Genomic DNA, 115,343 nt, shown 5'->3' on the forward strand with positions numbered 1-115,343 from the left:
GATGTTGTAAACACGGATACTGATTTCAGACAAATCACACTGACCTTGGATGCCTGCCTGACATAAGGTATGCACGTTCTCAAAAATGTTGGCGTTACGTTTATCGATCGCCAATTTTTTGTGCTTCAGCTGCAATTCCTTTTGCTTTTTCAATTGAAGCAGAAGGTAACCTGCATAAGAAGCCAGCGCGATAATGATCACTGCACCTGCAATCGCTAATAAGGTTACGTTCATGAGTTACTTATCCTTTGTAATCGTCGAAGTTGATGTCATCGAAGTCTGCTAGTAGGTCATCGTCGTTACGAGTACCTTTAGCAGCAGGAGCGGTAAAGTCTTCCTCTTCTTCCGGCTCAAGCAGACCCAGTTGGTCCATCAGTCTTTCGATACGATCTAGCTTCTCATCTACGTATTTTTGTAGACCTGTGCCTAGGTTCTCACCCGCTTCAATGCGATCCAACAATACGTTCAATTGCGCATCGTTTTCTAGCATCTCTAGCTCTTGTGCAGCTGATAGACGACGCTCTTGCTTCGTTTGCTTCTTCACAGGCTCAACGATCAGAGGAATCTTCTTCTTACTACCTAAACGCGGATCGCGATTTTGTGCAGCAGATTGCTTCTTCTGTTCGTTTACTTCTGAGTTACGGTTGCCGGTCTTCAAGCCTTTACGCTTTTTAGCGCGCTTGCGCAGACGGCCTTGAACGTCAGATTCTGTACGGTTACGAGTTACAACAAACTCAGGTGCGCCAGCGGCACCTGGCTTTCTAGATTTTTTACTACGGCTCATTACTGGGCTTTCCTCAGTAAAATTACATCATTACCAATAAATTCGAGTTCGAGCTTATCCCGCTCAGCTAGGAACTGGAACGTTTCACGGCTAAAGAACACCACATGAGTTGGATCGTTCTTGTAGTGCCATGATTGAAAGGCTTCAACATCGATGACCATTTTCGTCATCAGGCCTATCCAGCCACCTGGCTTAACTAAATTCAACCATTGCTTCCACACCATATCAGGGTGGTAGAGGTGTTCGATCACCTCTGTTGCTGTCATGAAGTCATACTGCCTTTCTAGCACCGATGTATCAGGGTGATAGTAAAGATCATACAACGCCATGTTGTGCCCCGCTTCTTCTAACATTAATGAAAGCGTTGGGCCTGGACCACAACCAAAGTCGATTCCGTTCGATTGTGGTGAAATTCGCTCTGCGATTGGGTCAGCAATTCGCGACAAAAAATGTCGATATCCCACATCTTCGGGATTGTTCTCATGCAGATCATAGTGAGCTTTTTCAGTTTCCGCATCCAAACGTTGGTCTGGATTGACGAATACCAAACTGCACTTCTCACACTGAAGATACTCGCGTCGCTTGTCTTCAAAAAATTGGTGAGTGCGCTGATTCTGGCATAAAGGACAGGTGTGCATGCTGACTTCCTCAAACAGGGATGCGAAACATACCAGAAAGTGGACACAGATTGGAGTGTTGCTGGATACTTTTTCAGCAGTTTCTGTTAAAAAACTTTGATTGGCAAAAATGAATATAAAAAAAGCGACAGTGAGACTGTCGCTTTCTGAATGCCACCAATAAGTGGCGAAACTGTGTTGCACACATCGGGTGCACCAAGAATCCTTTTGTTTTTCGAGCTTTCCCTGCCAAAAAGTGTTGTTCTTCATCGTCCTGATGAGTTTTGGCTATCCTTTCACTTCCTGTTTACTGAGCTACTTCCTGAAGCCTGATCCGTTTCGCTGTCTTAACCGTTAGACTAGATGACCATCCATATCTGATAGGCTCCTTGCCTATCTAAGTCCCTTTTCCGACTACCAAACGTCCTTCGTTTGCGTCCTTGGAGACCTTATATCCATGGTCTAAATTCCTGTGATTCACTCCTTGTGAACAGCTTCTACTTTACGGATTGGATAAAAACCAACAAGTCATTGAAAGAAATTATTGATAGGATTTTTTGGCCAAAAATAATTAACCATTTTTATCAATAACTTAAAAACAAAAGAGAGAAATAGTATCGACCAAGTATGGCAAATGTCTCACAAAGCACCGAGCTAACTATCTCTTCATACCCAGAAACCATGTGTGATTGATATCACTAATAAATAGGTATTGAGAAAATAAGACCGTGATTAAGTAAGGTCACTAACAAAAATGCCCCAGCGAAAACGCTAGGGCATAGTTGTGTAACTGTGCTCGAACTTTGTAGGGGTTTAGTGCAGACCGCCAACGTATTTCGACAGAACTTCGATGTCTTCGTCTGTCATTTTCTTCGCGATGTCACGCATCATGGCATTCATGTCGTTACCACGGTTACCATCACGGAACTTCTCTAGCTGAGCTTTGATGTAGTCAGAGTGCTGACCAGAAATTTTGGGGAAACCTGAAAGCTCAGTGCCGTTACCACGAGGACCGTGACATGCGATACATGCGGTTAGACCGCGCTCTGCATCACCAGCGGTGTACAGTACTTTACCTTTCTCAACAACGTCTTCTGGTGTTGAGCTCTCTGAGATTGGTAGAGAGGCGTAGTATGCAGACAGATCAGCGATGTCTTCATCGCTCAGTGGCATTGCCATACCACTCATTACAGGGTCGTAACGACCTTGTTTACCACCACTAGTCATACCTAGTTTTAGATCTTTTAACTGCTTCTCAAGATACTTAGCGTGTTGGCCTGCAAGTTTCGGGTACATTGCGATTGCACTGTTACCGTCCGCTCCGTGACAGGCGACACAAGTTTGTGATTTTGCTTTACCAGCTTCAATATTACCTTGGGCCCATACTGAGCAACTGGCTAAAAGACTCAAAATTAGCGCTAATTTCTTCATGACATTCCATTATAATTATCAAGCTTCCAGTACCACGGAATGTGAACATACCGCGTACACTCATGGTACAATAGGCGACCTTATGCCGAGCACGGTTATTTTACACAATTTCACAAAAAAGTAATCAATCGACTACACAAAGTCGAGATGGAGTTAACAGTGAGCGTAAAAATTCATTACCAAAACACGCATTTCATCACCAGCGCACCCGATATTCGTCACTTACCTGAGGACGAAGGTGTCGAAATTGCGTTTGCAGGACGCTCAAACGCTGGTAAATCGAGTGCACTTAACCGTCTTACTAACCAAAAAAGCTTAGCGAAGACATCAAAGACCCCAGGTCGCACTCAATTGATCAACCTTTTCAAAGTGGAAGAAGGTTGTCACATTGTCGATTTGCCAGGATACGGCTTCGCTCAAGTACCGATTGAGATGAAGAACAAATGGCAAAAATCATTAGGTGAATACCTACAGAAACGCGAGTGCCTAAAAGGCTTGGTGGTTCTGATGGACATCCGTCACCCAATGAAAGATCTCGACCAACAAATGATTTTCTGGGCAATCGACAGCCGCATCCCTGTTCAAGTTCTTCTGACTAAAGCAGACAAACTGAAAAGCGGTGCTCGCAAACAAACGCTACTGAAAATCCGCAAGCAAGTGGAAACATTTGGTGGTGACGTATCGGTTGACGTGTTCTCTTCACTGAAAGGTCTAGGTGTCGATCAGCTACGTGCCAAACTGGACACTTGGTTTGCACCAGCATTTGCACACTTGATTGAAGAAGACGAGCAAGGCGCTCCAGAGAGCGGCGAAGAATAATTAACAAAATTTGTTAAATTTTTCGACACAGCCCTGCCTTTTGGTGGGGCTTTTGTTTATCTGTCATCTAAAAACGTGAATTTCAGGCAATAAAAATCCCCACCTTCCTGGCAGGGATAACGGGAGAGAAAAATTGGTAATTATTGTTATGTGGCGAAGCATTACTGAACTGAGATTCGATTTCAATAGGTTAAAAAGCAATCTTATTTCCTGCTCACCGACAAATATCCCCACCCAAACCATCCAATAGTCTTAACATTCAGATAGTTAAGTTAAACGAAGTATCAAAAAGACGTAACTTAGTTTCTTTCAAGAAAAAATAATAGTGTGACTGGCGTAAATTTACAGCATGAATAACGCAATAAATTTGAAGGAAAAATCGAGATTTTGCAGTGGCTTAGAGAGGTCAAAAAAGAAGGTTTTTGAGGGTTTAGCTTAACTTACTGATCAAAAAGAAAATTTTTCTTTCGCCCAATAAAAAACGCCCCAGTCAAAAACTGACTGGGGCGGCTGAATCAGCCTAATCCAATAACGTGAAACAAAAGGTCTGAAAGATAGAACATCTTACCTCTGTACCCTACGAGAGATAATGTACAACAATTGGTCAGATTTGCAAAGAACTTTTGTAGTTTTTTTTCATGAAAGTTTTATTAAGCAACATTAAATCTCAGATCTGATTTGCTTTTTTAATGACACAAAAAATCCAGCGTTTGTGCGCTGGCTCATGCTAAATGGGCTAAATTGGCTTAAAAATGACTAGTGCGCTTGATCCCAGTTGTCACCGTGACCGGCTTCTGCCACTAGAGGCACTTTCAGCTCTGCTGCAGATTCCATCAAATTCTGTACTTTACTTTCAATTTCGGACAAAGACGACTCTTCAACTTCAAATACCAGTTCATCGTGTACTTGCATCAGAAGTTTCACTCGACCGTTGCCTTCTTCTTGAATCCACTGATCAACTAACAACATCGCTTTCTTGATGATGTCCGCAGCGGTACCTTGCATCGGTGCATTGATCGCTGCACGTTCTGCCGCCTTACGACGCATGCCGTTACGAGATTGAATTTCAGGAAGGTGTAGACGGCGACCAAAGATGGTCTCGACGAAGCCTTGCTCTGAAGCCGCACTGCGCGTGTCTTCCATGTACTGCATCACGCCTGGATAGCGCTCGAAGTACTTGTCCATGTACGCTTGTGCTTCACCACGAGGAATACCCAGTTGCTTCGCCAAACCAAATGCACTCATGCCGTAGATTAGACCGAAGTTAACCGCTTTCGCACGGCGACGTTGCTCACTTGAAACGTCTTCAATAGAAACGCCCATGATTTCTGCTGCGGTTGCCGCGTGGATATCTTTGCCGTCACGGAACGCATCAAGCAGCGCTTGGTCACCTGATAGATGCGCCATAATACGCAATTCAATCTGAGAGTAGTCGACTGCCAGAATCTTATAACCCGTAGGTGCAACGAATGCCTGACGAATACGACGACCTTCTTCATTACGAATTGGGATGTTCTGCAAGTTAGGATCGGTTGAAGATAGACGACCCGTTGCGGTCACCGCTTGGTGGTAAGAAGTATGCACACGACCCGTTGATGGATTGATCATCTTCGGCAACTTATCGGTGTAAGTTGATTTTAGCTTCGCCAGACCACGGTATTCCAAAATCAGTTTTGGTAGTGGGTAATCCAGAGCCAGTTCTTGCAGCACTTCTTCATTAGTAGAAGGTGTGCCTGATGGCGTCTTCTTGATAACTGGTAGACCCATTTTTTCAAACAGAAGTGCTTGCAGTTGCTTCGGTGAGTTCATATTGAACTCTTGTTCTGCAATCTCATAGGCTTTCTGCTCAAGCTCGTCCAGACGTGCAGCAATTTCTACAGATTGCGCGCTAAGCTTCATGTCATCAATCAATACACCAGTACGCTCAATGCGAGACAGCACTGGCACAAGTGGCATTTCGATCTCTTCGTATACGGTTTTTAGCTTTTCATCTTGCTCGATGTTAGCAAACAAACGGTTATGTAGACGAAGCGTCACGTCCGCATCTTCTGCAGCATATGGTGAGGCTTCATCCAGATCGATTTGGTTGAAGGTCAGCTGGTTCTTACCTTTACCTGCGATTTGCTCGAATGAAATACAGCTGTGCTGTAGGAAGCGTAGTGCCAAGCTGTCCATATCATGTTTGCCGCCTACACTGTTGTAGACGTAAGACGCCAACATGGTGTCATGCTTGATGCCTTTCATCTCAATGCCGTAGCGAGCCAGCACAGACGCATCGTATTTTAGGTTTTGACCAACTTTAGCCTGAGCCTCATCTTCAAGAATCGGCTTCAGCTGTTCCAGTACCCAATCACGCTCCAGCTGCTGAGGCGCATCTAGGTAGTCGTGAGCCACTGGTACATAAGCAGCAATGCCTTCGTCAGTTGCAAATGATAGACCGACTAAGTTTGCCACCATGTAATCTAGGCTGTCGGTTTCGGTATCAAACGCAAATAATTCAGACGCTTTTAGTTTGTCTAACCAAGCATTAAATGAAGTTTCATCTAGGATGGTTTCGTACTGGCTACGGTCGATTTTTACTGCTGAGGTGTCCATATCTGCTTTAGATGAAGCAGAACCTCCACGCGCTGCGCCGGTTGATTCATCCGCTTCAACTACACCTGTACCGCCTTCTAATAGCTCGTTCAACCAAGACTTAAACGTCAACTGACCGTACAGTTTGATCAGTTCATCTGTGCTTGGTTCTGCTTTTAGCAATGATTCTGGCGTCTCTTCCAGCTCCACATCCAGCTTGATGGTCGCTAGCTCGTAAGACAGCATTGCGTTGTCTTTGTTATCCACTAACTTCTTCGCCATGGTTTTTGAACCACGGAAGCCAAGCGCAGCGATATCGTCGAGGTTTTCATACAACTTTGTCAGGCCGCCAATGCCTTGTAGCAAAGCAGTTGCTGTTTTATCACCCACACCCGGAACGCCAGGAATGTTATCGACTTTATCGCCCATCAACGCTAGGTAGTCGATGATCAATTCTGGTGGGATACCAAACTTCTCAACCACACCTTCACGATCCATCACGACGTTCGTCATGGTGTTGATCAAGGTAACGTTATCATCCACCAACTGCGCCATATCTTTATCGCCAGTACTGATTAAAACAGGCATGCCTTGTTGCGATGCTTGATAAGCCAGAGTACCAATCACGTCATCGGCTTCTACACCTGGAATACAGATCAACGGCAGGCCCATCGCACGAATAACGTTATGCAAAGGTTCAATCTGGCAACGAAGATCGTCCGGCATTGGTGGACGATTCGCTTTGTATTCCGGGTACATATCGTCACGGAAGGTTTTACCCTTCGCATCGAAAACCACTGCGATACGATCAGAAGCAAACTGACGCATCATGCTGCGTAACATGTTCACTACACCGTAAACTGCGTTAGTTGGAATTTCACCGTTACTCATCGTGCCTGGGTAAGCGTGAAAAGCGCGATATAGGTAAGAAGAGCCGTCGATCAGAATCAACGGATTTTCAGGAATACTTGCCATAATTGTCTGTATCCAAATCAGTACTTAATAGATCTGCTTAGAATGCCATGACTGCTGATCCGAATCTATCTTGTTCGCTCGATCGAGGTCGCGGAAATTTTCCGATGTTATTCACGAAATTTGCACCTTCTTGTGGATAACTCTGTTTATAGAAATTATCCACTGGTTATCCAACGGAAATAAAACCGTCAAACAACAAATATAAGGTACTGTTATTAAAGAAAATAAATACCAACAGGTGAGAAGATCAACGATCCTAAAATGATCATGACATGTGGAAAAGTTGCCAAGAGAGGCGTCAATTAGAAATCTCAGAAAAGAAAAAAGCGACCCAATTGGGTCGCCTAGCAGAAGTGGTGAAGCTATTTCCATTTGTATGGCAGCTTTACCAAGAAGCTATAAATTACACTGGAAGCAATGTGAGCAATGTCGTGTCAAAAAGAATTCGTGCAAGTTCTGGGGAAAATGTTTCATTACCTTCTCAACACTCAGTTAATAAACCGCAGTTAATTAGCAATTCAACGTCCTTGTGAACTTTCCTCATCCCCTAAGACAGGCTTAATAATAATAATTCTCATTTAACAGTCAACACCTAAATGAGAAAAAATCTCATTTATTTTTTATAGCGCCTTAATGAAGTGCACACGAGACTCACGTAGGTTCGGTTTTTCTTCAAACTTTTCAATGATGTATTCATTTCTTAGCAACAAGCGAAGCATGGCTGGAAATTGGTTACGAGATTTCACTTTTAACGTTTTGTAGCCTTGCTCAGCGACCCAATCTTCTTGTGCTTCCAACAACATCTGCGCCACACCTTCATTGCGCGCTTCTGGGGCCACGCCACCAAACCAGCTGTAGAAGGTGTAATCATCTAATTCGTAGCCAATTTTAAAACCAAGGATCGCCCCAGCTTTCTCAGCCACTAAGATTAAGCTTTTTTTATCCCCAAGGCGCTCCGCCATGGATTCAACCGTCTCACCACGTGCAAACTCAGTAACACGAGCCACCACTTGGATCGCTTCTTCCAGCGTGCCTTCACGAATCAGCATTGTCATTGTCTTACTCTCCAGAAATAAATATACCCAAGTAACTTCAAGCCGTGTGTATTCCGTCTTGAGGTTACTTGGGTATATTCAGACCGACAACAATTGTCGGTCTGGTTTTTCTCATTGAGCGATAATTACTCGTCTGTCGCTTCTTGAGTCTTTACTAGGTGCTCTGCAGTTTGTGCGTTTTCTTCCGCTAACCACTCTGCTACATCTTTCGCGAAGTAAGTCAGGATGCCATCCGCACCGGCACGTTTGAAGCAAAGCAGAGATTCCATCACGGTCTCACGCTCTTTCAGCCAGCCATTCATGATGGCTGCTTTATGCATCGCGTACTCACCAGAAACTTGGTAAGCGAACGTTGGAACTTGAAGCTCAGTCTTAACACGACGAACCACATCAAGGTAAGGCATACCTGGCTTAACCATCACCATGTCTGCGCCTTCATTGATATCAAGAGCCACTTCATGTAGCGCTTCATCTGTGTTCGCAGGGTCCATTTGGTAGTTTTTCTTGTTGCCACCTTTTAGGTTCGCTGATGAACCAACTGCATCACGGAATGGACCGTAGTAGTTTGATGCGTACTTCGCAGAGTAAGCCATGATTTGAGTATGGATGTGACCCGCTTCTTCTAGTGCTTCACGGATTTTTCCGATACGACCATCCATCATGTCTGATGGTGCAACCACGTCTGCGCCCGCTTCTGCGTGAGACAGCGCTTGTTTTACAAGTACTTCGGTTGTCTCATCATTCATCACGTAGCCATCTTCATCAATGATGCCATCTTGGCCGTGTGTAGTGAACGGGTCGAGAGCCACATCTGTGATCACACCGATTTGAGGTACATGCTCTTTTAATGCACGCACTGCGCGCTGAACCAAACCTTCTGGGTTGTAAGCTTCAGCAGCACATAAGCTTTTAGCGTCTTGGTTTACGACAGGGAAAAGCGCGATTGCTGGTACGCCTAGGTTTGCTAGGTATTGTGCTTCTTCTAGCATTAAATCAATCGACAAACGTTCTACACCCGGCATCGATTCAACACTTTCACGACGATCTTTACCCATCAGAATAAACATTGGGTAAATTAAATCGTTTACTGAAACTTGGTTTTCAGCCATCAGACGACGACTAAAATCGTGCTTACGCATACGACGCATACGGCGCGCAGGGAATGGACCTTGAATTGATACAGACACCACTTTCTCCTTGTCTGGAAGGTTACGATGATCAAATCATCTGGTGGCAAAATCATATCACTCTTGATGCACCTTGCGAGCAGCAATATGGAAAAACGGCATGAAAAAAACCGAAAATGACCCCGCACTCACACTCAAGTATACTTCTCACTAATTCCATACACCGATGAACCATAGAGACCAATCATGATCGATACTCACGCTCATATTTACGCTAGCGAATTTGATAACGACCGCGACGAGGTAGTGAAGCGCGCTTTAGAACAAGGCATTGATAGAATTCTGCTGCCGAACATCGATCTTGAGTCTATTGAGCCGATGCTAAAAACTGAAGCAGCTTATCCTGAGGTCTGTCGTTCGATGATGGGTCTGCATCCGTGTTACGTCGATGGCAATGTCGAGCAAACACTGGAAATCATCCGCGGCTGGTTTGAAAAGCATAACTTCATTGCAGTGGGTGAAATCGGTATCGATCTGTACTGGGATAAAACTTTCCGCGCAGAACAAGAGATGGCGTTTGTGACTCAGTTAAACTGGGCGAAAGAGATGAATTTACCTGTCGTTATCCACACACGTGACTCAATTGAAGAAACGCTGACTTTACTTCGTCAAGAACAAGACGGCAGCTTGCGTGGTGTATTCCACTGTTTTGGTGGCAGCGTAGAAGAAGCACAAGCAATCAATGAGCTAGGCTTCCACTTAGGTCTAGGCGGCGTATCAACATTTAAAAATGGTGGTATGGATAAGGTTATCCCACATCTGGACATGAGTTGGGTGATTCTAGAAACAGACTGCCCTTACCTTGCACCGGTACCACATCGTGGTAAACGCAACGAGCCGGCTTACACTTCTTTAGTGGCGGCGCGCGTGGCCGAACTGCGTGGGGAAAGCCTTGAAGCGATTGATGCTCTAACGACCAAAAACGCAGAAGTGCTGTTTAACTTAAGCTAAGATCTGCACTTACTATAAGTTACAATCAAACATTCTCTTATCTTTCATAGCATTATATTTGAAAGTATAAATAACGTGCTATTGAGATGTAACTCCTGCCCTTCTTAAAATATTGCCCACACATTCGACAAGGTGGGCAATCGATGAATACTTGCCAGCATGGTATTTACTTAAAACGTCAAAAACGCACCCTACTGCAAAAGCTTATGGGTATCAAAGAGCTCTACGTGTGCACTAAATGCGGACATATCATTAAAGTGAAGTAACAACGAGACAATGGTTCAGAATTGTTATGTAAATTAGTGACAAACAAGACACTTACACAAAAACATAATGAACATCGCATACGTTAAGAGAGAGTCTTAACAAATTCCTCAGTCTCGTAAACAAGACAAAATCTTTACCTATACTTGCTCACGCATACTCATAAAAATGAATATGGAAGTCATATAATGTGTGAACATGGAATCTACCTAAAACGTCGGCAACGAACTTTTCTAGAAAAAATCTTAGGCATTAAGGAAGTATATGTCTGCTCTAAATGTGGGCATGTCCTTAAGCTGAGATAATTGGCTCAGTCCAATCCAACCGCAATAAGGCGGCTCTTCATGGGTCGCCTTTCCCGCTCCCTCACACCTTCAATAATCACAAGTCGTTACACAGTCAAACTCACTCCACCTAACAACCTTTAAACTCTTTTCAAACGTGCACCATACTTCCACTCAAGTTAATTAGAACTTTATTCTGTTAAATGTGACCGTATTGATTTGGTAGATAACCTACTGAGTCGCATATAGAAGCCTCATTTAACATTAGAACTAACATCACATAAAGTTTCCCAAGTAAACAACAATAAAAATAGGGATATGTATGTGCAAACATGGGGGTTACTTACAACGTCGTCAGCGCAGGCTTTGGGAGAAATTATTGGGGATTAAAGAGGTGTATGTTTGCTCACAATGTGGATACATAAAGCGCGTGAGATAATTTGGCTAGGTTTTGAAAATGTAAATTACCACCTTCTAAAGAAGGTGGCTTTGTGTGAGCCCCCTAAAAGGGGGCCTTTGTTTAATCCAACGCCAACTGGTGCTGCTCTACTCGCTCTTGCTTCTCTTGATGTCTTACATATCGGCGTATGATTTCTTCATTGATTCCAACACTATCGACAAAATAGCCTCTTTGCCAAAAGTGATTACCCCAAAGCCTGTTCTTCCTAAGATGAGGGAACTTACTAAATAGCTTTAAGGCTATTTTGCCTTTCAATACCCCCATCAACTTGGATATCGATAGCTTTGGTGGAATCTTTACTACTAAATGCACGTGGTCAACTTGTATGTTTAACTCTACTACTTCACATCCAAGTTGATTACAGTAAACATAAATACATCGATAAACTTCTTTACCTATATTGTTCTTCAAGATCCTAAATCGATACTTTGGAGTCCACACTATATGGTATTGACATCGCCAAAATACGTGGGAAGCTTGATTGTATCTACTCATGTTATTTGTCCTCTTTGACTTCTGGAAAAATCAAAGACGCATTTAGCATGAGTAGTTTTACAGGCAAAGCCGAAACGGATGATAACCACCTACTGAAGTAGGTGGTTTAGGGCTGAAAACAAAAAAAGCGGCTAACAAAGCCGCTTTTCTATAGTACGAAGCAAAGGTTACTCTTCAGCTTCCGTCTCTTCTTCTTCATCTTTACGTGTGTAGAAACGAGCGAAGAACAAACCCACCTCAAACAGCAAACACATCGGGATTGCCAGTAGAGTTTGCGAGATCATATCCGGCGGCGTGAGTAGCATACCGACAATAAACGCACACACGATAATGTATGGGCGCTTCTCTTTCAGATCTTGTGGTGTGGTTGCGCCAGTCCAACATAGCAAGATAATCGCTACAGGTACTTCAAACGCGATACCAAACGCCATAAACAGCGCTAGTACAAAGTCGAGGTAACTTGAGATGTCGGTTGCGAACTCTACTCCACCAAGAGAGATAGCGGTAAAGAAGCCAAACACCAGTGGGAATACCACGAAGTAAGCAAACGCCACACCGCAGTAGAACAACAATGAGCTAGAGAACAGCAATGGCATGATCAATCGACGTTCATGCTTGTACAAACCTGGCGCTACAAAGGCCCATACTTGGTACAAGATAAACGGCACCGCAATAAACACCGAAGCAATCAAGGTTAGCTTCAAAGGTGTGAAAAACGGTGAAGCCACATCGGTTGCGATCATCGTTGCACCTTCAGGTAGGCGTTCTACCAAAGGCGCTGAAACAAACTCATAGATGTGGTTAGAGAAGTAAATTAGTCCAACAAACACCACCAATACTGCAGCAATGGCTTTGAGCAGTCGGTTGCGAAGTTCTAATAAATGACTAATTAAAGGTTGTGTCTGCTCGACGGTAGACATGGCAAACCTCTTTTTTAAAACCTGATCAAAAAGGAGCTACCAATCACTAGTAGCTCCTCCTAATGAGACTATTCGGCTTTCTTATCTGCCGCTGTAACCTTAATCTCTTCCGCTTTCTCAACGGTTTCAGTCGCAGGTGCCTCTTGTTTAGGCTCCGCTTCTGATTTGGTTGGTTCCGCGTAAGGGCGGTTTACAGATTGCGCCGCTTTCTTCAATTCTTCGACCGAAGATTTCAGCTCAGGAGATAGATCATCCATCCCCATTTGCTCAGCTTTGCGCAAGTTTTCTTGCAGTTCTTGAACTTTCAGCTCGTGTGACAACTCGTCTTTGACGCTATTTGCCATACTCTTCGCTGCTCCGACAAAACGAGAGACACTGCGGATGGCATGTGGCAAACGCTCTGGACCAAGAACAACCAGACCAACAACAGATATTAATACCAGTTCCCAAAAACCGATATCAAACACGTTTTACGCCTGCTCTTTGTCTTTTTTCGATTCAGGAGCTGCTTCTTTCTTTTGCTGCTCTTCTAGACTTTTTGGCTCGAAGTCTGCGTCTTTGTCGTCTTTCTTCGCAGGCTCATCTTCGCTCATTGCTTTTTTGAAGCCCTTAACGGCACCACCCAGATCGCCACCGATACCGCGTAGTTTCTTAGTTCCGAATAGCAATACAACAATTACAGCAATGATTAGAAGTTGCCAAACACTGATACCACCCATTCTTTTTACCTCGGGTCTTTAAACAAAATTATTTCAAGAGTTTAACGTCTATCGACGATAAGCTCGCCAACTAAGCAACCAAAATGTGACCCCTGCGATACCGCTAGCGATCGATAGCTGCTCATAAGCGTTATCCACCAATATTGCCGAGCATACGACTAAAGTGGCTCCAACGCCAAATAAAAACTTTCCTGTCGCCTGCTGACGCTTGCTGTGACGGTAACCTTGATAAAGCTGATCCATGCGTTGATTCATGGCTTTACCTTGTTTAAGGCTATCGTAAAGCAGCTCCGGCAGTTCCGGTAATTTCTCTGCCCAAAACGGCGCGCGGTCTTTAATGGCATTCACTAAAGCTTGCGGACCGACTTGGTTCATCATCCATTCTTCAAGGAAAGGTTTCGCGGTCTCCCACAAATCTAGTTGCGGGTACAACTGACGACCCAGTCCTTCGACGTACAACAGCGTTTTTTGTAGCAATACAAGCTGCGGCTGCACTTCCATATTGAATCGACGCGCAGTGTTGAACAGGTTCAACAATACGTGACCGAAAGAGATTTCACACAGTGGTTTAGCAAAGATTGGCTCACACACAATGCGAATCGCAAATTCAAATTCATCGACATTGGTATCGGCAGGTACCCACCCCGAATCAACGTGCAGTTCCGCTACGCGGCGGTAGTCACGATTGAAGAAAGCGAGGAAGTTTTCCGCCAGATAGCGTTTGTCTTCACTATTAAGTGTACCAACGATCCCGCAATCCAGCCCAATCCACATCGGATTCTCTGGATGCTCCGGTTTAACGAACACGTTGCCCGGGTGCATGTCGGCGTGGAAAAAGCTGTCTCGGAACACCTGAGTGAAGAACACACTCACACCGCGTTCCGCGAGCAATTTCATATTGGTGCCATTCGCTTCCAAGCCTTCAATATCAGAGACTTGGATGCCATATATTCGCTCAGAAACCATGACAGTTTCATTACTAAAGTCAGGAAAAACTTCTGGTACGTAAAGCTCTTCACTGCCTTCGAAGTTGCGACGCAGTTGAATCGCGTTCGCCGCTTCACGACGCAAATCGAGTTCATCAAGTAAGGTTTTTTCGTACTCTCGAACCACTTCAACTGGTTTCAAACGACGTGCTTCAGGCATCGCTCCGGCGACTATACGCGCCATTCGGTGCATCAGTTTTAGATCTGAATCAATGACCGGACGAATATCTGGACGGATGACCTTTAATACCACTTCTTGGTTAGTGTCTTTTAATCGAGCCGTATGCACCTGAGCAATCGACGCAGACGCTAACGGTTTGATATCAAATTCAGTAAACCAGTTTTCTAATGGACCGCCCAGAGCGAGTTCCATTTGTTCTTTCGCTAACTGCCCATCAAATGGCGCAACTTGGTCTTGCAAAAGCGCAAGAGGATCAGCGATATGCGGAGGGAAAAGGTCACGGCGAGTCGACATCATCTGACCGAACTTAATCCAAACTGGACCAAGTTCTTGCAGAGCGAGACGAAGGCGTTCACCCAGAGGTTTTTCTGGGTGCTTGTTCTTCATCCAGAATAGGCTTTTGCGCATCAAAAGCGGCGCTTTGGTCAGTTGATGATCGGGCAACAACTCATCCAAGCCGTATTCCAGCTGAACTTTAATGATGTGGTATAAGCGCTTTATTTCTGCTGGCGTCATGAGTTCTCCAGCGCAGGCTTATCCGAATCGAATTTGTTTAGTAGTGCGTTTAGGCGCGCTTCAACGCGAGAAGCTTGGCTGCGAACGTCATCCACTTGGTCACAGAAGTGGGCAATTTCTAGCGGTGCTGGCGCCAGTTTCCACTCTTCTGTTACCACTTGAGCAAGATGGCGCTGGTGTTTTTCTGCTTGAGAAGCAAAGAAACCGCCGACGTTTTTGGTGCCTTGCACAAAAGTATGTGCCACGACATCACCTGTCACGCGAGACAGCCACTCTTCGATATCGGGTTTGCAATCCACCATCAATTGAGAGAATTTCTGTGCCAATTGAATGTCACCTTCAAGCTCAAGTTTATCTTGCTTGATAAGGCGAGTGATGTTGGCTTGATCGCGTAGCTCAGGCAGTACGCTTAGATTCAGCGACAGATAACAATCTGGCTGACCTTCGTAATTACCCAAAACATCAATTTGCTGGCTGAAGATGAACGTCAGCGTCTTATTGATTTCCTTCAGATGAATTTGAATCACCTGACCTTTAAGACGTGACAAACGACGACCCAATTCAGGATCGTCTTTAATCAGCGTATTTAGTGTCGTTTCAATAACGGCAGTGATAAGAGGTTCAAATGGCATACCGCTTATCCTTAGAATTTGTAGCCGCGGTGCAGCGCCACAATACCACCCGTTAGGTTGTAGTATTTGGTGTTTTCAAAGCCCGCTTCTTTCATCATGCCTTCCAGCGTGTCTTGATCTGGGTGCATGCGGATAGATTCTGCTAGGTAACGGTAGCTGTCTGCGTCGTTTGCCACTAGTTCACCCATTTTTGGCAATAGGTGGAATGAGTATGCATCGTACACTTTTGATAGCGGGTCTAGGATTGGTTTTGAGAACTCAAGCACCAACAGACGACCACCTGGCTTCAATACGCGGAACATAGAGCGCAGCGCTTTGTCTTTATCGGTGACGTTACGCAGACAGAAGCTGATAGTAATTACGTCAAAGTAATCATCTGGAAACGGCAGTTCTTCTGCGTTCGCTTGAACGTAATGTACGTTACCAACAATGCCGTTGTCGCGCAGTTTGTCACGACCTACATTTAGCATTGAGTTGTTGATGTCCGCTAAGATCACGTGACCTTGGTCGCCAACAATTCGCGAGAATTTCGCCGTCAGATCGCCAGTACCACCACCTAGGTCGAGAACGCGTTGTCCCGGACGAGCGCCACTGCAATCAATAGTAAAACGCTTCCAAAGGCGATGAACGCCACCTGACATCAAGTCATTCATGATGTCGTATTTTGCTGCCACTGAGTGGAAAACTTCGGCAACTTTGGTCACTTTTTCGTCTTTTGCCACTGTGGTAAAACCAAAGTGGGTAGTGTCGTTATCTAACGCTGTATTCGATTGCACACTTGTGTCCGTCATTCTGATTCCTCTTGGGCAGCACTTTCTCACTACGGGGCGGTTGATAACAAATAGGGTCGCCCACTGTACTGCGGGCGATTAGTTTACTTTATCCTCAGCCGGATGTCTTTCTACTAAAGAAGCATTTTCCGAAAATGACTCTGTCTGCGCCAACTGAGCAAGATCTGGCGAGATTGGACGTTTCACCTCAACGCCAAGTTGCTTAAAACTTTCAGCCTGACGAATCACGTTGCCACGCCCTGTCGCCAGTTTATTCATCGCCCCTTGGTACGTTTGGTTGGCTTTGTCTAATGCGCCGCCCAGTCCTTCCATATCGTCAATGAACAAGCGGAGTTTGTCGTACAGCTTCGCCGCTCGTTCCGCGATCAATTGGGCGTTTTCGTTTTGGCGCTCGTTACGCCATAAATTATCTATCGTACGTAGCGCCACCAGCAAAGTGGTAGGGCTGACCAAAATAATGTTTTGTTCCATCGCATCTTTAACCAAGCTTGGGTCAGCTTGAATCGCAACTTGGAATGCAGGCTCCACCGGAATAAACATCAACACATAATCTAAGCTCTGGATACCTTTTAACTGATGGTAATCCTTAAGGCTCAAGCCTTTGATATGCGCGCGCAGCGCGGCTAGGTGATCGCTCAGCGCCTGTTCACGTTGAACGTCGTTCTCTGCGTTGAAGTAGCGCTCGTACGCCACCAGCGCCATTTTCGAATCGACCACCACTTGCTTGTTTTGCGGTAAGTGAACAATCACATCAGGTTGATAGCGTTTGCCAGCTTCGTTTTGCAAGCTCACCTGAGTTTGGTACTCGTGCCCTTCACGTAAACCAGATTCTGCCAATACACGAGCCAGAACCACTTCACCCCAGTTACCCTGTTGTTTGTTGTCACCTTTCAGAGCTTGAGTCAGATTGACCGCTTCTCGGGTCATATGCTCATTCAAGCGTTGCAGGTTCTTCAACTCATGCACCAAGGTGTGACGCTCTTTGGCTTCTTGGCTAAAGCTATCGTTAACTTGTTTTTTGAACCCTTCTAGCTGCTCTTTGAGTGGAGACAGCAAACCTTCCAAACTCTGACGGTTTTGCATGTCGACTTTGGCGGTTTTCTCTTCAAATAACTGATTCGCTAGGTGTTCAAATTGCTGCTTCAAACGCACTTCTGCTTGCTCAAGAATTTGCAGCTTTTCTGCATTAGCTTGGTTGATTTGCTCATGGCGCGCTTGCTGCTCACCAAGTTGGGTTTCAAGGCGCGATTTGTGCTCACGCATCTGCCCTAGCTCATCAAAATACTGCTGACGCTCTTGCTTCACTGCTTCGAAGTAACGCAGCTTTTCCATCGCCGCCATCAATTTACCGTGAGTTTGGCGCACCTCGAAAGCCGCTTTATCGCGCTCGTCATCAAGCTCATCTAATTCTTGCTGCGCTTCGGCAAGGCTTTGCTTCACCTGTTCAAGTTGTTGTTGATGAAGCTGTTTTTCAGAGGAGAGCTGTTGTTCGAGCAATTGAGTTTGCGTGGCAAAGCGTTGTTTAACCCACCAACTCACAGCAACACCGCTGATGGTCGCGGTAAAAAGAGAAGACAGAATGAGAGATTGATGCTCAAGAATCCATTGCATAATAGCGAGTTAGCCTGTGTTTTTTATCTTTAATAATGGTATTTACACACTGGATAAATGTCCAGTTTGTTGGATGAAAAATCCTCGCATACACTAGGCGCTCCGTACAACATACTCACACCTGCTCAAACCAACAGCGATGAGCGGTACATCATCACACAGAGGCATCATGAACGAGCGTCGCGCCCTAGGATTTGGGCTATCAGCGGTATTACTTTGGTCAACAGTAGCGACCGCATTTAAATTGACTTTGGCGGAATTCTCACCGATTCAGATGCTGACCATGGCGAGTATTGTCTCGGCTATCGCGCTCATCGTGGTATGTGGCGTGCAGGGCAAGTTGAATCAACTCAGTTCAACGTTTCTTGCCAATCCTTGGTACTACTTACTGCTCGGATTGATTAACCCACTGGCGTACTACCTCATCTTGTTTAAAGCATACGACTTATTGCCAGCCTCCCAAGCACAGGCGATCAACTACAGTTGGGCGATCACGCTAACCTTGATGGCGGCGGTTTTCTTGGGTCAGAAGATCCGCAATAAAGATTGGATTGCTTGTGGTTTTAGTTATTTGGGCGTCATCGTAATTGCCACCAAAGGTAACGTGTTAGGAATGGAATTCGAAAGTCCGCTTGGTGTGGGATTAGCGCTACTTTCAACATTGCTGTGGGCAAGCTACTGGATTCTCAACACCAAAAACAAAGCCGACCCTGTGGTGGGCGTGCTATTGGGCTTTCTGGTTGCGATTCCGTTTGCGATTGGTTTAAGCATTTATGAAGGCGCTGACTGGAGCCAAATCACCGCGAAAGGTTGGGCGGCAGTGACTTATGTTGGTCTGTTTGAGATGGGCGTAACCTTCGTGTTGTGGCTAACGGCACTCAAACTCACCGAGAACACCGCACGCATCAGCAACCTGATTTTCGCTTCACCATTCATCTCCCTCATGCTACTTGCCACCATCATTGGTGAAGAGATTCACCCATCCACTTTGATTGGCTTGGTGCTGATCATCAGCGGCTTGGTGATTCAACAAGTGAAGTTCGGCAAAAAGCAAAAACAGGCGAACACCGCTCAATGATGACGTCCGAAACTATTGCAAAAATGAGACGCGATTTATAAAAAAGAGAGCTAGCTAACAGTTTACTCGATTAATGAAGTGTTCCTTGCTTGGATTTGTTCGGGCTTTGGATACGATATAGCCAAAGCCCGATATGAACGCTGAGTCAGATGTTCACCATACTATTCCAAGGGCGTTTCAGGATGCTTTATTAATTATGTTTCGCTTCGCTATCTCCCCTGCATTGATGACAGACTGGAAACAGGCTCTGCAACAATGCTGTGATGCCACACAGGCGCACGGTCAGCTTTATACTTTCAGCTACACTCGCCAATGGCGCTTGAGTGAGGTGGCGACGTCGCCGCAACATCATCGTGAAATCGTCGCGATTCTCGAACCCGCCACTGAGCACTTTATCTATCCTCAGCTTGTTGTTGAACAAACACCCTTTCAAAACCAAACCTTAAGTTACTGCCCAGTATGGCTTCCGAGCGGTGAGCTGTTTGCTGCCTTCGCGTTGGTTCATCCAACTGAGCAAGATACTGTCATTTGTGGGTGGTTAAGCGCATTGGCTGGACGTGTCGGCTTTGATGTTGCTCAGACTTACCATAAAGAGCAGCAGCGTCACGATGTTCAATTGCCAGACTTACTGCCATCCCTGCAAGAATTCATTGATTGCTTAGAAGATCACACGTGGATAAAAAGCACCGATGGTCGCTACGCGATGACCAACCGCAGCGTTGAAGACTCTTGGCAAATGACCGGCAGTGAAATCGTCGGCAAGAATGACTTCGAGTTGTTCAGCAGCCGTAGAGCGAAGAAGTTCATTGATACCGACCAGCTGGTGATAGCCACGGGCAGCCAAAACACGGTTGAAGAGTGCACCCTAATTGATGACAACAACAACCCAACCTGGTTGGAAACCATCAAGTCGCCAATCCGCAATCAAACCGGAGAGCTAATTGGTATTTTGGGTATGACACGCAACGTCACTCGTCGAAAAATGGTAGAAACTCAGTTGTCATTGGCGTCGAAAATCTTCGATAACTCCCACGAAGGGATGGTAATCACCGACCGCAAAGCCAACATTCTTGATGTAAACAGCGCCTTCACTCACATCACTGGTTACGCAGCAGAAGAAGTGATAGGTAAGAACCCAAATATCTTGCGTTCTGGGCATCACGACCGCGAGTTTTATCAACAATTGTGGCGTCAGTTGGAAAGCAAAGGGCAATGGAAAGGCGAGTTCATCAACCGCAAAAAAGATGGCAGCATTTACCCACAACTCGCCACCATCAGCGCGGTGATGGACGATAAGAACCATCTGATCAACTACATCTGTGTATTCGAAGACATCTCGGTACGAAAAGCGCACGAAGAAAAGCTACAACGCATGGCGTTTTACGATCCATTGACCAACCTTCCTAACCGTACTCATTTGATCAGCTTGCTAGAACAGCACATTGAGAACGGTCAGAAGCATCAACACGCGTTTGCGACTCTATTCCTCGATATCGACCACTTCAAGCACATCAACGACAGCATGGGACACTTCTGTGGTGACCAGCTGCTGACTAAACTCGCTGAACGTCTGCAAGATGTGTTACATTTACGCGCCCATGTGGCACGTATTGGTGGCGATGAGTTTGTCATCATATTGCCGAATATCGAGTCGGATTCGCAGCTTATCGACACTATTGAGGACATACTCTGCCTGTTCAACCGTCCTTTTGAAGTCAGTAAGAACGAGTCTCTGCGCATCTCCACCAGCGTGGGCGTGGCTCGTTATCCTCAAGACGGACAAGACAGCGAAACCTTGCTCAAGAATGCCGATACTGCCATGTACTTGGCGAAGAAAAACGGTCGTAACGGCTACGCGTTCTACTCACCGGATTTAACCGATAAATCCGTGTCTCACGTGCGTATGCAGTCCGCTTTGCATGAAGCGATTGAGAAAAACCAACTTCATTTAGCGTACCAACCGCAATACAACTTAAGTGCAAACGAACTGGTTGGCGTAGAAGCCCTGCTACGCTGGCAACATCCTGATCTTGGAATGATTTCTCCGGCAGATTTTATCCCGATTGCAGAGAAAACTGGCTTGATTCAAAGCATTGGTAAATGGGTCTTGGAGCAAGCTTGTTTGCAGGGTCGTGCATGGCTGGATAACGGCATTGAATTTGGCAAGCTTGCGGTGAACGTATCGGCTCTTCAGCTACAACAATCAGACTTCATCAGCAAACTTGGGGTGATTCTCAAAGAGACCGGATTTCCGGCGCACCGTCTAGAGCTAGAAATCACAGAGAGTTTCCTACTGATCGACCCACAACAAGCCATCGCATCACTCAACTTGCTGCGCGAGCTTGGCATTGAGATCTCTCTTGATGACTTTGGTACCGGTTACTCGTCACTGTCTTACCTCAAAGGTTTGCCAATCAACAAATTGAAGATCGACCGCTCTTTCGTAAGCGATGTTCCAAGCAACACCGACAGCAATGCGATCGTGAATGCCATCATCGCCATGGGACAAACCCTGTCATTGAAAGTGGTTGCCGAAGGCATCGAAACTGACGAACAAGCCCAATACTTATTTGAGCGCGGCTGTATCTATGGACAGGGCTTCCGCTTTAGCGCCCCAGTTCGTGCAGAGAAGTTATTTAAATAAAAAAGACCGAGCACTGGCTCGGTCTTTTTCAATTCTTTTACTTAGCGAGTTACACCCACTGACCAGCAACAAAGCCGCTCGACCAGCACCATTGGAAGTTATAGCCGCCTAACCAGCCGGTTACGTCCATCACTTCACCGATGAAGTACAAACCTTTAATGTTCTTACATTCCATGGTTTTTGAAGACACGTGATCAGTATCTACGCCGCCTAGAGTCACTTCTGCAGTATTCCTAACACAGTCCAAAAATTGTCAAACATATAATCCATTAGAACAGTGATAACGTAAGACAACTACTTTCCGTTGGATAAGAACGCTCACATGCCTAACTTATTGGAATTCTATAACACAAATTACCGCCCCTCGTGAACTAGGGCAAGAAAAAAAGAGAACCGTTATGTATTATGTTGCTTAATCACAGATTGAATAATACTAAGGACATAACATGTTAGATTTTAGCCAATTAGGGGGCACTAACCCTGTCGATAGCTCCTACATTCCAAGAGAAATCTTCCAAGCCTTGCCTAAGATTAGCGGCAAATTCCAATACCCAAGAGATGTTCAGAGTCAAGTTTGGGCTAAATGGTACGAGAGGAAGGATACTAATAATTTAGTAGTCAAAATGAATACTGGTGGTGGAAAAACGGCAGTAGGGCTTCTCATTTTAAAAAGTTGTTTAAACGAAAAAAAGGGGCCTGCTGTTTACGTCGTTCCTGATAACTACCTCGTTGCACAAGTTGTTTCAGAAGCCAGAGAAATAGGAATTGAAATAACAGAAGACCCACACGATCCGAGGTACCTTTCAGGAAAAAGTATACTTATAGTTAACATCCACAAGTTAGTAAATGGGCGTTCTGTCTTTGGAGTGGATGACGACGGTATCAAAATACCTATTGGAAGTATCATCATAGATGATGCTCATGCATGCTTAGACACGGTAGATCAACAATTTACGATGTCTATACCACAATCATCTCCTATTTATACCGAGTTACTAAGTACATTTGCTAGTGCATTGAGTTCCCAAAATACAGCAAAGTACAATGAAATAATAAATGGCGACCCAAGTGCATTCTTGCAAGTCCCTTTTTGGAGCTGGCAAAAACACCAATCTGCTGTGACTGAAATACTAGTAAAAGGAAAAAGTGATCGAAGTATCGAATTCTCTTACCCACTCCTTAAGAGTCACCTATTGTTATCAAACTGCGTATTTAGTTCTAGTCGAATAGAGATATCCCCTCACTTTATACCTATTTCCGTGATACCTGCATTAGAAAAGGCATCAAGAAAGATCTTTATGACAGCAACGCTAGCAGATGACAGTATCCTATCAACACATTTCGGAGTGATGCCCAATGAGCTATCCAATCCGATTACACCTGACATTGCTGGTGATGTCGGTGACCGTATGATCTTGCTACCTCAAGTAATTAATCCTCAAATAACTGACCAAGATATTAAAGACCTATGCAGTCGCGTATCGAAAAAACACAATGTCGTTGTAATTACTCCGTCCATATATCGAGCACAGCAGTGGTCTAACATCGCAGATCTAACTTTGACTTCTAGCAACATAAGTGAAGGAGTATCACGTCTAAAGACTCAGCACGTAGGGCTAGTTGTCTTAACAAATAGATATGATGGTATAGATTTACCTCAAAATGCTTGTAGGCTTTTGGTCATTGATGGTTTGCCTGACGCAAGACATTTGATTGATCGTGTAAAGCAATCTGCGTTGATGTCTAGCAATTATGACAATGTTGAGAAAATCCAGCGGATTGAACAAGGTATGGGTCGAGGCGTTCGTTCAAACGACGACTACTGCGTAGTCATGCTTACTGGAAAGCGATTAACGAGTACAATTTACACAGAAAATGCTATAGAGAATTTTTCACCGGCAACAAGATCACAAATGGAGCTTTCAGAGAAAATTGCCGAACAAGTTAAAGGTAAGCCTGCAACAGAGCTTGAACAATTGATGGATTATTGCTTTTTGCAAAATTCAAGCTGGGTCGGAGTAAGCAAAGGGCAACTTGCTTCACTGACATACGAAGAAAGAGTTGGTGTAAAAAGCATAAAATTATCACTGTATGAAGCATATTTATACGCAGTACGAGGAAATACCCTAAAAGCTTGTGAGACTATTGAGCAAGCAGCTAACGGGTGTACAGATTCAGCTCTACAAGGATATCTGAAGCAAATACTCGCAGAATATACAAATATTCACGATGAATCAGCAGCTCAAAGAATACTCCTTTCAGCAAATGCTTTAAATCAAAGGCTGTTGAAACCGCTAGCAGGACTAGATTACAAGAAAGTCAACAATTTAACACATGAACAAGCAGAGCAGTGTTCTAGTTATCTTCAAAGTAAATTCCTTATAAAAAGCAAGATGATTGTTGCTGCGAACGCCATAATTGAAGATCTACATTTCAAACCTAATTCTGCGAACAGATTCGAAGCAGCAATAGATGATTTAGCAAAAATGTTAGGTTTCAATAGTCAAAGACCTGAGGTCTCTTATAATAAAGGACCTGACAATCTATGGTCTATTGGTAGACAACACTACCTAGTTATCGAATGCAAAAACGAGGCGACCTCTGAAAACATAAGTAAAGGGTACTGCAACCAGCTAAATGGATCTTCACAATGGTTTCTTGATAATTATGATTTTACAAGCACACATACACCAATAATGATCCACCCTTCTACATCATTCGAATATGCATCATCCCCAAAACCAGAAATTAGGATCATCGACGAAGAAAAACTGGAAGAGTTGCGAAATAACGCAAGAAGTTTCTTTGAGTCGATATCATCAAATGATGAATTCAATAATATTGCTGCTATACGAGATAAATTGACTGCATATAAGCTGCGCGGTCAAGATTTGGTCGATAATTACACTAAATCTTATAGTGTAAAATAACTGAAGAGCCCTCACGTGAGGGCTCTATTCTTACCTACAGGATTGCTCTGTGATTTGCCTGTCCATTTACCCATGTGTTGAAATAACATTTAACAAGTACTCGTACTTTCAACTTTGCTAACATTCTTTGGGGCAAAAGTGACTTACGAAACAACTTGTTTCGTAATTATGCAAGAGCCTCTTGCATAATTGGGAACGAGAATTTGTCCAACAACCTGTTGGACAATTTATTCTTATGATGACTTGCTGCTAGAAGTTCATTTCAGGACTCTTTTAGGGAAAATACCGTCAACTATCTTAATTTTGACATCTGGTAAACTTGCGATTTTCAACGCTCAATTTTAGACTATGCTCGAGAGCCTCGGGTATTCCTGCTTTTTCTTTGAGTTACTATTTACTATCTGGCCAGAAGTAATGGTATCGATTTGAACTTGGCATAATTGCAAAGCAGCCCACCGAGGACATCTGATAAGCTTAGGTGTTTTCCCTCCCTATTGTGGTGATAAAACGCCCAGCGCTGCACACAGAATGCGTTCCCTCTTCAAATTGAATGAAAAACATTCTGTCGCTGTTATACAAAGCCACAGGTCCTGCCTGTGGCTTTGTCGTATCTGAGAGAGCGAAAAAAATAGCTGTGCCGTTTGCCCAATAAAGCATTCAAAATCAAAGAGTGGTTTAGTTCTGCGGTCAGTAGAGGTACTCAAGCGCCGTCATTGAGCGCCATAGTTGTTTTGTTTGTTTATTCGACGCACGTGGGTGCGTAGCGTACCTCGATTCAATCCTAGTATTCTTGAGGCTTTCGCTTGATTGCCTCGACAGTGGATGACGACTTCCTCAAGCACAACATCTCGAACAAATGGCAAAAGAGCGGACACATCCGGCGTAGCGGTTCGACTATCACGAGTGTGTGAAAGAAGCGCATTGAGGTGCTCTAGAAAGAGTTTATTATCAATAGGTTTACAAGGCATGATGGTATTGCTGTGTTATGACGATGAATGCTCCCATTATACGACACAACTCTCAAAATACTTGGTCAAGCTTGAGACGCAATATGGCAAAATGACGTTATCTGAATGCTGAACGTTGAGAAGAGATGGGAAGACTCAATGATGCACAATTACAGCGTCGCATCGAACATATTTTAGAACGCCATCCTAACGCCTCGTCCTTAGTCGTGCGCCAGCGTCTAATGTCAAACCTAAAGCCATCACACATATATCCGCTCTTAGTGCCCTTCTACGAGCAGTACCGCATTGATGATAGTGCCGATATTCAGCGCGAGCTGCAAAAAATGATGTCGATGCACTTAGGGCTGAGCATCATCGCGCAAACCTTGTCGATAGGTTGCTTTAACTACCGGCAAGTAGAAAAAGCCTTGTTAGAGTTGACGGCTGATTTTGACCATCTAGCACAAGCTCAACGCTGTAAAGAGTTGCGCTTTGGTCATGGCGCACCAACGGATGAACATCACCAATCTCAAATTGTGATGACGTTACAAAGGCTAGGTCACCGCTTACCCGACATTTGGCAAGTATTGCGGCAAACCACCGAAAGTAACAAGATAGCCAAACCAAGATAACAAATGTTATCCCTCGAATTATCAGTAGCCTATCTTGATGTATGGAATCCACTCCTTCTCTGTCAATCTACACTTAGCAGAGTCACGAAAATTCGAGGATTCTAATATGTTGACGAATAATGTTATCGCTATCGATTTAGCAAAAAATGTTCTTCAAGTGTGTCATATCAGTATTCATGGTGAAATGCTGTCTAATAGACCTCTTAGTCGGCAAAAAAATGAAAGAGTTTCTTGCTAAAGCAAAGCCCTCAATTGTTGCTATGGAAGGATGTTGTGGTTGCCACTATTGGGGACAGTTGGCAGAAAAGTACGGCCATGAAGTGCGGTTCATTAACCCAAAGAAAGTAAAAGGTTACTTAGAGGGTCATAAAACCGATCATAATGATGCACTAGCAATTGCTAATGCAGCTATCCAGATAGGAATTAAGTTCAGTCGCCCCAAGTCACTTGAGCAACAATCGATGCAATCTTTAGAAAGCAGTCGTCGATTTTTGTCACGCACAGTAGCTTCTTTAGGGTTACATATCAGAAGTACCATTTTAAGTTATGGAGTTGCTAACCCTAGGGGTGAGAAAGGCCTGAAAGCTTCTGTTCATGCCGCACTCGATGGTGAAACTCAAATACCTAAAACTGTTGTGTCCGTTCTATCTATGCTCTGGGAGCAGTACAAAGAATTAAAAGCACAGCTCATCTCATTCGAGAAAGAAAAGAATGCTTTGACACGACAAATAGAGCCGTGTCAGCGGTTAATGAAGATAGAAGGTGTTGGTGAGGCAACTGCAGCAATGCTATACAACACGCTTGGCGACGGAAAACAATTCAAGAATGGAAGACAAGCTTCAGCTTTTGTTGGTTTGACTCCGAAACAGCATAGTTCTGGCGGCAAAGTTATTATGATTGGCATTGATAAATGCGGTGGCGTGAAAGAGCTTCGATCTCTGCTCTATTTAGGAGCGATGTCGTATGTTGGGCGACTACCTGAACGGCCCAAAACTCAAAAGGATAAGTGGCTCAGAAGTATTATCGACCGTATTGGTTTTAAGAAGGCCTGTATCGCTTTAGCTAACAAGGTAGTACGGACTGCATGGGCGATGCTCCGTCATGACACCGAATATAAACCTGTATTACTCACTGAATAGTCATTACTAAATTCAATAATTTTACAAAATGATGAAGCACAAAAGGTAAGACCAACCTACTGAAAACCTGTCCGAAATGTAATGCTCATGAAGCTGCTAGCTCGATAAGGACGGTAGGTGCGCAAACATCAAAGGCTAGAAGGTAGCTCCTTCATCAAGAAGCCGAATATACGTACGCATCTTAACTTTGTTATCGCTAAATCACTTTGTAAATACGTGGATTCCATATACTATTTTGGGAGACTCGCTATAACTTCAAAGTATGATGACAATCCCCACTTGTTGGTGCTTTAGAAGCCTCTTAAACTAGCGATGCGGCTTTTCGAGCTGTGGGTTAAAGTGAGAGCATTGAGTACAGCTATAGGGACGTACAAGGATGTGAAAAGCCGCCCACAGTCTGTCTTTATCCTTTTTTGTTTTTGAGCAAAACACGCCAATTACCGCTCATTAATCAGACGCCTTTTAGGAGCAGCATCGCTAATTAGGCTTTGAATAATCAATCGTGTATCGACACGTTGGAAACGAAGTGCAACCATAGAATGCCTTCCCTTTATTTACTCCTCGTTTCGCCACTCGTTTTACAAGGACAGACTGACAGTTTGGGCACACTTTCGGTACCGGTTTCACGTCGCTCGTTGGCTTTGGTGGTTTATTTTCAAAGCTCCGTCCATCCTCAATCATATGAACCAGCTCTGAGCCATTGACCAACCACAGGCGTTTATCTTGCGCGTAAGCAATGGCTTCCGAAGTAAAGTCTCCTGACGTGACGATAATCATTTTGCTTGCGTGGTGCTCTATCATGACACCGTACATTTCTCGAAGTACCTGAATGCCAACTTTCTTGGCCTTCCAGTGTTTACATTGTACTAGGCTCAATTCACCATCTTTCGTCAACCAAATATCAATGCCGCCGTCAGGCTTTTGTGAAAAAGACTGCTTCACGGTATAACCTTGATGCTTAAAGTGCTCGCCGACATAGGATTCAAACTCTAGCCAGTTTAATTGGTGAAATGGCGTGGTTACTCGTCTCGAACGAATATGTGAAGTGGTCGTCCGATACCTCTGCCTTCTCTGAAATTGTTTAAAAAAGGCAATCGGCGCGGGAATGAAAAACAGCAACGCAAAATACGGTGCGAACATGGAAAGATTTGGGGCGCCAGCATTAAAAACAAAGTTGTTACTGCTGGCAGCAAGCTCTGGTAATACGTATGAAAGGGCGACATACACACCTATCGATAAAATCACACTTAACCACCATGGTGCATCCATCAAATGCCAGATGATGCCATCACTTTTCCTTGCCATTAATCTTCCCTTAAATATGCACTAAAGCGCATTTAATCACAGTTTGACTGGCAGGCAAATCATGATGAGTATTAATCCATAAAACAATTCGTTACGGGCTCAAATTTTTATCTTCTTCTAGGGCAACTTCTTTAAAGTATCGTGTCACTCTCAAATATTTTTGCTTACCAATATCACAAAACTGAACTGTTAGAGATGGCCTTAATCCGCTCATATCACTATACAAAGTGTGAACTTTCAGATTGGAACATCCTATCTCTCTACCTACTCAATCGAATACACTATTGAATGCTCACATTTTCCGTCAAATCACCACGGTGATGAGTGCTCTAGAGCTTGATACAGTTCGACTATTTAGCGTGTGGCGGTGAATCCTTTTCCGCTTATTTCCTCGTTGTCATAAGAGCCGAATGGTATGGTTAATGATGTAAACTTCACATTTGATGTTTCTGGATTCTCCGGTGCATTTAAAGTCGAAAGCTTCCGGGTCACGGAAACAGTCTCTTCTCCCTTTGAAGTGAATCTAACGGTATTGTCCTATGACGATACCATCACGTTTGATGCCTTAAGTCGAAAAATGGGTGTTCTGAGCCTGTTTGGTCAAGGGGTGGGAACGGCTCGTCAGTTTAACGGCAGCATCTCTGAGCTCCGCTACTTAGGCTCTGGTCGCCGCTTCTCGCGCTATCATATTACCTTGGTTCCACACCTTTGGTTTCTCACTCAGCGCCAAGACTGTCGTATTTTCCAAATGCAAACCACTCCGGACATCCTTCGTCAGGTCTTTGATGATGCAGGCATGAGCGATTACCGCTTTGAGTTGTCAGCGCAATACGAAGCGAAAGAGTACGTTCTTCAATACCGTGAGAATGACCAGCACTTTGTTCAGCGATTAATGGCAGAGCACGGGCTTTGGTACTATTTCGAACATAGCGACGCTGGACATTCCATGGTCATTGTCGATAGCAATGATGCGATACCAGAGCTTATCAGTTCGCCTATCAATGCTTCTTACCTAGGACCAGTGATTTATCATGCCCAAGGTGGTGGCACGCCAGACCGAGAGCATATTTTCGACCTTGAGCAAACCCATCGAACTTGTACTGGGTTAGTGAGTTACGGCGATTACAACTATCTCACGCCAAAAATTCCGCAAGGTACAAGCGCCGATGAAGGCCCAAACTTTGATTTGCAGCGCTACGACTATCTTGGTCGTTACACAACGCCAGAATTAGGTCAGCAGCGTGCAACAGAGTGGATGTCCGAATACACGGTGGACAGTCATCAGATTGAAGCCGCGAGCGACATCATGCGTCTTACCTCAGGCTACAGCTTCGATATCAGCCAGCATCCTCGCTCTGGCATCAACCGTGATTACCTCATGTTGACGGTGATGCACACAGGCTTTAACCCTCGTGTGCACGAAGAAGAGTCGAGCGATGAGCCTACAACTTATCACAATCAGTTTATCTGCTTACCACGAGACGTGACATTCCGTGCACCTAAAATGGCGTCACCTGTCGTTGATGGTCCTCAAACTGCCGTTGTGGTTGGTCCTGCGGGTGAAGAAATTTACACCGATGAATATGGACGCATCAAAGTTCAGTTCCATTGGGATCGCTACGCACAAAGTGATGAACATAGTTCATGTTGGTTGCGTGTTAGTCAATCAATGGCAGCACCAAACTGGGGAGCAGTCTATCTACCTCGCATTGGACATGAAGTGATTGTGACCTTCCTAGAAGGCGACCCAGACCGCCCATTAGTGACGGGCGCGGTGTACAACGGTCTACACACGCCGCCATACCCATTACCAGAAAACAAAACGCGCACCGTGTTCAGAACCCAAAGCCATAAGGCTGAAGGTTACAACGAAATGTATTTTGAGGATGAGAGTGACCAAGAAGAGGTTCACTTCCGTGCTCAAAAAGACATGAAGACCAAAGTGCTCAATAACCGTTACCGAGATATCGGTAATGATGAAGAGTTAAAAGTCGGCAACAACCAAGAAAACAACATCTTAGGCGACCGTAAAGAAGTCATTGATGGGCATAAAACCTCCATCACTAAGCAAACCTTTATGGAGCAAGTTGATGAAGATGTTCACGTTACTTACAACGCCAACGAATCCGAGAAAATAGCTAACAACCGAGACTTGTACATCGACGAAAATCGTCAAACTTTGATTGGTAAAGACGATTCATTGGATGTAGGACAAGACCAAAACACGGTAATCATGGCATCGCGCTCTATTGATGTGGGGGCTGACGATACACATAGCATCGGCAATAACCTCAGTGTCGAAGTCAACGGCAACACCTCTATCCGCTCTGATGGCGAAACAGCGGTGGTCTCTGCGGATGAAATCAAGCTCCTCGTTGGCGCATCCAGCTTAGTGCTAAAGAGCAGCGGCAACATCCATTTAAACGGCACCTCCATTACGATTGATGGTGCGAGTAGTGTCACCGCAACGGGTGGAAAAGTAGATATCAATCCGGGCGGCGCGGCAAACGGCAACAGCAGTGTTTCTACAAGGCGTCCTAAAGGATTATCTATAGCGAAGAAAACACCACCTGTTATGTCTCCGGCCGCTTATAAAGGGTTTGTTGAAGATGGTGGCTTAATGCAAGAACTGTGTGATTGTGGGAGCGGTAAAACATGTCAAATACACAGCTAAATCCAAACTGGCGAATTCAAGGTAATGCCCAACCGAACCTAATTACGAATCAACAAGCGTACGCGATTATCGAACCTCTTCTTTGGCCTGAATGGAAAAAGAAATTGGAGGCGCATCTTGAGTCATTCGAGGTTATCCCGTTGATGGCTGGTACTCGTCTATCACACCTCAATGAGGGGCCTGTCTTAGTTTCTATCGGATCATCAGAAGAGGCTCTTCAGGCATGCGTAGCTAAGATGAGCCAGACCCCTTGTGGTTGTTTGGTTTGGAGTTCGCCATCTTACTCTTCTTCGGAGGTCGCAACCTCATTGCGTCAGCGTCTCTTTGTATCGCGCAATCAAGGAGAAGCATTGTTTCGATTTTATGAGCCCAGAACTCTAGTACCTTTAATGGCAGCATTAAGTGATGAGGAGCGACGACAAATGTTTCCTTTACTCTCATCTCTGCATTGGCATAGCAAACAATGGCTAAGTATTAACTTATTCCACGCTAATAAGGCTACTACGTCAATTCAACCTTGGACACTCTCGCAAGAACAACTGAGCACAATGCAAAACATTGCGCAGCAATGGTAATGGACGCGTTTCATGAGTAACAAAACCTACGTAATTAAACCCGGTGACACCCTTATTGGCATCGGTATCGAACAAAGTGTTAACTTCAACATCTTGTTAGAGCTAAACCCCAAGTACCAACCAAATCCTGATTTAATCCAAGTTGGCGATACCTTAATCCTTCCTAGTCAGGAAGAGGAAGAGCCTATCCCTGTCGAGTTTCCGGTAGAGCCAATCGCCAAAATGTGTCCAAAAGAGAAAGGGACAATTGTGGCGGCGCCTTTGTGTGAACCAAAGGAAATTGAAGATATCATTTTTGCCACGGGTGAATCAGCGAACCGATTCTATTGCCTAACGAAAGAATCGGTGGAAAAGCTTGATAAGGAAATCGAAGAAACGACGAAGTTATTTCAATGCTACAGTGACCTAGTCCATCAAGCTCCAACGGGCAAAGAAACATGGGCTGAGTTGGAAAAGCATACGCAAAAGCGAGAAGCCCTATGCGCCGACCTGATATACGCAGGCATATTGCCAGATCCCAGCCGTAAGAATCCAGCAAGTGTCAAAGCAGAACAGTCTCGAAAAGAAAAGGCTGAGAGAGAAAAAGCTTTAGAAAACCAGCGAATGGCTAACGCTAAAGTAACCGAGTTGAAAAAGCGTATCCGCTACATTGAGGAATACTCAAATTGGTTTGGCTCCGAAGATTCAGCCATTGAGCTAAAAGAGCGTTTGACTGCGACAGTCGTACCAAACCTTAAGAAAGAGCTTGCGACGTGGGAAAAGATGGCCAAAGTCCCACCAACCAAAGAGAGCTCTTCTGGCAAGCCTGTTGATGCTAAAAAAATGGCGGTAAAAGAGAGAGCATTGGATGGCATTGTAACAAATACTGGGGTTAGAGAGTTGTACTCGATTAATCGCGGCGTTTACACCTATGTTCGAGAAGCATTCTTTCAAGAGGAAACTACCGTTCGTAATAGTTGGCGAAACACCTCTAATACCAACAACGCAAACCGAGCATTACGTACGGGAAATATCAAAGAATTTGGTAAAGCTATCGCTGACGATATCACCAGCGACCTTGAGCAGAAAAAGCTAGCTCCTGATATTAAAGCTAACCTTGCGAAGTGGCAGGCGCCCGGTGGAAAAATTGCTGAATGGAAATCGACGGATACACTCTTACGCGACGATGAAGGCAATACAATGTTTGCGGTGAGTTCTGAGGCGCAACTTGGTCGCTGGGGAATGCAAGCGGCTGTCGATGCTGAGTTAAACCCATTTGAGAAGGATGAGCACGGTAATGCGAAAGGAAACGTAGATTTAGGTGTAGGTGCTTCTGCGGGCTTTTCTGCTTTTGAAGCGGCCATTACGGCAGAAGTCTTCTTACCTAGCGATGCGGGTTATACGCCATGCCTAAATTACACCGATGCGAATGGTCAGCCAGCCTTACACTCCTTTGGCAGTTTTCGCTTTAATGCCAAAATGAAAGTGGGTTGTTTTGTGGGCGTAGTTGCTCAAGCAAAAGCAGGTATCAGTAACAGAAGACCGGAAACGGGTGATGATGTAGGGATATTGTTTGACCCTCATGTGAGCATGGGCATCGCAGGAGGCGGTCAAATAGGCATCAAGGCCAGTGTTTTTGGTGGTGGCCAGTTAAGTGGTGAGTTTGCAGGTGGCGTTCAATGGAAAGCGCCAGAAATAGATCAAATCACAAACTTTAACTCTTTGGCTGAAATTCAGACCGAAGGTAATGTTTCCGTTGGTGGTGGTTATAACGCAGATTTCGAGCTTTACCTTCGTGGGGGGCAATTTTTTTTAAAACTATCTGCGAAGTTGGTTTGGGGGGCAGGCGGTGGCGGCGGTTTTGCGGTTGCTATCAATGCACAAGAAATTTGGAATTTAGCGAAAGTAATCTGGCAAGGACTTCAGTATGTAGATTACCGGATGCTGAAGAACATCAATAACCAAGCGTATGAATACTTGGTTGATGCTGCTTATTTTGCATTTGCTGCCGCTGATATTATCAAATCGCCAGATGATGCCCTTAAAATGGCAGTTACTGCTGGGAAAGCTAGTATTGATTTTATAAAGGCTGAGAGAAAAAAATACCTAGCTCTAGAAAAAGAGGCGGCCGTTCTTTCCGATAGAATTTTAAACACATCGACACGTAGCGGTGTACCGTTTGATCAGCTTCCGCCGGAAGCAATAGGCAGAATGCTAGATACTCTTACTCGAACGTTTCTTCTAAATTGGGAAGAAAAGCAAGAAGACGCTATTTGCACTTTGTTGTCACAAAGTACTTACAGTTGGCACAAGTTTGAAGAGATCTTAGCGAGAATGAATGAAAAGGGAGAAAAAGAACGTGGGGAGGATACTCTTTTTGATAACATCCAACGTCTAAATGCCATTCTTGATGGGTCTCAACAACGAGAGTTTAATAGGTGGGTGGCATCACTAGCTGAGAAGAACTTAAGTAAAGAGGTAGCAAATGCCCCATTTGCTCCTTACAAAGGTAAAGCCTTTGCACGCAAGCTAGCTCATGTAAATCAGCAATATGCATCAATCTACGGTGGGTCTACGCCTAACCAATACGTTTAAATATTGGCCCTTTCGGGCCAATATTATTTGGAAATCGGTTTTGAATCGTGAATCGTACAACGGAAGCTGTGGGTTGGGGAGTAAGCGTCAAGAACAGGATCTTTACCAAAACGGTCAAAGGTTTTTACTCCGCCACCATCTCGAACAACCTTTTGAATACCATTTTCCGGTCCTTGCGGGTTGTGTTCAGGTGAGTTTAGGTAATACTCTTTTGCATACCAATCATTAACCCACTCCTGAATACCATTACTCATCCCATATATCCCCAGAGGATTTGCTGGCCATTGACCAATATATTCTTCACTACTCGTACTACTATTTACTTCTGAAGGGAGTATATCTATATATTTACCCATATCTGGATCAAAATATTGTCCTTCAGTTAGGGAACGATAACCATCATTGGTTGCATAGTAGTAATGCTGTCCGCGACTCCTTGCCGCAAACTCCCATTGCGCTTCTGTCGGAATATCAAATTCTAAAGTGGAAACTTTGCCCAACCACTGACAGTAATCCTTTGCCTCTTGCCAAGATTTTGTATATGCAGCCTCATTGTTTTTCAAATTGTATTCAATAGCTTTCTTATATTTTTCATCTGTCCGCTCCATACGCTTTGTCTTCAAAGGAATTACACTAATGAAGTTAGTGAGGGCTACCGGTAATCCATTTATTTGACGCATCCATTCCATATCTAAAAAGCTAGTTTCATATTTAGAAATCGAATAAGAATCGAGAGTAACTTTATGTAAATGTTGGGCTCCAGATAGATTAGTAGCAAAGTTAAAACACTGCGCGTCTGGAGACCAATCTAAGCGGTTTTCAGTTTTTGTTGGGAAATCACAATCCATCTTGAAATCACCCATATCGAAGCTTCCGCCTTCGACGAACACCATGTTCTCGATAGCTCGTACCACCACTTCTGCCGCTTTCTGCTTTTGCTCTTGGGTTGCCTCTGGGTAGAACTTATTGATGTTCGACACAATCGTATCGATTTGCTTTTGTGAAACGGTCTCGCTAGACACCTTAATTGCTGAACTTTTGCTATTGCACGCAACCAATAAAGGAAGCACACAAGCCATACCTAACCATCTGTTTTTCATTTGGTATTCCTTTTACTTTATGAGCATATTTTACGCAAAAATAAAAGGTGAGAACAGTTTCAAAGGCACTGTATGACTAGTTATAACGACTGTGTTCCTATTTTAGGAAAGAGGCTGATTGTCACCAGCGATAAGAGACTTAGAAAATATCGTCCTAATTGGACGTTTGATATGTGTGCCATTTACTGGTACTGGAAATTTGCGGTGGAACTGCCAGACCTCCCCTTTAAAGAGCCCTCTAACACAGATATTCATAAGATCATTCAGGATGCAACTCTCTTTACGGTAACAGGGGTTCATACCCTTACAGATAAAAGGGCAAGAATTAGCCCAATCTATTGAACCTGTTTAGGTGAGTGTAGACGCGATACAAGGTCAAAGCTATATTAATGTCTAATCGTTACCGAATGAAATCCGCGGCTAGCCATCTAAGATATACGACATGACACAACAAACTAAAAGAATTCGCCTTTCCGACCAACAGCGTCGTGAAGCAGTTACTCGCTTGATGAGTAGAGTTATTGTGAGTGAGGGTCGTGCCCGCAATATCCAGAAAGTCCACCGTAATGTTATACAACAGATGTGCGTTGCATTTACCAAGGCAGTTCATGCAGAGTAGCAACCACTAGTAATTCTTTCACAACTTTCAACGATGTTTTGTTATCTAACCAAAAGCTAGCGCTGTTGTTGCGTTAGCTTTCTCTCTAGAAATTGAATGAAAATGTCATCTTCTATGTAAAACAGATCATAACCAACATGCTGAATACCCTCTTGCGAGATTTCCGTGATTTGCCCTTTACCATCGTTCTCGAGTGAAAACTCTCGTTGAAGGTTATACATCAACTGATTGAACCGAAGGTCAGCATTGTTGCCCCAAAGCTCCTTCAAAAGTAAAAGCGTAGTTTCTATTCGTTTAGGGTCACGCATTGAGGCGCTCCTTGTGGTCTAACGTCCAAATACATATTTGAATCAATTTTAATGGTGTTAATTATCAGCGCCAAGAGGCAACACGTCTAGCGTACATACATCTTAATTGAGGTGTTCCCAAAGGAACTACTGTTTAAAACCAATACCAAAATTTAACTCTAGTTTTGGTATTTCACACTTTTCTGGTCGTGTATTTGAGCGCAAATACCAAAAGTAACGTTGAATTTAGTACATATACCAAAAATATGCATAAGTTTTGGTATCGCATGTAGAAAATTCAGGATGCAATATCCCTTCAACCAATTTGTATCAATTTTGTACATGCAGGAACCTGTTAGCACCTAAAGTGTTGGAGGCGCTTTAGTCTAGAGGAAGCACCTAATAGAGAAAAAGACAATATAAACCTGATTGATTGGAACGATATCTTTACTTATTTATTACTTGGTCTTTTCCACAAATAAAAGCAAACTCATCACGCAAGTTGCATCACGCAACCTGCGTGATAAGTTTTTTAGCTCGAAGAATGAATCAAGACAAGGTTTGCCATTAAAACGCCGCACACTCTTGTCGGATAGGCGACACCTGTTACCAGATGCCGCCCTCCTGAGAACCGTGCGTGCAACTTTCACTGCATACGGCTCAAGCCTCCACTAAGGCGTTATTGTTACCCAGCAACTCACAAAGCAGTGGCAACAGGGTCAAACCATGAGTTACGACCTGTATTTTTCACCTTACGTTCATTGAGAAAACCTTCCCAAAAAGGATCGAACGGGTTCGCTTGACTCATGATTTTTACATGTCGCTTGATTGGCACTTGACCGATTTGAAACAGTCGGATCACGCCATACAGTCCATCCTTTTTAAACCAGCCATGGAAAATCCATTGCCCTTGATAGTTTAGAAAGTACTTGTGTGCGATCCATTTACGCCCCTTGTTTGGGTGACGCCTGACTGACCATCGCCATAACACTAGAAACATCTGATGGCCAACATAGCCGAAGGTTTGTTTAGCAACACAATGGCGATAGTAATTCGCCCATCCTCGTAGTTTTGGATTCATCATCTTGATGAGATCGGCTACTGGGATTGTTGCGTGTTTTCTGATGAGGTCACGCATGTTTCGTAAGAATGATAATACGTTGGACTTGCTCGGTTTAATGAGCAGTTTTCCTTTGTACTTTCTGGCGTTAAAGCCAAGAAAGTCAAAGCCATCATTAATATGAGTCACATGCGTTTTCTCTTCAGAAAGCGTTAAACCTCTTTCTTGTAAGAAAGCCATCAGTTGCGGCTTAATGTCATTCACTAGGACTTCCTTTGAAGACCCCGTGATAACAAAGTCGTCAGCATAACCTATAAAGTTTACTCTGCTGCCTGTCTTGCGAGCGATAGACTTAGTTAGCTTTTCTAGTCCGACAAGAGTGAGCAACATCAAGGTAGGTGAAATTATCCCGCCTTGTGGTGTTCCCTCTGCTGTTTTGTAGAACAGTCCCTTGTCTATATAGCCACATTCCAGCATTGCTTGAGCATCCTTTTATCTATCGGGATATTATCAAGTAGCCACTGGTGACCTATCTTGTCGAAACAAGCTTTGATATCCCCCTCAAGAACCCATTGTGCTGCTCCCTTTTTGCACAGGCATTTGAAGCACTGCTGTATTGCATCGGCTGCGCTTCTATTGGGTCTAAAGCCATAGCTGTTAGGGTCGGCAATTGTTTCCGATATAGGTTCTAGTGCTAGACGATGTAACGCTTGTTGCGCTCGGTCTATCATGCACGGGATACCTAATGGTCTGAGTTTGCCGTTTTTCTTTGGGATATAGATTCTTCTGAGCGGCTTGGCTCGATAGCCTTTTCTGCTCAGTAAACTGACTGCCGCCATTCGACGTGCATCGGTGTTCCAGATGTCGCCGTCAATTCCTGGCGTTTTACTGCCTTTGTTTTGTGATACTCGACGAACAGCGAGAAGCTTTGCTGCTTTCGAGTGAGTCAGTATCCACTGTAGTGCTTTTGCCTTACCGTGTTTACCTTTTCGGATTGCTTTTGCAATGCGCATCTGGAGCCTTAACACATGGCGCTCAACCGCTTTCCAGTCGAAGGATTGCCATTGGGCGCTGCCAGAAGGGGCACTCACTTCATGAGAAGAGATCATCTGCGTTCCTTCTTGAATAAAGTTTTCCAAATCATCTTGCAACGGGAGACCAGTTGGAAGTGGGCACACTTTCGTGTCAGACATCCGTCTGTATCTGCATCATTACAATGCAGCATTCGCTTTTTCCAACCTCCTTTACCAGCACCGCTATCGGCTCTCTTCACAGACAGCTTTCCCGAAGGAACGATACTGGCTTACCGTGTTCCGCATGTCGCGCAATATCAGGTTAGATGCCCACTATAGTGCGGGGAGCCTGTCGATCACGAAAGAGTATTGTCCAACCTCTTTCCTATTCCCTTCGCCGTTTGGCTACAGCGTATTAACCACTTCCGCTGCTTCAAGCATAACGCACCTTACATGGATTCACTTTCGTTCATCATACTGATTCCCTAGCACTCACCCAATTCGTGGTTATCAGGAGGAGCGTCCCCTCACGGTTTTGCTCCCGTCTGGCACAGAGCCAAACTTCGTTACATTGTCAGGCTCGCTGCTTTATTCAGAGCCTTAGGGTCGTCTGGTGATACAAACGGTTCACTCTTATCGCGGTGAACAGCGCTTCATGCGACTTCACGTCGCACGAACATCTTTGTGTTAGAGAATTTGCTAAATTAGAGCAGTGCGGATAACTTTTGGTATCGAAAAGCACACAATCGTGTCTATACAATTCTAACCAAGCCTGATGATCCATGAGGTCCATCTGCGTCCTGTATAAATTCAATACAAAATTATTCCCAGATAATTAATGCACAAATATGCTCACTGTATATATCAACAGAACGCATTTCCTACGGCCTAGGGTTAGCAGACACTAACAAGAAAGATCCCTCTTTGAAATTATCGTTCATTTTATCCTTTTCAAGCTATTGAAAAATGCTTTATATACCCATATCTTGTGCTTAGTTACTATTTAGGCGTCAATATATGGAATGAATACTATAAATGCAGATTGCATTTATCAAGCGCTCCAGTAACATCAAATTTAAGGAAAAGAAATGAGCGACAACCTCCTTCCCTCAAATGCAATCCGAGTCTTAAGCCTCAATGGCGGGGGCGTCCGAGGCCTGTTTACTATTAGCGTGTTAGCTGAATTAGAGCGGATCCTTGAAGAGTCTTCAAACGAGAGGACGATTAAGATTGGTGACTATTTTGATCTGATCACAGGTACATCCATTGGAGGACTTCTCGCTTTAGGATTGGCCGAGGGAAAATCTGCACGAGAGCTAAAGGATGTTTTTTATAGCAAGGGCGATAAGATATTCCCTCGGCATAAATGGTTCAATAATTCACTGAAAAAAATCAAGAAAGCATTTGGTGCCACTTATAAAACGGAACCATTAAAAGAAACCATTATTGAAATGATTGGTGAAAACACAACATTTAACGATCTTAATAGGCGAGTGATGATCCCTACTGTCAACTTATCAACGGGTCGTCCTCAGTTTTTTAAGACGCCACATAACCCAAATTTCACTCGTGATGGGCCTTTGAAGTTAGTGGATGCTGCTCTAGCCACATCTGCGGCACCTACTTATTTCGAACCATATTTTTGCGAAGACCTTAAAGCATACTTTGCTGATGGAGGATTAGTAGCGAACAATCCTAGCTTTGTAGGTTTGCATGAGGTTTTTGGTGATATGAAAACTGATTTTCCAGATGCTTCATACTCAGATATTCATGTTCTCAATGTTGGGACTATGGGGGAAGATTATGCACTTAGTCCGAAGGTATTGAGAGCTAAAAAGGGCTACCTAGGAATGTGGGGATTAGGAGAGCGATTAGTTCTTACCACTATGACTGCTAATCAAATTTTACATCAGTTTATGCTAAAAAGAGAGTTGAATGTACATGGTGCCGTCGGCAACTATATTAACTTAGATAGTAGGGTCCCAAATGAAGCTGCAGGAGATATTACACTTGATAACTCTACTATTGAAGCACTAGACAACCTAGCTTCTAGAGGCCAGCAGTTGGCAAATGAAGAGTTTGCAAAAGATAAGCGACTGAAGCTGATCTTTTCTAGACCAGCAGAGCCATTTAAATCTAAAGTGACATCTGATACCTCAATGAAAAGGGATCTTTAGCATGAATTGGAATCTACACCACTACTACACTAATCGAACAGACGGCTTAATGGGTAAACTTCTTCTCAGTAAAGAAGATGATGAAAAGCTCTTGTATCTTCGTAATACTATCCGGAAGCGTATTACAAATGTCTTTGAGGAGATTGGGGCTGTCGCCAAAGATCAGGCGGCATTTAGCCAAAAAAGTGAATATCTGTACTTACGTCTACAAAACACAAAGCTTCGGTATCTTACTAATCAACAAATCACTGAAGCAAGTAGTTTGTTGAGTCAAATGGACAAAGATACTTTAAAGGAACTTTCCGCCTTAAAGCCTAGATTTTGGACTCAGGGTAGCTTCAAATACAGAACTTTAAACCGCCCTTTTCACCCAGGCCAAGAAATGGATATTGATGATGGGACTTACCTTCCAATGACTTTCTTTGAGTCAGAGCCAAAGATTGGTCACCAACTTTTAACTCTGCTAGTTGACGCGTCCCTTATGTCATTAGTGGAAGAAAATGTTGGCTGGGAGTTCGATAGCAAACGAACTTGTGCCCGTATAAAAATCCCTCAAGAACGTACACACATTGATGTTCCAATGTATGCCATCCCAAAAGAACAGTTCTTGGAAAAAGAAACCGCTGTACTTAAGGCTTTTAATCGTCGCGGAATGTATGAGTCAGTAGGGACGGAAGCATATGGCTTTATACAAGATTCGGCAGATGATCTCGAGTATGAAAAGCTAGACTCTGAAAATGTAAACCTTGCTCTTAGAGATGGAGAACCTGGTAGCGCTAAGTGGATGAATAGCGACCCGAAGATTGTTGAAGATTGGTTTGAAGGCGAGTGTCGCCGTATAGGTAAACATTTGCGAAAAGTATGTAGGTATATGAAAGCTTGGCGTGATGCACAGTGGCAAGTAGGTGGTCCATCATCCATCAGTTTGATGGCTGCAACGGTTGAAGTCTTGCAGCAACACTTTGTTGACGCTCAAGATATGGGAGAGACAATGAAGGTTGTTGCTGACAACTTATACCAAGAGTTTCTTAAAGGGGTTGAAAGTCCAGATAGCACTGATGAAAGACCATTGTTTCCGCCAGAAAGTCAGCATACTAATAGAGAACGGGATATTGTTGGCAAGTTGAGGTTATTACCCGAACAACTACGAGAAGCAGAAAGAGCTGAATCAAAAAGTGATGCTCTATCTAAGTTGTCTTTAGTTTTCGGAGAGCGAGTTTTTGACCCAGAACTTATTAAGCATAAGGCTGCCGCTCCTGCATTTAGTCAGGAACCAACCAAAGCAAACTCTTCTACACAAATCAGTTCTTCAATGGTGAGTGGATAAGCATAGTGAGTATTACTCATCAGGCTCTACTTAAGCTTGGTTATAGTTACAGACCTATAAACCGTTTAAAAAAAGAGTCCTTTTTACAGAGATACTTCATTTTAGGTGGGGTTTATATAAAAAGACACGATACAAAGTATGGTGCGTTTGAAGTTGCAATGATACAAGCGAGTGACCCGCATATTGAGCTTCCAACTGTCTTTGTAATTGATATGCCGCTAGCTCTCCAAGGGCGGCTAATCCCTCATATATCTCATGAAGGCTACCTGTGTTACGTCGAACAAATGGAAGCTGACTGGAATCCGAATAACTTAGTTGAACTATACAAAACTGTAGATCTTCAGATAAAGACAACATTGGATATTGCAGTAAATGCTATGGACAATGAAGTCAAAGGAGACGAGGAGCTTGATAATGAATTTGTATCTTACTGGTCTTCCACTGCCGAATTATATTCACTCAGCGAACTTCAAAGACACTCCACTTACACATCCGTTTTAGCAAGAGCGACAGGTAAAGAAAAGCTACGGTCAAGCGAGTATATTACCGTAGAGGTTGACAAAAAAGAGCATGACTTACGGACCAATCAGTACTTACAAAGCTGGCTAAATCAAAGGGACTTAGAGTTGGTTCGTCCTGAGAGCCCCGCGATAAAAACTCATTATGTCTGGGTTCGTCCAAGTCGGTTATCCGGTGTAGAGTGGCCGCCTCAAGATCTTAAAGAGGTGCTATCTTGGCTTGAGCTAGTTGATTTCAGCGCAAGAGATCATCTTGTTCGATGCCTATCTAACTCAAAAGCAAAAAGAAATATTGTTGTGCTTGATATTGAGAAGCAAGATCCGGTTTCCCTTTATCTAGAGATAGATGTAAATAGTATTGAGTGCCAGTTTAGTTCGCGGAAAACCCGAAGAAAGAGGAAGCAAACGTCTTTCAAAAATCTGATCGGAATTTTGTCTAGAAAAGGTTTTTGCTCCAAGTTCGCTCGGTTATCAATTACTAGAGCGGATAAATCCGCCTTATTAAGCCGTAATCAACAGAGGGAGTTTGAATTAAGCTCAAAAAGCATTGCTCTAATTGGGTGCGGTACAATAGGGGGATATTTAGCAGAGTTGCTCGTTCGAAACGGAGCTGGCTTAGGTGCGAAATGCTTACATCTCTACGATAGAGATACTCTAAAGCCTCATAACTTTTCCCGGCATACACTTTCTGTATCAGACTTTGGGAGCAATAAAGCCTCAGCTTTAGCTAAAAAGCTTAATAATTCAACACACTTAGCTAAAAGTATTTCTGGATTTGATAGTAATTTTCCTATCAATGAAGGAACGCTTAGTAAGTACGATATTGTTATTGATGCAACTGGTCGCCCCCCTGTATCAAAGAGGCTAGCATTTGTTGTTCGTCAGATGTCCGTCAAACGGCCTACTATCGTTCATGTGTTCAATGATGGTAATGGCAGAGCAGCTAAGGTTTTAGTTGATGACAATCTGAGTTGCTATGGGTGTATGACGGTTGATAAGAGCATCCATCAAGACCATATCGACATGCGCTTTAAAGACCTAGATCTGTCTAAAGAAAAAAAAGTCAGCTGTGGAAATACTTATACAGTTTATGACGCTGGAGTAAGCCAGATTTCTGCTGCTATGGCGTTGGAGGCTGTATTAAATACGCTTAATGTAAGCACGCCTTGGACTTACAGTGAGTTTATCTTAGACCCTCGCCATCGCACCGGAAAGAGAAAGGTACTGCTGCCTCAAAAGCAATGCGTGGTATGCAATGAAGTTTGACAGAGAGCTTACGTATCAAGATAGCAATGGACACCTCGTCGTAATTACTGAACATGTTTTAGCCGTTCTAGAAAAATATAAACAAACTGAAATGCAGGATAATGAAGCAGCAGGTGTGCTACTTGGCGAAGAAAGAGGCCAGCATATAGTTATTACTGATCTGTCTGAGCCCGGATTTGGTGATCTTAGACAGAGAAACCTAGTGGATAGGCGAGGCAAGCACCATCAACAGAAAGTCGATAATTGTTTCCAATTGTCTGGGGGAACGGTTAATTATATCGGAGAGTGGCATACTCACCCCGAGGACTTCCCTCAACCATCGCAACAAGATAGGTCATCATGGTCAACACACCTCAAAGGGGGAACACCTAAGATAGTTCTCATTGTCGGGATAAAAGATTTTTGGATCGGAAAGATGAAAGGGACTAGTTTATCAAAACTCTCCTCTCGCTGGTAATCGAATAAGTTTTTTTATAGTTCTTAGAAGGCACTGAGGCTTGGATTGGGGTATTTTTTGATTTTGACTGACTTGTGCAACAGGCTGCTGCACAATTGGGAAACGGCTTGTTTCACTAACAATCGAGTCTGATTTTAGCCAGCAGGTTGTTGACCAATTTTTTCATCTGGAAGGTCTTGATTATCATCGAAAATTACAACACTTCGACGATACTCCTTTAGAGCAGATAATGCAACTTGAAAACAACTTTCACACATATCAAGATGGTGAGTAATACCGTCCATTTTTGACCAAAATCCCCAGTTAGCAGTCAGTTCACTAGCCTCTTCTAACTGTACGCCATTTGAATCGACCATCGCCGCTAGTACCACAGATCTCACAATATCGTTCAACAACGACTTCTATCGTTTTTTGTCCATAAATTTTCATTGTGAACTCCTGTCGCTGATAAGATTAATTATTATTTGGATGTTAGCCCGTACCAAATAACAAAGTCATTGTACTTTGATTGTTACTCAGCGAAGTATCTTTCTTATTTAGACACGTCAAACATATTAGTAAAACTAAGCCATGAGGTAGAGCAACATGGAACGGCTCAATTGACGTTGGCACACAATGGGGCATAAGCTTGAGCAATGCCTGCATGTTCAGCTAGATTTGAACTCGACAGGTTACAAGCATATACTACTGATGCTTACTATGAGAAACGCGGCTTCAGCTCCACTCGTAGATATATGAATTCAAATAGCCCTGTTCTCTTCCTCTCATCGAGTATTGACCGCAGGTAGCGCTTAATAGAGCCACTTCTAGTGGCTCTTGTCGTATCTGGATGTTAGAAAAGCTAAGATATCTCCTTTCAAATCTGCCAGGTTTATATGTGAGTCGCAACAAACTTAACGTAAGAGACTGATATATACACAACTCCCTATTCTCAGAAAATTGTGATTGTACAAACTCTTCGAAATTTCTATATTTATTTGCTGTAACATTATCACCAAAAAAACAACGTTCTCCCAGAAAGAGCTGAGGATACGTATTGATATTTATGAAAGTTCGGCGAGTGCGCGAATGAATCAGTATGAGAAGGGAAGACACACCCCTGATATAAGCACATTAAGAAAAATGCAGATGAACTTAACTATTTTTTGTGAGGATACCAGCACTGCTGGATTGTTTAATTGCAAAGATGAGTAAGGCTGATAAGCAAAACCTTATCAACCTGATACATACTAACCTTCTAGACTTTGAAAAGAAATAAGCTCTATACGTTTTGCCCTGCGACCCAACCAGAAGACCAAGCCCATTGGAAGTTAAAGCCTCCAAGGTGGCCTGTTACATCAACACATTCTCCAACAAAATAAAGCCCAGAAACATTCTTCGCTTCCATTGTTTTAGAGGATAAATAATCCGTATCGACCCCCCCAGTGGTTGCTTCAGCTGTCCTATAACCTTCTGTCCCATTTGGTTTTATTTCCCAAGAGTGAAGAGCAGCACTTATACTCTCCATATCCCGTCTGCTCAACTGACGAAGTGGTTTGTTTTCAAACACACTCAGCTCGATAAAGTACTCGACTAAGCGTCGAGGTAACACTTTGGACAGCGTTGTTTTAATCTCTTGAGCAGGATTATTTATTACTGCTTTCTCAAGCAAGTCAAGGATATTCAAGCTAGGCACCCAGTCAACTTTAACTATATCACCTTGATTCCAATATGAAGATATTTGTAAAACTGACGGACCGGAAATACCTCGGTGGGTGAACAATAGAGCTTCTAAAAATTCGTGGTTATTACAACTAATACGCACTGGTAGGGCTGTTCCAGTTAACTCTGTTAAACCCTTTTCTCGGCCATCTAGAGTAAATGGAACCAAGGCCGGTTGTGGGGCTATTACTCCCAAACCAAACTGCTCTGCGACTTTCCACCCAAAAGGAGTCGCGCCTAAACGTGGCATTGAAAGTCCACCTGTTGCAACAACTAAAGACTTACACTTAAAGATTCCGTTGGTGGTCTCAACTACAAAATAATTATCTACTATACGCTCAATTTTAGTAACTTCGCACTGATACTTGTAACTAACATTACCGGTTTCATCACACTCATCAATTAACATTTTTACGATATCTTTCGAATCATGCTCATTAACACAGAATAACTGACCGTGGTCGCGTTCTTCAAACTCAATCCCATGCTTGTAGATCATCGAAATGAAGTCCCAATTAGTATATTGAGCCAATGCTGATTTAACAAAGTGAGGGTTTTGGCTTAGATAGTTTTTGGCAGTCACATCATAATTAGTAAAGTTACAACGCCCACCGCCGGCAATAAGAATTTTTCGACCTGGACGTTTACCATGGTCAAGAACAAGGACAGAGCGCCCACGTTGTCCTGCGCTAGAGGCACACATTAAACCTGCAGCGCCTGCACCAATCACAATAACATCATGCTGTACCATAGACTTTTTGCACACTCACAGTAAATTCAAGATAGATTTAAAAGAAGGATTCTACCGTGTTTGTTAGAGAGTTACTCTCTTAATCAAATTTATTTATCTTGTCTAGATACGAAGATGTTTTGGTTGATAACGCTCTTACTAATTTTTATCAACGAAAAGGTTAGCTTCTCGTTCAATCGCCTCCAGCGTACACAATGTTGATTCTAAAACACCCTCATTCAACTTTAGTTGTTTAATCTGCTTTCTCATGTCACTTACTAGCTTGGTAATGGCATTGAAACGACTATGTAAATTTTTCACTTCATAAGCATATTCAAAAACATCAAGCTCTTCCCATGCCAAATCAATGTATTCATTCAAGCTTTTAGGATCTTTGTGATCCGTGAAAGTGGCTACTTTTTTAAGAATTGTTTCATAATCTTTGTCATTAAAATTATGTAGGTTTTTTAAGGGATTCTTGTCCATAAAAGAAATTAGGTGTAGCTTAACCATATTGGTAGCAAAGCGATGCCTAAACATGCTTTGACAGTTTTTTACCTCAATATTTGCACGCTGACTTAACCTTTTAAAGTCCATATAAGCTGCTGATTGTTTTACCGACTTACCAGTTTCTGGGGCCAAATAGATGATATCATCTACCTCAGATTCATTAGATATCAGATCGTACTTCAACAGTCTATTTATGAGATTTTCACGATGGACAGACATAAATAAATCAAGTCTCATCGCAACACTACGTTCTATGGGAATTATACGAAATCGTGCCTCTTCACGTTTGTATGTAGGAATTTCGAGCCTTGCACTTTCAATGTGTGCTACATTTGAACTATAGGGAATACGAACCAGTTCTTTTGGCCTTAGCCCTGTAGCTTCAAGCAACTCAAGTTGAATGCGCCTTCTGTGATACATATAGTTGAGGTGTTCCTTTTGATCCTCCTTATCAAACAGCTGGGACAAACGACTATTGAGTTGCATTTCCTCTCGAGTGTCATTCAATGTATCCCATAACCTCTTAATAACCGAAGCTGCAATTGGTGCTTTGGGCTTATTTGCAGATGTAGGCAAACTCGTAGGGAACACTTCTGACGACCCAAAGTTCCGCCCATTTCTACCTCTTTTTTGAACGACTTTAAGCTTAATTTGGTATCTTTTTTTAGGCGCATCGACGCCAATCAGATATTGAGCAGGGCAATGTTCTGTTTGAAACCACTTTAGAAAGGCGACACACTTAGGAAGGATAATGCGTGTGATTGTGTCATTATTTCGAGCACGGGTTAACCCATCAAACTTTTTCTCAGCGACCAATTCGCTAATCAATTCATCGATATGCGAGGTTGTTAATTCCCAAAACTCAACATTGTGCTGGTAACAGTAACGAGCGAGATGAGATAGTGAAGATGCATATGTACCAACTGTTCCTCCATCTTCTTTGGTGATGGTTACTTCACTTTCCGAAACTAAATACGCAAGATACATTTCAATAGGAAAGCAAGTTGTACCATCTGGCCAATGAAACAAGTAAACACCTTTAGATATATCTTTATTCGTTAAAACTTCACCGGTGTTCCCATCAAAGCGAAGTACAGAAGGAAACTCAACATCAGGGATAAAAGTGTATAGTTGCTTTTTACTCTTCATTATCAACCTTTATCTTCAAGCCAAAATAATCTGCATATAGCTTTTTATGTTTGCTGTATTCGAGTTGATTACCGTTCGAATTAGCTATCAAATCAAGAGTCAGTCGATTAAGATCGTTATAAGCTCTAACCAAAACCGCTTGATTACGGCGTAGGTTGTCTATCTGTTGCTTAGCTTCCTCTAGTGGCGTCAGGTTTGATCCTTCATTACTTGATTCTAGAGGCATATTTTTATGTCTCCGATTGATCTCCTTTCTAAGGTTGTCAACTACATCATAGCCATCGAGGTTTCCCTCACCTTGAATATGGCCTTTACAATATTTCTTGAAGGAGTTCAGAGCCATTCCTTCAATTCCTTTTGTCCTGCGCTTAAGTTTTGCAAGGTTTTCTTGCCTATCACATTTAGAAATCAGCCAGGAATAATTATCAGCGTTGTCATAGAGAGCCTTTTTCATTTCACTGTACAAGTTAATGACAGACTGAGCTTTTTTATTTACCATCATTGCTCTCCCCATCTTTTTTGACAACTCTAAAAGCAACTTTTGCTTTTTCAATCAACCCATTGCGCTCACTAACGCTATAAAAAACAATAGAAAAGTCACCTTTTTTCAAACGGACCTTTATATAAGCTGCAAGTTCATCTTCTGGAATTGAAGTATAGTCTTTAACCCTAAAATGCTTACAAGCAAGTTGGTATAACTCCTCAGTATTTTGCATTTCAAGTAAAGAACTTTTTTCATGAAAATACGCTATTTGTTGACGAGCGTAATCAGCTTCTATCTCTGTCATTTCTGAGCCTGGATTGTTTGACTCGATGTAAGCAAGGACATGTGCAGGATCGGCATGACCAGCGATCCACCGACACGCATCGATTGATGAATGCTTAAAAGACCAAAAGAAAGTTAGAAGGAATGTTTTACGCATCTCATGGATGTTGATATACCAACGTCGACCATACTCATCGACTGTTGTTTGATGGAAGTCGCAAAATCGCTCTAATGTTCCGATAATAGCGTCAGAATCAAGAATGCTTCCCTGTCTATTATTTGAACCTGTATTTAGCTGATAAAGCAGATAATTAGCTTCATGCTGACTTGGTTCATTAGCAAATTTTTGAGTAATTTGATTGATTTTTTGTAATGTTTGAATTGCTCTTGCTGTAATTTTGGGAATAGGTTTGGCTGTCTCAGGTAGTTCATCATTAGTGCCTGACTTCATGAGGTCATGAACCATCCAGTATCCATCCCCTCCCTTATAGAATAAGCAGTTATATGGCAGACGAACTATCTCTTCCATCCTCATTGGTTTTAGTCCTGCGATTAAAACAAAGCAAGATGCCTTCAATATTTCCAACAAACAAACAAAAGATAATCCAGACTTCTCACCAAGTGCTTTATTCTTCGAGAATCCCTTAAATTCTTCATCTAAACGAGAAAAACTTACCACATTAAAATTTTTTTTAATTTCATCAGGTAAAATAGATTTCAATACATCGACTTTCTTATATTTACAATTATTACCTCTATCCAAATGTCCTCTAATTTCAAGCTCAGCTAGTAGCTTTTCATAAAAACCAACTATGCTCTCTGCATGATTTAAAATCATATCAATAGATTTATTTAAAGTAAGCAAGCTCGTTTCTAAAGGTATCCAAGGTGTGTGACTGGTGGGAGATGCTTTTCGAGAAATATAAGAAGAAATTTCCCCAAGTCTTATTGTGTCTGGGTTGGGCAAAAATTCTCTAAACATTTCCCAGTATTGAAAACCTTTCTTAAAAAGCTTAACAATCGGTTCTGCGCCTGCATCTGTATATACCTTTTTTTTTATATCTCTAATTAATGGTGTTCTATGGGATGGAAAATCAGTGTATTGATTGACTGGTAATAACACCTGATTATTCTGCTCAAGCAACTCTGGCTCAAACTGCCGAAAGAACCAAGTTCCAGAGTGCCCATAAGCATCTTGCTTAGAAAGAGCATTATTTTTGTATGCTTCCTTTCTATCGATTACTTTTATTCCTTGGATATTTTCCTTATATAGCCCATTAGTTTTAAAAAACAAGATAGCTTTTTCTACTGTGCTAGAGTCCAGACTTAAAGGATCAGTATGACTATCCAAGTTAATTCCGATTTCAGCCATAAAGCGATGACCAAAACGAAGTGCACCAAATGAGCCTCCGCTTATAACTTCCTTACAAAACTGCTTTATATCTGACTGTGATAACTTAGAAAGACCGTATTTATTGGGCTCAAACCTTTCCTTGTGAAGATAGAGCCAGTTTACAAATGTTAATATTTTTGATCCCACATCCTGGATAGACTTTGATGCCATAGTATCTTGATTTATAGGGTCATCAACTATTAGAAAGAACCATTTTTGTAACTGGTGCAAGAACGATTGGTTAACTTCATCTGTAAGAAAGGTTCTATCTGGTAACTGCCTAGCCCAGTTAACGCTGACGGTATAGCTGTATTTTTCACAGCTCTGTTGGTTTTTTACTTTATTCTTTTTTCCTGTTTTTGGTGTTCGAATTATCCACTTTTTAGCATGAACATCCGAAAGCAACCACCTAGCCTTGTAATCAGTCTCAATAAAGCTATCTATAGCATCAAACGCCGAAAGAAAATCTATAATTTCATCGCTTGAATGTGCCCGATTTAAATCTATAAGAGAATTAAAAGGCTTCATAACACTTCCCCTTTTGATATAAAAAGATCACCCCAGTTTGTTCTACTAAGTAACAATCTAGCTTGCTTAGTAGCTCTTTTATGCATTTCAGCTATACTTGACTCTTTATTCGCAGGAAGCGAATTTATGAGGTGATTTGCAAGTGTAATAAAAGCAAGTGGTGATAACTGCGTAGCATCATCTACCTTCAGCAAGTCTTTTGAACTTACAGAACTATTTAGTGCTGCGAGTCGATATAAGTAAAGTGCTGTCAATGTATTTTCAGAAAGTGGAACATCTAAACTTCCTTTCACCTCATCATCTATGCTTTCCACAGACAGTTTACGCAGATGCTCAACAAGAGGGCTTTTATTATCTTCATCTTCAAGGGTCGTCATAAGGAAGCGATGGATTTCTTGCCAAGAATTAAAATCTACAGCTTCAAGGCAGTATTTCTCCTCAAATGTAGCTGCGAGAATAAACAAGTTCTGAAATCGCCGAACTAATCTTGTATTGTATTGGGCTATTAAAGGCGCTGGGATGTAGTGCTCAAGTGCGACTTTCTTAGTGTTTCCCAAAACTCGAGACGCTGACGTTATCGAACCAGTTCTAAACCATTCTAAGACACCTTCAGTTGCACGAATTTTAGAGTGAGTTAGCGCACCGGGGCCTAACCCTACATCAAGTAAGGAAGTAAAATGGCTTGATAGGTGAATTCGTCTATGCCCTCGTTTAGTTGAGCGTGCATCTTCAACTCCTGTTATGATTTTACTAACCTTGCAAGAGTTAGGATTTACTAGCCCTTTTATCTTTTGGGAGTAAGCCAAAAACAGAAAGTTATGTTGTTTCTTGTTTTTTATCAGATGTTGATGCTTCTCACGAATTTCATGCAAAAACTCAAATATATCTATGCTAACGTCATCAAGATGTTCTTTTTTCATATCTGATGCACGTGATTTTTCAATAGAAAAAGATACTCCTAAATCATCAAGTTCCAGTAAAGGTTGTCCATCTGTATGTTTTACCTTAGCTTGCAGCAGTGATATGTAAGTAAACTTGGGATTAAGCATCATCAATAACGCTATCAAGCAACCAATGTCTGCGTTGCGCAGGTAACCGAAGCACCAATCAAATCGGTGAGATAGGCTTATATTATCGGTAGATTCAAAACCTAACTCAGGTAAACACACAACATCATCACTTGTGATTGCGGAATCAGATATCTTGTTGGGTAACTTCACTGTGGGAAGATCATGTATATTGAGAATGCCATTACATTCAGAACCAACTACATACATAAACAGCATTGAGCCAAATAATGACGTTGGATTGGCTATATTTCTTCTACGCGGAGGTTTTGGTTTACCATTTTTACCTAGATCATTCTTGTCATAAAAGTAATCATACCGATCACCATTTTTATAGCGTTCCAACAATATAGGGTGTTTCTTAGGAAAGTCTTCCATCAAAGATTGAGCAAAGTCATAATGTGTTTTGATAGCCTTCCAATATTTCATCAAACTATCATGCAATACATCCCGTGTTCTCTTTAAATCAAATTCGAACTCATCAAGATATTCAGCATCATTTCTAGACAATGAGACTGGTACTAGGACATTGTTAATAGTGTGCTCAACTTCAACCGCTTGTTTTTCACCTATCAAAGTATCATTCAAGCTACTGTTTTTAGTTACTTCACCAGTTTTTTTCATTTTTGGAATGATGATATTTGGAGGTATAACATCACGCTCCTTAATGAAAATTAAAAAAGGTCTAAGGTTCTTATTCCACTCATCTACACGCGTTGATAGTGCTTTATTAGCATTAGATACAAGGGTAATTGAATATGCAGTCTTGACTAATTCACGCCATCCCTTTGTATCGGTAGGTAAATGATCTATGCATAAATATTCAAGTGCTGCATATAATGTACTGTTCATACGCTTAAGCCAAGACTCTAAAGTCTTAGACCTTTTGCCTTCACAGTAGAGAATAAATAAATCAGACAGCACGTCCCTGTCTTGAAGGTTAAGATGATACTTTGAAAGGGAAGCAAATCGACCTACCCCTTGATCACAAGTGTAGTTAAAGCCAGGTTTGCCATTTTTAACATGATATTTCACAATCACACCTTATTGTCATTAATTCAATCAAAACCAACAAAATAAAAGTGTTGGAGTAAGCATATAAACCAACAGCTAAAGTGTAGTATTGACTAACTTTTTGACAACTTAGTGTGTTAGGAATGTCCCGGTGCGATAGCCTTCTGTGCCATTTGGTGCAACCGCCCAGTTTTCCAGACGCTCAACGATGGTTGCCATCTCTTTCTGGTTGAACTGCTTAAGAGGTTTGTCTGCTAATTCTTTACGTTCAATCAGCACTTCAACCAAACGCTTTGGTAGCACTTTTGCTAGCGTGTTCTTCAACGATTGGTTCGGATGCTTCTCGCGGCTGCGTTCTAGTAGCTCGGCGATATCATCGTTTGGTACAAGGTTAATCGTCACCTTCTGACCCGCTTTCCAGAATGACGAGATCTGCAGTACCGATGGACCAGACAAGCCGCGGTGAGTAAACAGCAACGCTTCTTTGAACATGGTGCCGTCTTGCGCGGTGATTTCTGCCGGGATTGCGATGCCCGATAGTTCAGCGAAATCTTCTTTGTCTTCTTTGTGCAGCGTAAACGGCACCAGACCTGCTGTAGTGGTAATTACCGGGATCTCGAACTGTTCAGCAATCTTGTAGCCGAATGGCGTCGCGCCCAGTTTAGGCATCGACAGACCACCCGTTGCTACCACCAAAGATTCACATTCGATATTTTCAGTACCAGCATGCAGACGGAAGCCCGCATCGGTTTTCTCGATCGAATGTACATCACATTGGTAGCGTTGTTGGATGTTTGGCATATCGCATTCTGCTAGTAGCATCTTAACGATGTCTTTTGCAGTAAACGCATCAACACAGAACAACTGTCCGTGATCGCGCTCTTCAAACTCGATGCCATGCTTGCTGACCATCGAGATAAAGTCCCAGTTGGTGTACTGAGACAACGCCGATTTCACGAAGTGTGGGTTTTGGCATAAGTAGTTGCTCGCTGAGACGTCGTAGTTAGTGAAGTTACAACGACCACCACCTGAGATAAGGATTTTACGTCCTGGCTTTTTCGCATGATCCAGTACGAGCACACTGCGTCCGCGTTTGCCTGCTTCTGCTGCACACATCAAACCCGCCGCACCTGCGCCAATTACAACAACATCAAATTTCTTACTCATGGGTAACGCTCAATTACTTATTTAGATTGGTTTATACCCAAGTAACCTCGAGATGCTTGGTTCAGCGAGGATGACTTGGTTTGTAGGCGCGGCGGCGATTTAAAGGTTTAGTGGGTCTAAATCAAAAATCGACAACAAAGTATACAAGCCAAGGCAACTCGCCCTTCGGGAGCGTGTCATTGACCCGATTTCTACGTCAAACAACTTGGAAAGAGCTAGCTATTACGCTGCGTCGTTTTCCTTGAACTCAAATCAATGACAACGCTCTGAACTCTGCATCTTGAAGTCACTTGGGTATGTAAGTCCAAAAATAAAAAAGGATGTGCGTAATGCACATCCTTGCTTTCTGCGGGCGCTATTCTAACGACAAAAGTCGAGCGGGAAAAGCGCTTAAATTCCAAGCACAGCTCGCTGGCTTAAAGAATGAAGGCTGCCAGTAGGGTCACACCAAGTAAAGCGGTCGATAAAATGAATAACCCGCGCACCCTTTCGCATTTGCCAGTAAAGATCTCATCGTGATGATGGTGATACTCTTTACTCTTAATGTAATGGTACAGCCGCACCTGCTTGGTGACGTTACCATGGGTGGTGAAAAATCCATTGCCATCCACTTGCTGATAAAGCAAAGGATGCGCTTCACGCATGATGTAAATTAAAGAACGAAGAGCGGTGAGATAACGGACCATGTTTACTCCCGTTACTACCATTAGCGCAAATAAGATTGTGTCTCCACTGATCATCTTTTCCTCCCTACATCTTCAACGATGCTCAAGAGATAAAGACGACCAATGCTTCGTCCTTAACCCGCTGCTTACCGCGTCGGGAACACGTTATGCAGCTGGAGCACCCATAATTGAAGATGAACCTTCTTTTGCCATTTGTGCTAGATCTTTATCGATGAAGAACAATGCTTTACCGTCTTCACCAACTAATTCGATCTTATCTAAAATCCCTTTAAACAACTTCTCTTCTTCGTGCTGTTCAGCCACGTACCACTGTAGGAAGTTAAACGTTGAGTAGTCTTGGCTTGTAAATGCAACATGCGCCAATTTATTGATCTTTTCCGTGATCATTTGCTCATGTTCGTAGGTTTCACGGAAAACATCGCCAAGGCTAGCAAAGTCATGCTTAGGTGCTTCAATTGCACCTAGGATTGGCATTGAGCCAGTTTCACTTACATAAGTGAAAAGACGTTGCATGTGCTCCATTTCTTCTACGGCGTGAGCGCGTAAAAATTCAGCCGCACCTTCAAAACCTTTGTCTTCACACCAAGCACTCATTTGTAAGTATAGATTGGATGAGAAAAATTCTAGGTTAATTTGCTCATTCAATTGTTCAACCATAGTTTGAGACAGCATGTTAACTCCTATTTATGTGCATGCGTTTTGCGCCACTATAACATGATTACTGTGGCAACACTTTGTACCTACGATATTGATATGAGATCACTTCAGCAAAATTATCTGACACTTAGTGCTAATCTGACACTATGACCTTATCAAGGAGATAGCAATATGAGTTACAAACACGTACTTGTGGCAGTCGACCTCTCAGACGACAGTAAAGTGTTGATTAAGAAAGCCGTGTCACTGGCTAAACCTCTGGATGCGAAAGTCTCTTTCATTCATATCGATGTGAATTACGCCGAGCTTTACACCGGGCTTATCGACATCAACATGGCGGAGGCGCAACACCAAGCGATGGAAGCGTCTCGTACACAGTTAGCGAATTTTGAAGAATACGCAGAGTACCCAATCACGCATACGTTAGTTGGTAGCGGTGATTTGAGTAACGAGCTGTGCGATACCATTCAGGACTACAATATTGATTTGGTGGTTTGTGGTCATCACCAAGATTTCTGGAGCAAGATTCTTTCGTCGACGCGTCAGCTTATTAACTGCTCACCCGTCGATATGCTGGTCGTACCGCTAAAAGACTGATTTGCGTTGGCGTGACCTCAAAACTTGGTTAGACTGCGGGCACATTTGTTGTTGATAAAGATTCTCATCCATGGCTTATCTATCCGCAGTTACCCTACTTTGGGCATTCTCATTTAGTCTGATCGGCGTTTACCTTGCCGGTCAGGTTGACTCTTGGTTCTCTGTTTTCATGCGCGTTGCGCTGGCGAGCTTAGTCTTCATTCCTTTCTTAAAATTCCGTGGCGTAAGCAAATCTCTGATCGCGAAGTTGATGATCGTAGGCGGCTTCCAACTCGGCTTAATGTATTGCTTCTACTACCAGTCTTTCCTACTCCTTTCTGTACCAGAAGTACTGCTGTTCACCGTATTTACCCCTATTTACGTCACCTTGATTTATGACTTCTTGAAAGGTCGATTCTCGCCTTGGTATTTGGTTACGGCGGCAATTGCTGTGCTGGGCGCGGCGTGGATTAAGTTTGCGGGCATCAATGAAAACTTCTTGATGGGCTTTTTGGTCGTACAAGGAGCGAACCTGTGTTTTGCCATCGGTCAGGTCGGCTATAAATACATTATGGAAACCGAGTCGGTTGAACTGCCGCAGCACACGGTATTTGGCTACTTCTACTTAGGCGCATTGTGCGTGGCGACCGTCGCTTTTGCTCTGATGGGGAACTTGGACAAGATGCCAACCACAGCAACACAATGGGGCATACTGACTTACCTTGGTTTGATTGCATCAGGCTTTGGTTACTTTGCGTGGAACAAAGGCGCAACCATGGTCAATGCTGGCGCACTTGCGGTAATGAACAACGCGCTTGTCCCTGCTGGTTTGATTGTGAATATCGTAATTTGGAACCGCGATGTTGATGTGACGCGACTTGCCATTGGTGGAGCGATCATCATGCTATCACTGTGGATTAACGAAACTTGGGTGAAAAAACGCGTAGAAATGAGTTACGCCAACAAGTAACGCAGCTAATCCTACAAACATTTCGACAATAAAAAACGCCCTCCAACTGGAGAGCGTTTTTTTTGATTCGATTAATGCACTTTGGCTTGCGAGCTTGTGCTCATCAACGTGTTCGGTGGCGTTGGCAGCAACACCTCTAGTTTGGCATTTCGCGCTTCAAGCTTGCGCTGGCGTTTGAGCAATTTTTGCTGCTTTTTGGCCAACTTAAGCAACTTCTTCTGCTGCTTGTAGTGTTTCTTAACCGCTTTCTTCGCCTTCTTCAGCGCTTTCTTATCTGACAAATCAAACATAGCTGGCGCCTCTAGCTGAGTGGTTGAGGTTACGGCTGCGACTTTTGCTGCCAGTTTCTTCTCTTTTACTCGTTCTACAACACGTTTAACGATCGCGGCTTTCTCTGCGCTTTGTTCTGGTGCCATGATGATCGGGGTATCTTGAGTTAGAGATGGGGTTGGCAGTGCTTCCGCCAATAGACCACAAGCCTGTTGCTCGGATAGCGGTTTGTCTTGGCACTTTTGAGGTGGAATCGCGGCAGGCTTACACAAGGTGTTTTTCGAGGCAGAAGAACGAGCACAAGAGCGGCAGACAAACTTAGGTGCTACCACCAAGCGGTGAATGTCACCCAAACTCTCAGCAATCTGTTTGCGGCTCATCTTACATAAACGTTTCGCCATGCTACTACTCCAGCTTCCCAATTCTCGACTGTTTTACTCTACGGCATCACACAAGTGAAATAATAATAATTCTTAGTTAGATATACAGTCAGTATGCCGAATTAGCAAGAGAAAAGTATCAATAAGCAGAGCAAACACCAGATACAAACACAGCGCCAAATTAGGCGCCAAATTAGGCGCTGTGAGAAGAAGTTTTGTGTCGTCAGACGTTTAGTCGAATTACGCCATTGATGCCTTCACATACACATCAAAACGGTTCTTTTTGGTTTCGATTGCCATGCTCGGCTTTTGCTCATCAAGCCAGTTGGCGTAATCAGGGCGTTTGACCACCACACGCTTACTCGCCAATGCCATTGCTGGAGCAAGCAAGCCATCTGCATCAAGGTCTGCACCAACCAGAGATTGGAAGACACGCATCTCTTTTTTCACCAATGCCGATTTCTTTTTGTTTTCAGGGTGCGGGTACATTGGATCGAGATAAACCACATCTGGCTGAACGAAGTCTTTATCTTGCGCCAATTGTTCTAGCGCATCATGACTTGAAGCGTAAATCAAAAACATGCGCTCTGATACCCAAGTACCGATCTCTGGATCGTGTTTCGCACGAGCCAAACCGTCATCCAATAATGCTGCGACTACTGGGTGACGCTCAACCATTTGGACTTTACAACCCAACGACGCCAATACGAACGCATCGCGCCCTAAGCCCGCGGTGCCATCAAGCACGGTTGGAGTTGCGCCTTTGTTCAAACCCGCAGCTTTCGCGATTGCTTGACCTTTACCGCCACCGAACTTGCGACGATGCCCTACTGCACCACCAATCAAATCCACAAAGATTGCACCCAGCTTTGGCTCATCCACTTTACGCAGCTCTAAACGCTCTGTCGTGAGGACTAAGGCAAAGTCACTGTCATCAGTGTGAGAAAGCTGCCAACGCGCAGCGAGTTCATCAAGGTGAGACTGTTGAGATGGGTCTTCACAAATCAATTGCAGTTGCAAAAGGAGGCTCCAGTAAAAATCGGTTTAACTGGCGCTGAGTGTATACCCAACCCGCCTCTAATTGCTAGGTTGGGGAGAAGTTAGATGACGTTCGTCTGGATAGTTAAAGCTGTTGGAGTTCGTCGACTAACTCAGCCAAAGGTTTAGGATGCCCGATACCGTAACCTTGCCCATAGTCGACACCAAGCTCGATCAGCAGCTCTCTGACTTGGTCATTCTCAACAAATTCCGCCACCGTGACTTTGCCCATCGACTGACCGGACAAGTTGATCGCGCAGCACTCAGAAACAAGGATAACAACATCAGGTGATAGATAGTTGCCCTGTGCATCACGGACACACACCAGAGCTCATCCAGCTTAGTTCCCTATAAACTAACGATAAAACATACTGTTATTGATGTAGTGCTAATGCATTTTTTGATAGCGAAATCGTCGATTTATACTTTATACCATCATACTCACCGACAAATCAGGTTATGATGCACTCAGTTTAATATTTCCAACTGAGTCGTATGATTGATAAAAAACAACCCGCTACATCCACAGGTGGAGGCTACAAGCCTCTTCATGATGAAGCGCCACTAAGAAAACCACCAGTTCGAGAGGAAACGGTTAGAGGACGGGCTGCGCGTCAGCGACGAGAGCGCCAAGCTGAGCTGACCTTTACCCAAGAAGACTATGACCGATGGGCTCGTAAGAGAGATGATCAGCAAGTAGCATTTGAGCTTGGGTGGATGCAATCTCCCGTAACGCAGTCACAAGATGAGCTGTGGGGAAGTCTTTTTACCTCAGAAACTACGGAAGAACAAAAACAAACCATCAAACAGTGCAATATTCATCTTAACGACCCCGTCCGTCAGGGGGAAATTGTTCTACTCCCTACCACTATGCCACAAACACCAGAAGAGCAAAGTTTGCTCGATAAATGGTTAGAAGAAGCCAAGATCGCCAGCACAGAGTTAGGCAAACTTCTGGATGAGGAAGTGGCCACCCTTAACCGTCACTTTGAACTTTTCTCTCATCAATTGGATGAAAGAATTCGCAAAGATGGTTTACCAACGGATTTCTATGCTCAAGTAGGTACAGGTGTTGGAGCAACGGCTGCACTTGTCGAACAAAACCTAAAGAACATCCAAAACGTGCTATTAGAGATCAACAACCTCTATGTTTCTCAAGTCGCAATGGCGAGTCGAACCAGTGGTATGGGGATGAATTATGGTGCATTCGTTGCTGACCGTGCCGATCTGTTTAAAAAGCTCGATGGCTCATTCGCGATGTTGTCCAAGCGAAGTGTTCAACTCCCTATTTACACGCAAATCAAGCGTAATCTCAAACTTTCCACTAAGTCTGTTATTCACAATGCGTGATGAAATCTTAAAAACAGGTTTTGTTAAAGAACTTGGTAAGCGCATTGGTAATATTTCGATAGGTATCATGGCATCTAGAGGTTTGGGCTATGTCGGCTTAGTGGTTGGTGCTGGCAGTGGTATGAACAATATCTATGAGGCATGTAAAGTCGATGGAACGGGGGATTGTGGTAAGACGACCACACGTGAAGTTGTTGGCTTTATCAGTGGTGTTGTAGTTGGAGCTCAAGGTGGATCTATGGGTGCAGGTGTTGCAATGACTGCCGTTTCTGGTATCGCTTTAATTATTGGCGTAACTGCATCAGCCCCTGTTCTCGCGATCGCTGCAATTGGTGGGGCAGTTGCCGGTGGCTTTGTTGGTGGTGTCGCAGGCACCGCTGCTGGTAAGTGGGGAGCTGATTTGGCGTATGAGTGGGCTACCGAATGATAGAATCTATTGATGTAATATTGTTTTTTGCTCGAAAAGTTGTAGCTATTTATGCCATAGCTTGGAGCTTTCCATCTGTACTTGTATTACCTGTGATTTCATTAGGTAGTTTTAAACACATTATTTTCATAGATAAACAGTTAGCTAAAGATTTAAATAAGTATTACGACGATAACGGTTATATGAGGCCAAAGTATCAAGCATCTTGGGATGTTGGAAGTCGGTTTACTAATTATTGTATTGCTTATCCTTTTATCCGACATCGTGAAAAAACAAATTCTAAAAAATTTAAAGCTTTTATGTGGTGGAATGCTTTGGGTTTTTGGAGTTGGATAATGATCTTCTTTCTAGCTTTCCTTGAGAAAGGTCTAGGTATTTCATTTTGATTTAACTTAAATTCTTTTAGTGCGACTCAAACGGTAATCCAGTGAATTGCAACTTTCTAATGTTGGGCTAACTATCGCTGGATCTACTACTAGCCAATAGTTTGCTCTTGCGCCGCAGCGACAGCACTGAACATGATCGCTATGCAAAACAGAAAAAATGGCACATCAACTCCATGACTTCAGAGCTACCTCGCGGTTATCCCTGCGTAAACCTTGTGAATCCTGTCCGCTGTGAGTATAAAATGAACTTTAAACCTCATACCCAACGGAAATAATTGTATGAATGCGAGCTTGCCTAAACTCGACGACCTCGATCGCGCTATTCTCAAAACTCTGATGGCGGATGCGCGTAAGCCTTACGCGGAAATGGCAAAACAGTTTAATGTCAGTCCAGCGACCATCCACGTTCGTATCGAGAAAATGAAAGCGGCAGACATCATCGAAGGTACTGAGGTAATCGTCAATACCAAAAAGCTAGGATATGACGTATGTTGCTTTATCGGCATTAACTTGAATGCCGCACGCGACTACCATTCAGCGCTAGAAAAGCTCAATGCCCTCGATGAAGTGGTAGAAGCTTACTACACCACAGGCGCGTATAACATATTCGTCAAATTGATGTGCAAGTCGATTGAGGAGCTGCAATTTGTATTGATTGATAAGCTTCAAGCGATCGACGAAGTGCAATCCACCGAGACGCTGATCTCGCTGCAAAACCCGATCAATCGCAGCGTAAATCCATAACGCTCTGAATCAGATACTAAAAGTTGAATCTAAGAACAAAAAAATGGGCAACCACTTGGCTGCCCATTTTCATTCTCAATCGAGATTACGCTGCGATACCAGAATGGCGCAGTAGCGCATCGATTTCTGGCTCACGACCACGGAAGCGCTTAAATAGCTCCATTGGTTCTTCACTGCCACCCATTTCTAGGATGTTGTTCAAGAAACTCAGACCGGTTTCTTTATTGAAGATGCCTTCTTCTTCAAAGCGAGAGAACGCATCTGAAGACAGCACTTCTGCCCATAGGTAGCTGTAGTAACCCGCGCTGTAACCACCCGCGAAGATGTGACCAAAGCTGTGTGAGAAACGCGCCCACTCAACCGCTGGTACAACGGCCACTTTCTCTTTCACTTCTGCCAAGGTTTCAAGTACACGAGCTCCCACTTCTGGGTCGTATTCTGTGTGCAGAGTAAAGTCAAACAAGCCGAATTCTAGCTGACGTAGGATGCCCATCGCCGACTGGAAGTTCTTCGCTGCTAGCATTTTATCTAGCATCGCTTTTGGTAGCGGCTCGCCTGTCTCGTAGTGACCAGAAATAAACGCCAGCGCGTCTTCTTCCCAACACCAGTTCTCTAGGAACTGACTTGGTAGCTCAACCGCATCCCAAGGCACACCATTGATACCCGATACCGCGCCTGTTTCTACTTGCGTCAGCATGTGGTGGATACCATGACCAAACTCGTGGAATAGTGTCACGACTTCATCGTGCGTAAACAGTGCAGGCTTGTCGCCCACAGGACGGTTGAAGTTACACGTTAGGTAAGCAACCGGTGTTTGTAGCTCGCCTGATAACGTCACACGACGACCACGACAATCATCCATCCACGCACCGCCACGTTTGTGTTCGCGTGCGTATAGATCTAGGTAGAAGCTACCGCGCAGTGTGCCTTTGCCATCCTTTCCTTGATCATCATAGATATCGAAGAAACGCACGGATTCGTGCCAAGTGTCCACCCCTTCGCGCTCTGTCACTGTCATACCAAACACGCGGTTTAACACTTCAAACAGACCACTTACTGCTTTTGATTCAGGGAAGTAAGGACGCAGTTCTTCATCCGAGATTTGGAACAAGTGCTGCTTTTGCTTCTCGCTGTAGTACGCGATATCCCAGACGTTTAGCTCGCTAACACCAAATTCCGCATTCGCAAACTGGCGTAGCTCTTCGATTTCGCGCTCACCTTGTGGTTTCGCTTTGGTTGCCAAATCGTTCAAGAAGCCAAGAACTTGCGCTGGGTTCTCTGCCATTTTGGTTGCCAGAGATTTCTCGCTGTAAGTGTTGAAGCCCAACATACGAGAGATTTCATGACGCAGTTTTAGCTGCTCAGTGATGATTTCTGTGTTGTCCCACTTGCCTGCGTTTGGACCACGGTCAGAAGCGCGCGTTACGTACGCTTCGTACACTTCTTTACGTAGGTCTTGGTTATCACAGTACGTCATAACTGGTAGGTAAGATGGGATATCTAGCGTGATTCGGTAGCCATCGAGTTCTTTTGCTTCTGCTGCCGCTTTTGCCGCTGCAAGTGCAGATTCTGGCATACCCGCTAGGTCTTTTTCGTCGGCAACGTGCTTGGTCCAACCCATGGTTGCATCCAGTACGTTGTTGGAAAATTTTGAGCTCAGCTCAGACATACGCTTACTGATTTCGCCGTAGCGATGTTGCTCGTCTGATGGTAGACCGATGCCTGAAAGCTCGAAGTCGCGTAGTGAATCCGAAATGGTCTTTTGCTGTGCACGCGTCAGCGTCGCGTACTCTTCGCTGGCTTTGATCGCTTTGTAGGCTTCGTAAAGACCTTTGTGCTGACCAACCCAAGTACCGTATTCAGACAGGATTGGTAGACAGCTTTCGTAAGCTTCACGTAGCGCTTCGCTGTTCACTACTGAGTTCATGTGACCCACTGGTGACCAAATGCGGCTCAAGCGGTCATCCGCTTCTTCAATTGGCGCGATCACACTGGTCCAGCTTGGGTTTGCGTTGTCTTTTAGTACCTCGTCAATCTTGGCACGACAATCCGCAATCGCCTGCTCCACTGCAGGTTTAATGTGTTCTGGTTTGATTTGCGAAAACGGAGGAAGATCCGTAAACGTAAGAAGTGGATTAGACATGAATAATTCCTTTTGTGTTTTGGCTCTGTATTTGCCTATTCGCATTTGCAAAGAACCTATTGGTGTTTGCAAAACAGTAGGCGAACTCAATGCACAGGCAAGCCGACAACATGGATGGGGGGATTTCCGTTCCCTTTCTCGATGCAGCAATGACCGAATGGGTCAAAGAGCGCTTACTCTGTCCTTGAGTCTTATTATGCCTAAGTTCAGTTTGGCACTCTATTGGAGCGACGCAATCCCACTTAGGTTCAATTAGTTTACTCATACTAAGTATGGGTGACTTAAAGAAATTTCAATAGCGAATCCCTATCAGTGATACTGATTTGAATCGAAGTTCTACTTCTTTAAGTTACTTGAGTATAATACCGCCATATCGCGAAAATCACAGACCACACTCAGTCAAAGAGTGTTTCGAGAGTTTAATTTGTTAAGTTACCGCCACAGCTTCCACGCTGGCAACCATGCTGACGTGGTAAAACACATCGTTCAAAGCCTCATTCTTGATGCACTAAAGCAAAAAGATAAGCCGTTTGTTTATCACGATACCCACTCGGGTGTGGGACGCTACGATCTGACTCACGAATGGTCTGAGAAAACGGGCGAATACAAACAAGGCATCGCGCGCATTTGGGACAACTCAAACATCCCAGAAGAGATCGCAAGCTACATCGATTCAATCAAAACATTGAACAACGGTGAGAATCTGCGTTACTACCCAGGCTCACCGCGTGTTGCACGTGCGCAAATCCGCCCACAAGACCGCATGGTTCTGACTGAGCTGCACCCAGCCGATCACCCGCTACTAGAACAAGAGTTCCACCGCGATCGTCAAGTGAGCATCTACAAAGAAGATGGCTTTAAGCGTTTGAAAGGCAGCCTGCCACCGCAAGAACGTCGTGGTTTAGTGCTGATTGACCCACCATACGAGCTAGCGAAAGAATACCGCGACGTCGTGCAAGCGATTTACCAAAGCCACAAACGTTGGGCAACGGGTATCTACGCGATTTGGTACCCAGTAGTAAACCGCCATGACATCGAAGACATGATTGAAGGTTTGGAAGGGCTTGGCATTCGCAAAATTCTGCAAATCGAATTGGGCGTATCTCCAGACACCAACGAACGCGGCATGACGGCATCGGGCATGATCGTGATTAACCCACCGTGGAAACTGGAAAGCCAGATGAAAGAAATTCTGCCGTTCCTGCAAGAAGCGATCGCGCCAGCAACGGGTCACTGGAAAGTCGACTGGATCGTTCCAGAATAAAAAAACACTGAATTTCAGAACCTTAAAGCGCAACGATGATCTCGTTGCGCTTTTTTTTATTTATTTTCTAAAAAATTTTCGTCTTCGCTTCGTCTTTTCTTTTTTGCCTGCGTCTTAGGGATGTAAACAAGCTAAAACATAGAGAGAAATGACCATGCTTAAAGTTATCAGTTTTAAAATTTGCCCATTTGTTCAACGCGTAACAGCGGCACTAGAAGCAAAACAGATCCCTTACGAGATTGAATACATCAACCTAAAAGATAAGCCACAATGGTTCCTAGACATCTCACCAAACGGTCAAGTACCGGTGATGGTGACAGAATCTGGCACGGCACTGTTTGAGTCGGATGCGATCATCGAATACATCGAAGACGAATACGGTCCGTTAGAGCAAGGCGTGACAAACGAACAACGCGCACTAGACCGAGCTTGGAGCTACCTAGGTTCTAAACACTACTTGGCACAGTGCGGCACGATGAGCAGCAAAGACCAAGCAACCTTTGAAGAACGAGCGGAGAAGCTGATCAAAGCGTTCCAAAAAGCAGAAAACCAACTGTCTGGTGAAACCAAGTTCTTTAAATCCGATGAACTAAGTAATGTGGACATGGCTTGGTTGCCGCTTCTGCATCGCGCTGCCATCGTCAAAGCGCATTCTGGTTACGACTTCTTCTGTGGTCTGCCAAAAATGCAGGCGTGGCAAAAGCACATCCTAGAATCAGGATTGGTAGAGAAGACAGTATCGGAAGATTTCGTGCAGCTGTTCAGCGATTTCTACCTCACCAACACTTATCTTGCGGATGGTAAAGACGTGCAAGCCCAGTCAGGCTGTGGCACATCAAGCTGCTGCGGCTAATGGTTTTCCCCTTCCCTGAGTATGAAAAACACTAAGCGGAATAGCGCCTTATTCCGCTTTGCTATCCTTTCATCGCTATTTGTCATAAGCAATGTCACTTTTTCCCATTTAGGAAATTGCTAGACTCGATTTATGATAGGGACATGGAATTAACAACAATTCCGTTGGGCTGTTGAGTTCATCACCCACCACCCCAATGTAGTTGTTGTCAGACAAAATTAATAAGCTCTTGGAGAAAGTAATGGCGACTCATTTTGATTATATCTGTATCGGCGGCGGCAGCGGCGGTATCGCATCAGCAAACCGTGCGGCAATGTACGGTGCTAAAGTAGCGCTTATCGAAGCTCAAGACCTTGGCGGTACCTGTGTAAACGTTGGTTGTGTGCCTAAGAAAGTGATGTGGCACGGCGCGCAAGTTGCAGAAGCAATGAACCTGTACGCAGAAGACTACGGCTTCGATGTAGATGTAAAAGGTTTCGACTGGAGCAAACTGGTTGAGAGTCGTCAGGCTTACATTGGTCGTATCCACCAATCTTACGACCGCGTTCTTGGCAACAACAAAGTAAACGTTATCAAAGGCTTTGCTAAGTTCGTTGACGAGAAAACAGTTGAAGTAAACGGTGAACACTACACAGCGGATCACATCCTGATCGCAGTGGGTGGTCGTCCAACGATTCCAAACATCCCAGGCGCAGAATACGGCATCGATTCAAACGGCTTCTTCGAGCTTGCTGAGCAACCAAAACGCGTTGCAGTGATCGGCGCAGGTTACATCGCGGTTGAAATCGCAGGCGTGCTGCATGCACTTGGCACAGAAACGCACCTATTCGTTCGTAAAAAATCACCACTACGTAGCTTCGATCCAATGATCATCGAAACGCTAGTAGAAGTGATGGACGCAGAAGGTCCAACTCTGCACACCCACTCTGTTCCAAAAGAAGTGGTAAAAGAAGCAGATGGTAGCCTAACTCTGCACCTAGAAAACGGTGAGAGCCAAAACGTTGATACCCTAATCTGGGCAATCGGTCGTCACCCAGCAACTGACGCTATCAACCTAGCATCAACTGGCGTTGCAACGAACGATCGTGGCTACATCAAGGTAGACGAATACCAAGAAACGAACGTGAAAGGCATCTACTGTGTAGGTGACATCATGGAAGGTGGTATCGAGCTAACACCAGTGGCTGTTAAAGCGGGTCGTCAACTTTCTGAGCGTCTGTTTAACAACAAACCAAACGCGAAGATGGACTACGATTTGGTACCAACTGTTGTATTTAGCCACCCACCAATCGGCACTATCGGTCTAACGACTCAAGAAGCAGAAGAGAAGTACGGTAAAGACAACATCAAAGTCTACACGTCGGGCTTTACTGCGATGTACACAGCGGTTACTAAGCACCGTCAACCATGTAAGATGAAGCTAGTATGTGCTGGCGAAGAAGAAACGGTTGTTGGTCTACACGGCATCGGCTTCACGGTTGATGAAATGATTCAAGGTTTCGGCGTAGCAATGAAGATGGGCGCAACCAAAGCAGACTTCGACTCTGTTGTGGCTATCCACCCAACAGGCTCTGAAGAGTTCGTGACGATGCGTTAATCACGCGTGAATCACTTTGCGATTTAAGCAGATAAACAAAAAGGGTCATCAATTACTTGATGACCCTTTTTCTATTCACGTTTTAAAACGTTCGGGGGTATTTCGGAGCCGTTTGCGCGTTTTACTTAACTGCGCGAACCAATTCAGCAATACCTTCCCAATCGCCGTTGTCCATCATTGCAGTTGGAACCATCCAAGTACCGCCACAAGCGACAACCGATTTCAGCGCTAGGTAATCTTCCACGTTAGATGGGCTTACACCACCTGTTGGCATGAATTCCACTGGGTAAACTGCCGTTAGTGCTTTAAGCATGTTCACGCCGCCTGATGGCTCAGCAGGGAAGAATTTCAAGGTACGTAGACCCATTTCCATCGCTTGCTCAACCAAGCTTGGGTTGTTCACACCCGGTACGATTGTCACGTTGCGTTGCTGACAGTATTTCACTGTCGTTGGATTGAAACCTGGGCTCACGATAAAGTCTACGCCCGCTTCAATCGCGATATCCACTTGCTCTGTTGTCAATACTGTACCAGCACCGATCAGCAGTTCTGGGTACGCTTCACGCATGATGCGGATCGACTCAGCCGCCGCTTCAGTGCGGAATGTTACTTCCGCACATGGTAAACCGTTTTCTACCAACACTTTTGCCAGTGGCAGAGCGTGTGCTACATCGTTGATTGCGATAACTGGGACGATTTTGATTTCTCTTAATCGTTGTTCAAGTGTTGTCATGGGTAACCTCTAAAGAATAAAGCTTAATGTTGCTACGATAATAAACGCGATACTACCAAGTAAAGTTTCCATTACCGTCCAAGTTTTTAGCGTTGTTTTCTCATCCATCTCTAGTAGACGAGATACTAGCCAGAAACCAGAGTCGTTGAAGTGAGAAAGCACTGTTGCACCACCTGCAATCGCGATAACGATAAAGCATAGGTCTAGCTCGCTCAAACCAGTTGATGCTGCCACTACTGGTGCGATAAGTGCTGCAGTTGTCGTTAGTGCCACGGTTGCTGAGCCTTGAGCAACACGCAGACAGGTAGAGATAACAAACGCTGCTACGATCACTGGCATACCTGTGTCAGTCAGAACGTCTGCTAGTGCATCACCGATACCACTTGCACGCAGTACGCCACCAAACATGCCGCCCGCACCGGTTACTAGGATAACGCCACAGATCGGAGCCAATGAGTCGCCACACAGCTTCTCAAGTTTTGCCATGCCGTAGTCTTTCGCGAATACCGCAAGAGACACAAGCAGAGTAATCAGAAGGGCTACTGGCGTTTTACCTAGCATACGTAGGAACTCAACCAGTGCTGTTTTGCCATCAATCACACCCGCAACCGCTAGTGTGTTCAGTACTGTGTCTAAACAGATTAGCAGTACAGGCAGCACTAGGATGGTCATTACTGTGCCAAATTTTGGCAGCTTAGATTCATCAACTTGTGTTTCACCGTTGAAGAACGCTTTTGATAGTGGGATATCGAACTTCTTGCCTGCGTACAGACCAAATAGGTAAGCGCCTAGGTACCAAGTTGGAATAGCGACTAGGATACCAACAACAAGCAGTAGACCAATGTTTGCGCCTAGGAATTCTGCTGCTGCAACAGGACCTGGGTGCGGAGGAACAAAGCCGTGCATTACTGCAAACGCACCCGCTGCTGGTAGTGCGTATTTGATTGGCGAACCACCAAAGCGCGCTGCCACACTTAGGATGATTGGCATCATGACCACTAGACCAGCATCAAAGAAGATTGGGAAACCGAACAGTAGCGATGCCACACCCAATGCAAAAGGTGCGCGCTCTTTACCGAAGCGTCCAATCAAAGTATCTGCCAGCACTTGCGCACCACCAGTTACTTCCAAAATCTTACCGATCATTGCGCCAAGACCAACCAGCAATGCTACTGAAGCCAGCGTGCCACCGAAGCCACTCATCATGGTTGGGACAACTTGGTCAGAAGAAACGCCAGTCGCAATCGCAGTGCCTAAACTCACCATAGTTAGGGAAGCAAAAGCGTGCACTTTTAGCTTAATAATCAATACAAGTAACGCCGCAATCGCGAGGACTGCAATCGTTAATAGGAACGTAGGGTCTGGAGCTTGGGTTAGCTGTTCCATGGGTTCACCTTTAAAAATTATTGTTTGTGTTGTGGTTCACATTTATTTGAGTTACCGGTAACATGTTACCGATAACATGAATAAGATAAACCCATATTTTAAAGTGAATTCAAAAATTGAGATCACGCGCAAATTTGTTATGAGGATAAGTTATGGCTGGTAGTAGTGTCGTCGTTATGGGCGTTTGTGCGAGTGGCAAAACCACAATTGGTGAGCACTTGGCGAAAAAGCTGGGACGTAAATTCATTGATGGTGATGATCTTCACCCACGAGCAAACATTCAGAAGATGGCGTCAGGCCAACCTCTGAACGACGACGACCGCAAACCTTGGCTAGAACGTATCCGCGACGCTGCTTATAGCTTAGAAAGCAAAAACGAGCACGGCATTATTGTCTGCTCGGCACTAAAAAAGATTTATCGTGACCAAATCCGCGAAGGCAACGAGAACGTGACCTTCCTTTTCCTAGACGGCAGTAAAGAACTGATCCTTGAGCGTATGCGTGCTCGTCAAGGTCACTTCATGAAAGAAAACATGGTCAACAGCCAGTTCGAAGCTCTAGAACGCCCAGAAGATGAGCCTCGCACCATTTTCGTCAGTATTGACGCAACCATCGAAGACGTTGTGTCGAATGCCGCTGAGTTAATCCTAGTGCAAGACGAGGCAATGGCATGACTCATCAAGTAATTTTAGACGTTACTCAACGCTTAGTTGAGCGCAGCCAAGAGGCGCGTGCGGCGTTTCTTGCTCGCACTGAAGTCCAAGCAGAAGCAGGTAAAGGTCGTGTCGGCCTGTCTTGCGGTAACTTGGCTCACGCTGTTGCGGCATCTTGTTCTTCAGAAAAGAAAAGCATTCTGGATTTCACTCATTCGAATGTAGCGCTGATCAGTGCTTACAACGATATGCTGAGTGCCCACCAGCCTTACCAACACTACCCTGATCAAATCAAACAAGTGCTGTCTGGTTACGGTCACACTGCGCAAGTTGCTGGTTGTGTTCCGGCAATGTGTGATGGCGTGACTCAAGGTCAAGCGGGTATGGACATGTCACTGTTTTCTCGTGACTTAATTGCTCAATCAACAGCGCTTTCACTGAGCCACAACGTATTCGATGCGACCTTGCTTCTGGGTATCTGCGACAAAATCGCACCGGGACAATTGATGGGCGCGCTGTCTTACGCACACCTACCAACGGCGTTTGTGCCAGCAGGTTTGATGGCAACAGGCATCAGCAATGAAGAGAAAGTCGACGTTCGCCAAAAATACGCGGCGGGCGAAGTAGGCAAAGACGCACTGCTTGATATGGAGTGTCGCGCTTACCACTCGGCGGGCACGTGTACTTTCTACGGCACCGCAAACACTAACCAACTTGTGTTTGAAGCAATGGGTTTGATGCTGCCAGGTTCGGCATTCATCCATCCACATACTGAGCTACGTAAGGCGCTGACCGATCACGCAGCTCTGAAAATCGCGGCAATGAATGCAGGTTCAGCAAACTTCCGTCCATTGTCTGAAGTTGTCACCGAAAAGAGCCTAATCAACGGTATTATTGCTCTGTTGGCATCTGGCGGCAGCACCAACCACACCATCCACATGTTGGCGGTGGCGCGTGCAGCAGGTTTGATTCTGACATGGCAAGACATCAGTGACCTATCTGAAGTGGTGCCACTGCTGGCGCGCGTTTACCCGAATGGTCCAGCTGACATGAACGCGTTCCAAGAAGCGGGCGGCGTACCTGCGCTATTGCATCGTTTGGACGAGTCAGGCTTGCTTCATCGTGACGTGAAACCGGTATTCGGCGAATTCGAAGACCAAATGACGCTACCTACACTAGTCGACGGCAAACTGACTTGGACACCATGTGGTGGCAGCCAAGACGGCGAAGTGATTGCTGCACCAACGCAAGCTTTCCAAAACACCGGTGGTACTCGCGTACTCAACGGTAACTTGGGTAAAGCGGTAGTGAAAGTCTCTGCGGTGAAAGAAGATCAGCGCATCATCGAAGCGCCTGCGATCGTATTCCAATGCCAACACGAAGTGGAAGCAGCGTACAAACGCGGTGAGCTAAACCAAGATTGCATCGTAGTTGTGACGCACAACGGTCCTGCAGCGAACGGCATGCCAGAGCTACATAAACTGATGCCAATCCTCGGCAACGTGCAGAAAGCGGGCTTTAAAGTCGCGCTAGTAACGGACGGTCGACTATCGGGTGCATCCGGTAAGATTCCATCAGCAATCCACGTATCTCCAGAAGCAATTCGTGGCGGCGCGATTGGCTTGGTGCGTAATGGCGACATCATCCGCGTTGATTGCCAAACTGGTGAACTGAATAACCTAAGCGATGTTATTGGTCGTGAATTGTTAGAGATGGATACTGAAGCCAAGCAACAGACTTGGGGTCGCGGCTTCTTTAGCGTGATTCGTCAAAGCGTTTCGAGCGCAGAAGAAGGCGCAAGCTTTATTGTTTAAGGCGCCCCCCTCAAAAACAGAACAAGCGGAGTGTTGTGCACTCCGCTTTTTGTTTCGTTGATTACTTTCAATCATCAAGCCGTCTTCATCACCACAACCGCTGCAATCACCACAAAGATACCAAACCAGCCAATCGGCTTAAGCTTTTGTTTGAACAGCAAAGCACCACCAATCGCGGTACCTAAGATACCTATCGCGCCCCAAGAGGCGTATGCGATCGCAAGGTCGATCTCTTTTACCGCTTGAGCCAACAAGGTAAACGCCGCCATCACCAATACAATCGCCGTGATGCCCCACCCTCTGTGCTTAAAACCTTTAGAGCGAGTCAGTGCCATGTTAGCCATGATGTCGACCAACGCCGCCAAAACAACAAATCCGAATGAAACAGTGAAAAATTGGCTCATGATTAACACCTCGCATTCGATGAGTTTGGCAACTCATCTTTTTGTTGAGGCTGATCGTGTGATTCGCCTAGCGTCACACACACGATACCGACAACTGCCAGCGCCAAACCAAGCAACTGCTGCGTACTTAAGTTGGCATCAAATAAAACGATAGAAACTAGGGTAATCAAGGCGATACCCAAACCTTCCCATGTTGCGTACGCGACACCGATAGAGATTTTCTTTGCCGCTTTCGACAAGAAGTAATAGGAAATGGCGATCAGAACGTACATCACCAGATAACCTTCTCACGCATTACTTTCACCAATAAACGACATCGTACTGGTACCGGCAACTTCGGCAACGATGGCAAGCAATAAAAATAGACGTGCAATGAGCATGATTCATCCTCCCCAGAAATTAAAAAACTGCATAACGGAGAATGGTGAATGTCCTTTAAGAATCAGACATTCAAAGAATTGATAAGATAAAAAGAGCCGCTTCTCCTGACTATTTGTAGTCAGATTAGCCCTTCTTCAGCAAAACAGACAGGTAATTGAGATATTCATTTTTGAATATCTTAACGGGCAATTTGCTTATCCGATCACGTTAATGGCGTATTGAGGGTTTGCTGCACTACTTGGTGCAAGTGGCGGTGCAATGGGTGGTTACGGTAGGTCTGTAAATAACCGCCAGAAACAACAAATTGGCTGAACTCACGATTTACCATCGGCATTGGATAAGAGGCAAGCTCGTGCATCAAATGTGCAGTACTTTGGCTGGCATACATGATGGCATCGGTCTCAAGCAGCATTTGGCAAGCGACACGTAAGTTGTAGGACTTGAGCAATACAACGGGTTCGTAACCCATGCGGCGATACTCCGATTCCACCGTGCACAGCGGGTTGTAGGATGCTGGAGCAGGCAAAGAGACCAGTGGCAATTCCGACACCGTATCCCAGTCATTGCTGATTTGCGACAACGTCGGATGATCTTTACGCGCCAAAATTACACGCTTTTCAACAAACAGCGGACGCATGTAGATGTCTTTCGACAACTCGGTTTCTTGGTCGAGAATGCAGTAGTCATGCTCGCCTTCTAGCATCTCGTCTTGGGAATAGATATTCCAACTTGAAAAAGCAAACGAGGCTTGAGGGAAGGCTTGATGGCAACCGCGTAATAAACGCTGACCTTGCTCGTCCATCAAATAAGGGTCAGTCACAATCGCAATCTGACCTTGGTACTCGAGTGGGTCAAAGTCCGAAAACTCCTGCACTACTTTTTCTAGCGGCGACAGCATGTTATCGAACTCCGCCGCTAAGCGAATCGCCATTGGGGATGGCTCTACCCCATGCGCTTTACGCACAAACAGCGGATCATCAAACACGTCTTTGAGTTTCATCACCCCACGACTAGCACTGGGCTGCGAAATACCAAGTTGCATCGCCGCCAACTTGATGCTGCGGTTATCCACCACGGCTTTAAGTAAGCGCATTAAATTCAGATCTAACGCATCAAGTTGATGTGGCATGCCCGTGTCCTTATCAGAAACGAATGATGAAAGATAAACGTGAGTGAGTTAGACGCTTTCGCCCGCCGTAATTTGGTAGCCCATGTCGACTTTAGTCTCTGCTTGCTCTTCACCCTTTAGGCGCGCAATCAGTAGCTCGGCACTTTTCTCACCAATCTCGAAACGCGGTGTATCTACACTGGTCAGTTTCGGGCTAATAGTTTGCCCGATGTCTAATGCGTTGTAGCCCACCACCGCAAGTTGATCTGGCACTTTGATGCCGCGTTGCTGAGCACTTAATAAGGTACCAATCGCAATGTCATCGTTGGTACAAAATACGCCATCAAGTTCTGGGTAGGTTGCCAGTGCGCGCTCCAATAAATCATGCGCTAGCGAGAAGCTTGAGTGATCACCTGTTAGCACGTGCTTTGGCTCCAACCCTGCTTCTGTCATCGCGCGATCGTAGCCTTGCATACGCAATTTAGTACGCGTATCCAAGCGAGCACCGAAATAAACAATCGTCCGTTTGCCCGACTCCAACATGCGTTTTACAACGCTGTAAGAAGCGTCTTCGTGATCCATACCAACCGCCATATCAATCGGCTGCTCTGGCAGTTCCATGGTCTCTACCACAGGAATACCTGCGTTTTTGATCATCTGCAAAGTGCGTTGAGTGTGGTGGCTTTCGGTTAGGATTAAGCCGTCAACTTGGTAAGAAAGCAGCGACGCGATTTTGCGTTCTTCTTCCAACTCGTCATAACTAAAGTGCGCAAGCAGTGTTTCATAGCCATTGGCTTTAGTGACCGTTTCAATACCCTGAACAAAAGACGCAAAAATTTGGTTGGACAGTGAAGGCAGTAAGATACCAATCGCTTTACTGGAAGACTTCGACAACATCGCCGGAGCACGGTTTTCGATGTACCCCATCTCTTCAATTACAGCGGCAATTTTCACTCGCGTTTTTTCTGCCACTGAGTCTGGATTGCGCATGTAACGCGAGACGGTCATTTTTGTTACGCCAACTTTGTCTGCGACATCCTGCAATGTCGTTCGTGCTTTCTTATTCTGCTGAGCCATAAATATCTAATTTATCAGTAATGTTACTAGTAACATTATGACGAATAGACTCCTCGCCGACAAGCTTAGTAAAAACCATCTACTACATCATTAATAAAATCATAACCTTAGCGCTTAAATAACCATCAAGATGCAAACTAAACATTGTGACTCAAAGCCGAATAAATAAATGACATTAATATTGAGTTTCTTATAAGATAACGCACCTAAAACAATAAGATATAAAGCACCGTGCAGTTAGGCTCCAGCGAAACCCAGATTTACTATCACTTGCTTGATCTGGACGACTCTCAAAAGCAGCAATACCTCAAAGAATTGCAGCAGAGTCAGCCTGAGCTTTACCTCCAAGTCGCCCCTCTTTTAGCCAGTGAAAACGAAGAAGAACACCTCACAGAGTTGCTCGGCTTCGGCGCTAGCTTGGCCACCACACAAGAGGTCGACCTAACAGGCGAAGTGGTCAGCAAGTACCGCCTTACCCATGAGTTAGGGCGTGGAGGTATGGGGGTCGTGTATGCGGCACTGCGCGCTGACGAGACGTTCGAGCAAGACCTTGCGATCAAGTTCATTCAAACCAATCTCAGTAATGTATTAGGTAAACGCGCCCTGTTTGATGAAGCTCAGCTTCTGGCTCGTTTAAACCACCCTTACATTGCCAAAGTGTTTGATGGCGGCTTGCACGGTGATTCGGTTTACATCGTGATGGAACGCGTTTTTGGTCAGACTCTAGACACGTATTTGTTGCTCACGCCAATGGAAGACGATGACAAGTTATTGCTGTTCAAGCAGATTTGTCAGGCAATGGAACACGCCCACCAGCATCAAGTCCTGCATGCGGATCTCAAACCAGAAAACATCCTAATTGATCGCAATAAACGGCCAAAGCTGCTCGATTTCAACCTGACGCAAAAGGTGCAATCCAACAGTAATGATTCGTCTCCCGCATTGATTGCCTTCAGTGAAAAATACGCCAGTCCAGAGCAACAAGCCGGGCAGTTTTTAACCGAGCAAAGTGATGTGTATTCACTGGGTAAGATTCTGGCGCTGATGTTTCCTGATCAGCCGATGTGGTCAGACATTTATTGGGTGGTGAGACGCGCGACACGAGCGAAAGCAAAGCAGCGCTACCTCAATGTTCGAACACTACGCCAAGATATTGAATGTATTTTGGAACGACGTCCGATAGAGCAAAAGAAGCACTGGCCGCTGTACAGTACGCTTCGTTTGGTACAACGCCGACCGCTGCCATCGGTGTTGTCCGCAATCTTAGTGTTATCTGGCTTGCTGTTTGGTAACACTCTGATTCAAAAGAACATACAACTGCAACAAGAGAAGAAGATTGCAGAAGACATCATGTACGAAGTGACGCGCCTTGTGTTTCACGCCAAGGGGCAAAACGTCGAGCATATGTCCGTCAGTGCCATGATGGAACTGACACGCAGACGGATTCTGTCTAACCCAGATATCCCCAAACACATAAAACAGAAAATGTTGTTGGCGATGATGACGCCGGTGCCAGAGAAGCACCTTACAAAATCAATAAGTTGTCAGCCAAATTGTGCACCAAAGGACCGCACTCAACAGTAAGGCTAAACACGAAAAAGGCTTAAAATTTAAGATGTACACACGTTCCGTTGCGATCTGGCTATCGGCTTTAGCGATAGCACCAGCATGGGCGAACTCCACTTCTACGACTCCGTCGGCAGAAGCGACAGCGCCTACCATAAAGCAAGGTTTCTTCATCGATTCACCGGTGACTGGTCTGTATTACAAAACTAGTTCCAACCTATCTGGCCACACCGATAAAGGCGCATTTCAATATCGCCCTGGTGATGTTATCAGCTTCTTCCTAGGCAATGACGATAACGGCTACTTGCTCACCACGATGTCGAGCCAAGAAGTGCTTACTCCGACGATGGCAACCACTAAGCCAAGTCGCAGCATCAACATGACCCGCTTGTTGCTCTCTCTCGACAGCACACCAGAAAACCGCCAAGAAATCGTGCTGGCTAACAAGGTGTTATCCGACCCAGCCTTCCAAGCGCAGCTCAAGCGTCTTGACCTCAACTTCTTAGATGACGCTAAACACCAATTCAATTTGGATTGGGTTTCGGTACAAGAAGCGGTTGAACACTTGAATGAAAGCCAACGCTACATCGAAAAGAACTTCGCCTCAGATGAAATCATTTTCGAGCCTCGTGATGTGCGCTTTAAGAACATCATCATCAAGAAGAAGGACTGGCAAGGTCGTGCCTGTGCGTTCGATATTCGCTACCAACACCACCCGCGCTACCGCCCGCCGATTGGTGAGGTCAACTTTACCATTACTGAAGAAAACCTAATTCAGCACCCAAGCATTGGCGACTACTTCCAAGGCTGCTTCTTGGCGCTCAATCACAGTGTGACAGAAGACATTATCGAACCGATTGAAAAGTTTTCAGAATGGGAAAGCTTGGTTGGCTGCGCGGATAAAGGCTGTACTCGTAATGATCTCAATGGCTTCTCATTAGAAGATTACAACGATGATGGCGACTGGAAATATCGCTCTGTCGCGCTCAACTTCGATCCTAGTACCCAGCTCTTGATGGAAAAAGTGCAAGGTTTGGGGCAAAACGAGCACGTTAAGCACCACAACCGCACTGAAATGTTGTGGTTCACTTACCCCGACTCCATCGATAGCCAGATTGCCTACCAAGGTGTGTGGCAACAAACTCAATACCTGCAAGACTCGATGAAGCAATCGTGCCTACTGATGCGTCACAATCAAGTCTTACGTCTACCCGTTGATGCCGTTACCTGCCCGACAGATACCAGCTTATACACCCAAGATGTCACCAACGAGTATTTGGATATGTGGTGGGTCAACAACGATCAGGCGAGCGCCGAGTTGGCACAGATGAACGTGATGGTGCGCTGGTCGTCAAAACCTTCTGAAATCAACTACACCACGTGGGAATACCTGCCTGCTGGCAAGAGCTGGGAGCAAGGTATTTTGTATCGCTACCAGCAAGACATCAGTCGTAATCGTGATGGGTCTGACCGCATTGAAACCCATTCTATCTCTGAGTTTGTAAAAGTAAGTGAGGACGTATAGCCATGGCTTCTAAATCTACCCTGACGCAAATTATCCAGCAGTGGCAAGCCGGCGATAAAAAAGCGGAAAGTGAGTTGTACCAATTCGCTTACCTACAACTGCGTAAGATTGCTCAGCAAGAACGTGAGCGCAACGCAGAGAAATACGGCACCGACAACAAGGTACTGGCCGATAGCGTAAACAGCACCACCGCTCTGATCCATGACGCGTATTTAAAAATGTCTAGCTGCGACATGAGTGAGATTGAAACCAAGCGTGATTTCTTCTTAATGGCAGCCAAAGTGACGCGCCAGATCCTGATCGACAATGCACGCGCCCATCAAGCGCAGAAGCGACAACACATCACCTTGATGAAGGAGGAGGAAGATCGTTTCGAGCAACTCATCATCATGGACAAAGCGCTCGACAACTTTAGTGTGCGCTATCCGCGCCAATCCAACGCGCTAAAGCTCAAGTACCTGATGGGCATGAAAAACCAAGAGATCTGTGAACTGCTCGAATGCAGCGCCAGTTTGATTGAAAAAGACCTTAAGTTCTCGCGCAGTTGGCTGCAATCAAGAATGGCGCACGCGTAATATCATGACGAAAAAATACTGGATTGCAGGCGCACTGGGTGTCTGCTTGATAGCAAGCTACTGGCTTTCAGATGAACAAACAGCCGCTGCGGCTGCCAATATAGATTCCACAAAAAGTGGCCTAGATAAGAGAAAAACGTCCCAAGGTGAGAGCACTTCGTTGATTGAAGTGAAGCAAGCCTTAACCTCCTCTGTACTAGAGAGAAACAACGATCTTGCCTTTGAAAAAGCACTCGAATCGACCTTGTCAGATCAACCTGAACAGGTTCAAGATGCTTTTGGATCATCGGTGGTCAATTACTCCGGGGACCTGACTCAGACCTACGTGAGTAGCAACGTAAACAATGATGCGACTAACAATGGCAAACCGATCATTAACCTTGCGGTAGAGCAGCAATTACAAACCATCATCTTTGGTTGGGAGCTGACGCAAAACAACCCCATCAACTACTCATTGGGATTGGATCAATTGTTTGAAGACCCCGAGGGTGACCTTCTCACAACCCGAATCTGGTTGGAAAACGCCAATGGACTGAGTGTTCTCAATCAAGGGCAGATCATGTTGCAAGGCGCACCAAAAGCGTTCGACCAAACCACTTACTTAGCGGTATCTGCGCGCGATGACCATCATGGTACAGAAGACCATGCTTGGGTTACCACGCGCTTTGAACTGCCAGCAGTAGCCGAAGAACAAAATGATACTGAACACCCTCTGCTCGATGGCATTGTGTATCGCCTTGAATCCACAACATTACTTGGTGGGAAAAAGTACGCCTATGAAGTGGTGTACTGCGAGGCATTTAAATTTATCGAAGAAGAGGTCTTTTATGCGGCTTCCAACAACAAAACTCGTTGTCCTGAAGAGCATGAACTAAAAAAAGTCGGTCAATATCAGATCAGCGATGAATCATTAATCGTGCAAGCAAACGGCTCACAACAAATTTGGACCACGAAAAAGGTCTACACCTCACGCGTGCATAAAGAGACCGAAAACTATTTCATTACCGTTTTCGATGATAATCGTTTCGAAAGCTACACCATGCAAAAGAACAAACGCTCAATGGAAGAACGCTTGAACGTCAATACAGGGGAGAAGCTATATCAATCCACACTATTTGATTTGCTTATCCCTACTGCGGGAGGTTATCGCCTTGCTACCGCTAGCAACTACATTTTTGACCGAAGCTTCGCTCAAGATGGTGAGTGGTATGACAGCTTTGACTCGGATCTCAACGTAGTGACGTCATACAGCGACCTATTTGGTCATGAGATGTGCCCATTTTGGGATGTCTCGATCATCGCAGGAGAAGGTATGTTCAGTGATATCATCTCCTACTCCGATAAGGCCGATTGTCAGACGGCTCCTAAATTGTCTACGTACGCATTTGTCATATTTAACAATGACTATCATCCCAATGATGTATTTCTCCACGGCGAAACGTATAGCTACATTTTGCGCCCACTTCCTCAATACGCCAGTGAAGTTGAAGAGTTTAAAATCAATATGATTTATCACGATCCGATTGGGACAAAAACCACTCAGAAATTAACTAAAAACTCAAAATAAGTCTTTGTATTCCATAATTAGCACTCTTATTGACAATTAAAACAGTTAATCTAACCAGCAAAAAATATTCAAAGTTTTTTTACGGTTTTTTTTCGGTTTTTCGTATCTTGAAGCTGCTTCCAAAAACGATCCAAAATGCGCTGCTTTTCCAATCTCACTAGTGAGATTTGAAGATAAAACAATAAAAAGCGACTTTCTCATTCGGAAACGAAACAAGGATTAAAACAATGAATAAGGTGAGTTTACTAGCAGCGTCAGTGGCTATCGCGCTAACAGGTTGTGGTGGTTCAGGTAGTGGTTCAAACGGCGGTAATGCTGGCGTAGTGATCACAGGCTTTGATGGCTACTTCAAAAATGCAGTTGTGTTTGAAGATCTGAACAACAATGGCCAATGGGACACCAATGATACATTCCTTGGTCTAACCGATGAGAAAGGTCAGCTTAAAATCAAAGCAAAACCAGAGACAACTCTGGCTCTACAAACCATCACACCGAACGGCGCGAAACAGAAACAGCTTATCGCTTTAGATCCGACTTACGCGGGTACTTACACTGTAGATATGGATCACCCAAGCCAAGCGATGGCTCACGAACTGGTTTTCCGCGCACCAAACTCGTCTAACGTTATTTCACCAATCACAGACCTTGTCGCGATTGAGATGGCAAACAACACCTCGCTGACAGAAGAAGAAGCGGCAGCAAAAGTAAGCCAAGCACTTGGTGGTACAGAAGAAGCACCTATCGATCTGTACAGTGACTTCGTTTCGGGTGTAGATAAAAGCGCCGAGCTACATAAAACCGCTCAGATTCTGACTGAGTCAAAAGCGCAAAACCCAGTAAACTACGAGAAGAAAGCAACTGAATTCGCTAAAGAAGCGGATGCTATCGTAGGCGAAATGACACAAGAGCAAATCACGGATGTGAACAACAAACCAGTGATTGAAGACTCGACTCCAAACAGCAACGAACTGTCTCCGGTTCCGGTATACAACAACAAGCTTGTGGTTAACGAAGACGTTGAAGAAGCGGCAGAAGATAAGCTAGATAACCTACCTGAGATCGTTAAAGGCGCAGGTTTTGATGGTGTAGAGCTGAACATTGAAGGTCTATTCAAAGACAAAGACCAAAACCTTGTCACACCTAAATTGACTCACAACCTTGCTGGTACAGGTATCGAAGCTCGCATCGAAGGTAACCAATTGGTTCTTTCACCAGCGGCTGAAGTCACCAAAGCTGGTGAGTTTGAAATCATCCTAACAGCTGAAGATAAAGACTCTTCAGGCAAAACACTTGCTACTGTAAGCACAGTATTCGAGTTGGATATCGAAACCGCGAACCAAGCGCCAACCATCATTGAAGAGGAGCAAAAACGCCTTCAAAGTATCGTTGATGGCTGGCAGCTACAACAAGGTGAAGCTTTCGATCAAACTATTGATATCTCTGGTCTATTTAAAGACGAAGATGGCCAACTAGAAGAGTATTCTGCTGAATCGATCTCTATCGACGGCTTGTCTATCGATGAAGACGACAACGCAATCATCACTATCGAAGGCACACCAGAAAAAGCTTACGCTGCAGGCCAAACTTTTACCGTTAGCGTAGAAGATAACGAAGATGGTAAAACTCGCGTCACCTTCAAACTGCCAGAAGTGAAAGAAGGCGCTACGCCGCCGCCAGTCGTTCCAACGCTAGGCTTCACTATCGACCACTTTAACGGCAAAGCGGCAAAAATGGGCAGCTTCGCACGTAACGATGGCGAAATCGGCCATGCGATTCTTATGAAAGATGCCGAAGGCCTACTATGGTGTTGGGGTTCAAACGATGATGAGCAAGGCGAAGAATACTCGGCAAACATCAGCGATAACCTAAGCAACTCTTGGGAATCAGAGTACGACCCATACGCGATTTTGGCCAAACTGGACAAGCTACCAAACTACGCGGCTTACCAAAACAAAGATTGTTGGGACGTAGAGATCAAAGACGGCAAATTGTACGACGATGAAGGTTCTGAGTACGAAATGCTTTACCAAAACAAAACCACACAAGGCGACTACCAAATCCTTGTGAAAATCGATGGTGATGAGTTGTTCTGGTTTGATTCAACCGATGCTCCTTTCGCACAAGCACTATCAGTGAGCGAAAAGGTCGCAAACGGTAAGGTTGAATTTGATATGACGGTAGAGAGCGAGACCGTTGCTCAAGACGAGACTGAGCTATTTTATGCTGCAGGTAAGTTTGAGTACGCTAACGGTGCTTACGAGTACGAGTCTATCAAACCAGAAGGCTTTTACACTCCAGGTAACTGGACAGTCTCTCTAGATAGCACAACAAACCGCGAAACTCTGATTCTAGAAGAAACAGGCTCAGATTCTGATTACAAAACTCGCCAGCGTAACGTGAACCGTAAGTTTGGTGACTTCTACATCGGCATCAACTCAAGCGTTGAACAAAACGGTTGGGTATCAGCCCCAGAGTTCGGTCTGTACTCACACTCTCAAGAAGCAATGGAAAAAGTGATGGAATCACTACCTCTGATTGAAGACTAATGAGTCAAGACAAACAAGTACTATCGAAACCTTGTTGTAGCCAGATTCATCTGCATCGTCGACGCAGAACGTTCTGGGAAAAGTGCAAAGGCATCAAAGAAGTATACTGTTGCGCTAACTGCCACAAGGAAACCCAACTCAAATAGCTCCTCTATTTGAGGCCGCAAAAATGTATGGTCCGCCCCGTTATTGCAACTACAATTTAGTAATAACGGAGTTGGTTTGCGCTAATGTATTCGGAGTCCACGTTGGGAACATTAACTTCCCGCTCCACGATGATATCCGCGCCAGATTATCCTTAAAAGCCCCAAAGCAACTAGGTGCTATTTTTTGTATCAGGTTACTAATCTGGCCGATCGACCGTTTTTGTCATCACGTTCATTGGCGTTGCAAACTTGGTTATGGCTATACAGCCTTAAAAGCTTGGCGGTGGTACAACACCGCCCAAGCTATTCTTGCTAGCTTATTGGCAAGTGCGACTACCACTACATTAAACGGCTTTGTTGCTCGTAAATTGACTAACCAATCTCCAAACACTTTTCCTGTTGTTTCTATCCTAGATAGCACGGACCTCGCTCCATGTATAAATAGAGCGCGAAGGTGTTTGTTCCCTCGTTTACTCATGCCTAATAGCTTTGATTTGCCACCCGTTGAATACTGCCTTGGAACGAGTCCTAGCCATGCAGCCATCTCGCGACCTCCACCAAAGTTTGAAGGAGAACTGATATTAGCCACACACAGCGTTGCTGTTAAATCACCAATACCAGGAATACTCTTCAAAAGCTCGGCATTTTCATTATTTTCAGTAATTGCTTTCAGTTTTCTATCTTGAGTAGATACTTGCTCATTTAGGTATTTATAGTGCTCATGAATCGAGAGCAACTCAGCGACCAGACTCGGTGGTAGTTTTATATCTTGCTCGGCCAACCACTGAAATAGCGCTTTCATCTTGGCATGGCCTTTAGGAAAACTCAGCCCAAACTCAAGTAGTATTGCTCCAATTCGGCTCATACAAGCCGTTCGTTCTTTGATATAACCATCCCTCACTCGATGGATAGCTGCGATTACCTGAGCTTCCTCTGACTTGGCAGAGACAAATCTCATGCTTGGTCGACTCGCTGCTTCTGCTATCGCAGCTGCATCAATAAAGTCGTTCTTGTTACCTTTGACGTAAGGTTTTACATATTGAGGCGGGATAAGTCGAACTCGATGCCCATAGGCTTCACACTTTCTCGCAAGCCAGTGAGCACCACCACAGGCTTCAAAAGCGATGATGGTAGGTTCAAGTACAGATAAGAAACGAAGTAGTTGGATTCGACTAAACTTACGGCGAATAACGTCTTTGCCAGTGTGATTGTTACCAACCGCATGAAAGCAGTGCTTGCCTAAATCGATACCTAAGATGTGAATGGTAGACATATGGTTCACCTCGTTCTGAGAGCCTACTCTAAGCGTAGGGCTTGAGAGTGAGGCGGACCATATAATTAGCCCCGCTCAAGCGGGGCTCTTTTGTATCTGTTTAATTACTTCACACAAATCACATTGAGTAAGGATGTACCCGTGAGCTGATTCGGTTCTCGGTCGGCAAACAAGCCCTTCTTATCTTTACCCCAGTAAGGCAACTGCAGCGGCCAGTTGTTTTTCTCCATCACTCCAGATGCACGCAGCGTTTTGAATTCCGAGACGCTCGCCAAGTCCATACTTAGTTGCTGACATACCTTTTTCGAGCTCACATAGTTTAAGCGGTTCCATGGTTTTCCATGTTCCATATAGAACTGGTTGTTGTTCTCGATTAAATACGGCACCACAAATGTCTTGCCCTTCAATACCGTTTTCAAACGCACTTCAACGTTGTCATTCTTGATAATTGGTTGAGCTGGTTTAGTCACCTTAGTTGACTTAGCGGCAACTGGTTCTGGCTGCTTTGGCTTGGACGCGACTTTCGCAGGCGCCTCTTTAGCTTTGAAAGCGTCCGTATTCGGGCGAGTCGCGGCTACAGGAGCAACAGGGGCCACAGGCTTTGCCTTCGCGGCAGGCATCGGCTTAGTTTGCTTCACTGACTCTGACGTACCTTTGCCAACCACACGAATAAAGGCTTCTTTATAGGTCGACAAGGTTTTGACTCGTTGTAAATCCTGCGAGGCTTTGGCAAATTCAGTATAAGGACCAATAAGACATCGGTAGCCTTTTTGCTCTGGCTTCATCCAAACATCGGTGGTGATTTTGCCGTAGATCGGCTTGGCTTTGGCTAAAGACATCGGTTTTGGCAACAAACCACATTGAATCCAGAAGAAATCATTGCCTCCCTGCGGCACTTTCTTTCCCCATACCCCTTTCCCGATCGGACAAGATTGCTCAAGTACTGGCAGTTCTTTGTTACTCGCTTGAGAGGCTTGGCAAAGAAAACCCTCCGCGAATACCGGTGTCGAAAATTGGGCGCACGCCAACAGCAATCCAAGGCTCAAGCCGGATTGGACGATACGAGAGGATTGTTGTGCCTTCTTCATTTCCATACGCTTCACTCTGAACAGTAGGTGATGAAATTATCGCGACAAAGCGTCAATAAAACATGAATAAAAAGTGATAAGCAAAAAAAGAGCCGGAATTGCATCCGGCTCTCAGTTTAGAAAGAATTTTATGAAATAGGCAACGTATAGGTGCGTATTTAGTGATTAACCCTTGTAGATTTTCGGGTTAAACACGTCACGCAACCAGTCACCTAATAGGTTGATAACCAGTACCAGCGTTACTAGCACGATACCTGGGAAGGCCGTAATCCACCATGCACCAGAGAAGATGTAGTTAAAGCCGATGCTGATTAGCGCGCCTAGAGATGGTTGGTCTACCGGAAGACCTAAGCCTAGGAATGACAGTGCCGCTTCCGACATGATTGCGTTCGCTACCTGTACTGTCGAGATAACCAAGATTGGAGATAGACAGTTCGGCAGAATGTGACGGAACATGATGCGAGGCGCTTTAAAGCCCATCACACGCGCCGCTTCGACGTACTCTTTCTTCTTCTCTGCCAATACCGAAGCGCGAATGGTACGTGCGTATTGCGGCCATTCTGCCACGCCGATAATCACCACCAGCATGACCACTGCATATTGACTGTAAAAATCACTGCCAAAGCTGGCTTTAAAGATTGCCGAGACGATGATCGCCACCATCATGGTCGAGAACGACAACTGTACGTCTGCAAAGCGCATCAAGAAGCTATCGATACGACCGCCGAAGTAACCAGCAGACAAACCAATGATGATGCCCAGCACCAACTGAAGACCAACCGCAAGAAAGCCGATGGTCAAAGACAGGCGAGAGCCATACAGAATGGTCGATAAAATATCGCGCCCTTGCTCATCGGTACCTAACACAAAACGCTCGTCACCGTCTTCCATCCAAGCAGGCGGCAATTCCGAGTCCATGATATCGATGGACGTGAGATCATAAGGGTCGGTTGGTGCCAGTACAGGGGCAGCAATCGCCAACACCAAAAACACCATAAATACGGTGAAGCTGGCCATCGCGACTTTATCGCGCTTAAAGTAGTACAAGAAATCTGAGTTTTTAAAACGTTGCCACGCTGACGGTACTGCTTCAGGAGCGGCCGTTACATTTGATTGGCTCATGGTTAAGCTCCTTTTCCAGTTAGGTTCACTGTCGGGTTGATGATGCCGTACAGCAAATCAACAATGGTATTGGTTACCACGAAAATCAGACCAACAAAGATAACGTAAGCAGTGATCAACGGTGTATCTACACGGTTGATTGCCTCAAGGAAAAGAAAGCCCGTACCCGGCCACTGGAACACGGTTTCAGTAAGAATGGTGTAAGCTACCATGGTACCAATCTGCACACCGCCCACCGTCAGAACAGGTAGCATGGTGTTCTTAAGTGCATGTTGGTAATAAATTTTGTTTAAATTCAGGCCTTTTGCTTTGGCGAACTTGATGTATTCCGAGCTCAGCACTTCCAACATTTCTGAACGTACCAAACGAATGAACAGCGGCAACATGATCGAAGCCAGTGCCACACAAGGTAGAATCAAGTGCTTGATACCATCAATGGTAAAGAAGCCTGATTCCCAACCGAGCACATTAGCCGTTTCACCCCGCCCGTAGGAAGGCAGCCAGCCTAGCTCAATGGAGAAGACGTACATCAGCATGATCGCGGTTAAGAACACCGGAATCGAGATACCGACACTACTCATCGCCATAACAAATTTGGTAAAGATGCTCTTCGGATGAATCGCGGAGTACACCCCAAGAGGAATTGAGAGAAGAATGATAATGAGCGTCGCACCAAACACGAGCTCTAGCGTCGCCACCAGCTTATCGAGAATTACCTCAACCGCAGGTCGCTTGAAGAAGTAAGATGTACCTAAATCACCTTGTAGCGCATTGCCCACAAAGCGAGTGTACTTTGTGATAAAGGGATCGTTCAGGCCCAGTTCGTCACGCAGCGCTTGACGCTCCGCTTCTGAAACCGACTGACCTACAAGCTCACGCAGCGGGTCACCCAGGTTATCCTGAATGGCAAACGCCACCAAACTGATCACAAACATCACTATCAGTGCCTGAAACAGGCGCTTGACCAGAAACGAAAACATTCCTTGCCCCTTAACTATCCATAGATCTCTATTCAGAGAGAAAATTCAGTCTGTAAAACCAACTCAGTCCGACTGAAACAAAACTGAGTCGAGTGCTTTAAGTTGAGGAGGGACATCCATCCCTCCTCAAAATCGACTAACCGTGATTATTCAACCACTAGGTCACCGAAGTAAGGCATTACCATTGGGTTAACGATGTCTGCCGCTTTCACGTTAGACTTCGCGCCCCACGCTTCACTTTGCCAGTGTAGCGGTACGAATGCTGCGTCGTTGTATAGTGTTGCTTCTACGCCTTTCAGCATTTCTGCACGCTTCGCTGGATCCGTTTCTACGTTCGCAGCTTCAACTACTTTGTCCATTTCTGGGTTTGAGTAGTAACCACAGTTGTACTGACCGCGACCAGTATCTTCGTTACGAGTCATGGTTAGGAACTCGTTGAAGTTCGCTGAATCTTCCGTATCTGAGTGCCAACCGATCATCAGCATGTCTGCCGCACACTTGTCGAACTCTGGCCAGTATTGCGCTTTTGGCATCGTCTTCAGATCAACCTTGATGCCGATCTTAGACAGCATTGCCGCCGCCGCTTGCGCTACTTTCGCATCGTTCACGTAACGGTTGTTTGGCGCGATCATCGTTAGCGTTAGGCCATCTTCGTAGCCCGCTTCTTTCATCAGTTCTTTCGCTTTCTTCAGATCGTAGCGAGGAACCAGTTTGTCATCGTGACCTACGTAACCTGCAGGGCTTTGCTGACCAGCCGCCGTTGCGAAGCCTTTCATGATTTTCTTCACGATGCCTTCGTTATTGATTGCGTGAACAATCGCTTGGCGAACGCGAACGTCTTTCAGTGCTTCGTTGCTGTTTTGGTTTAGTTGGAACGTGATGATACGAGTACCAGGTAGCGTTACTAGGTCGATGCCGTCTGCATCTTTCACGCGTTTGTGATCGTTTGGCGCAACAGGGTGAATCATGTCAACGCCGCCAGAAAGTAGCGCTGCTACGCGAGTCGCGTCTTCTTTGATTGGTACAAGCGTTAGTTTATCTACGTTACCTTTCGACTCTTTGTCCCAGTAGTCTTTGAAGCGTTCGAATTCCACTTTTACGCCCTGCTCACGAGAAGTCACAATGAATGGACCCGTGCCAGATACGTTAGTCGATGCAAATGAGTTACCGTGCTTCACTAGCTCAGACTTGTCTTTGCCATCTTCTGTCTTACCAGAGTAAAACTTGCTGTCCATTGGGAAGATGTAAGTCGCCGTTTGCAGGACAAGTGGGTAAGGACCTTTAGTCACTAGATCCACTGTGTAGTCGTCAACCTTCACGATTTTTTCGTACGGGTCGAAGATAGCTTTGAAATCTGGAGAGCTTTGTAGACGTTCGAAAGTCCATACTACGTCGTCCGCCGTCATGTCATTACCAGAGTGGAACTTAACACCTTGGCGTAGCTTGAAGCGTACCGTTGTATCGTTCACACGTTCCCAGCTTTCTGCTAGACGAGGTTCAAAGTCCATGTCTTGTGTGAAACGAACTAGTGGATCAAATACCATGTGTGACATTTGCAGCGTACCGCCTGATAGCTGCTCATGCGGGTCTAGCGATACAGGGTCAGCTGCGTAGCCAACTTTGATATCTGCTGCCATTGCGTTAAAGCTTAGGCCCGCTGCCATTAGCGCCACTGCTAATTTGCTTTTCATGGTTTTCATTTGCATAACTCCTTCATGCGGGAATTCGAATCCCTTGTTGTGTTTGCGTCTTTGTTATGACTAAGGTTTGTTGACCTTGATGGTCAGCCAAGCGAAAAACTTGGTTTATGCCGTTTTGATTTCTTCTCTCAAACCTGTGAATTCAGGCATCAGAGAAATCAGTTTCTTGCTGTATTCATGCTGAGGAGCGGTAAATAGCTGCTCAGTTGGCGCCACTTCCAGTAGCGTACCCATCTGCATCACGCCCACTCGGTCACACATTTGGCGAATAACCGGTAAGTCGTGGCTGATAAACAGCATGGTGAGGTTGAGCTCACTTTGCAGATCTTTTAGCAAGTTCAGAATTTGTGCCTGTACCGATACATCCAACGCTGATGTCGGTTCGTCACAAATCAGTAGTCGAGGACGGGTCGCCAGTGCACGCGCAATAGAAATACGCTGACGCTGACCACCGGAGAATTCATGAGGGTATTTCACGCCCGCCATTTTGCCCAAACCTACGTGATCAAGCAGGTCATTCACAATCTGACGCGTTTCCGCTTCATTCTTAGTGAGCTTATGGAAACGAATTGGCTCCGCGATGATGTCGAAAATCTTCATACGCGGGTTCATTGAAGTGTATGGGTTTTGGAAGACCATCTGCATTTGACGACGCAGTGGACGACGCGCTTTTTCTGATTTCAGTGCCGTTAAGTCAATGCCTTCAAAACTTACTTGGCCTGAGTTTGGTTCATACAAACCTGCAATCACACGTGCGATGGTCGATTTACCTGAGCCAGATTCGCCCACCAAGCCAAACGTCTCCCCTTCGTGCACTTCAAAACTGACATTGTTTGAGGCCTGCACGTATTCGCGGCGGCTTTCAAACAACGAATCTTTGGTCACGAAGCGTAGGTTTACGTTCTTCACATCCAATAGAGGGCCGGTGTACTCGCGTTGGTCTTGGCTTTGGCCTAGCCAGTGGTTCTTGATATCCAGTTCTTGTAGCTCTGTTGCTTCTTCGATGTAGCTCACTAGCGGGAAGCGATCGAGTTTTATGTCAGAACGAGGAACCGCAGAAATCAAGCTGCGTGTGTATGGGTGATCAGGATCGCCCAATACCTTAGCGGTTGGGCCAAATTCAACCAAATCACCACGGTACATAACTGCTACACGGTCAGTCACGTTTGAAACCACACCCATGTCGTGCGTCACCAACATACAACCTACGTTGTTCTTGATACACAGTTCACGGATAAGGTTTAAGATTTGGTCTTGGATTGATACGTCGAGTGCCGTAGTTGGCTCATCGGCAATGATCAGATCTGGCTCACCAGCCAGTGCAATAGCAATAACCACACGCTGACGCATACCGCCAGAGAATTGGTGTGGGTACTGTTTAAGACGGTTTTCAGGTTGCGGAATGCCAACCTGTTGCATAAGAGAAAGCGCGCGTTGATACGCCTCTTCATCCGACACCTTCATGTTGGCGTGGATAGTCTCTTTCAATTGTTGCTCAACCGTAAATAGAGGGTTAAGAGAGGTCATTGGGTCTTGAAAGATAAAGCCAATCTTAGAGCCGCGAACCTTACGCATCGCTTCTGGCGTCAAGCCAGAAATTTTCTCTCCATCAAGGTACACATCGCCGCTGGCAACACGACCCGGAGGACTAAGCAAATCAATAACGGCGTTACCAACGGTGGATTTACCCGCACCTGATTCGCCAACAACACCCACAATTTCGCCACGATCGATATGAAAAGAAAGCGATTTCACGGCCGCATGGACACCGTGACGGGATGGATATTCAATACGAAGGTTTTTCACCTCTAATAGTGACATTTCAGACCTCTACTGCCTTGTCTGTGGTATCGAATCGCGCAATGAAAGCGCCATTCATCACCTGAATGAATCCGTTCAAATTCAGAATAATACTCTGAAATCTTAATGCGGAGACAATTTGGCAAAAATTACACAAAAAAGCAACAATTAAAGTATATTCCGCCTAAAAAACATTATTTACACGCACAATGAGCGAATGGAAATGCATTAACAAGTATTTAACCATTTTCATAGCACACCATTTTTGTGCGTTACGCACCAATAAAAACAGAAAAATGCTCTAAATTTACGCATAAACTCACTATTGATAGTATCCCTATTATTCACACGCCAACATTAACATTTACCAAACAATATTCCGTTCTTATTGGGATTTTTCGACATAAAATGTTACTAACAAAATAGTCTGCATACATAAAAAGCCAAAATTCCCCTACACACATAGAGGTGAAAACGTGAGCAGATCTGCAAAACAAATGAAATCTGTCACCTAACCTAGGTTATGCGTCAGTTATGCGATTTTGTGATTAAGCTAATTTTCTATCGATTGAAAACGCTCTCTGAACAGGGGGCTTTGGTGGGGGAAAAGAGAAGATCAGCCATCAGTTTTACGCTTTCCACTGTTATTTTGAGTGAGATAAGAGATAATCAAACTCTAACGTCGAGTAGTGAATGAAGGAGCCCCTGTGCTTAAAGCGATATTTTTTGATATGGACGAGACTTTATGTGGCACATCTCAAGCCGATAAAGTAGCAGGACAAGAGTTTGCCGATTGGATTGCTCAAACTTACCCTCAGGTCGCTAGCTCCACGGCCTTCGTGCAACGCTACTTACAAGGTGTGTATAAGAAGCTAAACGACGAATTCCCTCAGCTTATTGCTCTACTGCCAGATGAAAATGCGTTCCGCTGCGGTTTAATCCAAACCATCTTGGCAGAACAAGGTATCGAGATCGATACAGAACAAGCGCAGCAGGCACAAAGCTTCTTCGATTCAGCTCGAATGGGTGCTTTTACCTTCTTCCCAGGCGTGAAGGAAATGCTGACTGAGCTACGCCAACACTACAAATTGGTGGTAATCACTAACGGCCCTATCTTCTCCCAGCATCCAAAGCTCAAAGCGACACAAATGAGTGAATGGGTGGATCACATTATCGTTGGTGGCGAAGAGCCCGAAGAGAAGCCAGCTGCAAGTATCTTCCACAAAGCACTCAACCTTGTTGACGCGAAACCAGAAGAAGCGATTCATATTGGTGATTCTCTACCAGCCGATATTGCGGGTGCCAACAACATGGGCATTCTGAGTGTGTGGGTTAACGAAGCAGGCACAGCAAATCCAACCGATATCAAGCCAAACTATGAAGTGAAAGAGACGGTTGAGTTAAACGAAATTCTAAAAACGCTCGCTCAATAAAACGCTTAACTCAAGAAATACAAAGCCCCAGCCACCGTGCTGGGGTTTCTTTTATCAGCTTGAAAAGCATTTGGATCATGGGTGGTCAAAAGCTCCCAGAGCTGTACATTTTGGTGGAATTGAAAATGAAGTGAGAGCTTTTGAGGATGAGAAACGTAAAAAAGCCCCAGTCTTTCAACTGGGGCTTTAAAACGACGAAAGCCTGCTAAAAAGCCTGTCTCTTATACACAAATCCCCAAGCTTATAGCTTGGGGATTTTTTTGAACTCTTTAACGTGTGTGCGCTCTGATCACTTAAGAATCCTTACTGAAACACTAAGATGACACACTCAGACGCTAAACTTTGGGCACAAGAACAATTTGGACAAGCACAACTTAAAGACCCTCGAAGAACACAACGCCTCATCAGTTTAGCGACTTCCATTGCTAATCAACCAGGAGTCTCCGTGGCTAAACTTCCTTTTTCTCCCGCCGATATGGAAGGGGCATATCGCTTTATCCGCAATGAAAACATCGATGCAAAAGACATCGCTGAAGCAGGTTTTCAATCAACGGTATCTCGAGCTAACGAGCATGAGGAATTACTCGCGCTTGAAGATACAACAACGCTCTGTTTTCCTCATCGAAGTATAAAAGATGAACTCGGGCACACGAATCAAGGCGACAGAATTCGAGCTCTCCATGTACATTCGACGTTACTTTTTGCACCACAAAGTCAGACCATTGTTGGTCTTATAGAGCAACAACGATGGAGCCGAGATATTACTAAGCGTGGGCAAAAGCACCAACACGCGACTCGTCCTTACGAGGAGAAAGAGAGTTACAAATGGGAGCAAGCTTCTCGCCGTGTCGTTGAGCGCCTAGGGGATAAGATGTTAGATGTTATCTCGGTCTGTGACCGAGAAGCTGACCTATTCGAATACTTAACTTATAAACGTCAACATCAGCAGCGTTTTGTCGTTCGTTCAATGCAAAGCCGCTGTCTAGAAGAGCACGCTCAAAAGCTTTACGACTATGCGCAAGCGTTACCAAGCGTCCAGACAAAAGAGCTTACCATCCCCCAAAAAGGAGGAAGAAAAGCGAGAGATGTAAATCTTGATGTTAAATATGGTCAGGTGACATTAAAGGCTCCAGCAAACAAAAAGGAGCACGCAGGCATACCTGTTTATTATGTTGGTTGCCTTGAGCAAGGGACATCAAAAGACAAGTTAGCATGGCACCTCTTGACGTCGGAGCCAGTAAACAACGCTGAAGACGCCATGAGAATTATCGGTTATTACGAGCGTCGATGGCTGATTGAAGACTTCCATAAAGTCTGGAAAAGTGAAGGTACGGATGTGGAGTCACTAAGACTCCAAAGTAAAGGTAACTTAGAGAGGTTAAGTGTCATCTATGCCTTTGTTGCGACACGTTTATTGGCGTTACGCTTCATTAAAGAGGTTGATGAGCTATCAACAGAAAGTTGTGAAAAGGTCTTGGGCAAAAAAGCTTGGAAGCTGCTGTGGTTGAAACTAGAAAGTAAGACGTTACCTAAAGAAACGCCGGATATGGGCTGGGCGTACAAGAATCTCGCTAAATTAGGCGGTTGGAAAGATACCAAGAGGACGGGCAGAGCTTCAATAAAGGCACTTTGGGAAGGATGGTTTAAACTACAAACCATCCTTGAAGGCTACGAACTCGCAATGTCTCTTGATCACTAGACTTGTGATCAAGAGACAGGCTAAAAAGCAGGCTTTCTAATGGTGGTCGGTGAAGAGAGGTTCGATCGGACTGGCGCTCCAGCCCACGCCCCTCTGGTCCCAACACTCTAAATTTCAAACGTAAAAAAGCCCCAGTCTTTCGACCGAGGCTTTAAATAGTGGTCGGTGAAGAGGGATTCGAACCCCCGACCCTCTGGTCCCAAACCAGATGCGCTACCAAGCTGCGCTATTCACCGAACTGTATTTGCTGATTCTCTCAAATCAGACAGGATACTTCAACTAAGAAGTCACCATTAATTAATGGGGTGGCTAACGAGATTCGAACTCGCGACCACCGGAATCACAATCCAGGGCTCTACCAACTGAGCTATAGCCACCATCAATTTTTGCTGTTTACCGCTTTATTATAGCCATAAACTAAATAGTGGTCGGTGAAGAGGGATTCGAACCCCCGACCCTCTGGTCCCAAACCAGATGCGCTACCAAGCTGCGCTATTCACCGACGAATTTTGTTTCGACTCTTGGGATATCTGAATCAAAACTGGAAACTTCATTAACTTAATGAGTTACCGAAATAATGGGGTGGCTAACGAGATTCGAACTCGCGACCACCGGAATCACAATCCAGGGCTCTACCAACTGAGCTATAGCCACCACTATGTTCGTGCCTTTGATTTGTATTCCGGAATGGCACGCCCGAAAGGATTCGAACCTTCGACCTTTGGCTCCGGAGGCCAACGCTCTATCCAACTGAGCTACGGGCGCATGCCCCATCGGCGGAGAGGAATAATACGGATATCACACTATGCCGTCTAGTACTTTTTTTACTTTTTTTCTCGTTTGGTCTCTTTTTCGACAGTTATCTGCCTTTAAAGAGAATTTTTGATGTGATTCACGCCCTGTCATGGATAACTTGTTGTTTATTGCAACAAGTTATCAGGATATAATCACCCATTATTTACATTGATTTAACAGCTGCAACTTGGTTGTTTAATCACTCTAGACCGTTAGATAAGGTTTTCTGCTCACTATAGAAGCAATCGCGTAAAACTTTCTCCAACGGCTCTAAATACTCTAACTATATAAATAGGTAAGTCACTTACCTCGGGAATGTGAAGTGGGTTTAATGGATATGTCTCGACGAATGATTAGCGTTTTGTTCGCTGCCTTAACTTTCTCTACGGCAGCTTTAGCTTCTGACATCAGCCAAACTGAATACGATGCGATCGCAGAACGCATCAAACCTGTCGGTGATGTTTATCTTGCAGGAGCAGAACCAGTAAAAGCAGAGCCAACTGGTCCACGTGATGGTGCGTCAGTTTACGGTACTTTCTGTATTGCTTGTCACGCATCTGGCGTGAACGGCGCGCCGAAAACTGGTGATGCTGCAGATTGGGCACCACGTATTGCACAAGGCAAAGACGTGCTGACCAACCATGCAATCCAAGGCTTCAATGCGATGCCTGCTAAAGGTACGTGTATGGACTGTTCTGACGACGAAATCATCGCAGCCATCGACCACATGATTGAAGGTCTATAATAAAGACATCAACGAAAAAGGCTTGCCATATGGCAAGCCTTTTTGTTTTTAGTTAGTCGTCACAACGCTGCATTACTTCTTAAACATTGCTCGAATATTGGCGATGTGTGCTTGGCCTTTTGCCATACGCTCTTCTGCCGATACTGGCTTTTTGTTTACCTCCCATTCAACGTCATCAAATGGCAGCTCATCTAAGAAGCGACTTTGCGTCGGCTTGATCAATTCACCAAACTGTCGACGTTCCTTACACATGGTAAAAGTCAGCTCGCGCTGCGCACGGGTAATACCCACGTACATTAGGCGGCGTTCTTCTTCAACGTTGTCTTCATCAATACTGGTTTGGTGCGGCAGAATGCCCTCTTCCGAACCAATCAAGTACACGAACGGGAACTCGAGGCCTTTCGAAGCGTGCAGTGTCATTAATTGAACCGCATCGCTGTCTTCATCTTCTTCACCACGTTCCATCATGTCGCGTAGGGTAAGACGTTGAACCACCTCTTTTAGCGTCTTCTCTTCTTGGTCGTAGTTGTCGCCTTCTAGATCGGCCACAATCCAAGAATAAAGGTCAGAAACGTTCTTCATACGCATTTCAGCCGCTTTCGGGCTTGCTGACGTTTCGTATAGCCAATCTTCATAATGAATATCACGTACAAGCGAACGCACCGCTTCAACCGTATCACCTCGCTCAGCTTGATCAGCAATAGCTACCAACCATTGCGTGAAACGGCGTAGATTCTCTAAGCCACGGCCGGTTAGGTGCTGCTCTAGTCCCATTTCAAAGCTGACTTCAAACAAGCTCTTACCACGCATATTGGCGTAGCTACCCAGTTTTTCTAGAGTCACGGGACCAATTTCACGACGCGGCGTATTCACAATACGTAGGAATGCGTTGTCATCATCTGGGTTCACCAACACACGTAGGTAAGCCATGATGTCTTTGATCTCTGCTCGAGCGAAAAAAGACGTGCCGCCAGACAGTTTGTATGGCACACGGTTTTGCATCAGTGACTTTTCAATCAAACGCGATTGGTGGTTACCACGATACAAAATCGCATAGTCTTTATATTCGGTGCGGTTTAGAAACTTGTGCGCAATCAATTCACCTGTTACGCGCTCTGCTTCATGCTCTTCATTTTTAGCCAGCAACACTTTGAGCTTTTCGCCGTCAGGAATTTCTGAGAACAGCGATTTCTCATACACGTGTGGGTTATTCGCAATCAAGATGTTAGCTGCACGCAGGATACGACTAGTGGAACGGTAATTCTGCTCCAACTTAATCAAACGCAGATTTGGATAATCTTCACCAAGCAACACCAAGTTTTGCGGCTTAGCGCCACGCCATGAATAGATGGATTGGTCATCGTCGCCTACAACAGTTAAACGACCGCGCTCGCCAACGATGAGCTTAACCAAGTCGTATTGGCTGGTGTTGGTATCTTGATATTCATCCACCAATAAGTAACGAATGCGATTTTGCCAGCGTTGGCGCACTTCTTCGTTATTACGCAGCAGTTGCACGGGTAGGGAAATCAAGTCGTCAAAATCAAGCGCGTTGTACGCCTTCATCTGCTTTTGGTACATCTCGAAGCAGAACGCAAACAGCTGTTGTTGCTCACCTTGAGCCAGCGCCTTAGCTTGCTCCGGTGTCAGCATGTCGTTCTTCCAGTTCGAGATTGAACTCAAAAGTTGGCGCAACAAGTCTTTGTCACCATCAAGCTGCTTCTCTGTTAGCTCTTTGAGTAGCGCGAGCTGGTCTTGATCATCAAACAATGAGAAGCCCGCTTTCAAGCCAAGGTGCTTGTACTCGCGCTTGATGATGTTCAACCCTAACGTGTGGAACGTCGAGACCATCAGACCTTTCGATTCAGATTTACCTAACGTTTGGCCAACACGCTCTTTCATCTCGCGTGCCGCCTTGTTGGTAAAGGTTACCGCAGCAATATTGCGTGCCTTGTAGCCACACTGCTGAACCAAATAAGCGATTTTATTGGTAATAACACGAGTTTTACCCGAACCAGCGCCCGCTAGCACCAAGCATGGGCCTGATACGTACTTAACGGCTTCGTCTTGTCTGGGGTTCAGCTTCATAAAAATTCTCTGCGGGTGGAAATAGTGGCGCCTATGATAAAGGGGTGAGTGTGTGAAAGCTACGGTCATTTTCACGTAATTTTTACACAGAGAGTTGCAACATTTTGTTGCATAACTGACCAGTCTTTGCGCTATAATGAATGAACGTTCATTCATTTGGTGGTGTGGTTATGACCTATAACACTACTGGAGATAAATACGAGCAAATCATCGCAGCTGCCGAACGCTTAATTGCTGAATCGGGTTTTCATGGTCTATCTATGCAAAAGCTCGCAACTGAAGCAGGTGTCGCAGCAGGCACGATTTATCGATATTTCTCAGATAAAGAACATCTTTTAGAAGAAGTCCGCCTTACCGTTACCAAACGTATCGCGGAGGCCGTTCAAGCGGATGTTCATGACGATATGCCCCTGAAAGAGCGTTACCGCACTATGTGGCTCAATATTTGGCACCTTGCTGGATCAAATTTAGACACCTTAAGTAATCGTGTCCAATATGAATCACTGCCTTGTGGAAATCGTAAAAGTACTCGGGAACTTGAAAGGCAAATGTTTGCCCAAGTAGATCGTCTTTTTAATCAAGGCAAAGTGGAAGGGGTATTTAAACCTCTCGATAACGAAATTCTTTCAGGGTTAAGTTTCGAAGCTAGTGTTGCGCTTGCTAGAAAACATGCTTTGGGATTTTATCAGTTGGATGAAGACGCGTTGGAAGCAGCCGTTGAAGCCAGCTGGGATGCAATTATTAAACACTAACTTGGAGTTCTTAATAGAATGAAAAAGTGGACTTTCTTTATGTTACTTATCGCGATTCTTCTGTTCGGAAGCGTGATAGGTTTCAACTTATTCAAGCAACAGAAAATTGCTGAATACATGGCGAATCGTCCGGAACCAGAATTCCCAGTAACCGTAACAGAAGTACAAGCGGTTGATTGGGTTCCTGTTATCGAGGCGATCGGCTTCATTGAACCTAACCAAGGTGTCACTGTTGCGAACGAAACCAGCGGTGTGATCGATAAGATTTCTTTCGACTCTGGTACTCAAGTTGAAGAGGGCCAACCTTTGGTTCTTCTAGACTCTGAAGTAGAAATCGCAAACCTCAAGAGCTCTCAAGCTAAACTGCCAGCGGCTCAAGCTAAGTACAAACGCTACCAAGGCCTTTTCAAGAAAGGTTCTATCTCTAAAGAAGCGTATGACGAAGCAGAAGCAAACTACTTCTCACTGAAAGCGGATATCGAAAGTCTTAAAGCGACCATCGACCGCCGTGAAATCAAAGCGCCTTTCGCTGGTGTAGTTGGTATTCGTAACGTTTATCTTGGTCAATACCTACAAGCAGGTACTGACATCGTACGTCTTGAAGACACATCGGTAATGCGCCTGCGTTTCACCGTGCCTCAAACAGACATCTCTCGCATCAAGCTAGACCAAGAAGTAGACATCTTTGTTGATGCTTACCCTGATAAGCCATTCAAAGGTTCTATCTCTGCTATCGAGCCTGCGGTTAACGTTCAAAGTGGTCTGATCCAAGTTCAAGCTGACATTCCAAACAGCGATGGCAAACTTCGTAGTGGTATGTTCGCTCGTGCAAACATCATTCTACCGAAGTTAGATAACCAAGTAACACTGCCACAAACGGCTATCACCTTTACCCTATATGGCGACAACGTGTACATCGTAACTGAAGAAGACGGTGAAAAACGCGTTAAGCAACACGTGGTAAAAGTGGGCGAACGTACTAAAGACATCGCGCATATTCTAGAAGGCGTGAAACCAGGTGATGTAGTGGTAACGTCGGGTCAAATCCGTCTAAGTAACCACGCGAAAGTGACCATCGTTGAAGATTCGGCACTGACACCACCTGCTGAAACACCAATGCTTTAATTGGAGGCATCATGCGCTTTACTGATGTTTTTATTAAACGTCCAGTTTTAGCGGTATCGATCAGCTTTTTGATTGCGTTGCTTGGTTTACAAGCCGTATTCAAGATGCAGGTTCGAGAATACCCTGAAATGACAAACACGGTGGTTACCGTAACCACCAGTTATTACGGTGCAAGTGCTGACTTGATCCAAGGCTTTATTACTCAGCCTTTGGAGCAAGCCGTCGCGCAGGCCGATAATATCGATTATATGACTTCATCCTCGGTTCTAGGTACGTCTACCATTACCGTAAACATGAAGTTGAACACCGACCCGAATGCGGCGCTGTCTGACATTCTGGCGAAAACCAACTCGGTTCGTTCACAGCTTCCAAAAGAAGCAGAAGACCCGACAGTAACGATGTCGACAGGTTCGACAACCGCGGTACTGTACATTGGTTTCACCAGTGATGAACTGTCTTCGAGCCAGATCACCGACTACCTTGAGCGTGTAATCAACCCGCAGCTATTTACGGTAAACGGTGTATCGAAAGTTGACCTATACGGTGGTATGAAATACGCACTGCGCGTATGGCTAGATCCAGCGAAAATGGGTGCACTTAAGCTGACTGCGACAGATGTGATGGGTGTGTTGAATGCCAACAACTACCAATCTGCAACTGGTCAGGCAACAGGTGAATTCGTTCTTTACAACGGTAGCGCAGATACTCAGGTATCCAACGTTGCTGAGCTAGAAGCTCTGGTTGTTAAAACTGGCGACGGTGATGTGATTCGTCTTGGCGATATTGCGAAAGTAACGTTAGAGAAGAGCCACGATATCTACCGTGCAAGTGCGAACGGTCAGGAAGCAGTAGTTGCAGCGATCAACGCGGCACCGAGTGCTAACCCGATTAACATCGCAGCTGATGTTCTTGCGCTATTGCCTCAATTAGAGCGCAACTTGCCAAGTAACATCAAAATGAACGTGATGTATGACTCAACCATCGCTATCAACGAATCAATTCACGAAGTTGTGAAAACCATTCTTGAAGCAGCGGTGATCGTACTTGTGGTTATCACCCTATTCCTAGGTTCATTCCGTGCGGTTGTGATTCCTATCGTTACCATCCCGCTATCACTGATTGGTGTAGCTATGGTGATGCAGGCAATGGGCTTCTCGTGGAACTTGATGACACTTCTGGCAATGGTACTCGCCATCGGTCTGGTGGTGGATGACGCGATCGTTGTTCTTGAAAACGTCGACCGTCACATTAAAGAAGGCGAATCCCCGTTCCGTGCAGCCATTATCGGTACACGTGAAATTGCGGTACCAGTAATTGCAATGACCCTAACGCTGGGTGCGGTATATGCGCCAATCGCGTTGATGGGTGGTATTACAGGCTCACTATTTAAAGAGTTCGCGTTAACCCTAGCGGGTTCGGTATTTGTATCCGGTATTATCGCATTAACTCTGTCACCGATGATGTGTTCGAAGATGCTTAAGGCCAACGAAGAGCCAAGCAAATTTGAGCAGAAAGTACATCACGTATTGGATGGCATGACCAACCGTTACGAGAAAATGCTGACGTCAGTGATGGCACACCGTCCTGTGATCATCGCGTTTGCGATCATTGTATTCGCAAGTTTGCCGATTCTGTTTAAGTTCATTCCAAGTGAACTGGCACCTTCGGAAGATAAAGGTGTGGTTGTACTAATGGGTACAGCACCATCAAACGCGAACTTGGACTACATCCAAAACACCATGAACGACGTAAACAAGATTCTATCTGACCAACCAGAAGTAGAATACGCTCAGGTGTTTAACGGTGTACCAAACTCAAACCAAGCATTCGGTCTAGCAACTCTGAAACCTTGGAGTGAGCGTGAAGCAAGCCAAGCTGACATCACTAAACGTGTAGGTGACCTTGTTTCTCATGTACCTGGTATGTCAGTAACTGCGTTCCAAATGCCAGAACTTCCTGGTGCAGGTTCAGGTCTGCCGATTCAGTTCGTTATCACTACACCAAACAGCTTCGAAAGCCTGTTTACTATCGCTAGTGATATCTTGACTGACGTATCGAAGAGTCCAATGTTCGTCTACTCGGATCTGGATCTGAACTACGATTCAGCAACGATGAAGATCAGCATCGACAAAGACAAGGCAGGCGCATACGGCGTGACCATGCAAGACATTGGTGTAACGCTAAGTACCATGATGGCGGATGGTTACGTAAACCGTATTGACCTAAATGGACGTTCATATGAGGTAATCCCTCAAGTAGAACGTAAGTGGCGTCTAAACCCAGAGTCGATGAAGAACTACTACGTACGCTCAGTTGACGGTAAAGCAGTGCCACTTGGCAGCTTGATCACGATTGATGTTGTCGCAGAGCCTCGCTCACTGCCTCACTTCAACCAACTAAACTCAGCAACGGTTGGTGCAGTACCAGCACCTGGTGTAGCAATGGGTGACGCAATCAACTGGTTCGAAGACGTGGCACAAAACAAACTGCCATCAGGCTACAACCATGACTACATGGGTGAAGCACGTCAGTTTGTAACGGAAGGTAGCGCACTATACGCAACATTTGGTTTGGCACTGGCGATTATCTTCCTAGTACTGGCGATTCAGTTTGAATCTATCCGCGATCCAATTGTAATCATGGTATCGGTACCGCTAGCGGTATGTGGTGCATTGATTGCTCTGGCGTGGGGTACGGCATCGATGAACATCTACTCGCAGGTTGGTTTGATTACCCTGGTTGGTCTGATCACCAAACACGGTATCTTGATCTGTGAAGTAGCGAAAGAAGAGCAGCTACATAACAAACTGTCTCGTATCGATGCGGTAATGGAAGCAGCGAAAGTTCGTCTTCGTCCAATCCTGATGACGACAGCAGCGATGATTGCAGGTCTTATCCCACTGATGTACGCAACAGGCGCAGGTGCTGAACAGCGCTTTAGTATCGGTATCGTAATCGTTGCTGGTCTGGCGATCGGTACGCTGTTTACGCTATTCGTACTGCCTGTGATTTACAGCTACCTAGCTGAGAAACACAAGCCACTGCCAGTGTTTGTTGAAGACAAAGACTTGGAAAAGCTAGCTCGTGTAGATGAAGCGAAAGCCGCTCACCGCGAATTAGCAGATAACAAGTAAGCATAAAGCACTAAGAAAAAGGTCACTTCGGTGACCTTTTTTATTGCTGCTCTCTTTTTTGCCATCTAAATGGCGACTTTCCCGTATCATTTACATAGAATGTGGGCAAATCAAAAGGAGTTTTAGCCACTATGTTTGACCCAAAGAAATTAGAGCAAATCGCTAAACAAATTCACGAATCAATGCCACAGCCAGTAAAAGAGCTAGGCGCGGATGTTGATCAAAAAGTTCGCCAAGTAATCCAAGGTCAGCTAAACAAGCTAGACGTTGTTAGCCGTGAAGAATTCGACGTACAAACTCAAGTTCTACTACGTACACGTCAAAAGCTGACAGAGATGGAAAAGAAATTGGCTGAGCTTGAAGAAAAGCTAGCTGATAAATAAGCGAGAAGCGAGAAGCGAGAAGCGAGAAGCGAGAAGCGAGAAGCGAGAAGCGAGAAGCGAGAAGCGAGAAGCGAGAAGCGAGAAGCGAGAAGCGAGAAGCGAGAAGCGAGAAGCGAGAAGCGAGAAGCGAGAAGCGAGAAGCGAGAAAATATCACAAGGGTTGGCGTATGTACGTCAACCTTTGTTTTTAGGATTCAGGATTCAGGATTCAGGATTCAGGATTCAGGATTCAGGATTCAGGATTCAGGATTCAGGATTCAGGATTCAGGATTCACTTCAATTTTGTCTTCTTAAGGACAAATTCGGTCAACACTTACTGCACCTCAACTTCTTTCAATTCTATCCCAACGAACACTTCCGATTTTAACAGCGAAGCACTCCCACGGTTCAAAGGAAAAAGCCCATCTTCATAAAAACAAAAAGGCTTGGTCAACGGCGACCAAGCCTTTTAATTAGATGTTGTGTTTTATGTTGTATTTATTGACCCCAGTCTATCTGGAGTTCTTTACTAATTTATATAGAAATTAGCCGCCTACTGCGATGTTCTTCATATCAGTCATGTAACCACGTAGCTCTTCACCGATGTACTCTACTGGGTGGTTACGAATCGCTTCGTTTACTGCGATTAGCGTAGCGTTATCTACTTGGTTAGACGACTCGCCTAGGCCTTTACCGATTACGTCGGTGCTTACTGATGGCATGAACTTCTCACGTAGTAGCGGTGTTGCTACGTTAGCGAATAGGTAGTTACCGTACTCCGCTGTATCTGAAATTACCACGTTCATTTCGTACAGGCGCTTACGGGCAACTGTGTTTGCGATTAGCGGTAGCTCGTGTAGTGACTCGTAGTATGCAGATTCATCGATGATGCCTGATGCTGTCATTGCTTCGAACGCTAGCTCAACACCGGCACGAACCATAGCTACCAATAGAATGCCGTTGTCGAAGTACTCTTGCTCAGAGATTTCGATATCGCCTGCTGGGTAGTTTTCGAAAGCAGTTTCGCCCGTTTCTTCACGCCAGCCTAGTAGGTTTGCATCGTCGTTAGCCCAGTCAGCCATCATAGTGCTTGAGAATTCACCTGTGATGATGTCATCCATGTGCTTGTTGTATAGCGGACGCATTAGCTCTTTTAACTCTTCAGAAAGCTCAAATGCTTTTACTTTTGCTGGGTTTGATAGACGGTCCATCATGTGGGTGATACCACCAAACTTAAGTGCTTCAGTGATGGTTTCCCAACCATATTGTAGAAGTTTACCTGCGTAGCTTGGGTCGATGCCGTCAGCAACCATCTTCTCGTAAGAAACGATAGAACCAGCTTGTAGCATGCCACATAGGATAGTTTGCTCACCCATTAGGTCAGATTTAACTTCTGCTACGAATGAAGACTCTAGACAACCTGCGCGGTGACCACCTGTACCTGCAGCCCAAGCTTTCGCGATATCCCAACCTTCACCTTTTGGATCATTCTCTGGGTGAACCGCGATTAGTGTTGGTACACCGAAACCACGTTTGTACTCTTCACGCACTTCTGTACCTGGACACTTAGGCGCAACCATAACAACTGTTAGGTCTTTACGGATTTGCATGCCTTCTTCAACAACATTAAAACCGTGTGAGTAGCCCAGTGCTGCGCCTTCTTTCATTAACGGCATTACCGTTTCAACAACGTTCGTGTGTTGCTTGTCTGGTGTTAGGTTGATTACTAGGTCAGCTTCTGGGATTAGCGTTTCGTAGCTGCCTACTTCAAAGCCATTATCTTTTGCGTTTTTGAACGATTGACGTTGCTCGTCGATCGCAGCTTGGCGTAGAGCGTAAGCAACGTCTAGACCAGAGTCACGCATGTTCAGACCTTGGTTAAGGCCTTGAGCACCACAACCTACGATGACCACTTTCTTACCTTTTAGGTAATCTGCTTCTGATGCGAATTCTTCGCGGTCCATAAAGCGACAACGACCAAGTTGGTCCAATTGCTCACGCAAGTTTAGGGTATTGAAATAGTTAGCCATCTGGGTGCTCCTTAACATTCTTCCATAGAGGTCGGTACTTGTGTTACCGAATGAGTTCATACTAAAACAGACATTCTGTTGCTGAAAGTGATATATTCACAATTACTTATTGCAATAAATGCAACATGGAAGTGAAGATTTAATGAACATCAAAAGCCTGCAGTTATTCATTCATCTATGTGATAGTAAGAGCTTCGCCAAGACAGCTGCGTCAATGCATATCAGCCCTTCCGCACTGAGTCGGCAGATCCAGAAATTGGAAGAAGAAACACACCAACAGCTGTTCTTGCGTGATAACCGAAGTGTCGAATTAACGGTTCAAGGAAAGAAGCTGTTGCCTGTTGCACTAAAGATCTTGGGGGAATGGCAGCAATACCAAAGCTACGTCAAAGGAACAGAAGACGAGTTAAAAGGGGAGATACGTTTATTTTGCTCGGTAACGGCAAGTTACAGCCACCTCCCAGAACTTATTTCCGAATTCCGCATACAACACCCATTTATTGAGTTTAAGCTCTCCACTGGAGATCCCGCCCAAGCTATCGATAAGATTCTAGCGGATGAAGCAGATATCGCGATCTCTGCAAAGCCAGACCAACTCCCCGCTAAAGTTGCTTTTGAACCAATCAGCGAGATACCTCTATCGGTTATTGCTCCAGTTGGAGTCAGCAGCTTCGCTGAAGAGCTACAGAAAGAAACCCCAGATTGGTCAACGATCCCTTTTATTGTCCCAGAAGCAGGCACAGCAAGAGAAAGAGCGAATGTTTGGTTTAAGCAAATGAAGATCAAACCAAACATCTACGCACAAGTGGCAGGTCACGAAGCTATTGTCAGTATGGTGGCTTTAGGTTGTGGCATCGGTATCGCACCAGATGTGGTAATCAACAACAGCCCTGTCAGAGAGAAGATAAATCGACTCAAGGTTCTACCTATAAAACCATTTGAGCTCGGGGTCTGCTGCATCAAGAGCCAGCTAGAAAATCCATTAGTGAAAGCCCTATGGGAAGTCGCAGAAAGTAAGTATATCTCCCTGTAGATATACCTGACTCAAATAGGAATCTTAAGCCCGTTACACACGTAACGGGCTTTTTATTGGTTCATCGCGGCTTTCCGGGGAAAGCCGCTTTTATCTTTAAGAAGAAGTAATCAGTATCTCGATAGCCATATCCCATCCGCTTAATTAACTTTATCTTGTTATTTATCCCTTCAAGCGTACAGGTATTCAGCGGGTAGCTTGCTGAAGCAGTGATCCCATGAAGGTATGGACGGAGCTTTCGAGCGAACTCTTTGAGCGGCTTAATTCCACTCTCATTCACTTGTCCCAACCATACCTGCCACAGGTTTTTAGCCTGAAGTTCAGAGCCGCAACGCCATAGCTCTTTTAATTGCGCACCCAGTAAGTAGGTTGTCATCAAGTCCTGATTCATATTCAATATTTCTGTGAGGTAGCTTTCCTGTTGTGTATTTAAATTATCCTTATTTTTCAATAATACCCAGCGCGAACGCTTGACCCATTGCCTTGCTTTTTTATCCTGTTTTAGCTTATTGGCTTGGTCGACTCTGACTCTATCCATCACTTCACGACCGAACTTAGCAACAACGTGGAACAAGTCATAAACGACACGGGCATTTGGGCAATGCTCTTGGACTTCAAGGTCAAAAGCCGTATTCATATCCATTGCTACTGCTTCGATATTTTTTCCGTGCTCGCCTAATTGTTCAAAGAACGGTCGAATATCCTTGCGGCTACGACCTAGCCCTATCCAGATAACCTGATGACTTTTCGCATCTGCAATGACTGTCGCGTAACGGTGCCCTTTAAAAATGGCGAACTCGTCCATGACGAGTTGCCTTAATTCACCCCATTTAACTGGCGGTACTACCTGTTGAAGCCGACGTTTATCTATCTCTTTGATTGTGTGCCAATGAACACCAGTCACTTGGGCTATATGTTTGATTGGTAGCAGGGGCAACAACTGTTCTATATAGCTTCGTAGGCGGTTAGTGATACGAGCATAGGGTTCCAACCAAGATAGTTGTTCTGTTTTAATGCCGCAGTGGCTGCACTTGATGCGTCGGGTTTGAACGGACAGTTCAACGGGAGCTCCTAGCAGTGTGGCTTCCTTCACGTTACGCCATTGATACTCATGTATGGCTTGAGCTTTAAGCCCGCACGGACACCTAGCGATAGAGTTAGGTTTGAGAGTGAGCTTTATTAATGATGGCGTCTGATGAGACTTTACTATATGAAAGCCTTCCCAGAATGAAGATAGGAAAGTATGATTCGACATGAAAACGGTAGTTTGTGTAGGTTTTGTTTGGCGATAAAACTCTATCACTTACTACCGTTTTTGTTTTCAGTTCCCGCTTATCCGCGATGAACCTTTTTATTTACAGTAAACCTCGAAGGCAAAATATAGAACCGCACTTGAGAAGAGCTAACGTCACTAATCATATAACAAAGTTATTCTTAGCTAAGCAATCAGAATAAGTAAGCACTTACCTTGGTATGCTTTTTAGATTTAGAAAATGGACGCTGACAAAAGAGAAATAAGATCTTTATCTGACAGAGCAAACTTCGCAATAGAGACAGGGATCTGAGGATATCAGAAACGACAAAACCCAGTCAGAGGGCTGGGTTTCTATATAAGTAGCAGAGTGGCGTTCAAGGCTTGCATTCAATTGGACTCGCACACTTGCGAGGCTCATGCACCCATAGATGAATTGAATAGTTAGATACGAAAAAGCCTTAGCATTTCTGCCGGGACGCGCAGTTTAGGGCTTTGTCTTAATAAGTGGCGGAGAGGCCGGGGTTACGCTCAAAGCGGGACTCACTCCCTGAAATGGAACATCTTTGAGCTTTAAAACGACAAAACCCAGTCAGAAGACTGGGTTTCTAAATAAGTGGCAGAACGACTTGGCTTGCATTCAATCGAACTCGTTGGTCATAGACCAAATAATAGCGCAAACGAAAAAGCCCTAGCATTTCTGCTAGGGCTTTGTCTGAATAAGTGGCGGAGCGGACGGGACTCGAACCCGCGACCCCCGGCGTGACAGGCCGGTATTCTAACCAACTGAACTACCGCTCCGCACTGGTTAGACATTTAAGTCTAAATTTAAAGCCTGGCGATGTCCTACTCTCACATGGGGAAGCCCCACACTACCATCGGCGCTAATTCGTTTCACTTCTGAGTTCGGAATGGAAATCAGGTGGGTCCAAATCGCTATGGTCGCCAAGCAAATTCTTTAATTCGGAAAGCTGTTTTAAGTTCTATTTACACATTCAATGTTCTTACATTGAGTCCATCAAAACCCCTTGGGTGTTGTATGGTTAAGCCTCACGGGCAATTAGTACAGGTTAGCTCAACGCCTCACAACGCTTACACACCCTGCCTATCAACGTTCTAGTCTCGAACAACCCTTTAGGATACTTAAAGTATCAGGGAAGACTCATCTCAGGGCTCGCTTCCCGCTTAGATGCTTTCAGCGGTTATCGATTCCGAACTTAGCTACCGGGCAATGCGTCTGGCGACACAACCCGAACACCAGAGGTTCGTCCACTCCGGTCCTCTCGTACTAGGAGCAGCCCCCTTCAATCTTCCAACGCCCACGGCAGATAGGGACCGAACTGTCTCACGACGTTCTAAACCCAGCTCGCGTACCACTTTAAATGGCGAACAGCCATACCCTTGGGACCGACTTCAGCCCCAGGATGTGATGAGCCGACATCGAGGTGCCAAACACCGCCGTCGATATGAACTCTTGGGCGGTATCAGCCTGTTATCCCCGGAGTACCTTTTATCCGTTGAGCGATGGCCCTTCCATTCAGAACCACCGGATCACTATGACCTGCTTTCGCACCTGCTCGAATTGTCATTCTCGCAGTCAAGCGGGCTTATGCCATTGCACTAACCTCACGATGTCCAACCGTGATTAGCCCACCTTCGTGCTCCTCCGTTACTCTTTGGGAGGAGACCGCCCCAGTCAAACTACCCACCAGGCACTGTCCGCAACCCCGATTAGGGGTCGACGTTAGAACATCAACACTACAAGGGTGGTATTTCAAGGACGGCTCCACAAATACTGGCGTACTTGCTTCAAAGCCTCCCACCTATCCTACACATGTAGGGTCAATGTTCAGTGCCAAGCTGTAGTAAAGGTTCACGGGGTCTTTCCGTCTAGCCGCGGGTACACTGCATCTTCACAGCGATTTCAATTTCACTGAGTCTCGGGTGGAGACAGCGTGGCCATCATTACGCCATTCGTGCAGGTCGGAACTTACCCGACAAGGAATTTCGCTACCTTAGGACCGTTATAGTTACGGCCGCCGTTTACCGGGGCTTCGATCAAGAGCTTCGACCGAAGTCTAACCCCATCAATTAACCTTCCGGCACCGGGCAGGCGTCACACCGTATACGTCATCTTACGATTTTGCACAGTGCTGTGTTTTTAATAAACAGTTGCAGCCACCTGGTATCTGCGACTCTCGTCAGCTCCATCCGCAAGGGACTTCACCATCAAGAGCGTACCTTCTCCCGAAGTTACGGTACCATTTTGCCTAGTTCCTTCACCCGAGTTCTCTCAAGCGCCTTGGTATTCTCTACCCGACCACCTGTGTCGGTTTGGGGTACGATTCCTTACAATCTGAAGCTTAGAGGCTTTTCCTGGAAGCATGGCATCAATGACTTCACTACCGTAGTAGCTCGACGTCGTGTCTCAGCCTTAAGAGAAACCGGATTTACCTAATTTCTCAGCCTACGCACTTGAACCTGGACAACCGTCGCCAGGCCCACCTAGCCTTCTCCGTCCCCCCATCGCAATTGTAAGAAGTACGGGAATATTAACCCGTTTCCCATCGACTACGCCTTTCGGCCTCGCCTTAGGGGTCGACTTACCCTGCCCCGATTAACGTTGGACAGGAACCCTTGGTCTTCCGGCGAGGAGGTTTTTCACCCCCTTTATCGTTACTCATGTCAGCATTCGCACTTCTGATACGTCCAGCATGCGTTACCACACACCTTCAACCGCTTACAGAACGCTCCCCTACCCAATGCACTAAAGTGCATTGCCGCAGCTTCGGTTTACTACTTAGCCCCGTTACATCTTCCGCGCAGGCCGACTCGACCAGTGAGCTATTACGCTTTCTTTAAATGATGGCTGCTTCTAAGCCAACATCCTGGCTGTCTGAGCCTTCCCACATCGTTTCCCACTTAGTAGTAATTTGGGACCTTAGCTGGCGGTCTGGGTTGTTTCCCTCTCCACGACGGACGTTAGCACCCGCCGTGTGTCTCCCGGATAGTACTTACTGGTATTCGGAGTTTGCAAAGGGTTGGTAAGTCGGGATGACCCCCTAGCCTTAACAGTGCTCTACCCCCAGTAGTATTCGTCCGAGGCGCTACCTAAATAGCTTTCGGGGAGAACCAGCTATCTCCAGGTTTGATTGGCCTTTCACCCCTAGCCACAAGTCATCCGCTAATTTTTCAACATTAGTCGGTTCGGTCCTCCAATTGATGTTACTCAATCTTCAACCTGCCCATGGCTAGATCACCTGGTTTCGGGTCTATATCCAGCGACTGAGTCGCGCAGTTAACACTCGCTTTCGCTACGGCTCCCCTAGATGGTTAACCTTGCCACTGAATATAAGTCGCTGACCCATTATACAAAAGGTACGCAGTCACACCACGAAGGTGCTCCTACTGCTTGTACGTACACGGTTTCAGGTTCTATTTCACTCCCCTCACAGGGGTTCTTTTCGCCTTTCCCTCACGGTACTGGTTCACTATCGGTCAGTCAGTAGTATTTAGCCTTGGAGGATGGTCCCCCCATATTCAGACAGGATATCACGTGTCCCGCCCTACTCGATTTCACTTTATATGCGTTGCCGGTTACGGGGCTATCACCCTGTATCGCACAACTTTCCAGAAGTTTCACCTGACGCATAAAAAGCTTAAGGGCTAGTCCAATTTCGCTCGCCGCTACTTTCGGAATCTCGGTTGATTTCTTTTCCTCGGGGTACTTAGATGTTTCAGTTCCCCCGGTTCGCCTCGCTGCGCTATGTATTCACGCAGCGATACTTACTTATGTAAGTGGGTTTCCCCATTCGGAAATCCCAGACTCAAATGGTTTTTACTACCTAATCTGGGCTTATCGCAAGTTAATACGTCCTTCATCGCCTCTGACTGCCAAGGCATCCACCGTGTACGCTTAGTCACTTAACCATACAACCCGAAGGAGTTTCGAGTTGATGTTCAAATCACCAAAGTTGTCTCTCATTATTTGAATGAGCGAGAGACATTTCGATTTTGCCGGACTCAATTTCGAATAATCACTGTAAAAGTGATATTCCCAAGAACACTTGAATGTGTTTTTTGGTGCTTGTCTTAAAGACAAACATTGAGAACTTTACAAACAAACTTAAAAGTTTGTTTTGTCAGCTTTCCAAATTGTTAAAGAGCTAATCACTTCCTAAGAAGTCATTTTCTAAAGACTTTCAGAGTCGAAGATTCTAACCACGTACGTTTTACTGAAGTGGTTTGGAATTCCTATCCAAAAATACTTAGAGAATGGTGGGCGATACCGGGCTCGAACCAGTGACCCCCTGCTTGTAAGGCAGGTGCTCTCCCAACTGAGCTAATCGCCCACATAAGTTTTGATTCTTCGTGGAGAAGAATGGTGGGTCGTGCAGGATTCGAACCTGCGACCAATTGATTAAAAGTCAACTGCTCTACCAACTGAGCTAACGACCCAATGGTATCCCGTAGGGGAGTCGAACCCCTGTTACCGCCGTGAAAGGGCGGTGTCCTAGGCCTCTAGACGAACGGGACACTGGATTGAAGATATTGGGATATCTTCGTCTCTTTTACTTATAAACCGTATCAATCTGTGTGGACACTCATCGTGAGTAATCATCGTTTAAGGAGGTGATCCAGCGCCAGGTTCCCCTAGCGCTACCTTGTTACGACTTCACCCCAGTCATGAACCACAAAGTGGTAAGCGTCCTCCCGAAGGTTAAACTACCTACTTCTTTTGCAGCCCACTCCCATGGTGTGACGGGCGGTGTGTACAAGGCCCGGGAACGTATTCACCGTGGCATTCTGATCCACGATTACTAGCGATTCCGACTTCATGGAGTCGAGTTGCAGACTCCAATCCGGACTACGACGCACTTTTTGGGATTCGCTCACTATCGCTAGCTTGCTGCCCTCTGTATGCGCCATTGTAGCACGTGTGTAGCCCTACTCGTAAGGGCCATGATGACTTGACGTCGTCCCCACCTTCCTCCGGTTTATCACCGGCAGTCTCCCTGGAGTTCCCGACATTACTCGCTGGCAAACAAGGATAAGGGTTGCGCTCGTTGCGGGACTTAACCCAACATTTCACAACACGAGCTGACGACAGCCATGCAGCACCTGTCTCAGAGTTCCCGAAGGCACCAATCCATCTCTGGAAAGTTCTCTGGATGTCAAGAGTAGGTAAGGTTCTTCGCGTTGCATCGAATTAAACCACATGCTCCACCGCTTGTGCGGGCCCCCGTCAATTCATTTGAGTTTTAATCTTGCGACCGTACTCCCCAGGCGGTCTACTTAACGCGTTAGCTCCGAAAGCCACGGCTCAAGGCCACAACCTCCAAGTAGACATCGTTTACGGCGTGGACTACCAGGGTATCTAATCCTGTTTGCTCCCCACGCTTTCGCATCTGAGTGTCAGTATCTGTCCAGGGGGCCGCCTTCGCCACCGGTATTCCTTCAGATCTCTACGCATTTCACCGCTACACCTGAAATTCTACCCCCCTCTACAGTACTCTAGTCTGCCAGTTTCAAATGCTATTCCGAGGTTGAGCCCCGGGCTTTCACATCTGACTTAACAAACCACCTGCATGCGCTTTACGCCCAGTATTCCGATTAACGCTCGCACCCTCCGTATTACCGCGGCTGCTGGCACGGAGTTAGCCGGTGCTTCTTCTGTCGCTAACGTCAAATGATAGTGCTATTAACACTACCACCTTCCTCACGACTGAAAGTGCTTTACAACCCGAAGGCCTTCTTCACACACGCGGCATGGCTGCATCAGGCTTGCGCCCATTGTGCAATATTCCCCACTGCTGCCTCCCGTAGGAGTCTGGACCGTGTCTCAGTTCCAGTGTGGCTGATCATCCTCTCAGACCAGCTAGGGATCGTCGCCTTGGTGAGCCATTACCTCACCAACTAGCTAATCCCACCTAGGCATATCCTGACGCGAGAGGCCCGAAGGTCCCCCTCTTTGGCCCGTAGGCATTATGCGGTATTAGCCATCGTTTCCAATGGTTATCCCCCACATCAGGGCAATTTCCTAGGCATTACTCACCCGTCCGCCGCTCGACGCCGTTATCGTCCCCCGAAGGTTCAGATAACTCGTTTCCGCTCGACTTGCATGTGTTAGGCCTGCCGCCAGCGTTCAATCTGAGCCATGATCAAACTCTTCAATTTAAGATTTTGTCGGCTCAATGAATACTGAACATTACATAAGTAATGTTTGAATTGACTGTGCTGAATCTTTCGATTCAATGGTCACTTCGTTTCATTGAAACCTAATTTGATACCGCTTTCCGTTAAGAAAGAAATATCTAATTGGATTATCATCAACGAGTGCCCACACAGATTGATAGGTCTATATTGTTAAAGAGCTTTCCTATTGAGCTTTGCTCAAATCGGACGGCCATTTTAGCGAGTTAAAGTTTAGTGTCAATCACTTTTTTCAAACTTTTTTCAAGCGTTTCCGCTTGGCTAATTGGCTTGCTAACTTGGCTTCTTACTTTCGAAACCTAAGCTTCGAAGCATTGCCGTGTCAGCGAGGTGGCATTATAGAGATTGCGATCACATTGGCAAGCCCTTTTTCTCGTTTTTTTTGATTTTTTTATCGTTTGAATGTTTTTTATTCTAAAAGGCGAGTTTTTGCTACTCTTCTCACCAGATATCACCGTTATTAACGCTTTATAAGGAGTAAAGATGAGTTCAATGAGAAGTTATAAAGGTATACGTCCTCAGTTGGGCGAACGTGTATATGTCGACTCAACCTCTGTTTTAGTCGGTGATATCCGAATTGGCGATGATTCTAGTATCTGGCCATTGGTCGCAGCTCGTGGCGATGTAAACCATATCCATATTGGAGAGCGAACCAACATTCAAGATGGCAGCGTACTTCATGTAACTCATAAAAACGCAGAAAACCCCAAAGGCTACCCACTCATCATTGGTAATGATGTCACCATAGGTCACAAAGTGATGCTGCATGGCTGTGAGATCTATGATCGCGTATTAGTCGGTATGGGCGCTATTGTCTTAGACAACGTGGTGGTGGAATCAGATGTGATGATTGGTGCAGGAAGTTTGGTGCCACCAGGGAAGGTATTAGAAAGTGGCTATTTATATGTTGGAAGCCCTGTTAAGCAAGCTCGCCCTCTATCAGATAAAGAACGAGCTTTCTTGCAAAAGTCTGCCAACAACTATGTGCAGAACAAAAACGACTACATTAATGAAGTGGAAGACATCAGTGAGTAGTCAGAAGTCGTCAGTTAGTCGATGATGATATAGCCTTCTTCATCGAAGGCTTCATCTTCTATTAGCTCTTCGGCGATTTCTTCTAGATCGAATCGGTAATCAGTAAACACTTTAATTGCCGCTTGCTCAGTTTCAATCAGTGAACCACTGAGCTTTTCTAACTTTTGTTTTGTTACATAGCACTCAATCAACGCACCAGATTGCTGCGCAGCAAAATTTACCGATTGTGATGCTTGATCCCAAGACTGCATGTCAGGGAATAG

Annotated in this window: 81 protein-coding genes, 9 tRNA genes, 3 rRNA genes and 7 pseudogenes (2 of these 100 cut by a window edge); 39 read left to right on the forward strand and 61 right to left on the reverse strand. The window is 45.0% G+C overall.

Annotated features, from left to right (window positions below; translation table 11 throughout):
- From KJB05_RS17515 to KJB05_RS17530, 4 genes are all read right to left on the reverse strand, one after another.
- On the reverse strand, positions 1-234 hold the start of the coding sequence (locus tag KJB05_RS17515) for a DUF2489 domain-containing protein (RefSeq protein WP_005434536.1). It extends 255 nt beyond the left edge of the window; only the first 234 of its 489 coding nucleotides appear in the window; its start codon is at positions 232-234; its stop codon lies beyond the left edge, outside the window.
- Between the two features lie 7 nt (positions 235-241).
- Positions 242-784 carry a Der GTPase-activating protein YihI gene (gene yihI, locus KJB05_RS17520; protein WP_038893765.1) on the reverse strand — a complete coding sequence of 181 codons (543 nt, stop codon included), beginning with the start codon at positions 782-784 and terminating at the stop codon, positions 242-244.
- Positions 784-1,422 (reverse strand): class I SAM-dependent methyltransferase, encoded by a 639-nt coding sequence (locus KJB05_RS17525; protein WP_045414330.1) that lies wholly within the window; start codon positions 1,420-1,422, stop codon positions 784-786. Before KJB05_RS17525 ends, yihI begins: the two co-directional genes overlap by 1 nt.
- Positions 1,423-2,214: 792 nt before the next feature.
- Positions 2,215-2,832, reverse strand: a complete 618-nt coding sequence (locus KJB05_RS17530; RefSeq protein WP_005430024.1) for a c-type cytochrome — start codon at positions 2,830-2,832, stop codon at positions 2,215-2,217.
- A gap of 159 nt (positions 2,833-2,991) precedes the next feature.
- On the opposite strand from KJB05_RS17530, the gene yihA reads away from it, so the two are divergent.
- On the forward strand, positions 2,992-3,651 hold the full coding sequence (gene yihA / locus KJB05_RS17535; RefSeq protein ID WP_208445287.1) for a ribosome biogenesis GTP-binding protein YihA/YsxC: 660 nt from the start codon (positions 2,992-2,994) through the stop codon (positions 3,649-3,651).
- 756 nt (positions 3,652-4,407) lie between these two features.
- Here the strand turns inward: yihA and polA are convergent.
- The 3 genes from polA to hemB form a co-directional block, all read right to left on the reverse strand.
- Positions 4,408-7,200, reverse strand: a complete 2,793-nt coding sequence (gene polA / locus KJB05_RS17540; RefSeq protein ID WP_208445286.1) for a DNA polymerase I — start codon at positions 7,198-7,200, stop codon at positions 4,408-4,410.
- 620 nt (positions 7,201-7,820) lie between these two features.
- Positions 7,821-8,255, reverse strand: coding sequence for a GNAT family N-acetyltransferase (locus tag KJB05_RS17545; protein ID WP_038893763.1), 435 nt, complete (start codon positions 8,253-8,255; stop codon positions 7,821-7,823).
- A gap of 125 nt (positions 8,256-8,380) precedes the next feature.
- Complete coding sequence (hemB, locus tag KJB05_RS17550; RefSeq protein WP_009707990.1) at positions 8,381-9,442, reverse strand: porphobilinogen synthase; 1,062 nt, start codon at positions 9,440-9,442, stop codon at positions 8,381-8,383.
- A 186-nt stretch (positions 9,443-9,628) separates the two neighbouring features.
- Between hemB and KJB05_RS17555 the strand changes: the two genes are divergently transcribed.
- Entirely contained in the window at positions 9,629-10,393 is a 765-nt protein-coding gene (locus tag KJB05_RS17555; RefSeq protein ID WP_208445285.1) for a TatD family hydrolase, read from the forward strand.
- A 1,068-nt stretch (positions 10,394-11,461) separates the two neighbouring features.
- On the opposite strand, the gene tnpA is transcribed toward KJB05_RS17555, so the two are convergent.
- The 8 genes from tnpA to rmuC form a co-directional block, all read right to left on the reverse strand.
- A complete protein-coding gene (gene tnpA / locus KJB05_RS17560) occupies positions 11,462-11,896 on the reverse strand; it encodes an IS200/IS605 family transposase (RefSeq protein WP_033007908.1) in 435 nt (144 codons plus the stop codon).
- Between the two features lie 167 nt (positions 11,897-12,063).
- The gene (gene tatC / locus KJB05_RS17565; protein WP_208446197.1) at positions 12,064-12,816 is read right to left on the reverse strand and encodes a twin-arginine translocase subunit TatC; all 753 of its coding nucleotides are present in this window, start codon (positions 12,814-12,816) and stop codon (positions 12,064-12,066) included.
- 68 nt (positions 12,817-12,884) lie between these two features.
- Positions 12,885-13,283, reverse strand: a complete 399-nt coding sequence (gene tatB / locus KJB05_RS17570; RefSeq protein WP_005430029.1) for a Sec-independent protein translocase protein TatB — start codon at positions 13,281-13,283, stop codon at positions 12,885-12,887.
- 3 nt (positions 13,284-13,286) lie between these two features.
- A complete protein-coding gene (tatA, locus tag KJB05_RS17575; protein WP_005429959.1) occupies positions 13,287-13,535 on the reverse strand; it encodes a Sec-independent protein translocase subunit TatA in 249 nt (82 codons plus the stop codon).
- Positions 13,536-13,583: 48 nt separating this feature from the next.
- Complete coding sequence (gene ubiB / locus KJB05_RS17580; protein ID WP_005434553.1) at positions 13,584-15,218, reverse strand: ubiquinone biosynthesis regulatory protein kinase UbiB; 1,635 nt, start codon at positions 15,216-15,218, stop codon at positions 13,584-13,586.
- Entirely contained in the window at positions 15,215-15,850 is a 636-nt protein-coding gene (locus KJB05_RS17585) for an SCP2 domain-containing protein (protein ID WP_005448553.1), read from the reverse strand. The genes ubiB and KJB05_RS17585 overlap by 4 nt, the downstream gene beginning before the upstream one ends.
- An 11-nt stretch (positions 15,851-15,861) precedes the next feature.
- On the reverse strand, positions 15,862-16,641 hold the full coding sequence (ubiE, locus tag KJB05_RS17590) for a bifunctional demethylmenaquinone methyltransferase/2-methoxy-6-polyprenyl-1,4-benzoquinol methylase UbiE (protein WP_005434558.1): 780 nt from the start codon (positions 16,639-16,641) through the stop codon (positions 15,862-15,864).
- 78 nt (positions 16,642-16,719) lie between these two features.
- A complete protein-coding gene (gene rmuC, locus KJB05_RS17595) occupies positions 16,720-18,252 on the reverse strand; it encodes a DNA recombination protein RmuC (protein ID WP_208446198.1) in 1,533 nt (510 codons plus the stop codon).
- Positions 18,253-18,421: 169 nt separating this feature from the next.
- Between rmuC and KJB05_RS17600 the strand changes: the two genes are divergently transcribed.
- Positions 18,422-19,330 carry a DMT family transporter gene (locus KJB05_RS17600; protein ID WP_029788974.1) on the forward strand — a complete coding sequence of 303 codons (909 nt, stop codon included), beginning with the start codon at positions 18,422-18,424 and terminating at the stop codon, positions 19,328-19,330.
- A 196-nt stretch (positions 19,331-19,526) separates the two neighbouring features.
- Entirely contained in the window at positions 19,527-21,974 is a 2,448-nt protein-coding gene (locus KJB05_RS17605; protein ID WP_208446199.1) for a GGDEF and EAL domain-containing protein, read from the forward strand.
- Positions 21,975-22,023: 49 nt separating this feature from the next.
- On the opposite strand, the pseudogene KJB05_RS17610 reads toward KJB05_RS17605, so the two are convergent.
- Positions 22,024-22,203: pseudogene (locus tag KJB05_RS17610) on the reverse strand (NAD(P)/FAD-dependent oxidoreductase); the annotation flags it as partial.
- A 217-nt stretch (positions 22,204-22,420) separates the two neighbouring features.
- Here KJB05_RS17610 and KJB05_RS17615 point away from each other — a divergent pair.
- From KJB05_RS17615 to KJB05_RS17630, 3 genes and pseudogenes are all read left to right on the forward strand, one after another.
- Entirely contained in the window at positions 22,421-24,904 is a 2,484-nt protein-coding gene (locus tag KJB05_RS17615) for a DEAD/DEAH box helicase (RefSeq protein WP_065645822.1), read from the forward strand.
- 1,093 nt (positions 24,905-25,997) lie between these two features.
- Positions 25,998-26,483 (forward strand): hypothetical protein, encoded by a 486-nt coding sequence (locus KJB05_RS17625; RefSeq protein ID WP_065645820.1) that lies wholly within the window; start codon positions 25,998-26,000, stop codon positions 26,481-26,483.
- Between the two features lie 106 nt (positions 26,484-26,589).
- Positions 26,590-27,622: pseudogene (locus KJB05_RS17630) on the forward strand (IS110 family transposase).
- 477 nt (positions 27,623-28,099) lie between these two features.
- Here the strand turns inward: KJB05_RS17630 and KJB05_RS17635 are convergent.
- Positions 28,100-28,927, reverse strand: coding sequence for a restriction endonuclease (locus KJB05_RS17635; RefSeq protein ID WP_208446200.1), 828 nt, complete (start codon positions 28,925-28,927; stop codon positions 28,100-28,102).
- A gap of 415 nt (positions 28,928-29,342) precedes the next feature.
- On the opposite strand from KJB05_RS17635, the gene tssI reads away from it, so the two are divergent.
- Genes tssI through KJB05_RS17650 form a run of 3 tightly spaced genes read left to right on the forward strand, consistent with a single transcriptional unit; the run spans position 29,343 to position 34,750 of the window.
- The gene (tssI, locus tag KJB05_RS17640; RefSeq protein ID WP_065645818.1) at positions 29,343-31,601 is read left to right on the forward strand and encodes a type VI secretion system tip protein VgrG; all 2,259 of its coding nucleotides are present in this window, start codon (positions 29,343-29,345) and stop codon (positions 31,599-31,601) included.
- On the forward strand, positions 31,583-32,176 hold the full coding sequence (locus KJB05_RS17645) for a DUF4123 domain-containing protein (RefSeq protein ID WP_065645817.1): 594 nt from the start codon (positions 31,583-31,585) through the stop codon (positions 32,174-32,176). The genes tssI and KJB05_RS17645 overlap by 19 nt, the downstream gene beginning before the upstream one ends.
- A 12-nt stretch (positions 32,177-32,188) precedes the next feature.
- Entirely contained in the window at positions 32,189-34,750 is a 2,562-nt protein-coding gene (locus KJB05_RS17650; RefSeq protein ID WP_213053096.1) for a LysM domain-containing protein, read from the forward strand.
- A gap of 23 nt (positions 34,751-34,773) precedes the next feature.
- Here KJB05_RS17650 and KJB05_RS17655 read toward each other — a convergent pair whose 3' ends face one another.
- From KJB05_RS17655 to ltrA, 3 genes and pseudogenes are all read right to left on the reverse strand, one after another.
- A complete protein-coding gene (locus tag KJB05_RS17655) occupies positions 34,774-35,850 on the reverse strand; it encodes an SUMF1/EgtB/PvdO family nonheme iron enzyme (protein WP_065645815.1) in 1,077 nt (358 codons plus the stop codon).
- A gap of 675 nt (positions 35,851-36,525) precedes the next feature.
- A complete protein-coding gene (locus tag KJB05_RS17660) occupies positions 36,526-36,777 on the reverse strand; it encodes a hypothetical protein (protein WP_065645813.1) in 252 nt (83 codons plus the stop codon).
- 676 nt (positions 36,778-37,453) lie between these two features.
- Positions 37,454-38,925 (reverse strand): annotated as a pseudogene (gene ltrA, locus KJB05_RS17665) (group II intron reverse transcriptase/maturase).
- A 992-nt stretch (positions 38,926-39,917) separates the two neighbouring features.
- Here ltrA and KJB05_RS17670 point away from each other — a divergent pair.
- The 4 genes from KJB05_RS17670 to KJB05_RS17685 are packed head-to-tail and all read left to right on the forward strand — an operon-like array spanning position 39,918 to position 44,574.
- Positions 39,918-41,006, forward strand: coding sequence for a CBASS cGAMP-activated phospholipase (locus KJB05_RS17670; protein ID WP_065645812.1), 1,089 nt, complete (start codon positions 39,918-39,920; stop codon positions 41,004-41,006).
- A 1-nt stretch (position 41,007) separates the two neighbouring features.
- Entirely contained in the window at positions 41,008-42,333 is a 1,326-nt protein-coding gene (locus KJB05_RS17675) for a cyclic GMP-AMP synthase DncV-like nucleotidyltransferase (protein WP_065645811.1), read from the forward strand.
- Between the two features lie 5 nt (positions 42,334-42,338).
- Complete coding sequence (locus KJB05_RS17680; RefSeq protein WP_082244881.1) at positions 42,339-44,117, forward strand: ThiF family adenylyltransferase; 1,779 nt, start codon at positions 42,339-42,341, stop codon at positions 44,115-44,117.
- Positions 44,107-44,574: a Mov34/MPN/PAD-1 family protein gene (locus tag KJB05_RS17685; RefSeq protein ID WP_065645810.1), complete on the forward strand. Its 468-nt coding sequence runs from the start codon at positions 44,107-44,109 to the stop codon at positions 44,572-44,574. The genes KJB05_RS17680 and KJB05_RS17685 overlap by 11 nt, the downstream gene beginning before the upstream one ends.
- 134 nt (positions 44,575-44,708) lie before the next feature.
- Here the strand turns inward: KJB05_RS17685 and KJB05_RS17690 are convergent, their stop codons facing one another.
- On the reverse strand, positions 44,709-44,966 hold the full coding sequence (locus KJB05_RS17690; RefSeq protein WP_244142936.1) for a hypothetical protein: 258 nt from the start codon (positions 44,964-44,966) through the stop codon (positions 44,709-44,711).
- A 571-nt stretch (positions 44,967-45,537) separates the two neighbouring features.
- Here KJB05_RS17690 and KJB05_RS28730 point away from each other — a divergent pair.
- Positions 45,538-45,832, forward strand: a pseudogene (locus KJB05_RS28730) (XRE family transcriptional regulator).
- Between the two features lie 3 nt (positions 45,833-45,835).
- Here KJB05_RS28730 and KJB05_RS17695 read toward each other — a convergent pair.
- The 8 genes and pseudogenes from KJB05_RS17695 to ftnA all read right to left on the reverse strand — a co-directional run bounded on the left by KJB05_RS17695 (position 45,836) and on the right by ftnA (position 55,957).
- Positions 45,836-47,026: an NAD(P)/FAD-dependent oxidoreductase gene (locus KJB05_RS17695; RefSeq protein WP_065645809.1), complete on the reverse strand. Its 1,191-nt coding sequence runs from the start codon at positions 47,024-47,026 to the stop codon at positions 45,836-45,838.
- Between the two features lie 138 nt (positions 47,027-47,164).
- Complete coding sequence (locus tag KJB05_RS17700; protein WP_065645808.1) at positions 47,165-48,664, reverse strand: tyrosine-type recombinase/integrase; 1,500 nt, start codon at positions 48,662-48,664, stop codon at positions 47,165-47,167.
- On the reverse strand, positions 48,654-49,166 hold the full coding sequence (locus KJB05_RS17705) for a hypothetical protein (RefSeq protein ID WP_233072677.1): 513 nt from the start codon (positions 49,164-49,166) through the stop codon (positions 48,654-48,656). The genes KJB05_RS17700 and KJB05_RS17705 overlap by 11 nt, the downstream gene beginning before the upstream one ends.
- The gene (locus KJB05_RS17710; protein WP_065645807.1) at positions 49,153-51,351 is read right to left on the reverse strand and encodes a hypothetical protein; all 2,199 of its coding nucleotides are present in this window, start codon (positions 51,349-51,351) and stop codon (positions 49,153-49,155) included. Before KJB05_RS17710 ends, KJB05_RS17705 begins: the two co-directional genes overlap by 14 nt.
- Positions 51,348-53,453 carry a hypothetical protein gene (locus KJB05_RS17715; RefSeq protein ID WP_065645806.1) on the reverse strand — a complete coding sequence of 702 codons (2,106 nt, stop codon included), beginning with the start codon at positions 53,451-53,453 and terminating at the stop codon, positions 51,348-51,350. The genes KJB05_RS17710 and KJB05_RS17715 overlap by 4 nt, the downstream gene beginning before the upstream one ends.
- A gap of 129 nt (positions 53,454-53,582) precedes the next feature.
- Positions 53,583-54,599 (reverse strand): annotated as a pseudogene (locus tag KJB05_RS17720) (NAD(P)/FAD-dependent oxidoreductase); the annotation flags it as partial.
- A 416-nt stretch (positions 54,600-55,015) separates the two neighbouring features.
- On the reverse strand, positions 55,016-55,339 hold the full coding sequence (gene uspB / locus KJB05_RS17725; RefSeq protein ID WP_005448571.1) for a universal stress protein UspB: 324 nt from the start codon (positions 55,337-55,339) through the stop codon (positions 55,016-55,018).
- A 90-nt stretch (positions 55,340-55,429) separates the two neighbouring features.
- A complete protein-coding gene (gene ftnA, locus KJB05_RS17730) occupies positions 55,430-55,957 on the reverse strand; it encodes a non-heme ferritin (protein ID WP_005434576.1) in 528 nt (175 codons plus the stop codon).
- A gap of 156 nt (positions 55,958-56,113) precedes the next feature.
- Between ftnA and uspA the strand changes: the two genes are divergently transcribed.
- Together uspA and KJB05_RS17740 are read left to right on the forward strand one after the other, a co-directional pair.
- Positions 56,114-56,539, forward strand: coding sequence for a universal stress protein UspA (uspA, locus tag KJB05_RS17735; RefSeq protein ID WP_005434578.1), 426 nt, complete (start codon positions 56,114-56,116; stop codon positions 56,537-56,539).
- Positions 56,540-56,609: 70 nt separating this feature from the next.
- Positions 56,610-57,488, forward strand: coding sequence for a carboxylate/amino acid/amine transporter (locus tag KJB05_RS17740; RefSeq protein WP_005434580.1), 879 nt, complete (start codon positions 56,610-56,612; stop codon positions 57,486-57,488).
- Between the two features lie 71 nt (positions 57,489-57,559).
- Here KJB05_RS17740 and KJB05_RS17745 read toward each other — a convergent pair whose 3' ends face one another.
- The 3 genes from KJB05_RS17745 to KJB05_RS28735 all read right to left on the reverse strand — a co-directional run bounded on the left by KJB05_RS17745 (position 57,560) and on the right by KJB05_RS28735 (position 59,501).
- Positions 57,560-58,159, reverse strand: a complete 600-nt coding sequence (locus KJB05_RS17745; protein ID WP_047512666.1) for a hypothetical protein — start codon at positions 58,157-58,159, stop codon at positions 57,560-57,562.
- A 219-nt stretch (positions 58,160-58,378) separates the two neighbouring features.
- Complete coding sequence (locus KJB05_RS17750) at positions 58,379-59,158, reverse strand: class I SAM-dependent methyltransferase (RefSeq protein ID WP_208445542.1); 780 nt, start codon at positions 59,156-59,158, stop codon at positions 58,379-58,381.
- Between the two features lie 103 nt (positions 59,159-59,261).
- Positions 59,262-59,501: a hypothetical protein gene (locus tag KJB05_RS28735; RefSeq protein ID WP_244142937.1), complete on the reverse strand. Its 240-nt coding sequence runs from the start codon at positions 59,499-59,501 to the stop codon at positions 59,262-59,264.
- A gap of 170 nt (positions 59,502-59,671) precedes the next feature.
- On the opposite strand from KJB05_RS28735, the pseudogene KJB05_RS17760 reads away from it, so the two are divergent.
- The 3 genes and pseudogenes from KJB05_RS17760 to asnC all read left to right on the forward strand — a co-directional run bounded on the left by KJB05_RS17760 (position 59,672) and on the right by asnC (position 62,083).
- Positions 59,672-60,953 (forward strand): annotated as a pseudogene (locus KJB05_RS17760) (hypothetical protein).
- Positions 60,950-61,339, forward strand: coding sequence for a hypothetical protein (locus tag KJB05_RS17765; RefSeq protein WP_208445543.1), 390 nt, complete (start codon positions 60,950-60,952; stop codon positions 61,337-61,339). Before KJB05_RS17760 ends, KJB05_RS17765 begins: the two are co-directional and overlap by 4 nt.
- A gap of 279 nt (positions 61,340-61,618) precedes the next feature.
- A complete protein-coding gene (gene asnC / locus KJB05_RS17770; protein WP_005430014.1) occupies positions 61,619-62,083 on the forward strand; it encodes a transcriptional regulator AsnC in 465 nt (154 codons plus the stop codon).
- An 85-nt stretch (positions 62,084-62,168) separates the two neighbouring features.
- Here asnC and prlC read toward each other — a convergent pair whose 3' ends face one another.
- Positions 62,169-64,226, reverse strand: a complete 2,058-nt coding sequence (gene prlC / locus KJB05_RS17775; protein ID WP_208445544.1) for an oligopeptidase A — start codon at positions 64,224-64,226, stop codon at positions 62,169-62,171.
- A 424-nt stretch (positions 64,227-64,650) separates the two neighbouring features.
- Between prlC and KJB05_RS17780 the strand changes: the two genes are divergently transcribed.
- The 3 genes from KJB05_RS17780 (at position 64,651) to gorA (ending at position 67,940) form a co-directional block, all read left to right on the forward strand.
- Complete coding sequence (locus tag KJB05_RS17780; protein ID WP_005434590.1) at positions 64,651-65,490, forward strand: 23S rRNA (adenine(2030)-N(6))-methyltransferase RlmJ; 840 nt, start codon at positions 64,651-64,653, stop codon at positions 65,488-65,490.
- A 148-nt stretch (positions 65,491-65,638) separates the two neighbouring features.
- Positions 65,639-66,343 carry a glutathione S-transferase family protein gene (locus KJB05_RS17785; protein ID WP_174574991.1) on the forward strand — a complete coding sequence of 235 codons (705 nt, stop codon included), beginning with the start codon at positions 65,639-65,641 and terminating at the stop codon, positions 66,341-66,343.
- A gap of 241 nt (positions 66,344-66,584) precedes the next feature.
- The gene (gorA, locus tag KJB05_RS17790; protein ID WP_208445545.1) at positions 66,585-67,940 is read left to right on the forward strand and encodes a glutathione-disulfide reductase; all 1,356 of its coding nucleotides are present in this window, start codon (positions 66,585-66,587) and stop codon (positions 67,938-67,940) included.
- A gap of 121 nt (positions 67,941-68,061) precedes the next feature.
- On the opposite strand, the gene KJB05_RS17795 is transcribed toward gorA, so the two are convergent.
- Positions 68,062-68,673 carry a bifunctional 4-hydroxy-2-oxoglutarate aldolase/2-dehydro-3-deoxy-phosphogluconate aldolase gene (locus tag KJB05_RS17795; RefSeq protein ID WP_005430025.1) on the reverse strand — a complete coding sequence of 204 codons (612 nt, stop codon included), beginning with the start codon at positions 68,671-68,673 and terminating at the stop codon, positions 68,062-68,064.
- A 9-nt stretch (positions 68,674-68,682) separates the two neighbouring features.
- The gene (locus KJB05_RS17800) at positions 68,683-70,059 is read right to left on the reverse strand and encodes a GntP family permease (RefSeq protein ID WP_009701097.1); all 1,377 of its coding nucleotides are present in this window, start codon (positions 70,057-70,059) and stop codon (positions 68,683-68,685) included.
- A 152-nt stretch (positions 70,060-70,211) separates the two neighbouring features.
- Here KJB05_RS17800 and KJB05_RS17805 point away from each other — a divergent pair, with 152 nt between their 5' ends.
- Both KJB05_RS17805 and edd read left to right on the forward strand, forming a co-directional pair.
- Positions 70,212-70,733, forward strand: coding sequence for a gluconokinase (locus KJB05_RS17805; protein WP_005449047.1), 522 nt, complete (start codon positions 70,212-70,214; stop codon positions 70,731-70,733).
- Positions 70,730-72,526 carry a phosphogluconate dehydratase gene (gene edd / locus KJB05_RS17810; RefSeq protein ID WP_208445546.1) on the forward strand — a complete coding sequence of 599 codons (1,797 nt, stop codon included), beginning with the start codon at positions 70,730-70,732 and terminating at the stop codon, positions 72,524-72,526. The genes KJB05_RS17805 and edd overlap by 4 nt, the downstream gene beginning before the upstream one ends.
- 74 nt (positions 72,527-72,600) lie before the next feature.
- Here edd and KJB05_RS17815 read toward each other — a convergent pair whose 3' ends face one another.
- The 4 genes and pseudogenes from KJB05_RS17815 to KJB05_RS17830 form a co-directional block, all read right to left on the reverse strand.
- Positions 72,601-72,930, reverse strand: a complete 330-nt coding sequence (locus KJB05_RS17815) for an SMR family transporter (protein WP_208445547.1) — start codon at positions 72,928-72,930, stop codon at positions 72,601-72,603.
- A 2-nt stretch (positions 72,931-72,932) separates the two neighbouring features.
- Positions 72,933-73,310 (reverse strand): annotated as a pseudogene (locus KJB05_RS17820) (SMR family transporter).
- A gap of 203 nt (positions 73,311-73,513) precedes the next feature.
- Positions 73,514-74,440: a LysR family transcriptional regulator gene (locus tag KJB05_RS17825; protein WP_045413954.1), complete on the reverse strand. Its 927-nt coding sequence runs from the start codon at positions 74,438-74,440 to the stop codon at positions 73,514-73,516.
- 48 nt (positions 74,441-74,488) lie between these two features.
- Positions 74,489-75,496, reverse strand: coding sequence for a LacI family DNA-binding transcriptional regulator (locus tag KJB05_RS17830; protein WP_020196671.1), 1,008 nt, complete (start codon positions 75,494-75,496; stop codon positions 74,489-74,491).
- Positions 75,497-75,727: 231 nt separating this feature from the next.
- Between KJB05_RS17830 and KJB05_RS17835 the strand changes: the two genes are divergently transcribed.
- The 5 genes from KJB05_RS17835 (at position 75,728) to KJB05_RS17855 (ending at position 83,275) form a co-directional block, all read left to right on the forward strand.
- Positions 75,728-77,080 (forward strand): serine/threonine-protein kinase, encoded by a 1,353-nt coding sequence (locus tag KJB05_RS17835; RefSeq protein WP_208445548.1) that lies wholly within the window; start codon positions 75,728-75,730, stop codon positions 77,078-77,080.
- Between the two features lie 31 nt (positions 77,081-77,111).
- Positions 77,112-78,587, forward strand: a complete 1,476-nt coding sequence (locus KJB05_RS17840; protein WP_041057166.1) for a hypothetical protein — start codon at positions 77,112-77,114, stop codon at positions 78,585-78,587.
- A gap of 2 nt (positions 78,588-78,589) precedes the next feature.
- Positions 78,590-79,162, forward strand: coding sequence for a sigma-70 family RNA polymerase sigma factor (locus tag KJB05_RS17845; RefSeq protein ID WP_208445549.1), 573 nt, complete (start codon positions 78,590-78,592; stop codon positions 79,160-79,162).
- A 4-nt stretch (positions 79,163-79,166) separates the two neighbouring features.
- On the forward strand, positions 79,167-80,729 hold the full coding sequence (locus KJB05_RS17850) for a hypothetical protein (RefSeq protein ID WP_208445550.1): 1,563 nt from the start codon (positions 79,167-79,169) through the stop codon (positions 80,727-80,729).
- Positions 80,730-80,956: 227 nt separating this feature from the next.
- Complete coding sequence (locus KJB05_RS17855; RefSeq protein ID WP_208445551.1) at positions 80,957-83,275, forward strand: acid phosphatase; 2,319 nt, start codon at positions 80,957-80,959, stop codon at positions 83,273-83,275.
- Between the two features lie 405 nt (positions 83,276-83,680).
- On the opposite strand, the gene KJB05_RS17860 is transcribed toward KJB05_RS17855, so the two are convergent.
- The 6 genes from KJB05_RS17860 to KJB05_RS17885 form a co-directional block, all read right to left on the reverse strand.
- Positions 83,681-84,694 (reverse strand): IS110 family transposase, encoded by a 1,014-nt coding sequence (locus KJB05_RS17860; protein ID WP_213053086.1) that lies wholly within the window; start codon positions 84,692-84,694, stop codon positions 83,681-83,683.
- Between the two features lie 104 nt (positions 84,695-84,798).
- Positions 84,799-85,788, reverse strand: coding sequence for an SPOR domain-containing protein (locus KJB05_RS17865; protein ID WP_208446419.1), 990 nt, complete (start codon positions 85,786-85,788; stop codon positions 84,799-84,801).
- 159 nt (positions 85,789-85,947) lie between these two features.
- Complete coding sequence (locus tag KJB05_RS17870; RefSeq protein WP_208446418.1) at positions 85,948-86,904, reverse strand: ABC transporter permease; 957 nt, start codon at positions 86,902-86,904, stop codon at positions 85,948-85,950.
- Positions 86,905-86,906: 2 nt separating this feature from the next.
- Positions 86,907-87,884: an ABC transporter permease gene (locus tag KJB05_RS17875; protein WP_005434633.1), complete on the reverse strand. Its 978-nt coding sequence runs from the start codon at positions 87,882-87,884 to the stop codon at positions 86,907-86,909.
- A gap of 146 nt (positions 87,885-88,030) precedes the next feature.
- Positions 88,031-89,584 (reverse strand): ABC transporter substrate-binding protein, encoded by a 1,554-nt coding sequence (locus KJB05_RS17880; RefSeq protein WP_038877076.1) that lies wholly within the window; start codon positions 89,582-89,584, stop codon positions 88,031-88,033.
- 105 nt (positions 89,585-89,689) lie between these two features.
- On the reverse strand, positions 89,690-91,405 hold the full coding sequence (locus KJB05_RS17885) for an ABC transporter ATP-binding protein (protein WP_005434636.1): 1,716 nt from the start codon (positions 91,403-91,405) through the stop codon (positions 89,690-89,692).
- Positions 91,406-92,091: 686 nt separating this feature from the next.
- Between KJB05_RS17885 and KJB05_RS17890 the strand changes: the two genes are divergently transcribed.
- Entirely contained in the window at positions 92,092-92,817 is a 726-nt protein-coding gene (locus KJB05_RS17890) for an HAD family hydrolase (protein ID WP_208446417.1), read from the forward strand.
- A gap of 319 nt (positions 92,818-93,136) precedes the next feature.
- The gene (locus tag KJB05_RS17895) at positions 93,137-94,516 is read left to right on the forward strand and encodes an IS4 family transposase (protein WP_213053097.1); all 1,380 of its coding nucleotides are present in this window, start codon (positions 93,137-93,139) and stop codon (positions 94,514-94,516) included.
- A gap of 159 nt (positions 94,517-94,675) precedes the next feature.
- Here KJB05_RS17895 and KJB05_RS17900 read toward each other — a convergent pair.
- The 5 genes from KJB05_RS17900 to KJB05_RS17920 form a co-directional block, all read right to left on the reverse strand.
- A tRNA-Pro gene (locus KJB05_RS17900) sits at positions 94,676-94,752 on the reverse strand.
- A gap of 65 nt (positions 94,753-94,817) precedes the next feature.
- Positions 94,818-94,893, reverse strand: a tRNA-His gene (locus tag KJB05_RS17905).
- Positions 94,894-94,941: 48 nt separating this feature from the next.
- Positions 94,942-95,018, reverse strand: a tRNA-Pro gene (locus KJB05_RS17910).
- 76 nt (positions 95,019-95,094) lie between these two features.
- A tRNA-His gene (locus KJB05_RS17915) sits at positions 95,095-95,170 on the reverse strand.
- A gap of 34 nt (positions 95,171-95,204) precedes the next feature.
- Positions 95,205-95,281, reverse strand: a tRNA-Arg gene (locus tag KJB05_RS17920).
- Between the two features lie 361 nt (positions 95,282-95,642).
- On the opposite strand from KJB05_RS17920, the gene KJB05_RS17925 reads away from it, so the two are divergent.
- Entirely contained in the window at positions 95,643-96,056 is a 414-nt protein-coding gene (locus tag KJB05_RS17925; protein WP_005434644.1) for a cytochrome c5 family protein, read from the forward strand.
- 72 nt (positions 96,057-96,128) lie between these two features.
- On the opposite strand, the gene rep is transcribed toward KJB05_RS17925, so the two are convergent.
- Positions 96,129-98,144: a DNA helicase Rep gene (gene rep, locus KJB05_RS17930; protein WP_009705430.1), complete on the reverse strand. Its 2,016-nt coding sequence runs from the start codon at positions 98,142-98,144 to the stop codon at positions 96,129-96,131.
- A gap of 170 nt (positions 98,145-98,314) precedes the next feature.
- Between rep and KJB05_RS17935 the strand changes: the two genes are divergently transcribed.
- The 4 genes from KJB05_RS17935 (at position 98,315) to KJB05_RS17950 (ending at position 103,538) form a co-directional block, all read left to right on the forward strand.
- Positions 98,315-98,896, forward strand: a complete 582-nt coding sequence (locus tag KJB05_RS17935; protein WP_009705429.1) for a TetR/AcrR family transcriptional regulator — start codon at positions 98,315-98,317, stop codon at positions 98,894-98,896.
- Positions 98,897-98,914: 18 nt separating this feature from the next.
- Positions 98,915-100,021, forward strand: a complete 1,107-nt coding sequence (vmeC, locus tag KJB05_RS17940) for an efflux RND transporter periplasmic adaptor subunit (RefSeq protein WP_208446394.1) — start codon at positions 98,915-98,917, stop codon at positions 100,019-100,021.
- Positions 100,022-100,032: 11 nt separating this feature from the next.
- On the forward strand, positions 100,033-103,155 hold the full coding sequence (gene vmeD / locus KJB05_RS17945) for a multidrug efflux RND transporter permease subunit (RefSeq protein WP_208446395.1): 3,123 nt from the start codon (positions 100,033-100,035) through the stop codon (positions 103,153-103,155).
- Positions 103,156-103,286: 131 nt separating this feature from the next.
- Positions 103,287-103,538, forward strand: a complete 252-nt coding sequence (locus KJB05_RS17950) for an accessory factor UbiK family protein (protein WP_005427244.1) — start codon at positions 103,287-103,289, stop codon at positions 103,536-103,538.
- A 524-nt stretch (positions 103,539-104,062) separates the two neighbouring features.
- Here KJB05_RS17950 and ilvC read toward each other — a convergent pair.
- Positions 104,063-105,547 (reverse strand): ketol-acid reductoisomerase, encoded by a 1,485-nt coding sequence (gene ilvC / locus KJB05_RS17955; protein WP_005434660.1) that lies wholly within the window; start codon positions 105,545-105,547, stop codon positions 104,063-104,065.
- A gap of 142 nt (positions 105,548-105,689) precedes the next feature.
- On the opposite strand from ilvC, the gene ilvY reads away from it, so the two are divergent.
- Entirely contained in the window at positions 105,690-106,580 is an 891-nt protein-coding gene (gene ilvY, locus KJB05_RS17960; protein ID WP_208446501.1) for an HTH-type transcriptional activator IlvY, read from the forward strand.
- A 61-nt stretch (positions 106,581-106,641) separates the two neighbouring features.
- Here the strand turns inward: ilvY and KJB05_RS17965 are convergent, their stop codons facing one another.
- The 8 genes from KJB05_RS17965 to KJB05_RS18000 form a co-directional block, all read right to left on the reverse strand.
- Complete coding sequence (locus tag KJB05_RS17965) at positions 106,642-107,835, reverse strand: ISL3 family transposase (RefSeq protein WP_213053070.1); 1,194 nt, start codon at positions 107,833-107,835, stop codon at positions 106,642-106,644.
- A gap of 721 nt (positions 107,836-108,556) precedes the next feature.
- Positions 108,557-108,633, reverse strand: a tRNA-Asp gene (locus KJB05_RS17970).
- 32 nt (positions 108,634-108,665) lie between these two features.
- Positions 108,666-108,782 (reverse strand): 5S ribosomal RNA (gene rrf, locus KJB05_RS17975).
- An 89-nt stretch (positions 108,783-108,871) separates the two neighbouring features.
- Positions 108,872-111,762, reverse strand: a 23S ribosomal RNA gene (locus tag KJB05_RS17980).
- 346 nt (positions 111,763-112,108) lie between these two features.
- Positions 112,109-112,184: transfer RNA gene (locus KJB05_RS17985), tRNA-Val, on the reverse strand.
- 30 nt (positions 112,185-112,214) lie between these two features.
- Positions 112,215-112,290 (reverse strand) — tRNA-Lys (locus KJB05_RS17990).
- Between the two features lie 2 nt (positions 112,291-112,292).
- Positions 112,293-112,368, reverse strand: a tRNA-Glu gene (locus KJB05_RS17995).
- Positions 112,369-112,457: 89 nt separating this feature from the next.
- Positions 112,458-114,009: ribosomal RNA gene (locus tag KJB05_RS18000) — 16S ribosomal RNA — on the reverse strand.
- The 16S, 23S and 5S rRNA genes sit together here with 4 tRNA genes alongside, the layout of an rRNA operon.
- A gap of 519 nt (positions 114,010-114,528) precedes the next feature.
- Between KJB05_RS18000 and KJB05_RS18005 the strand changes: the two genes are divergently transcribed.
- On the forward strand, positions 114,529-115,080 hold the full coding sequence (locus KJB05_RS18005; RefSeq protein WP_208446459.1) for a gamma carbonic anhydrase family protein: 552 nt from the start codon (positions 114,529-114,531) through the stop codon (positions 115,078-115,080).
- A 14-nt stretch (positions 115,081-115,094) separates the two neighbouring features.
- Here KJB05_RS18005 and KJB05_RS18010 read toward each other — a convergent pair whose 3' ends face one another.
- Positions 115,095-115,343 carry the 3' portion of a DUF1488 domain-containing protein gene (locus tag KJB05_RS18010; RefSeq protein WP_208446460.1) on the reverse strand. The gene runs 15 nt beyond the window's last position, so 249 of the gene's 264 nt are visible here — the last part of the coding sequence; the start codon falls outside the window, past its right edge; the stop codon is at positions 115,095-115,097.

It is taken from the genome of Vibrio sp. B1ASS3, assembly GCF_905175355.1.
Lineage (GTDB): Bacteria > Pseudomonadota > Gammaproteobacteria > Enterobacterales > Vibrionaceae > Vibrio > Vibrio owensii.

Excerpts from the sequence above, each read along its gene's own strand:
- yihI (WP_038893765.1), bottom strand. The coding sequence starts at position 784 with ATGAGCCGTAGTAAAAAATCTAGAAAGCCAGGTGCCGCTGGCGCACCT.
- KJB05_RS17525 (WP_045414330.1), bottom strand. The coding sequence starts at position 1,422 with ATGCACACCTGTCCTTTATGCCAGAATCAGCGCACTCACCAATTTTTT.
- KJB05_RS17530 (WP_005430024.1), bottom strand. The coding sequence starts at position 2,832 with ATGAAGAAATTAGCGCTAATTTTGAGTCTTTTAGCCAGTTGCTCAGTA.
- polA (WP_208445286.1), bottom strand. The coding sequence starts at position 7,200 with ATGGCAAGTATTCCTGAAAATCCGTTGATTCTGATCGACGGCTCTTCT.
- KJB05_RS17545 (WP_038893763.1), bottom strand. The coding sequence starts at position 8,255 with ATGACAATGCTGATTCGTGAAGGCACGCTGGAAGAAGCGATCCAAGTG.
- KJB05_RS17555 (WP_208445285.1), top strand. The coding sequence starts at position 9,629 with ATGATCGATACTCACGCTCATATTTACGCTAGCGAATTTGATAACGAC.
- tnpA (WP_033007908.1), bottom strand. The coding sequence starts at position 11,896 with ATGAGTAGATACAATCAAGCTTCCCACGTATTTTGGCGATGTCAATAC.
- tatC (WP_208446197.1), bottom strand. The coding sequence starts at position 12,816 with ATGTCTACCGTCGAGCAGACACAACCTTTAATTAGTCATTTATTAGAA.
- tatA (WP_005429959.1), bottom strand. The coding sequence starts at position 13,535 with ATGGGTGGTATCAGTGTTTGGCAACTTCTAATCATTGCTGTAATTGTT.
- ubiB (WP_005434553.1), bottom strand. The coding sequence starts at position 15,218 with ATGACGCCAGCAGAAATAAAGCGCTTATACCACATCATTAAAGTTCAG.
- KJB05_RS17585 (WP_005448553.1), bottom strand. The coding sequence starts at position 15,850 with ATGCCATTTGAACCTCTTATCACTGCCGTTATTGAAACGACACTAAAT.
- ubiE (WP_005434558.1), bottom strand. The coding sequence starts at position 16,641 with ATGACGGACACAAGTGTGCAATCGAATACAGCGTTAGATAACGACACT.
- rmuC (WP_208446198.1), bottom strand. The coding sequence starts at position 18,252 with ATGCAATGGATTCTTGAGCATCAATCTCTCATTCTGTCTTCTCTTTTT.
- KJB05_RS17600 (WP_029788974.1), top strand. The coding sequence starts at position 18,422 with ATGAACGAGCGTCGCGCCCTAGGATTTGGGCTATCAGCGGTATTACTT.
- KJB05_RS17605 (WP_208446199.1), top strand. The coding sequence starts at position 19,527 with ATGTTTCGCTTCGCTATCTCCCCTGCATTGATGACAGACTGGAAACAG.
- KJB05_RS17615 (WP_065645822.1), top strand. The coding sequence starts at position 22,421 with ATGTTAGATTTTAGCCAATTAGGGGGCACTAACCCTGTCGATAGCTCC.
- KJB05_RS17625 (WP_065645820.1), top strand. The coding sequence starts at position 25,998 with ATGGGAAGACTCAATGATGCACAATTACAGCGTCGCATCGAACATATT.
- KJB05_RS17635 (WP_208446200.1), bottom strand. The coding sequence starts at position 28,927 with ATGGCAAGGAAAAGTGATGGCATCATCTGGCATTTGATGGATGCACCA.
- tssI (WP_065645818.1), top strand. The coding sequence starts at position 29,343 with ATGGTTAATGATGTAAACTTCACATTTGATGTTTCTGGATTCTCCGGT.
- KJB05_RS17645 (WP_065645817.1), top strand. The coding sequence starts at position 31,583 with ATGTCAAATACACAGCTAAATCCAAACTGGCGAATTCAAGGTAATGCC.
- KJB05_RS17650 (WP_213053096.1), top strand. The coding sequence starts at position 32,189 with ATGAGTAACAAAACCTACGTAATTAAACCCGGTGACACCCTTATTGGC.
- KJB05_RS17655 (WP_065645815.1), bottom strand. The coding sequence starts at position 35,850 with ATGAAAAACAGATGGTTAGGTATGGCTTGTGTGCTTCCTTTATTGGTT.
- KJB05_RS17660 (WP_065645813.1), bottom strand. The coding sequence starts at position 36,777 with ATGCGTGACCCTAAACGAATAGAAACTACGCTTTTACTTTTGAAGGAG.
- KJB05_RS17670 (WP_065645812.1), top strand. The coding sequence starts at position 39,918 with ATGAGCGACAACCTCCTTCCCTCAAATGCAATCCGAGTCTTAAGCCTC.
- KJB05_RS17675 (WP_065645811.1), top strand. The coding sequence starts at position 41,008 with ATGAATTGGAATCTACACCACTACTACACTAATCGAACAGACGGCTTA.
- KJB05_RS17685 (WP_065645810.1), top strand. The coding sequence starts at position 44,107 with ATGAAGTTTGACAGAGAGCTTACGTATCAAGATAGCAATGGACACCTC.
- KJB05_RS17695 (WP_065645809.1), bottom strand. The coding sequence starts at position 47,026 with ATGGTACAGCATGATGTTATTGTGATTGGTGCAGGCGCTGCAGGTTTA.
- KJB05_RS17700 (WP_065645808.1), bottom strand. The coding sequence starts at position 48,664 with ATGAAGAGTAAAAAGCAACTATACACTTTTATCCCTGATGTTGAGTTT.
- KJB05_RS17705 (WP_233072677.1), bottom strand. The coding sequence starts at position 49,166 with ATGATGGTAAATAAAAAAGCTCAGTCTGTCATTAACTTGTACAGTGAA.
- KJB05_RS17710 (WP_065645807.1), bottom strand. The coding sequence starts at position 51,351 with ATGAAGCCTTTTAATTCTCTTATAGATTTAAATCGGGCACATTCAAGC.
- uspB (WP_005448571.1), bottom strand. The coding sequence starts at position 55,339 with ATGATCAGTGGAGACACAATCTTATTTGCGCTAATGGTAGTAACGGGA.
- ftnA (WP_005434576.1), bottom strand. The coding sequence starts at position 55,957 with ATGCTGTCTCAAACTATGGTTGAACAATTGAATGAGCAAATTAACCTA.
- uspA (WP_005434578.1), top strand. The coding sequence starts at position 56,114 with ATGAGTTACAAACACGTACTTGTGGCAGTCGACCTCTCAGACGACAGT.
- KJB05_RS17740 (WP_005434580.1), top strand. The coding sequence starts at position 56,610 with ATGGCTTATCTATCCGCAGTTACCCTACTTTGGGCATTCTCATTTAGT.
- KJB05_RS17745 (WP_047512666.1), bottom strand. The coding sequence starts at position 58,159 with ATGGCGAAACGTTTATGTAAGATGAGCCGCAAACAGATTGCTGAGAGT.
- KJB05_RS17765 (WP_208445543.1), top strand. The coding sequence starts at position 60,950 with ATGATAGAATCTATTGATGTAATATTGTTTTTTGCTCGAAAAGTTGTA.
- asnC (WP_005430014.1), top strand. The coding sequence starts at position 61,619 with ATGAATGCGAGCTTGCCTAAACTCGACGACCTCGATCGCGCTATTCTC.
- prlC (WP_208445544.1), bottom strand. The coding sequence starts at position 64,226 with ATGTCTAATCCACTTCTTACGTTTACGGATCTTCCTCCGTTTTCGCAA.
- KJB05_RS17785 (WP_174574991.1), top strand. The coding sequence starts at position 65,639 with ATGACCATGCTTAAAGTTATCAGTTTTAAAATTTGCCCATTTGTTCAA.
- gorA (WP_208445545.1), top strand. The coding sequence starts at position 66,585 with ATGGCGACTCATTTTGATTATATCTGTATCGGCGGCGGCAGCGGCGGT.
- KJB05_RS17795 (WP_005430025.1), bottom strand. The coding sequence starts at position 68,673 with ATGACAACACTTGAACAACGATTAAGAGAAATCAAAATCGTCCCAGTT.
- KJB05_RS17800 (WP_009701097.1), bottom strand. The coding sequence starts at position 70,059 with ATGGAACAGCTAACCCAAGCTCCAGACCCTACGTTCCTATTAACGATT.
- KJB05_RS17805 (WP_005449047.1), top strand. The coding sequence starts at position 70,212 with ATGGCTGGTAGTAGTGTCGTCGTTATGGGCGTTTGTGCGAGTGGCAAA.
- edd (WP_208445546.1), top strand. The coding sequence starts at position 70,730 with ATGACTCATCAAGTAATTTTAGACGTTACTCAACGCTTAGTTGAGCGC.
- KJB05_RS17815 (WP_208445547.1), bottom strand. The coding sequence starts at position 72,930 with ATGAGCCAATTTTTCACTGTTTCATTCGGATTTGTTGTTTTGGCGGCG.
- KJB05_RS17825 (WP_045413954.1), bottom strand. The coding sequence starts at position 74,440 with ATGCCACATCAACTTGATGCGTTAGATCTGAATTTAATGCGCTTACTT.
- KJB05_RS17830 (WP_020196671.1), bottom strand. The coding sequence starts at position 75,496 with ATGGCTCAGCAGAATAAGAAAGCACGAACGACATTGCAGGATGTCGCA.
- KJB05_RS17840 (WP_041057166.1), top strand. The coding sequence starts at position 77,112 with ATGTACACACGTTCCGTTGCGATCTGGCTATCGGCTTTAGCGATAGCA.
- KJB05_RS17845 (WP_208445549.1), top strand. The coding sequence starts at position 78,590 with ATGGCTTCTAAATCTACCCTGACGCAAATTATCCAGCAGTGGCAAGCC.
- KJB05_RS17850 (WP_208445550.1), top strand. The coding sequence starts at position 79,167 with ATGACGAAAAAATACTGGATTGCAGGCGCACTGGGTGTCTGCTTGATA.
- KJB05_RS17855 (WP_208445551.1), top strand. The coding sequence starts at position 80,957 with ATGAATAAGGTGAGTTTACTAGCAGCGTCAGTGGCTATCGCGCTAACA.
- KJB05_RS17860 (WP_213053086.1), bottom strand. The coding sequence starts at position 84,694 with ATGTCTACCATTCACATCTTAGGTATCGATTTAGGCAAGCACTGCTTT.
- KJB05_RS17865 (WP_208446419.1), bottom strand. The coding sequence starts at position 85,788 with ATGGAAATGAAGAAGGCACAACAATCCTCTCGTATCGTCCAATCCGGC.
- KJB05_RS17870 (WP_208446418.1), bottom strand. The coding sequence starts at position 86,904 with ATGAGCCAATCAAATGTAACGGCCGCTCCTGAAGCAGTACCGTCAGCG.
- KJB05_RS17875 (WP_005434633.1), bottom strand. The coding sequence starts at position 87,884 with ATGTTTTCGTTTCTGGTCAAGCGCCTGTTTCAGGCACTGATAGTGATG.
- KJB05_RS17880 (WP_038877076.1), bottom strand. The coding sequence starts at position 89,584 with ATGAAAACCATGAAAAGCAAATTAGCAGTGGCGCTAATGGCAGCGGGC.
- KJB05_RS17885 (WP_005434636.1), bottom strand. The coding sequence starts at position 91,405 with ATGTCACTATTAGAGGTGAAAAACCTTCGTATTGAATATCCATCCCGT.
- KJB05_RS17895 (WP_213053097.1), top strand. The coding sequence starts at position 93,137 with ATGACACACTCAGACGCTAAACTTTGGGCACAAGAACAATTTGGACAA.
- KJB05_RS17925 (WP_005434644.1), top strand. The coding sequence starts at position 95,643 with ATGGATATGTCTCGACGAATGATTAGCGTTTTGTTCGCTGCCTTAACT.
- rep (WP_009705430.1), bottom strand. The coding sequence starts at position 98,144 with ATGAAGCTGAACCCCAGACAAGACGAAGCCGTTAAGTACGTATCAGGC.
- KJB05_RS17935 (WP_009705429.1), top strand. The coding sequence starts at position 98,315 with ATGACCTATAACACTACTGGAGATAAATACGAGCAAATCATCGCAGCT.
- vmeC (WP_208446394.1), top strand. The coding sequence starts at position 98,915 with ATGAAAAAGTGGACTTTCTTTATGTTACTTATCGCGATTCTTCTGTTC.
- vmeD (WP_208446395.1), top strand. The coding sequence starts at position 100,033 with ATGCGCTTTACTGATGTTTTTATTAAACGTCCAGTTTTAGCGGTATCG.
- KJB05_RS17950 (WP_005427244.1), top strand. The coding sequence starts at position 103,287 with ATGTTTGACCCAAAGAAATTAGAGCAAATCGCTAAACAAATTCACGAA.
- ilvC (WP_005434660.1), bottom strand. The coding sequence starts at position 105,547 with ATGGCTAACTATTTCAATACCCTAAACTTGCGTGAGCAATTGGACCAA.
- ilvY (WP_208446501.1), top strand. The coding sequence starts at position 105,690 with ATGAACATCAAAAGCCTGCAGTTATTCATTCATCTATGTGATAGTAAG.
- KJB05_RS17965 (WP_213053070.1), bottom strand. The coding sequence starts at position 107,835 with ATGTCGAATCATACTTTCCTATCTTCATTCTGGGAAGGCTTTCATATA.
- KJB05_RS18005 (WP_208446459.1), top strand. The coding sequence starts at position 114,529 with ATGAGTTCAATGAGAAGTTATAAAGGTATACGTCCTCAGTTGGGCGAA.